The sequence below is a fragment of the Bradyrhizobium sp. 195 genome (assembly GCF_023101665.1).
Classification (GTDB): Bacteria; Pseudomonadota; Alphaproteobacteria; order Rhizobiales; family Xanthobacteraceae; genus Bradyrhizobium.
Window position 1 is genome coordinate 227,921 of sequence record NZ_CP082162.1, and the last position, 113,904, is coordinate 341,824.

A 113,904-nucleotide genomic window follows, 5' to 3' on the forward strand; every position below is an offset into this window, starting at 1 on the left:
TTAATTAATAATTGACTCGTGCTTTGCAGTTGAAGCGCGCACTGTCCGGTATCGCAGAGCGGATCTCGACTTTTATCTGCGTGAGAACGCCACTTGCGCTCCCGTCAAACAGGGAGCGCCGCCATGCGAGTCTTTCGTCCTACTCTTATTGATCACGAGCAAGCCGAGCAGATGCGCGAGGTCATGGAAAAGGCCCGCGAGTTGCTGAAAGAGCCCCCGCCAGATACGTTCCTCGGTCGCAAGACGCAAGAACCACCGCCCAAGCTGGACGACGAGTGGTAGGGTCGCTTTGATGATACGGGATGGCAGCCTCAGTCTGCTGCTATGGAACAAATGTGCACTTTGGTACTTAGTGGCTCGCCTGTGGCAGGTGCGTCCATGAACTATTTCAGTAGCGATAAATTCTCAGGGTCCAAAACGCGAGAGGAGCGGCGCTTAGGCTGAGCACCGCAGCATACCATGATGGACTCCCTGCGCGGGCTCACTGTCCGGGTGTTCGAATGCCAGTGCGGTGATCGCACTTCGACCGAGGACAAGAACTAACTCGCCCAATGAAGCTGCTAACGGAGTATTTGGATCGAGCCGTGGCTCTGGAAGGTTTGGCAGCCGGCGAGCCGGATTCGGCATTCAAGAGCCAGTTGCTTGACCAGGCTGCTGCTTACAGGAAGCTAGCGGCAAAGCGGGCTACGGATTTCGATATGCCGCCTCCAAGCCCACCAGAGCAGCCGAAGGGGTACCAGTAGAAAGGCCGGCGGTCATCTAGGAACGACCGGCAAGCACCTGGATTGGTGCTGTGCTCCGGCTCCATGTCCCCCCTGCGTGTCGGAGTAAATTCCAACGGCCCCAGCCGCCGCCAAACGCTGGGGCCGTTTTTTTGCGCCGAATTGCGGCCGACGGGGCAAAGTTGCTAGGTGAGCAGGCTCTTGCCTGAACTTAGGAGGCGCACATAGGTGCCGCTCTCATGCAGCTCGAGCCAACCTTGTTGCACAGCATACTTTATGCCTGCCCCGTACTCGGAGGCACTCCCCATCAGGCTGAAGAGGAATGGCGCGTTGATCTTCTCGATATGAATGCGACCGTCCACCGGCTCCATGCTGGCGGCGAGCTGGACGAGCTGCCGGGCGGCCGCTTCCGGGTCGGCGTAGGGGCGGGGGGCAGCGTGTTTCATGCTGCGGCCAGGTCTTCCTTCACACCGCGCGCCACCACCCGCAGCGTGCCGTCTGAGAGCGGGCGCTGGAGCGCTTGGGCTTCATCCCAAGGTGCACGCATCCATGTCTCGACCTCTTCCGGCGTCGTCAGGATCACCGGCATTGCCTTTGGGTGGATGGCGAACACTTCTGCGTTCGCCTCCGTAGTGAGGAAGGCGTAGAGGATATTTGTGGTCTCGCCCTCTTTGACCTTCCGGACCGATGTCCAGTTGGTCCAAAGGCCGGCGAAGCACATGAGCGGCCGGCTCTCATCGACCGCAAACCAGATATCGCCACCTTCCGCCTTGTTGAACTCGCTAAACGAATTGAACGGCACTAGGCATCGGTTCTCGACGCCGAGCCAGCGCGTCCAATGTGTGCTCTCCACGTTGCGGATGTTGGTCGTGCCGCTGTCCGGCTCCATTCGAAGCAGTACCTTGAAGTCAACTGTCTTTTTTGGGCGCGTTTCTTGGTGGCATCCATGATCGCCTTGGAGGACGACGGCATACCCCATCGCGCCATGACTAGCTCGCGACCTTCGGCGCCTGTCCGGACGATGGGTGCCTTGTAGTCCGGGAATACACCTGGCATCGACGCCAGATTGCCGACGTATTGATCGACCACTCGGAACAGCGCGCTGATCGCGGCCTCGTTGGTCGTGATGCTGTAAAGGTTGCACATACTCAGGAAGCTTTCTTCGTGTGGCGAGATGGTGCTGCGGGCTGCGGATCGCCGATCGGACGCAGACCGATCAGATCGGGCCGACGCTTCTTGCCAAGGGTTCGTTGGCAGGGGCTGCAGTACAGGTAACCGCGCATGAGCGCGACCTGCCGATCGCGCGGCTGTACAACTAAAGCGAGGTCGATCATCTCTGTGTGCTTGCAGTGGTCGCAGCGCACCTCGAGGAGCGGAAGGCCACCCGCGATCGCCGCTGCGATGGTTGGTGAGGCGTGGTCCAACTCGCCGATGAAGGGAGCGGTATTCCACGCCGCGCAATCCAGGGCGTAAGCCTGGGCGCGTGCGGCGTCGGCGGCCGCGCGAGCGGTGATCGCCTGCTCAACCAGGTTTGCGAAGGAAACCTCCGCCTTGTGAATTTCACGGGCATAGTATTTCCGGTCACCGCCGGACATCGGCGGCGGTTTGATGATGCGGGCTGCGGACATTGTCCTTGATCAAAGGCAGATGGCGCACCCAGAGTCGAATCCTCAAGATTTGGTGGGCCAAATAGTCTCTAACCAACTAAAACAACGGGGTCCGAAGAAACACCCGCCGAATCAGTGAGCCTTCGCTCGGCGCGGATCATTTCAGCCTGGTCTCAGCCAAGTTCCTGGACAATACTCAAAGGCCCGTCGGTAGCCCACGCGCTTGTCCTACCCGAAACTCGACAGGCTGGCGGCTCATTTCGTTTGATGCCCACCACGAAGACGGGGCGGCCGGTCGCTTGGAGCTGACGGGGGCCGGTCGAACGAGAACGACGGAGCCTTTCTGTCGAGATACGCGGGCAGGTTGCCCCGTTGTTGCTGTGGGTTGGACGCCTTGAACGAAACCGTCTCGCCAGCTTCATGCAGCCAATGCTGAAATCCCCATCGAAAGGAGCTATGCAAGCGCAACTTGCGCGCGAGGGCCATGGGCACTTCGCCGAATAGTGAAAGGTCGGATACGCCGCTTCGGTTCAATGCGGTCTTTGGTTGTTCTCAGCCATCCGGACCTTCTCTCTCAGCTTCTCTATCTCCTCCATTGCTTTAAGCATCTCACCGGATCGGAGACCCATGTGTGCCAGAGGGGCTTGCGCGGCTTTAGGACTCGAGATTTCTGTTTCATTGCGAAACGGCTCCCTGCCAGGACCGACTGAGATTTGGCGGGATCCGCAAAGAGCATGCCAGCGGAGTGCAACCGGGATTTCCGCAGAGAGCGCGGGAGGGCCGGCGGGGTCAACGCGTCGGCAGCCGGTCAACCATATTTGCCAAGACCTTCGGCGGCAGCCCAATCCCCGAGAGCTTCCAGGTCGTCCCGTGGAGATGCATGCTGACCCTACCTGCGTCCTGACTGTCGCCAAGCCGCAACGCAAACTCGACAGGCTTCACCAGGGTGATCCGTCCGGCGAAAACGAAGATGTTTGAGATGTCGAGCTCGGCCAACGGCGACATCGTTCCGAAAGTGATGTTCTCCGCGCCGTTACGAACAGCACCGCTTTTTAGGAGGACGGACAGGTTCTCCGGCGTCATGAACTTGATGGCGAGGTCATCGGCGATCGTTGCGCCGAACGCGTTTATCGCCATTCGCTCTAACGGGCGCACCGGCCGCTTCTGGCCGAGACGATCAAGGTAGGCGGGCACAACCTGGTCGACCAGGGAATGGCGGACACGCGGCAAATCCGTTCGGGCCATGACTTGGGCGGCGTCTCCGCTCCGAACGGCCGAAACCAGATCCAACGCGGAAACGAAAGCCGACCCGGCATACACCACGAGGCAGAGCAGGAGGACCGCAACGATGCCGACGAGCCACTTCATGGAGCGGAAATCGGGGCAGCGAGGCTTTGTTCCAGTGTCGAGCCGGGTGGCGTCTTCCATCCATAAGAATGACTTAGGCCTGTGATGTGGACGTCCTTCCGTAAGAGACACGCCAAGGAGGCACTCCCAAGCAGACCGTCAGAACGAGGGCGGCGGGGTGGTCGACGGCGCATGCCCCCGCTTGGTACCATTTCGCCGGGGGCAGTTTCCTTGCGGCAGGGATGGCCTATTGGTTCGGCATCGGCCTCGGTACCAACGGCGGAACGGTGAGCCTCACGAATGTGAGCTGCACCGTGCCGGGTCTTAGGCTCCGCTTCGTGGCTTCAGTGATCGGACCGACTGTTAAGGATGGAAGGCGCGCATCCAGCGCGCTCCATTGCGCGCAAAGCTAAACTGCCCAGGAATATCCCTATCAAGCCGCCAATGATCTTTTCGGAGGCGTCCAGCAATTTGCCGTGACGATCTGGCGTCAGCGCTTGCAAAAACTCGAGCACGACTGCGCTACCAAGCACGATGCTGCATACGAATGTCATTCTACGACGGTACGCGAGGCAGAATGCGAAGCCTAAAAGTGCAAAAGCGGCTAGATGCTCCAAATCAGCAACGTTGCTCAGTTGCGGCCTATCGCGGATTGGAGAAAGACTAGCGTAGGTGATGAATGCAAGAGCGGCCCAGGCCACTGCGGCAGATAGTCTTTGCAACATGATGGCTCCCAAATGCGGCGTACAGCTGATTGAGCTTATCTCACTCAGCGATTGATGATTTGGGGCCGATTGATCTAGTAGCCCGTCGCAGAGCCAACTTCTGGCGATCGTGGCGAGCGACTGAGAAGCCTTGATGGCGCGCCCGAAGGTATATGCAGCAGGTCGCCGGCTGGGGCGCAGCTTGAGTGCGGAATGATCCATTCCCCTCTTTGCGTTTTTTTGCGCGCTTTATGTTTTCCTCTTCCACGTTCGTTTTGTTCAGGAACTGCCTTCTAGCGCTTAGTCCGGTCGGTGCCACCGCGGAAGACGTTCGTTCTCCCGGATGACCGGCATCCCAGCCGTCGTGCTTCATCTCTGGATCCATTCCGGCCGATGGGACTTGCTTACCCGGCGTCGCTAGGCATAGCTCGAAAACGATCTGCATGGGACAACTAGCTCGCCAAAAAGCCAATCCCTGGGTCGCTATATTGGAATCCGCGGCTCGCACTTGCAAATGTCGCCTATTAAATATTAAACATAAAATTAAATAAATTAAATGTTGGACGAGGTTTAAATCTGGACTAGGCTGCGAATGCTTGGCGCTGGACGCACGCGTCAAGGACGCTCCAGGAAGCGGCCCCATCATCCCGCCTCCTGCTTACGCCGTCCAAAGGATGTAGGGGCCGCTTCTTTGGCAAATTGGGAGGCAAATCATGCAGTTCCTGTCATTAGGTGATTTGTTTTTCATCTCCGCAGCAACGGGTACGCTCCTACTCGTCGAGGTCGGAGTTTTGATCATTGTGGGCGTGTTCTGAGCCGGACGTTGTCCGGTCAATTTCAATTTCAGCGCTTCCAGCGCGCGGACTGCACTTTATGCCCTCTATAGTGTCAACGCACTTCAGCACAGAGCCTTCCGAGCAAAGCTCCCATGGTCGCGGGCGTGCGCCTATTGCGTGCCTCTCTTCTACTCCTACTGAGAGGGACTGGAGTGGGCGGAGAACCATCAACGTCGTGCCCGAGGTCGCGAATGACAATGCGCGCACCTGGCCTTTGCTACCGTTTCCGGATGGCTGGTACGCCGCCGGTTGATCTGTGATGCGGCTCGGTCCTGCGGTGCTCAGCAGCTAGCAGGGCGCATTTTGAAACCTTTTGATTGCCCACCATCCGCCGGTTGACGCTGGCGGGCCAACCTGGCTCCGCCTTGCGCCGGAGTGGTTGAAGATCGCGAAAGAAGCCGAGAAGCGCTTGCTCCGAGGTTACCCCCACCTCTGTTGACGCTCATGGACAACTGTCAGGGAACGACTCTCCAGCCGAGAGATTTAAGATTTCGGTCTGTGGCGCGACCTGGACCACTTCAGGTTCGCGACATCCACCCGGGACGGCCCATCGTTCGAACGCGCGTTTGGCGATGGGTCGGTTCTCGCAAGCGGCGGCGTTCTCTTCACTAGGAACAACCGGCAATCCGGGAAATTGCTTTCATGCTCCGGCGTCCCAACAGCCCCCGAAGCCGGAGCAGACCCCCAAGTGGCCCCAGCAGCCGCCCTGCTGGGGCCGTACCTTTATGATAGCAGCAAGGGGCAGGCCCGCCGACTTGCGGGAACGCAAAAAGACCCCGGCCTGACAGAGGGCTGTGCGCTAGGGCTTTAGGCGCTTTCTTTCTAAGCGCCCGGAGGATCTAACCGGGACAAACGGGCAAGTTCATCTGCCGCTACCGCCTTCCCTCGGCTAAGTTTCCGCACCCAACCTTCCGCTGTGTATCTTTCGAGACGGTGCGCCGCCGGTCCTGCTGATAGCTTGTTGAGAGACAAGGGGGCGGGCATGGACCGGCTGAAGGAAGAACTGGGGCGCCTCGAAGCCCCCGCCTGCCCGAATTGCCACGTTAATATGAGGTGGTTTCAGTCGGAGCTTCTGCAAGACGACCAACAATCTATTATCGCACACCTCTTCATTTGTCCTAACTGCAAGCGCGCTCAGCGGAGCGATTCGAAGTTCACGCCGGTGCGCATTCCACTCGATAAACTGGCGGCTCCGCGTTTTCGTGTGATTGCAGGTGGAAAGTGAATGGCGCCGAAAAGGCTTTGGCTGTTGCCCTGCGCAGCCTTCTCGCCTCCGGCGTTCGTTGGGCACTTTCGTGCCGTCTGGGCATTTTGTGCTCATGAATGACGACGCCGCCAGATACCGCCGGTACGCGAAGGCTTGTCTTGATGAAGCCGAGGGGGCGACGCGCGCCGAGGACTACTACACAAGCGCAGATACCGCGATGCGTATTTTGCGCAACGGCGAGATATGGATGCGCAAGTCGCACCTAATGAACGACTTTCGTGAAATTGAGCATGGCTTCGAATGTCTCAGAGGTGAGTACAGCAAGAGCAAGCCAAGCATGGACGCCTTGTTCGACGGAATGTTTCCAGGTTTCTGCGAGAGACTTGAAAAGCTGCTTGAAAGGCCCTTTCGGGTTTATAGACCGTTCGGCGTACACCCGCCCAACGAGATGGCACGCCCTTCCCTTCCTTCTGCAGTAGGAGCGATGCAAAGGTGCGGCGTGATGCGCTGCAACGAGACCGCTGCTTGCTGCATTGCGTCTCGCGAATCCCGCGCCCCACTCGGTAACATCGGTATGCATTCACCTTTTGCCGACGCATGAAAGCGAGTTCAGGAACGCGCCTCAAAGGATCGCATTGTCCTTCTGTTTTACAATTGTAGTGAGGCCGACCATGCGTCTTCTTTGTAGAATAGTCGCCATTGCATCAGTCCCAGCGTGGATGTGGTTACATGTAAACTCTGCTGCAGCGCAGGACTTCAATGATAGGTGGTCCATCATTCCAAAGGCACACGCCGAGCCCGCCCCCCAGGCACCGGAGCAAACCAATCAGAGCCCGCAGACGCAGTCTCCTATCGAGCAAGAACCGCCGCAAAATTCGGAAGACCGCTCAGCTACTCGATCTTTCAACCGAGTGTTTTCCGGGAAGGCTTCCTTCTACTCGTATTCGAAACGGAAGACAGCGAGCGGCGCAACGTTCGATCGGGATTCGCTAACTGCAGCTCATCGCAATCTGCCGTTCGGCACGCATGTTCGTGTTACTGACCTCAAGAGCAGCAAATCGGTAGTCGTTCGTATCACCGATCGCGGACCTTGGGTTCGCGGTCGCGTCATCGACCTCTCGCTTGCAGCCGCTCGCAGCTTAGGAATTACCGATCGTGGCGTCGCCCAGGTTCGCGTAGTGGTGCTTTAGCCGCAATCAGGTGCCCCGCGAGGACGGCATCCGTTGACGCCCCGTGACAGAGATATCAAGCACAATTTTCCTGGTGATAGCTCACCGCTGGCGGTTTGACGGGAGCTCGCGCAGCCGTAACGTCCAAGCATATTCATTTGGGGGAGATTTCAGTGCGCTTTTTGCTTTGCCTGCCTTTTGTCGCGGCTGCTTTCGTAACATCCGCCTCTGCCGCTCCGCCCGCGAGTTGCGCTTCTAAATTTATAGGTGAATGGCGGCATTCCGGAGGAAATAAGGGAACGCTCACCGCAGACGGACGAGCGATCTGTAGTGAGCACGCGGCGTGCCAGGCCGAGGGCACCTGGACCTGCTCCGGAAATAACTTGACCTACACGACCAGCCTAGGCTCGTGGGTATAGCGCATGACTGTCCGGCTATAGATTTCCCTTCGCATGAACTGCTGACCGAGCAGGGCGATCATGTAGTCGGTGCGGACAGGTGGAGGGATGGTGGGCGTGATCAGGGCGTCAACGGCGAGCGCGAAGGCGAGCAGGTTGACCACGCCTCGCCGGGTCAGCACTCCCCTATCCCGTGTCCGCAGGGCTAGCAGGGCGTCATAGCGCTCCTTTGGGTATCGGCGTCGCTTCAGCGCCAGCGGTGCAGGCAGCAACGCCAGTGGACGGGAGAACGTCTTGCCGATCTGCGATGACCAATCGTCAAAGATTCCACTGCCGATCTTGTCCTCGAAATGCTCCCTGACCACGGCCTCAGCGGCGGCAAGCTGCTCCTTGGTCGGTTTGCCGAAGACGGGCTTCATGTCCTCAAGGAACTGGCGCTCGCACAGGCCGCAGATTGGACCATCGGGTGGCCCTGTTCTGGCAACCGACCGCCTGACACGGCAGGTCCGCAGCGACAACAATAGCGTTCCGCATCGCCGTAGGGAGGCGGGTATCCGTAGAAACTTGGCGCATCAGAGAAGGTATTAGGGTGTGCGATTGACCTTCTCTGGCCCACAGGCAGACGGAAGGTTACGAACAACAGCGTACGCCCCGTTCATGGCTGCAATATGTCTAAGTCATTGAAATACCTATCCATTAGTGGATAGGTCTCGTTAGTGGAAGGGTAGGAACTTGCCTACTTGGCTGCCTCAATCTCCAACAGGCATCCTGCGCCTGCTCAACCCGGCGACAGTGAGACCAGGGTGCGTCCCGCCAACCAATGGCACGCTTGGTGATCAACAGCACAGAGCCGATGCTTGCCTTCCGGCAAAGTCTGCATAGGCTGCGCACATATTCGTTGGGGACTTTAATGGGCGCTTTTCGTTGGATTACGTTGTTGCTTTCGATCTGGCTGATTTGCGGATCGGCCCATGCCGAGCGCCGTGTCGCGTTGGTGATGGGCAACTCGGCCTACAAGAGCGTACCCAAGCTCTCCAACCCGGCGAACGATGCCGCGCTAGTTGGTAGCATGTTCAAGAAGGCCGGGTACGAATGGATCGACATCAGGACCGATCTCAATGCCAGCGAGATGCGCAAGGCTCTGCGCGACTTCGGGGGGCGAGCGCGAGATGCCGAGGTCGCTGTCATCTGGTCACGGCATCGAGCTTGACGGCACCAACTACCTCATTCCGACCGATGCGGCTTTGGAGACCGACAGCGATGTTCTCGATGAGACTGTGGCGCTTGACCGTGCGCTGTTCGCCGTTGAGCCTGCCAAGCAGCTTCGTCTCGTCATCCTTGATGCCTGCCGCGACAATCCCTTCGCCAAGACCATGAAGCGAACGGTTGCCGCCCGTGCCATCGGGCGTGGCCTCGCCAAGGTCGAACCGACCAGCCCGAACACGATGATCGCGTTCGCGGCGAAAGCGGGGTCTACAGCGTCCGATGGGGACTCCAAGAACAGCCCGTTCGCCGCAGCGCTGGTCGAGCGGCTACCCACGCCCGGTCTCGATTTGCGCAAGGCGTTCGGCTTTGTCCGAGACGATGTCTTGAAGAACACCGGTTACAAGCAGGAACCGTATGTCTACGGCTCGCTAGGCGGTGATGACGTGTCGCTGGTCCCGGCCAAGCCGGCCGTTGCCGGCCCGCAGGCGAACCCGGACAGCGAAATTCGTCGCGACTACGAACTGGCGCTTCAGCTCGGGACGCGTGACGGATGGACCGCCTTCCTCAACCGCTTTCCGAGCGGCTTCTATACCGATCTCGCCAAAGGCCAGTTGAACAAGATCGCCGCCGAAGAAACCCGCGCGACCACGGCAGACAAGGCCCGGCAGGCGGAAGAGGAGAAGGCCCGCCTCGCTGCGGAGCGTGCCAACAAGGCCGAACAAGACAAGGCGGCGGCCGCGGCTAAGGCAGCCGAGGAGAAGCGTCTCGCCGCCGAGAAGGCCAAGCAGATCGAAGAGGCCAAGGCGGCCGCAGCCGAGCAGCGGCGAAAGGACGCCGAAGCGGCAGCAGCAAAAGCGCTTGCCGAGAAGCAGGCCGCCGAGAAGGCGCTGGCCGAGAGGCTTGCGAACGACAAGGCCGCTGCCGAGACGGCCGCCAAGCAGGCCGCGGAGAAGCAGGCCTCGGCCAACGCTGAGCAGAAGATCGCAGCTATAGTGCCCTCTTCGACCCCGCCGGCGCTGTCGCCGCCGGAGACGACGAAGCTGGTTCAGGCGGAGCTGCGCCGGGTCGGTTGTCTCAGCGCCTCCGCGGATGGCGACTGGAACGCCTCGTCACAACGCTCGCTGACGCTGTTCAACAAATATGCCGGCACCAAGCTCGCAAGCTTCGATGCTCTCGACGCAATCAAGGCGAAGCCGGGCCGTGTCTGCCCGCTGGTGTGCGACCGCGGCTTCAAGGCCGACGGCGACGCCTGCGTGAAGATTGCTTGCCGTGCCGGCTATCGCGTCAACGACGACAATGAATGCGAGAAGGTGCAGGACAAGAAGCCCGTCGCAACGCGCGATGATGGCTCCAAGCGAGATTCAGAACGGAAGAAGGTCGAATCCACGCCGTCCAAGCCACAGGCTTCCGGTCAGATGATCTGCAACGATGCTGGCTGCCGTCCCGTCAAAAGCGGGTGCAGGCTGGTTGAGAATTCGTCCGCAAACAACTCTCGCAGAATCAATGATCGGATGGTGGAGATCTGCAATTAGCCGGCCTGCCAAGCCGTAGCGATCAGTATTGGAGCGCCAAGAGTTCGTATCTGATGAGGCGCGGAAGCCGCTCTACTTCATCAGTCTTTCGTCCAAAAGAATGAAGTAGGTCCGCGCCCACCGCCTGCGCAGCCGACCCGCTGGCCCTACAAGGAACGAGGGCGAAATTGATACTTAATCCCGATAGCGACAGAACTCATCGCCGTTTTCGTATTCCACGCAGGTCTTCACGCGAGGACGGGGACGCATGTCATAGTGATAACGTCCTTCGTTCCGCTCCGCATAGCCATACCTACGACCGCGATCCATGTCATCGTCGTCCCGACGCCAGTTGCGTCCCGTGGTTTGATGATCGTCGTCCTGGTCCATCATGCGTCCCATCTGCCGTTGACGCATTCGCTCTCTGTCAAAGCGATCATCACTACGCTGACGCGTGGTCCAATCTCGGTTGATCTGCGTATCCTCTGCGCTGCGGCGTTCGCGGTCGCGGGCTTGGTCCGATTGTTGCGGTGTGCGCTCAGGCTGAACCGGAGTGGTTTGAGCCTGCGATTGCTGCGGTCGTTCGCCTTCAATGATTGTCGGATTGCTTTGGCTTGAGGGCTCGCCCGGTCGTTGAGCGTCCTGCTGCTCCCGGCTCTCAGTTTGATACCGATTGGTTGTATCCGTGCCTTGCTGCTGAGCGGATGCAGCGACGGAGAGAAGGGAGGGAACGATCAAGATCATCGTGGCTAGGAGGGATCGGCGCATGTTACACCTCGAACAGTTCGCAGTGTAACGTCACACCGAGATGTTCGTTTCTACAACGAAGAAAAGATAAGGCTGGCCTCACCAATTGTCAGTGATCCTGACCGGGTCCAACATGTCTGTCTCGCGCTTGGACCAATCCTACCGAACGATGGCTTTGTAGATCGCACCGCGTGAACACCCAAGCTGCTTCGCAATCGCAGTCGCACCAAGCCCTTGTGAGCGCAAAGTCCTGATCTGGTTATGATCGAGGCTGACCGGCCTGCCCTTATAGATTCCCTTGGCCTTGGCTTTCGCGATGCCAGCAGCCTGCCGCTCCTTGATGAAGCCCAACTCCATCTCAGCGACCATGCCAAGCACGGTGATCACCATGCGCCCAAGTGGCCCTGCTGTGCTGACTTCTGGCTCAAGAATGCGGAGCGATGCTCCCTTCTGATCCAATTCGTGGACAAGGTTCAGGGCATCGCGAGTTGATCGGCCAAGCCGGTCGAGCTTCACGACCACCACCGACCAGAACACCGACACCCAACTTGAACGGCTCAGGGCGGCTGGCTGCGACATCGTCAGGCAAGAGAAGGTCTCAGGCAGGAGCCGCGAGGGCCGCACCGAGTTGGAGACCATCCTCGACTTTGTCAGACCGGGCGACACGCTTGGTGCTGACGCGGGCGTAACCGATCTGGCTCATGGAAGATGGTCCTGTTGATTATGGGTACGCCCTTGCTGAACGTTCACGGGACCGCACGATTGCGTTCACCAAGGGTCGGTGGAACGGGGCGTTCGATAGCACCTGTGTATTCCGGCGTGTCAACGAGGTCATACAAGCCGGAACCATCATCGCCGGTGACCTGCCTTGGTCTCCTGAGACCGCACCAGAGATACGGAAGGCGTTCACTATCGCCAACAACTGGCGCGATGCTCATGCGTACCCGATGCGAAGTGTGCGGTATTCCATGATGTGGTTCATGCGCCACAACGGCATCGAGGGCATCACCGCCGCTCGGCTAAAACGAATGCAGGCGATCCGCCGTAAGCTGCGACGCCTTCCACACCAATTGTGCGACTTACAGGACTTGGCCGGTTGTCGCGTGATCCTCCCGTCCATAGCGGACGTGCGCACATTGGTATCGTTGGTACGCGACCGTGCGCGGCACATTATCCGGGACGAGAACGACTAATCAAGCGCCCCAAGAAGGATGGCTATCGAAGTCATCATCTCATGCTCAACTTTCAAGGCAGGGGGCGATCTGCGGTTCATGACCATCGTCGGATTGAGCTACAAGTGCGTACCCGCTTGCAGCATTCTTGGGCTACTGCCGTCGAGGCGGTGGGGCTGTTTCGGGGCGAGGACTTGAAGGGTAATAAGGGTAGCCAGAACTGGCTGCGCCTTTTCAAACTGATGTCTGCCGAGTTTGCGATGGCCGAGAGTTCCAAAGCGCCATCGAATGTACCGTCCCACGACGACCGGGTGAAGGAACTTAGGGAGCTTGATGCTGAGCTAGACGCATCCGCAATGCTTCAAAACATGAGCCATGCTGTCCGATGGACCGACATCGCCGTACCATCGAATACCCCCGCTCGTTATTACTTGATCCGGTTTGATAACGCTCTCAAGCGCGTGATGGTCGAGCCGCATTTCGTACCGCGTTGGGCAATGAAGTCTTATGACAATGCGGAAGAACTCGACAACCAGAGTGGCCGCGAGACATCCAACGTAGTCTTGGTTGAGGCAGACAAGATCGAAAACCTGAAAGTGGCATATCCGAACTACTTCGGAGACGTGCAACTATTCAAAACCCAACTCAATAGGCTGCTCAAGGGCAAGGACGTTGAAGAATACACGGTAGCACCGCAAGAGCAGGTCAATACAAATCGTCCTCGCGAGAACCCCGACCTCGTTTGGTTCAAGCGCCGTATCAGATGGAGCTAGGTTGAGGCCGATGCGGTCGGCATCGAGCAGCCAAGGCCGAAGTCAAAAGACGCCTGGAACCCGGAACGGTGGCAAAATACGCTATGAACTGATGGGAGAGATTTCAGTATTGGAGAAGAGATGTTCTGCGACTCGAATACCGCATCCTGCTCGTCATCATGCTGCTGGCAGCGGTGATCTGTCTCCTGATCGGCTTCGGTTTTGCTGCCGATGCTCGCGGGAAGTGGATTAACAGCGCAGGGCTTCTGTTCGACGTGAGCGGCGTCATCCAACTTCATATCAGCGGGCTGTTCGAAGACATCCTTCGTCATTTTGGGGATGAGGAGAAGTTCCCCTATGGTCCTCCCTCGAACATCACGCGGAAGATTATCGACAACCCCGATGTTCCGGTGCGCATGTGGCTGCGCAACAACCTCTTCTTCGAGGCGACAACGGCTTTCTATCTGCTGCTGGCAGGGTTCGTCTTCCAACTCATTGGGACATGGGTGTGACCCGGCCCCATGGGGGACCTCAGGGTCTCCAGACCACCGACGACCGTCTCACATTTTTTCGCAGTTTTCAGACCGGCCTACGCTGCCTCTGCTCGCTCTACGTCGGTGAGTTCGTAGCGAGGGAACGCGGCCGTGGCCTCCATCCGCTTCTTGACGGTGATGCCCCTGTACGCCTCGCCTTGCGTCCGGGCAGCGTGTCCGCAGATTGCGTCAACGGTCAGGTTGTTCAGCCCGGCATCGTGGCCGTAAGTCTTGAAGGTGTCTGGTCGTGATGCGCAGCATAGCAAGCTCGTTGATTCGAGATTGCTAACTTGCCTCTCGTTCTTGACCAAAAAGCTTAGGACACCGGGGGACAAATGCGGACAGTAGCAGTCGATCACTCGGGTTGCCGAGAACCGGGCCAAGCTCGAGCTGGGGCGGAAGCTGCTGGCCCTCAGGGAGCGAACCCCGAACAATCGGAAGTTTGGCGAACTGGTCCGGGCCCAATTCGACATGGACGCGCCTCAGGCGTCGGCGGCCATGCGAGTCTGCCGGCGCTACGGCGAAAGGGAGGAGATCACCTCCCGGCTGTCTTGGGCCGGGCTATTGGCCCTTTCCGCATCGACTCTGTCCGAAGCCATCCGTAACAGCCTGGAGCGGCGCATCGCGGGATGGCGAGCAAGTTTCCGTGTCTCAGATCCTGGATGCCGGCCGAAAATAGGCATGCGCAGAGGCGAACGAGATTGCCTCCAGGATATGCGCCCGCTGCTAGCACCCACAGGGGGCCTCGGCGCGCTGGAACGTTTGGTGTCGCAGCGCGTCCTGAAGGCATCGATCCTGTTGCCTGTGGATCGACCGATGGACACAGTAGTTGCCTATGCGATCTCGGCCTTTATCGTCGGCTTTGGCATCGGGATCTTCATTGCCGGTCTAAACTCGGGCGCGCCAGCTTTCTGGGCCTGCATCGCCCTGATACCCGTTGCGATCGGGCTCCTGAGCGCTTTCGGTCCCAAATAAGAACTCCAGCCCTTCAGGGGCACTTCGATGCGCCCGGGACGGTCGGGACCGTTGACCCCACCTGCCCAATCCGAATTGCCTACTGCCTTAATGCGCGCCCCCCGGCTGATCGACACCGGCAGAGAAACGGCCCCAGCAAAATCATGATGGTGCTGGGGCCGCTGAGTGCCTGGCGGTAATGGGAAACGCCAAGGTAGTTTGAGCCTAGGAAAAACCGGCAATCAGTTCTGTCCGATTTTGCACACACTGAGTATGGTTCCCGTTCGGGAACGGACCGACCGCAATGAAAGGCATGCAGGCTCAGTTGGAAAAGCTCCGCACGCATGCGGCGGAGTGCGCCCTCATCCGCGATTTGGCCAGCGATGCTAAGAAGCGAGAACTCTTCAGCCGGCTGGCGGATCACCTGAGCGTGCTCGCCGCCGAAGTCGAGCGTGCGATTGCGGAGGGTGTGAAGAGCAAAGGATGACTGGCGGCTGGGAGCGGCCTTTCGAAGATCCGATAGACGACAAAAAACGGCCCCAGCGTTTGGCGGCGGCTGGGGCCGTTGGAACGCTCTGGCACCAAGGGGGGCTTTGGACCGGAGCACAGCCACCAATCCAGTCGCTTGCCGGTAGTTCCTGGGGAAGACGCTGCGGCGAATGCGAGAGCCGACCCATCGCCAAACGCGCGTTCGAACGATGGGCCGTCCCGGGTGGATGTCGCGAAGCTGGATTGGTCCAGGTATCGCGCCACAAGGCTATCGCTGGCAGAGCGGCGCGTGGGTTTTCGGCCTTTAAGGGCAAGGCGATTGGGCCACCCTGAGCGGCTCCAATGTTCCCAGTCTGCTCGCAGGTGGCGGAGGCTCCGACCGCACCAAGATCGATGCTTTCGGTCTGGTGACTGGCCAGGTCGGCTACGCCTGGAGCAATGTCCTATTCTACGTGAAGGGCGGCGGCATCGTCGCGAGCGACAAGTATGAGGGCTTCATCACCGCGACCGGCTTCGTCTTCGACAAAGCGAGCGAGACCGCTGGGGTGGCGCGGTCGGCGCCGGTCTCGATTTCGGCGTTGCACTAAACATCGTCGTCGGCGTGGACTATGTCCATGGCTTCATGGGCTCGCGCAACAACAGTTTCTGCTTCACCGGCCCTCTCGCCGCGTTCTCTCGCACCGATCGCATCAGTCAGGACGTCGACATCGTCACCGCGCGCGTCAGCTACCGTTTTGGCGGGCCGCTTGTCGCGAAGTATTGATCTCTAAAGGCGGAGCGCGAGTAGAACCGCAGCGAGAGTAAACGGTCCGTCCTTTGGCCCGTTTGAGACATCGCAGCCAGCCTCGACGGGGTTCCCGGCGACCACCCGCAAGATCATCCCCGGACTGCTTATGCGTCTTAAAGGGATAATTCGACGCCCATCCGATACGACGGCGCTGAGCGTGCGCGAATGGAGATAGTTGATGCCGAAACTGCCGAGCGCCGATTTCCTTCATCGATTGGCAGATATCGCCGATCGCGAAACCTTGCCGCGCTTTCGAACCGAACTTGCGGTCCATTCCAAAACTGGGGAGGGTTACTTCGACCCGGTGACGGAGGCTGACCGGGAAGCCGAGATTGCGATTCGAGCAGCGATCGAAGTCGAATATCCCGACCATGCCATTCTGGGCGAAGAACTCGGTCTGGCCGGAAGCGGTTCTTGCCGCTGGGCCTTGGACCCTGTGGATGGGACTCGTCCCTTCATCTGCGGCCTTCCTGTCTGGGGCACGTTGATCGGCTTCACGGTCGCTGGCCGAGCCGAACAGGGAATGATGAGCCAGCCCTTCACGGGTGAGCGTTTCTGGGCTACCGCCGATGGGGCTTGGTGCGAACGTGAAGGCAAGCGCCAACGACTGTCCACGCGAGACGTCGGCACGCTGTCGCGGGCCATTCTGTATACGACTTCGCCTGAGCACTATCATGGTGAGCTCAAGCTAGGCTTCGATCGCCTTGCCGCTTCGGTCCGGATGACCCGCTACGGCGGCGAATGCTATGCCACGGCAATGCTCGCTGCTGGCCGTATTGGCCTCGCCGTCGAACCTTCGCTCCAGCCCCACGACATCGTCGCGTTGATCCCGATCATCGAAAAGGCGGGCGGAGTGGTGACGCGGATTGATGGCGGGCGGGCCGAGGAGGGTGGCCCGGTCTTAGCTTCGGCAACTGCCGGTCTTCATGCAAAGGCCCTTCACCTCCTCAATAACGGAGGTTAGACCACCCTGCGCTTCTATGAAGGAGCGGGCTTTCATCGTGGAGGCAAACATATTTCGAAGTACGCCGCGCCTAACGGTTCAGGGGCAAGTGGACATGACGCGGCGGGCGGCCATAAACTGCCTATGGCGCGAGCCCTTCTTGTGCTAGCTTTGCCGCGGGGGTACGCGCTGGCCAGCAAGTACTTCCCTCTGACTTAGCCTTAAATCCCGTCTCTTTGGTTTTCCTTTGGAGACGGGATTTTTTCGCAAGCGGACCGCGGCGCAAGAGGGCCGCGCCCTCTAGACCGCCAGCTCGGCGATTGTGTTTGCGAGAGAGTGGCAGAGGAACAATCATGTCAGCGCTCTCGTTAACGCCTCTAACGAGAGGAGATCCATAATGAAGCTTGCCACAATTCTGGTCCTCGGTTCTCTCGCCATGAGTTCAGCAGCGAGAGCTGATCAACCCGGACCTGACTGGATGCCGATGGAGCAAGTGAAGGCTAAGGTGATCGAGTCCGGCTATTCCCAGGTCACTAAGCTCGAAGCCGACGACGGCCAGTGGGAGGGCGAAGGCATCAAGAACGGCCAGAAGATGGAATTTCATGCCGATCCCAAGACCGGCGTCATCGTGCGCGAAAAGCCAGACCACTAACCTTTGAGATCATGCAAGACCGTCTTCGCCAGTTGTACTTGCCGACTGCGGGGACATAATTCACTTCGGAAACAATTTGTCCCGAATGTAGCGCGACGTCGGTGTCAGCCTGATTCCACTTGGCTTGCACCATACTGCTCTGTCGATCTCCTTCTTGTCGCCGATCTTCAGAGGGCCGGACGCGTTCTTGGCTAAGAAGATCGCGTCACTCATCTTGCGACCGGACCGACGATTCTTAGCCTTCACTTCTTTCCAGAGCTTCACCGGCCCCAGCTTGAGCTTCGGCAGTTCTTCCCTGATCTCTCGGCGCAGGCACTTCCTTTCGCTCTCTCCTGCACGCCTGCGACCGCCCGGAAACATCCAGAGCCTATCGCGCCGTCGTCTGACCAGGAGCACGCGACCTTTCTTCGCGACAACAAGTTTTGAAGACTTCGCCATTTCTATTCGAATCGATTTTCAGATCAGCGCCACTCTAGACGGGCTGGTTCGACCTGCAACGGATGAGCGTCGGCTCGCTCTCCGTAGTATCACGGAGCAATCCTACAGGTCGTGACCAAGTGTTCAGGTGCTATCCTTACGCAACATGCTCGAAATCTTCGACATCCTCCAAGAGCCCAAGTTCTGGGTCGCGATGGCATTCGGACTGGCTCCGATTGTCATCGGCATCATCATCTTGTGGTCTCGCCGCTGAAGTCGCCAGTTAGCAGCCCTAAGTCGCAATAGGCCACTTCGGAGCTAGTCCCCCGTTGGCGTGATGCGAAACTCAACCACCTCGGGCAAGCCGCGCAAATGCTTAGCAAGTCTTTCCGCATTGGCCCTGTCGCGGCTCTTGATGGTCATCCGGTATTCGAACTGCTGCCCCCCTTCGCTTAAGCGGGATGACAGGTTCGCAATCGTAAAGCCGTGATCGCCAATCATCTTGTGGACCTCGCTTTCGCCCATGACCTTATCCCGGCCAAAGCGCAACATGTGATGGGCATAGAACTCACTCGGCAGCCGCGCCTCGATCAGCCGGAACAGCGCGAGCACTATCAAGGTCGCGAGGGCGCCGACAACCGCAGCAAACCAGAACCCAATTCCAACCAGAATACCGATAGCTGCCGTTACCCAAATGGATGCGGCCGTTGTTAGTCCCCGGACAGTCCGGCCCTCTTTGAAGATGACGCCAGCGCCCAAAAATCCAATGCCGGTCATGATGCCCTGCGCCATGCGGGTCGGATCAGTCCGGATGGCGTCATGTTCAAGCAACGTCATCCACTGGTGCTGATAAACCGTGACGATCATCAGAATGGCTGAGGCAATGCAGACCAGGGAATGGGTTCTAAAACCCGCCGGGCGACCGTGAAACGTGCGCTCAAATCCAATCATAGCTCCGATAACGAGGGCACCTCCTACTCTGACGATGATCACAAGTTCGTCGTGACCCATGGCTCACCTCTATACTTACGGCGTCGGCTTGGCTTTGGAAGGCGCGCGCTAGGGCCTGCAATTGTTCGGACACCTCGGCATCTGCGGCTGCCTTTGCGGCGCGCGCGGCTTTTTCAGCTTGCTTGCGCAACTGTTTGATTTCCTTCGCCATGGATCAGTCCCGTGCGCCCCCGGGTCGCTTGGACGTGTGTTAACCTCCACATGTTATATTATCTCGCCGCCGTTGAGGAGCCGCACGTAAGCGCCGCTCTCGTGCAGCTCAAGCCAGCCGCGCTCGACCGCCATCTTGATGCCTGCTCCGAACTCCGGGCCGCTGCCGCCGTGTTGGTACATGAACAGCCCGTTGATCTTTTCGATATGGATGCGGCCGTCTTGGACGGGGTCGATGGTGGCGGCGAGCTGAACCAACTGACGCTGCGGTCTCAGGATCTGCATAGGGTCGTTGGGCCGTGAATCTTGTCATGCTCTACCGCTCTTCGGTGGGGTGCACCCATTTATAGGGCGTGATCTGCCTTGTCTCGGTTAGCTTGATCATGCGAGCGGGCGGCGCGTACCGAGGCGTCCGGCAGGATCGACATTTCAGGGAAGCTTCCAACTTCCAGAGCGGCGTGTCTCGAGGTCGGCGGACAGCGTCAAGCGGAAGGCTGGCGCGGGTCTTACAGCGGGCGCACTCGACCTCCAGCCAGTTAAGGCCGCCGTTGAGGCACTGGCCGATGGTCGGGGATGGCTGAGCAAGGCCGCCGTAGCGAAGGCCCGATTGGCTGCGCGATCGTTAGAGTATCGGTCCGACTAGCTACTTAGGCGGCTTCATCACCTTGGGCCCGCTTTCTGGCTCGACGGCGAAGCTTGATACGCCTCGAGTAATCAGCTTCTTTCGTTGGACGGGAAACGGCGCCCGGAGGTGTCGGTGCCTGGTTTGAACCTTTGGATCAATGCGGCATGACTCCGCGTCGGCGGAGGCAGCGAAGTTCTCGCTTCTCATCGCACATTAACGGGAGATACTTCGATACTGGACGCACATCGGAACGTCGGTGAGCTCATTGGACTGGCGTTTTCGGCCGCACGTTGAGCCGTGCGAGCTCTCGGCGCTCGTCATCCGACAATTGCCAATCCTCGCATTGATTGTAGAGCTGCTTAAAAGCGTCGTGCAGCTTGCTTCGGGCGACCTTTACCATCTCAGTGTCGTCAAATTCGCGCGAGTTGAGGAAGATCGGTAAGGTAAAACTGGTTTGATCGCGGTCAAATCGAAACGTCAAACCCATATCCTCACCTCGCTCATTAGGCGAAATCATCTCAATGCGTGCGAGTGTGATTTTGAATTTGCCCATCCATTCAACTCCTGGAATCGCGGGCCAAAAGCGACTTGGGTTTATTGTTCATCAGACGCCTTTTGAGAATTGACTGGCGACAAGATCGTAAGAGCCCCTGCTGCCGCGCACATAAACCTTTGCGGCTGTAGCGCAGATCGCATCGCGATTGCGATCAAACGCATTCAGGAAGTCAGCTTCGTCGTGACAGGCGCCAGGCTGAAGTCGTTTCAAGGCGTCTTCCTCAATGAAGAATGATGCCTCAATCGCACTGTCTGAGCCCCCAGAAAATGCACTGCGCGTCTCGTCCGGTCATATGAGCGGCTTTGATTTGGAAACTTGATCATACGGCAGTCCAATCCAGATTAGCAGGCGTCTAGTCGTGCGATGTTCGAAGAGGCAGCTGCGCGTCTGCTGTCACTTTCCCCTCACGCTCTCAGGGGGGCGGCAGAGCGAACCTTGCTGCAGCGCAATGGCTTCCGCGGCGATCCACCCGACGACATGAGCGTACACTCAGCTACTCTGATTCAATTGGCTTTCGACAAAGAAGTTGCTCGGTCGTGAGCTATGAGGTGACCAGAACCTCAACTGACATACCAGCGAAGGCATTTGTACTGCCGATGTAGCTGCCCGACACCGGCGCTATCTGGCGGATATCGCGAGCTACCGCGATGGGAACCAAATTAAAGCCGCCTAAACTGCGGTTTGTTGGGTCAAACGTGATCCAGCCCGCTCCCGGTACGAAGATTTCGGCCCACGCATGCGTTGATCCTGTTCCGCCGGAGCCGGCACTTTGCTGGACCGGGTTGTAAAGATAGCCGGAAACGATCCTCGCTCCGAAACCCAACGCGCGGGCCGCTTCGGTGAACAACACCGCCAGATCTCGGCATGAACCCCAGCCACGACTCAAGGTCTCCAGGGGCATTTGGGTCCCTTCTTCGTCACGGCTCTGATATCGAGCCGCTTGCGAAACCCCGACGCTTAGGTCCTTGAGCAGCGCCAATGTGTCAGTCTCCCTTCCGCGAACAAACATTTGTGCCCAGTTTCGCAAGGTCCCTTCCGAGTCCGCGAATTGCGGAGTGGCCAAAGCGCCAAGATCGACCCAATCATGATTGGAATAGAGGAAGGGGTAAGATGTTGCCGAGACTGAGATGTCGAAAATAGGCCATTCAACCGAGGCGAGCTGAAGCTTTGCAGCGCTGCAGATCACCAAAGTGCTGGCCTTCATGGCAAACGTTGCTGTTGTAACTGCATTCCCGAACACGTCGCTGGCCCATGTCAAGACTGCATCAGGCGTCGCCGCAATTCGGCTGGATAGCAATCGAACATCACGGCTTTCGCGCGGACGCAGCATAAGGCGATGAGGAAGAAGGCTTACCGGCTCATGGAAGCGATAAGTCGTCGTATGCTGAATGTTCAAGGTGATCAACGGCAACTCCCGCCGGCGGCCGCGCCGGCTCATCGACGGCCCATTGCGGCGAAGGATGAAATGCCAGATCACAGGCTAGAGTGAGGAACGAAGTGGGGGCCTGTCGGTTCACTTCACCTGCAACATTTCTCAATGCCTGAGGCATCGTGCAGGACCCAGCGAGGTACTGCAATGACCTCCCCGCATGCTCGTTGCCAGGTTACTGTCCAACTGTCTCGTCGCCTTCCGGCGACACCCTGCACTTACCACAGTTGCTGGTGCCGCTACCGGCGCCGCGCTCGTCAATCGACAGCTTGCGAAGAAGGCGCAGCGCGATAATCCTCCACAAGGGCGGTCTATCGAGGTCAACGGCGTCCAACTGCACTATGTTGAACGCGGCAGTGGTCGGCCTCTCGTTCTCTTCCATGGCAACGGATCCAGGATTTCCGGTCGAGTGGCCTGATTGATCGCGCGGCTGAAAATTACCGGGTGATCGTGTTCGACCGGCCTGGCTTCGGACATAGCCACCCCCCCGGAACGTCGTTTGGAATCCGGAAGCACAAGCAGATTTGTTCAAGGTTGTGCTGTGCGAAGTGCTCGCGAGCCGGCTCGAGGCAGTGCATCGCAGAGGTCGATGTCACGCAAGGAATCTCGGCGTCGTCACGCATCGAGAACCGGACGATCATCTGGACATACTCTGACAAAGCGGCCACTGGTCAATGTCATCGCCACTCCTTATTCGCCTCAGCCCTCCTCGCCGAGCCGGAGGAAATCGTCGAATACCGCTGCCACCAGCGCGCGGTGCCGCGTGTCCTCGTGGGGGAGGCCCGCGATATAGAGATTGAGCAGATAGCGCGCCTTCACCGCGGCCTCCGGCCACGAGGTGGCGGGCACCGTCATCAGGCGATTTTCGAGATCGGACTCGCGCTCACGCAGCTCCCTGACATTGTTCTCGACCTCGGCCAGCGCGCGGCGCAGGTCGGTTGCCTTCTGCGCGGCCATGCCGCGGTGCTGATCGAGCTCGACCGGGATGTCGGTCATCAGCGGTTCACGTCGGCGCGTTGAGCGTCCGCAAGGTCCACCGAACCGATCGAGCGCACCTCCGTCGCGCCCTGCACGGCTTCGGACGGCACCGTGATCATGGTGGCGACACGGCGCCAGACCGCGAACGAGAGTCCATCGATCATCTCCTCGTCGGTGACGACCTCATAGCCGCCAGCCGGCAACTCGCGCGCGATGCCGCGGATGTGGAACGGATGCTTGAATGTGACGGTTTCCCGCCTCGAACGGATGGTCACGCGCGCCTACTTTCTTGTGAGAGCGGCCCCACCGACACCGGCGATCACGACCATGCGCTTTATGCGCGCTAATAGCCAGCACTATCGCGCCATCGGGGTGCGCGGCGTTTTAGTCCTCGCTAATGGCGTGATGCAGGCGTAGCGTCGCATCCATCACCGCATCTTCCACTACGGCTTCTACCGGTGACTGAGGGTCACGTGCGCTCACGCCGAGAAACCAGTCATTGAAGCACGACCATGTCGTTGTCGCGCAGGAGCATGCGATGTCGCGTTTTCGCGCCTCGGAATGGATCGTTCCGCCAATCGTCGCTCCGCTGTTGCTGTTCGCTTGTGCGGCGGCGCTCTTCCATGGCTAGGGCAACACGCATTCCCTATCTGGTCAGTGCAACCAACGAATATGGCTGCGCCAATCTCGGCCGCGGCACCGCCGGCCTTGCTCTGCGGCTGGCGCGAAAATTTCTGCGCGACGGCTTCATGGACGTGAAGGTCTGCACGCCGCGCGGCCGCGTGCTGCAATCGGATGAACTGGACGAACTCAAACCTTCAGATGAGACCGACGACATGGCCAAGGGACAGCAGCGCGGCAATAGCGAGACCAAGAAGCAAAGAAGGACAAGGCTAAGGTGATCGCCGCCGCGCCGAGCCGCAAGGAAGCCGGATTTCGGGCCGGCCGAGTTGAAATAGCGGAACGCCGCCTCGACCGGACCAATGCGAATCGGCTCTCTCAGCCGAGCGCCTCTGACGTCGTCTCCTGGCCCTTAGCCGCCTCGGACTCGTTTTCCGACAATGGACATAGGTTCGGATTTAACGTAGTGGACCGCTTCGATCCAGTTGGGTTTCGAGATGCAGCCGGTCGCCATCATTGATCTGACTTGAGCCGCTGTGTGTCGAGCGACCAAACTCGAGAGCTTCAAGGCAAGCGAGCACTGGCCGGCGTTTCTCGCCCAGCGCCAGCGAGTCTGCCAAGCACAGATGCCGGAATGAGCGCACGAGATGTTGAATACCGCTATATGGCGGACGAGCGCCAGCAACCAGGATAGCTATCTTTTTTTGTTACTTGAGGCATCCACCAAACCAAGCGGCGGCCCCATTGGCCCATCTGAAATCGGCTCTCGCCTCTCCAAAGTGCATGAACGTTGGGCATATGCGAGAGGGCCTGGGTGAGCCTCACGATAAGTTTCCCCAAACGGGAGCTATTCACTAGGTGCTCGAACGAAAAGGGCGTACCCTTTAGTTGGTCGGGCGGATTGCTCGAGAGCTGCCTCAAGAGCGACGACACATCGGCGTTTCCGCTTCCAACAATGGCGGCCCAGTGCCGCCGGTAGGCACACATCATTCTGAAATTAATATTCGAACAGCATCAAGATGCACTCCGGCAGCCTGCGAAAATGCGCATTGCGGTTGTCTTTAGCTCTTTGTCGTTTGGAGAGAAGCACTTGGCGAAGTACGCTTACGTCACCCGCACGACGTGGCTCGGCCGTTCCGGGGTCATCAAGGTGGCGCACATCTTTGAAAGATGTGGACTTGCCATGGTGGGCGGCGCGGGCGGCCTTTACGTGGCCATCGGACTGATGCGCATGCAAACCGCGTTGTTTCAGAACGAATGGATGGTCCTGTTGATGATGCTTTACGGGGCCTTTGGTTTCTATCTGGGCATCGATCTGCCTAACCGTGTTGCGCACAGAGCAAGATTCCAACGGCCGGAAGAATGGAGCTTCGGTGCCGACGCGGCGGCGCTCGCCAGCGCGGCCGGCACTTTCTTTGCTGCGCTCGCTCTTTTTCTGTCCGTCAGCATGATTGTCCTCGATGAGACCGTGCACGATGGATTCAGAGTTCTGGTGGGATGCTGTTGGGCGATTGGCACGTCGCTTCAAATTGCTGCCGGTGCGATAGGCCGCAGCACCCTCGGAGGACCTAGGCATGAGTCAAGATAAATCCATGTCGCTTTGGACGCCCGAGAAGTTAAGCAGAAAAGCCAAGGAAGACGCTGAGAACGACAACTACAATCCACCACATTCATGGTGGCCCGGCCGATACAGCGTAGGTACCGAAGCCCGCGACAGGTACGATCGAGCTTTTAATCTCCATCACAGCGATGAGGACGAGTACTAGCCACCTCAGGCGGGCTCTTCCATTTCAGCCGACGCTGGTTTTGCATCGGATTTGCTCGGACTCGGCCATTGCGAAGTGCTTGGTGCCTGTTGGGCGCCTCAACCGGCAACGAACGGCGATCGCCATATCGGCTTACTGAGGGCGAACGGACGTCTGATGATGGATGTGCTCACCGCAGCTTTTGACCCCTACCGCACATTCGGCGCGACGTTTTCCTGCGCCCGCAGCCCGCGCCCGGTGGCCGCTCCTTCAAGTAGGAACTGAAAGCACCGGCAGCCATTAGCCAGTGTCATCCTCTATTATCGGTGACCGAGAGCCGTATGCTCCCGCCTCAACCTGAGCGGGTGAGCCGATGTGCGAAACGTGCACAGAGCTAGACGAGATAATCTCGCATTACCGGCGACTCGCGGCCTTCCCCTTCGATCCGCTCACCGCAGAGCGTATTACCGGCGTGGTCGCCGACTTGCAGCAGAAACGGAACGCAATGCACCCCACCGTTCTGCCCTCGTCGGAGTTAGGGCGCTGACAGCCATTTCGTCGCATTGGTGTGCGCATTTTTCGATATCGCTGCGCGCTGTTGTAGCCTAGGGTATTACCCATCACCGCCCCGATCAGTGGCATCTATCGGTGACTGAGAGCGTTGCGCTCCCGCCTCTAACTGAAAGTGGGCGGTCAGATGTCCGATCCTGTCAAATTCGATATTCGTGATTGGCTCGTACCACCATTATTGGTGCCGATATTTCTTTTACTTCTGATCGCGGCCGCGGCCGTTCTATAGCGGTAGGTCCCCTCAACCGCGGCCGGGTGATCGAGCCAAGACTCCGGCCAGACAGGAGTCGGAAATGGCAAACACAGCGATCATCAGGGACGCCTATGGAGCCCCGGCAATTTTTGTTGGTTCGAAAACAGGACGGGACGATGCGCCCTTTGTTTTCGTCAGGGTCGGAGACGAGGAGCGCCGGATGCGTTGGTCCGAATGGGATGCTCTTCCGGCCTGGACCGGCGAGCGTCCCTCTTGGGCAGGTAAGTAGGAATGAGAGGTTCAGCATGACGCCGGCCTAACAGGTTCATGGACGGCGGCGCTTTTCCTGGCCTCGGCACTTGGCGTCCCTACGCCAGCCGCTTTCGCCGCGGAGCCGAACTGCCGTGCGGTCGAAAGCACCAGCGCGCGCCTCTCCTGTTACGACGCGGCGTTTCCTCCAAAAACGAGGAAGCCAGCCGAGACCGTTATCGACTCATCGTCAGGCGACAAGGACCCATTCCTTGACGAAGAAGCCAGAACCGCCGCAAAGCTAAAGAATATTTGCCGCGGTCGCTGAGTTCGCCGACGCGTGGGCGTGTCGTGCGCTCCAATTCAGAGGCCCAATTAAAATGACGAAAGAGGATGCTAGAGGTCGCCGGGTGGTCCGCCAACGAAGGCGAGCCCTTCATTTAGCGGGGAGGCATTAGACGACAGGGCGGACAGCTCCGCGAGTTCCAAGGAGCACCAGATGCGAAAGCAGCGCCTGCTCGAGGGCGGTCCGTGTCGATCGTTCAGTGAAGACTTCAAGCGATGCTGAGTGACGGGAATTTGAGGCTGCTTACGGGTCGATTCGATGCAGAGTAATGATGGCGCATGGAACATCAGGGAAATGAATACACGGTAGTCCAGACGATCAATCCGTCGGGCTGGAAATGGTCGTTTGAGCGAGATGGTCGGTCCCCCAGAACCGGAATCGCCTTCAATCGAGCGCAGGCTATCAGCGCAGCTCAACGTGCGATCAGCCAATTGCTCAGAGATCAGCAGCACCAATAGACACGCTCGGTTTGCAGCCCGCCTGGAGCTGAATTTAGTCCTCGGTACGTTGCCTCTCGGTGCCGATGTGGCACGGTGCAAGTGCGGATCACAAAAGATCGGCGGCAGGGCGGAGAACTGCAAGAGAGTTGCTCCCAGCCAGCACCGCATTACAGACCAGTCAGCTAGCGACTGACGCTCGGCAATTTCGCACCTGCCAGGAACCGAAACAAAGCGCTCGCTATTCGGCAGATAAAGGCGCACTGTCCCACTACCATCGAGCGGCCCTTAGCATTTATCGGTGGTGTGAACGCAAGTTGCGCTCCCGCTCAACCCCGCAGCGGAGCGTCAAACATGCCGGCTCAACGGCCCCCAGACAATCATTGACATTCGAATACCGCCTCGCGCAAGAGGCGATCAATCTCCGCCTTCAGGCCAAGGGGATGCCCGTTGGCGTCCGCCGTACGGAGCTTCTGCGAAAAGCCAGGCAGATCGATGTTGCCGGAGAACTGAACAAGTGGTTGACCTCGCCGGGACTACAGCCGCCATCTTGAATTTAGGCCTCGTTCTTGTCCGCGTGATGAACTTCAGCACGCCACGTGGAGACCAACCTTTATCGGGATTTTACTCTCACCTTCCCGGGGCTGGTAACCGCCGCCTGCGCTTTATTTAAGCGGGCGGCGTTTTTGCTTGAGATGGAAAGCCGTCGGACGCGACGTCTAGCAGCAGATCGTGATTTCCATGTGGCTTTCCAGGAACGCCGCTCGAAGAGCGGCTTTAAGCATAATCATCTTTCGAATCTTGGGCTACTATCGGTGACTGAGAGCTAGTTGCTCCCGCCTCCAAGCCGCGGGATGCACATGTGCAACAAGTGCGACCAGACAGACAACAAGATTGAACAGCTCCGCGGGTTGATATCACCGGGAATGGACGCGTTTAGCCTAGCGATGATCCGATGCGCCATCCAATTGCTAGATGCTGATAAGGCGGCCTTTAAGTGCCACGGGAGCGCGCACAATTAGGTGCGCCCTCAGTTCGCAATCTTGGCCGATGTCGCCTCTTGGCCCAATGCTGACCCGTCCGATCGCGCAGGAAGTGTCCGCTTTCAAGGCGACAACAGACAGCCGCTGACTTGGTAGCGCTCGTCCGCCTGTGACCCTGGCTGTGTGAAAACGCCGCTGCTTTGCTATGATTTCCTCGTGATTCAGCGGGGGACGCTGATGAGGCGCTTCGCTAAGCAGGCGGATCGTGGGCAACGAACGCTATTACCATGCCTCGATGATTTCATTGACGAGAGCAACCCTGTTCGCGTGGCCGCTTCGGCAAGCAGGACTTTGCCTATTTGCCGGGGGAAGACGCCTATCGCTGTCCGGCTGGGGAGCAACTGCCGTATCGCTTTACGAACGAGGAAGATGGCAAGCGGATAAAGCGCTACTGGACCATGGCCTGTCAAAAATGTTCACTCAAATCGCAATGCACGACAGGGCCGGAGCGACGGATTCCACGATGGGAGCATGAGCATCTGCTCGAAGCTGTGCAGCAACGCCTTGATGCAAGCGCACAAGCCATGCGCGTGCGTCGCGAGACGGTCGAGCATCCGTTCGGCACCATGAAGGCCCGCATGGGACCGACACATTTCCTCACCAAAACGCTTCCAAAAGTAGCCGCCGAGATGGCTCTTTCGGTCCTGGCCTATAACCTGACACGGGCCATAAACATCGTCGGGACCAAGCCGTTGATGGCCGCGATCGCGGCCTGAGACCAAACCGTCCTGGCTTCTCACCACCCTCCCGGGGAAGGCGTTTTTACACGACCAAGACCCTTAGCTGACTTTGAGGCTCCCACGTTGCACTTCCTTGAAGGGAGTCGACCAAGCGCCCTGAGACGCGGAGCGGACTTGTAACGTGACGGACACGCTACCGGCGGTTAGCTTTGCTGTATGAGCGAGACCGAAAGCGACCTTCTCAAACGAGCCGATGACGCCATTGCCGAGAGCCGCAGGCTTGGTCGGCAGAACCGCTCATGCATCGTAGAGACCCAATGGTGGCTCCAGCGCCTCCATTGGACGATGGAACAGTCCGCCCGACCTCAGAAGCCGAAACAACCTTGAAGGGGCGTGGAAGGACGCGGGTTAGGCGACTGCTCATTTTGAGTAAGTAAAGCTAAACGCTCGGCGCCGGCTCGCTCGGATAGGAACGCCCCAACCAAGACAGTATTGGCCCACATGCGCTTCTACTTCGACTATCAGGACTCGGCCGGCTCCATCCTTGACGACCAGGGCGAAGAGCTTCCGAACTTAGGCGCCGCGCGGGACGCGGCGATGAGATATTTGGCCGAGGGGATACGAGATTACAGTTCTTCAAGCCTAACCGAGAAGCTGTCCGTCCACGTAAGAACGAAAGAAGCCCCGATCATGACGGTGTCGGCGACGGTCGAAGTGGTCGCGCAGTACCGATCGGGAGAAGCAGAAGCCTTTCTTAAAGAAAGTGACGGCCTTTAGCGTAGGTTAGTGCGCTGCTCTGGCACGCCTGGTAAATTGAGCGGTCATGGCAGATGACCTTCGCCAGCTCGAGAGAATCGCGCGTGAGCAAGCCGCGCAAACAACCGAACCTCGGACAAAAGTTGCCCTTCAAGAAATCGCGGAGGAGTACCGGACCAGAGCAGAATGGCTCGAACTTAACGCGCCAGCCCCCAAGCATTGAAAGCGGGAGCATCTCGGCTCTCGATCACCAATTGAGGACACGAGCCCTATGGAACTGGAGACGGCGATGGGAAGCGGGACTGGACCTTTTCCGACGACTGAGCTGAAGATCGTGGAGCGCTATAAGCGAGCCGCGCGTGAGCAAATGGACGGCCCCAAGCTCCTCCAGTTGCTCAAAGAAATCGAGGACGAGATAAGAAGACGGACCGCTGTGGTCTTTAAGGTCCTGCAATCCTGAAGGGACTCGACGCCAAGTTTTGGAGCGTTCTAAAATGTCTGTCCGGACGGGGCACAGACCAGAGCGCAAGGTGCAAGAATACAAAGCATATATCGTCGACAAAGACGGTCACATTACTGGCCGGATTGACCTCGTTTGTGAAGATGAGGACAGCGCCCGCCAGCGGGCCCAGCAGCTTGTTGACGGTCACGCCGTCGAGTTATGGCGGGGCAAAGAGAAGATAGAGCGGTTCGAGCCACCACCGCGCGCCCAACCCTGAAGCCGCATTCGCTGTCTTTGTCGTCTACGGACTACTTTGGGCTTTCGCTGGCGGTGGGCTCGGGTGGCACGATCTGGCGACGCTTTCGACGTGGGGGATGACCTTGGATTCAGCGAGCTGAGCACCGCGACACGCAAGCTCTTCATGCAAAGTTAGACGAACTGTTGAGAGTCAACGGGGATGCGAAGAACTCACTCATGACCCTCGACGACAAGGACGCCGAGGAAGTCGAGCAAGATCGGGCGGCTCTGCTCCGTTCCTGATGGGACAAGCCCAACATATGCAGGCCAGAAAATTTTGCAGCATGAGGTAGAGTACCGCCGGGAGGCACTACAATCACCCTCCGTCGCCTGAAGAACTTTGCAGTCCTTCTTTGTCGAGTGGTGGCGACTTGCTTTTCAGGTTGGTCTCCAGCTCCAGCTCAACCTCATCCATGACGCGCCTATTCGTCTCGGACGGCTTCTCTGGCATTGGGCTCGGCGGCGACTTGGTCATGCCGCACAATCGAGCGATGGGGCAGGGGTTCCAAAAACATCCAGTTAGCTTTGGCGATTGGATCAAATAGGACAGTACCCGACCTGCGTCCCGGGCTCCGAGAACTAGGCGATGGCCGCTTTGGGTCAAAATGCGAAGAACTCAGGTTGAGCAAATCTAGGTCGCGTACTCATAAAATCATGAATGCAGCGGGCATGTTTGATGGCCGCTTGTCACCCAACAGCGGCACAAAAGCGGACATTGTGGGAGGATCGCGAAGGGCCAACGACGGAAGTAGCCCTCTCACTTGATCACCCCGTCGGCGAGCGCGAGATGCGTCGGTGGGATAGTGACGGTGAGCGTCGTTCGGGACTCCTCACGGGCTCGCTTCCGGGTTGATCCGCGGGTTCCAACGCTTCACGAGCCAAAAAAACGTGTCTCGTCCCATGGGGTGGAGTAAACTGGCTTTCTCATTCTGGTGCGACGGTCTGATCCGCGAGCGGCTCGACCGACGACGCACGGCTGACGGACCGGCGGACGTGACGACGGCTATGGCCAGTGGATGAGTGCGGCCAAATGTGCGGTGAATGGCATGGATATCTCTGCCTGGCTGCGCGGCCTCGGCCTGGAACGCTACGAGCAGGCATTCCGGGAAAACGCGATCGATGAGGCAATCCTGCCCAAGCTGACCGCGGAGGACCTCAAAGACCTCGGCGTGACGGCGGTCGGCCATCGCCGTATCCTCCTCGATGCGATTGCCGCCTTGCGAGCCGAAAACTTTTTGCAAGACGACCGAACGTTCGGTCGAGCCCGACCGTCCCGGCGGCAAGGCTCCCGAAGCCGAACGCCGCCAGCTCACGCTCATGTTCGTCGACCTCGTCGGTTCCACCGCGTTGTCGGCGCGGCTCGATCCAGAGGAGCTGCGCGACATCATTAGCACCTATCACCGCCGTTGCGCCGAGGTGATCACCGGGTCCGGCGGCTTTGTTGCCAAATATCTCGGTGACGGCGTGCTGGCCTATTTCGGTTACCCGCAGGCACATGAGGAGGACGCCGAACAAGCGGTGCGCGCGGGCCTCGCCTTGATCGAGGCCGTGGCGAAGCTCGATGCGGGCCAGGCGAGCTCACTGCAGGCGCGGGTCGGCATCGCCACCGGCCTCGTGGTCGTCGGTGATCTCCTCGGTGAGGGCGCCGCCCAGGAACAAGCGGTCATTGGTGAAACCCCTAATCTTGCGGCACGGCTACAGGGGCTTGCCGAACCGAACTCGGTTGTCATCGCAGACGACACGCGCCGCCTGCTTGGCGGTCTGTTTGATTATTGCGATCTGGGCACGTTGCCGATTGCGGGAATTGACTATCCGGTGCGTGTCTGGCGGGTGGTGGGCGCGAGCCTGGTCGGCAGTCGGTTCGAGGCCCTACGCGCCGCCAGCACGCCGTTGATCGGTCGCGAGGAAGAGATCGCATTGTTGACGCGGCGCTGGGATCGGGCCAAGGCCGGCGACGGTGCCGTCGTCCTGATCGTGGGCGAGCCGGGCATCGGCAAGTCGCGCATTGCCCAAACCCTGCTGGAGCAGTTGGGCGAGGCACACACGCGGTCGCGTTATTTCTGCTCGCCACATCATCAGCACAGTGCCCTTTATCCAAGCATCACCCAGCTCGAGCAGGCGGCCGGATTTCGGCGCGAGGATACGGCCGAGACCCGCTTGGATAAGCTTATTGCGGTGCTGGCTCTGGCCAACGAGGAGCTGAGCGAAGCTGTGCCGCTTTTGGCGGACTTGCTGTCGATACCGACCGGCGACCGCTACCCGCCGCTCAATCTCACGCCGCAGAAGCGCAAAGAGAAAACGCTTCATGTGCAACTTGCGCAGGTCGAAGGACTAGCGGCGCAGCAGCCGCTGCTGATGCTATGGGAGGACATTCACTGGAGCGACCCCACCACGCTGGAGTCGCTCGATCTGCTCATAGATCGAGCCGCGACAATGCGGGTTCTGATGATTCTCACCTTTCGACCCGAGTTCACGCCGCCCTGGGTCGGCCGTCCGCACGTAACGTTGCTCAGTCTCAACCGCTTGCCCCCTCGGCACCGCGCCGAGATGATCGCGCACGTAACCAGGGGCAAGACATTGCCCACGGAGATTGCAGATCAGATCATCGATCGGACCGATGGCGTGCCGTTGTTCATCGAGGAGCTGACCAAGTCAGTCGTCGAGAGCGGATCGATGACCGATGCCGGAGACCATTATTCCCTGGCCGGCCCGCTGGTTCCTTTGGCGATCCCGACGACGCTCCAGGCCTCGCTTCTGGCCCGGCTCGACCGATTGGCGCCCACTCGCGAAGTGGCGCAGATCGCAGCGGCGCTCGGGCGGCAGTTTTCTCACGAGCTGATCAGCGCCGTCGCCGAAATGTTGCCACCGCGGCTGGAGAGGGCTTTGGAGCAGCTCATGCGCGCCGAACTGGTGTTCCGGCGCGGGACGCCGCCTGATGCCACGTACACCTTCAAGCACGCGCTGGTGCAGGACGCCGCCTACAGCACCTTGCTGCGCACCCGACGGCAGCAACTGCATGGCCGGATTGCCAGCACGCTGGAACGCCAGTTTCCAGAGATTGCAGCGGCCCGGCCTGAGCTGATGGCGCAGCATTATGCCAGCGCTGGCATGGTTGAAAAGGCGATCGCGTATTGGGACCAAGCCGGGCGGTCGGCCGTCCAACGTTCGACGATGGCCGAGGCGGCTGCGCACTTTGGCAAGGCGCTCAACCTGCTCGTCAGCCTGCCGAAAAGTCCGGAGCGAGGGTCCGACGAACTTTCGCTTCGGCTCGCCCTCGCCGGGGCTCTGACGGCAGCCGAGGGATGGGCATCGCCTAAGGCCGCTGAAGCGTATGCCCGTGCCCGCGAGCTGTGCCGTGAGGCCCCGGCGGGAGCCCAGGCCGCGATAGCCCTGAACGGCGCCCACTCGGTCTTGCACAATCACGCCGAGATCCGCGCCGCTCATCAGCTCGCGGAAGAGTTTGCCGCGCTTTCCGAAGGCCGAAATGACCGCGACACCCAGCTGATAACGCACAAGTGCTTGGGCCTCAGCCTTCTGTTTCGCGGCGAATTCAACCGTGCGCTCCACCATCTGCAGCACGCGCTCAGCTTCTATGATCAGACTGAGCACCGACCTCCGAAGCTGACGCCCCACGATCAGCGCGTTGCCTGCGAGAGCTTTGTCGGATGGACACTTCTGCTGCTGGGACAAGCGGAACAGGCGCTGGCGCAAAGCAGACGCGCGCTGGCTTGGGCGCGCGAGCTGTCGCATCCTTATTCCTTGGCATTCGCTCTGCACGTCAACTGTGTCTTTCACCAAATTCGCGGCGACGGAGCGATCCTTGAGGAACGATCCGAGCAACTGGTGGCACTCGCCACCCAGCATGGTTTTCCGCACCTCGTGGGAACAGGGACCTGTTTCCGAGGATGGGCCACGCTCGCGATGGGAGGATCGATCGAGGAGGCCATCAGCAGGATGCGGTGGGGTCTGGCGACGAAGCGGGCGACGGGTGCCGAGATCAAGGTGCCTTACTATCTTGGTCTTCTGGCGGAAGCGCACCGGCGAGCGAACCGAACCGCGGAAGCGATCAGCCTGTTACATGAAGCCCTGGAGGTGGTCGAGCGAACCGACGAGCGGTGGTACGAGGCGGAGCTGTACCGGCTCATGGCGGGGGTGCTGATCACCACATCGGATCGACACGATGCCGAACGCTGGCTGTGCCGCGCGCTACGAACGGCGCAGCAACAGGACGCGAAGCTTTGGGAATTGCGCGCCGCCACCAGCATGGCCCGCCTTTGGCGCGATCAAGGCGAGCACACCGACGCCCGCGACCTGCTCGCGCCGATCTATGGCTGCTTCACTGAAGACTTCGATACGCGCGACCTGAAAGAAGCCGCCGCGCTACTCGCCGAGTTGGCCTAGAAGCCCCTATTAGCCTACGGCTCGGACGCTTACTGGTGAGGTGTCCGCAATGCCCAAACCTGTCACCGTCATCGCAGATACGTATGCTGCATCTACCAGCTGATGTGACCCGTCCCATGGCCCGAACGATGCAGCGGCGCGCCCAAGAGATTCGAACTCTGATCCCCGGATTTGTAGGCTGGTGTCCGGTCAGGGTTCGGACCGTCTTGGTCTGCGACTTCTGCTCCGGGTCAAAACCGGTAATACTCTGACCGAGCGGAATATTTCCGCTCAGCCGTCAAGACCGGACATCTGCGCGCTTATAAGTACACGCCCTAGGCCGTGTACCCATAAACCGGTGGCGTGATGCGACTAAAGCAATATCTGCTTTGCCCCTATAGCAACCGACTTCGTGCGGCAGCGCAATATGTCGCGATGGGCCAAGCTCGGAAGTCGCTAGACCATTGGACTGGCTCACGACGCCAAGTCGTCGAGCAACGCCTTGGCCTCTTTCAACTCGAGCGTGTCGAACCCTTCAGTGAACCAGCCGTAAACCGGAGCCAGCAGATCACGTGCCGCGGTGCGCTTGTCCTGATCGCGCCAAAAGCGGGCAAGGCTCATCGCTGCCCGGAGCTCAAGTGATTTCGCCCGTTGCTGCCGAGCGGTCTGTACGGACTTCAGCAGCCATGCGTTGCTCCCTCCGAGCTGGCCGCGAGATAATGCCATCAATCCTCGCAGCCGAGAGATTTCCGCATCCCACCAGTGCTCGCCGCTTTGTTCCGCAATGGCAGCAGCACCCGTCAGGGCTTCGGCTCCGCCGGGGTGGTTTCCCGTGCGACAAAGCACCTCGCAAAATAGCGCAAAGCTATAGGGAGCGTACTGGATCGTGCCTTGCTTCGCCGGATCAGCAAGCGCGGCGCGGTAGGAGGCAATCGCCGCCTCAATCGTATCTGGTGCCAACAATGCCCAGCCGCGGAGGACTCGTGGATCAAGCGGCAAGGCAACGCGCTTCTCAGCCGCTAGGGTCTCTGCGCTCTCAATGCACTGCAGCACCGAAGCTGAGTCACTTCGGAACTGGTGCAATATCGACGCATGCAGACGCGCCATAGCAAGGCTGAAGGGATGGTTCACCCGTTCCGCAAGCGCCAACGCGTCATTCACGCGAGCGAGCGCCGTGTCAGGGTAGCCGAGCAGCCAGGCGCTCCAGGCACCTAGCGTTCTTGCACAGACTCCGGGGTCGTGGCCGTAGATGTGTGCGTGCGTCCGGTGCTGCTCGAACTCATAAAGGGTTCGGCCCTTCTCGCAATGCTCCTGCGCCGGAGCAAGTTCGCCGCAGAAGAAATGTGTTGTCCAACACGTATGATGAGCTTCGAGCCGAAGGCCGACATTATTACTCTTTTCGACCAGGCTCAGGAGCCTATTTGAAAGCTGGCGCGCCGCATTCCAATCCGACGTGCGTCGGAAAGTCCACAACCCCCATATCGCGGTGAACTGAGAATCGATGTCCCCTATCTTATCGGAAAGCTCGTGCGCGCGAGCGTGCGCTTTTGCTGCTTCGGCCGAGGAGAAGCCGTTGGCGTTACTAAGAGACACGCCTTTAGCGAGTTGCAGCTTGATCTCCTGCCGATCGCGCTGCGCATCCAAGAGAGATGGCAGCAGGGACAAACCACGATCGAAATGACTGACCGCCTCGGCGTACGCGGAGCGGGAAGCCGCAAACTGGCCCGCTTTTAGCCATTGATCAGAGGCCCGTTCCGCCTGTCCGGCACCCGTCAGATGATGGGCCAGTATCTCGGGCTGCCGCTCGACCAGATCTGCGAAATGCTGCTCCAAGGTCGTGGCAACTCGTGCATGCAACTCCTGCCGTCTTCGGCGCAGCAGCGTGCCATAGGCCGCGTCCTGCACCAGAGCGTGCTTGAATAGATAGCTGGAATACGGAGGCACACCTTGCCGGAACAACAAGCCAGCGGAGATCAGACGGTCTAAGGCGGATGCCAACTCTGGCTCCGGCTTGCTCGCAACGGAAAAAAGCAGGGTGTAAGAGAACTCTCGCCCGATCGCGGAGCCGATCTGGGCCACCTCCTTGGCGGGCCCGAGCTGGTCGAGCCTCGCCATAAGCGAGGCGTGCAGGCTTGCGGGGACCGCCGCCGTAGGTGACGGAATATTGCCTGTAGTTCGCCGCGCTTCGCCCTCACTATTGGTCTCCAGGACCGCCTTCGTCATCTCCTCCACGAAAAGGGGAATCCCGTCGGTGCGCTCAATGATGTCCTGCCGCACGCTCGCCGAGATAAGCCGGTTGCCCACGATGTGATCAATCACCGTCTCGATTTCGCGCTGCGCCAGCCGATTGAGGGTGAGAGCAGTGACGTAGGGCCGCCCGATCCAGTGCGGGTCGAACTCTGGACGAAACGTCACAATCAACAGCACACGGTAGGTCCGAAGCCGGTCAACGACCCCGCTGAAAGCTTCCTGACTCGTGGGATCGGTCCAATGTGCATCCTCGACGATCATTAGCACAGGTGAGGAGCGCGACAATGCCTCCACCTGTGACCCGAGCGCTTCAAATGTCCGCTGGCGGTGCTGTTCGGAGGATACGTCGAGCGCCGCGTAGCGTCCGTCTTTTGGCAGTGACAGCATGTCGGCGAATAGCGCCGTATCCTCCAAAGAGGTTGAAGTCTGCGCCAATACTGTATCGAGCTTGTCCAGCTTTGTTTCCGGCGCGTCGTCATGCGCAAATCGTGCGGCCCGTTCCATCTGGCCGATGATCGGATAAAAAGCGCTGTCGGTATGCTGCGGCGAGCAGAAATAGCGCAATCGGGTATGCGGCTCGTTAGCGATGCTTTCCAGCAGCGCCGCCGTAAGCCGCGATTTGCCAATACCAGCCTCGCCGGAGAGCAGCACTACTTGGCCTTCACCACTCTTTGCCTTGGACCAGCGTCGCAACAGGAGTTCGAGTTCTTCGTCCCGCCCAACAAGCTCGGTCAATCCGTTCGCGTGCAAGGCCTCGAAGCGGCTTTCGACTGAAGCCGGCCGCAACGCAGCCCATGCCCCTACGGCGCCTGAGATACCTTTGAGTTCTTTCGGCCCAAATTCTTCAAGCTCGAACAGATTGCACAACAGCTTCCGAGTACTCTCCGCAATGACGACGCTGTTCGGCTCAGCAACGCCCTGCAAACGTGCCGCAAGGTTTGGCGTTTCACCGATTATGGCGTGCTCCTGAGAAGCGCCGGACCCGATGAGGTCGCCGACAACCACCAATCCCGTTGCGATGCCGATACGCGTCTGCAGGGGCGCACGGATATTCAGAGCACCTACGCCAGCCACCAACTCCAGCCCCGCCCGGACGGCCCGTTCCGCATCGTCTTCGTGCGCCTGCGGATACCCGAAATACACCAGTACCCCATCGCCCATATACTTCGCAACGAAGCCGCCGAACCGCTGCACTATGTCGGCGACGCATTTCTGATACGCGGAAATGATCTCGCGTAGGTCTTCAGGGTCCATGCGTGCTGAAAGTGCTGTTGAACCCACAAGGTCCGAGAACATCACGGTGACTTGGCGACGTTCGGCGGCATCTTGGGGCTTCAACTCGGCCGTAACGCGTTGAGCTACGGCAGGGCTCCCAAGCTCCTCGATAGCCGCAAGCATTATGCGCCGATGCCCGAGCAGCACTCCGATGTCCTTAAGGTCCTGATCAGTCAGATGGCGAAGTGCTGCGAAACCAATCCCGTTTTCAGCAAAACGCTGCGCGTACTCGGACATTCCGAGCTTTTCGAGCCAGTCGGCAATTTGCTGCATCGCGGCCCCTCCGGATTCGTGCAACCCACTCTGGACCGATAGGACCGAAAGTCTACCACGCGCGCCGACTTATTCCAGCGCCCGCCGCGAGGTTGCATGTCCGGTCATTTTCGACAGTTTGGCAGAGATTGAGGGCTGGTGATGTCCGCTCTTGTCCGTAAGCGCAGTACCAGGGTCGCGCCAAAAGCGTTGCGTTTGGCCGGACTGCCGTGATTCAAACTCTCGAACTGGGGGCTCGAATCATGCACTACGAACTCGCCGACTATGAATGGTCCGCCATCAAGCCGATGCTGCCGAACAAGCCGCGTGGCGTTCCTCGGGTGAACGACGGACGAGTCCTGAATGGCATCTTCTGGGTCCTCCGATCAGGAGCACCCTGGCGTGATCTGCCGACGGCGTTTGGCCCTTACGCCACTTGCTACAACCGCTTCGTCAGGTGGGGCGGGCCGGTGTTTGGAGCCGCATCATAGAAGCGCTTGCCACGGCCCAGGATGCTGCTGTCCAGATGATCGACACTTCCATTGTCCGCGTGCATCAGCATGGAGCCTGCATCACAACGCACCAGCGCCAATCGATGAGAAGGTCCCGCGGCGACTTGACGAGCAAAATCCATGAGGTGCGAGCATCGTTGGATGCAACGCAGACCGAGATGTCGCGCTAAAGCCGTCATTGCCAAAACACATCTCTGCCGCCAGCCAGTCGCGCACCGGTCGGTAGAGCGCTCAATGCGCGGGCACAAGACTGAGCGTACCGAGCGCAGGCTATGGGGCAGATAGCTTTATTGCTGCCATAGCTCTCTATCGAACCCGTTCACCCCAATCTGTTAGCCACCAGACCGCATCAAAAACGGATCCATGGACGTAGCTATTCGGTCCGCAACTTGCGTGGCGGCCGGCGTGGACCGTGGTTCGGTAGGCAGCGAGCCGAGAGAATTGACGGTCAGCCCGAGACCAGCGGCAAGAACAGCTATTACAATCGCGGAGAGATATTCGATCCTCATGGCGATGATCCTCCATCGCTGACGACAAGACAATTGTGTTCGTTGAAGATTAGTTCCGTTGCAGGCAGGTCCATGGCTGCGGGGAACGGCGAAAAACTTTGGCCGGACGTGAGGCGTTCTCCCGGCCAAACCGCTATACGCGGGTCTCTCAGAACATTTCGATCGAGGCGAAAAGCGCGATGTCGATTAGGACAGTGAGGCTCATGATGGCGACTGTGAGAATTGCTTCGCCCGGCGCCAGAGGGGTCATTAGCGTGCCTCGCATATTGCGAAGCCCCGACGCCCAATAGCCCGCCGAAGTCGGGAATGGTTCAGTTCCAAGCGGGTTAGGCACAAGATGCCTATCGCATTTCGAGTTCCTTGATCGCCAAAGCCGCAATTTGTGCCGGGGCGAGGACCTCCGTTTGCGCGATCTTGATGATCTTGCTTGCGACCATTTCCGTGAGCGGGTCGTCGCGATCCTTGACACAAAGCGTATGGAGCGCCTGCTCGTAAGCTGCCGTGATGCGGCTGACTATTTCCGCTTTAAGTCGGCGGTTTGTAATCGCAGGTAGGTAGACATTTCTTGCCTCCTCAGCCCACGCGGGAGAGCATGATAGCATGGGAACACGGTTGGCGATCGGAGGACGTGGGACGCTCGGAGCAGCGGTATCAGTGCAAAGCCAGGATCAAGGTGGCGTGTCGCACGTTACTACGGCGGCGGCAGGATTACTCGTGCACGGCAAGGAGGCGGTGCACGTCAAGGCCAACGGTGGCAGCCATGGCAGATACCCCTTCAACCGCGCCCGTGGTCCATCCCCCCGGTTTAGATCATCCGGAGCATCGCCGGGCGATCTGCAACGAGATTGGTGAGCAACTTCGCGACACCCTCACGGACGATCTCACCCCGCTACCATTGCGACTGGAAGGCATGGTGGAGCGACTGACCGAATTGGACAGTGACGCACCGTCGGCCGCGCCGGCTCGCCAGGACGATGCGCCCTCCCGGCCACTCTGGAAATTTGTGTCGGCGCTTTGGCGGGTCCTCCGAAACGGTCCTTGAGGCGCAGGTACGCGCGATCGCGCCGTTTTCAGGAGCGGATCACGAATCCTGAAAGCTTAAAGCTCGTTTCTTCGCAAGAGGTTGATTGTAGGAGCGGATGCGGATGACGCAGGCGACGACGCGCCGTCCGCGCGCAGGACCGCTTCGGGGCAGAAGCGGCGATCAACGAGTCCCCCGCTGTCCGGTTTACTGCCGGGACGCAACTATGGCCGGGACGTCGGTCAGTTACGGGCCAGAACCAGACCTTCGTTGCTGGCTTTCTCGCGGATCACAAGTAACGCACAGTATGCCGTATCGCTATCTCGACCTATCAAGCATCCTGCCGTCGTTCGATGCCCGGAAAGCAACATAGCACGGACGACATGGCAGGCGCCCTGCGCGGCTGCCATGGGGAGTGATCCATCTGGCCAAGCTGAAACGATCTCTCGTTCATCCACCATACATCCGACACGGCACAATACTTGCTACGGTGCGGGGAGGCGATGCGTGCGGAGTTGTTCCCAGATGGGACGAAAGGTCCGGGCTTCAAAGAAGCAGAAGCGTGTTACGCCGGACCTACTGATCCTGGCTGCTGAGCTTGAGAGGCTGAAGCGAAAGCGCGCATCAATCCCCGACCTCGAAAAACTCTGGAGCGAAGTGCAAGCACTCCGAGAGCAAGTTAGGAAAGCCGAAATCAGGCCGGCACTGAATCGGCTACATCGCGGCCCGGTCGATACGTAAGTCATCGATCCGTTTTCCGGACTTCAACAAGTTTGTTACCCAGCGAGGCTGCTTACCGCGCCCAGCCCAAGTCTCCGATCTATTTGACGGGTTTCGATACTTTGGAAGAATCTTGGGATAGCGCCGTCGGGCGCGAACGGTATGCGGCGCAACGGCGCCGCCGAGCTTAGCCAGCCGCTCCTCTAGCGTCTTTTGTTTCGCCGCAAGTTTTCCTGGGAGAATGGCCTCGGTCTGGCGGTAGAGATCCCAAAGCTGGTCGATCGACATCTGCGCCAGCATATCACTAGACAGTTTCATATCTTGCTTCCCTTCAGGAGAAGATCCCCGAAAATTAGGTTCCAACATTGGAACTTTTTTGAGGTTTTTTAGCGACTGATCTTCGTTAAATCGGTGGTCCTTCGGGGCACGACTAGTGTCTGAGACATATTGCTTCAGCAGCGGCCCAACGCACGCGGCCTACACAACATAATGGATCGTGATTGGGCCGCCTTTGATTTAACGCAAGACGATGCCCGCGTTCAGGGCGGCTCGATACGCTGGAGCCCGCAATGGTCAAAGGCTGCCTCAAGCCAGGCCGAATGCGCTGTTCGGCTCGCCACCCGAAAGCTGACACCTCAGTCGTCTGCGCGAAGGGCAGCCCGAGCCAATTCCGGACTCGTGCAACGCAGCAGAGGCGTCTCTATTCGATCACCTCGTCGGCGCGGGCGTGCAGCATCGGCGGGACAGTGATGCCCAATGCCTTCGCGGCCTTGAGGTTGATGACCAACTCGAATTTGGTCGGCTGCATAACTGGCAAGTCGGCGGGCTTGGCGCCCTGAAGAATTTTGCCGGTATAAAGTCCAATATGCCGGTACGCGTCGGCCAGGCTGATCCCGTAGCTCATCAGGCCGCCGGCCACGGCAAACTCTCGGAACTCGTAGATTGCGGGAACGGCGTAGCGCGCTGCCAGTGTGACGATCTGCTGGCGGTGAGCGTTGAAGAACGGATCGGCCGCGACAAGGAGAGCGTCGGCATGCTGGTCGGCCAGGATCGCGAAGGCCCTGTCGAGTTCCGGCTCGTTGTGTGCCCTTAGAACGTGAATCTTCCGCGCGAGGCTTTGCGCAGCCGTGTTCGCTTCCGTCAACTGGGTGTTGGCGCCGGGGGTACCCGGATTGACCAGCATGGCGATGGTCGCGGCGTTTGGCACCAGGTCGTGCAGCAGGTCCAGCCGCTTGGCTTCCAAAGAGTTGGTCATCACATGAACGCCGGTGGCGTTTCCGCCGGGTCGGTTTAGGCTAACAACAAGGCCCAGCTCGACAGGATCAGTGGCTGAGGAAAACACGATCGGAATTGTGGTGGTCGCAGCCCTTGCGGCTAGCGCCGAGGCGCCACCGCCGGTCGCAACAATCACAGCAACCTTGCGCCGGACCAGATCGGCAGCCAGCGCGGGCAAGCGATCATTGTGATTCTCGGCCCAGCGATATTCGATCACGAGGTTGTGGCTTTCGATAAACCCGGCTTCCTTCAGGCCATCGCGGAACGCGGCTACGGGGCGGGCGATCACATCAGGCGACAGGTTGTTGAGGAATCCAATGACCGGTGTGGCCGGCTGCTGTGCGCTTGTCGAGAGCGGCGCGACGACGATGGCCGCTCCCATCAAACTTATAAAACACCGGCGCCCAATCATGATCGCTCCGATCATGTCATTTCCGATTTCGGCAGTGCGCGACGTGCCATCATAGCCACTGAAATGATGGGATTAAAGGTTGGTGATGTCGGGTCCGGGTCAAAGGCTGCTCTCGGCAGCTCCATGAAGCTTATTTCGCTCAGCCCTCGATAGCGGACACTGCGAGCCCGACCGGAGACTATCAAGAATGGCTGCAACGCCAAGACCGAGGCCGACTTGCAGCATGGGTCTTACTTCTTCTTTAGAATGCCAATATCGGTGTTGCCCAAGTTCTCTATGGCGCGTTCGGCGGCGGGCGTATCCACAGCGTTGTCGTGGGAAGTTGGGGCCGGACTAACGGAGGAAGCATCCGCGTCGCCGGTCGCTGCGTGGCTGAGCGCGTTGCCGAGCTTGGGACCGGAGGAGCCTCTAGTGCCGCTGATGGCGTGCCCGGTCGATAACGTGCTGCCCGCATAGCCGGTAGACCCAACAGCCGCAGTTCCACTGGCCGCCGGGCCACCGCTGCTCGATCCACCCGTACTCTGGGCCAAGGCGAGCGAAGAGCCGCTGATGAATAGAATCAAAATAACGGCGATGTGGTTCATTTAGCGGTCCTTTAAACCGCTCAATGAGCTGCACGTCAGATAGTTCCGTGGCGCCGACCTCTCCCCCAGATCGCTTGCTGAACGTGGTGCGTCTGACAGACCCCAGCGCTGGCGACGGCTGGGCTCGCCCCTGAAAGGCGAGCATGCGCTTGTCATGCTTCGCAGGCGAGCCGGTCGGCCCGGACGTAGATCCTCTCTCGCGACTTGCTCCCCATGCGCACGTCAAAGCTCTACGGCGTGCCATAGGCAAATTATCAATCCGTCGGGAGCGGCCCCGGAGCGCCATGCTGCGCGTCGTCGGTGTGGATACATGTGCAGTCTGGTCAACAAAAAGGCCGCCAACTGAGGCGGCCTTACAATTGAGAAACTAGCAAGGTGACACACGCGATCAGTGTTGCTGTACTGAACGTCACGACCACGAGAGCCTATTCACTGCGGGCTTGCAGCTCTTTGTCATCCATATGGCTCAACGCCGGTTCGCGCCGTGGGTTTCAAGTCGGCGGTCTTTGACCCAGCGAATTCAGTCCACTTCGCCTTGAAGCTGCGTCCCGAGGAACCACTGCGCACTTGTTGGGCTGGTCAACCGGACAGCAAAGGAACACGATCATGGACCGCGAACACGTGAAGGGCGCTGCGGACAAAGCAAAAGGCGCCATCAAAGAAGGTGCTGGTAAACTTACTGGCGACAAAGACATGGAAACCGAAGGCAAAATCGATAAAGCCAAGGGGTCCGCCCACAACGCGGCAGGAGATGTGAAGGATGCGGCGCGGGACGCCGCTGACGCCCTCAAAAAATAACGACGATTTAGACAAAGCGACTAGCCGCCTGCGGGCGGCCATTTTCTTCGGCAGGACTACTCTAGGTTGGAGACAGGAGGCCGCCAAGTGAGGCGACCTACTCTTGGTCTCGCTTGTTCGGCTGATCCCAAAAAACGCTTCTTGCAGTCGAGACACCGAAAGATAGCAATCGGCCCGTCCGGAGAACCAACAACGTCAACGAAGTGCATGGGCTTATGACACGCCGAGCAGGTCGGCAGATGCTTGGTTGGTTGCTTGGTTTCCTGCTCTTGCTTCGCCATCCCGCTGGAACGCGGCGACAGAGGCAGTGGCTTCTACGCTGATCAGGAACCGAAACGAACTGAGCTTCTAGGCTAGTGATGAGCTAGAGAGGTCGCCAACTGAGGCGCCTCACTCCCGCGAGCCTATAGACCTCCGTGGTCCGAGGTTGAGTTCCTGAAACAGCTTTTGCTGCTTTGCAGCGAGACCCGCTGGGTTCGGCCGCCAGGAACAGCCACGAGAACTAGTGTCAACGCCTGACTGGGCTTAGCTAAGGCCAGCCACATCTGCTTCATTGGGCCGCGCGTCGTCTGAGGTCCCGGAACCCTCGAAAAACACAAAGGTTAATCAACTGAGGAGCCGGCTATGAAACACACTGTTTTGGTCGTCGATGACGATGCCGACGTGCTGGACGTGATCGCAAGCATGCTTGAAGAACTGGGTTGCGACGTGGTCCGCGCAAGCAGCGGCGTCGAAGCATTGGACACGTTGACGGGCAATAAGAAGATTTCCATTTTGATAACGGACATCAACATGCCAAGCATGGATGGACATGAACTCGCCGAGCGGGCCATACGCATCCGTCCGAAGCTGAAAATTCTGCAACTATCGGGTCGCGAAAGGAGGCGGGATGGTTTTCCTATGATCAGGAAGCCGTTTTCTGAAGATGACCTTGCCCGCGTCATACGAGAAACGACGGGGGTTTGTTAGCGCTTTAGGGAAAGCAGACAGCGCTCAAGTTCTTCGATCTGAAATGGCTTGCGAAGAGTTGGGTGATCTTTGTATTTGGCTGGAACCCCGTCCGCACCATACCCAGTCGCGAAAACGAATGGGATGTTCCGGCTTCGCAACGCTTCTGCGATAGCCTCGGCGCCAAGCCTCACGTCTAAGAAGCTATGTCAATCTCCGCTTCGGAGGCGAGCGCCACGCCAGTCTGCAGATCGCCAGCTTCCCCAGCAATCTTATGACCAAGCTCGACAATCATGTCGGCGATCATCATTCGAATAAGTGCTTCATCTTCAACCAAGAGCACTGAAGCCATAAGCACCTCGTCGGCTACCCTGCCCGACCCGTCCATTTGAATGCTTCGGCAAAGGTGGCGAAGCCCCACGGCGCGAAGCTCCGCGAGCGAATGTTGACCGGTTTGCGCAGCTTCCAAAAGCTGCTCCGCGATCCTCTTGCGAAGCTCGTGGTCTCCGCCGTTAGGAGTTGGCGGCACACCTCGTCGAGCACCACTTCCAAATTCGCCCTAACACCGTCCGCTAGACCATGGTCCCTCGTCTACGTTCCAACTTTGGAACCTATGTTGATCCGGCGCGCTCCGGTGTCAAGGTGAGCAAGCTCTAAGTTGCGGTGCAGTATAGGAGGGAGGTAGCCATGAGTGAACGTCGGCGTCGTATCAAGCATACGAAACGTTCAAGGAATCCTCATGGATGGGGCTGCCAAGTGTCGAGAAGCGGCAGAGCGACTGCCACCCGGTCGTGAGCGTGAGCTTCTGATGAAGCGAGTGCAACAAGCTGAAAAAACGTAAGCGCGATTTTCCCCGCACGATGACGCCGGCGGTTTTGATGGATTGCCCTAGTATCGGGCGATACCGGGCCGTTCAGGCAGTGGCGGCTTTGTGGAAGTTGAAGGGCAGCAGGTCGGTAATATCGGCGTCGCCGGCGCGCTGAGGCGATTCGGTGAGGACGTGGCGCAACCACGCTAACGGCTCGACACGTGAGGCGCGGCAGGTCAGCATCAGGCTGTAGACGACGGCACTGGCCTTGGCTCCGTCCACGGTATCGCTGAACAACCAACTCTTCCTGCCAGTTGCAAAAACCCTGATGTCGCGCTCCAGAAGATTGTTGTCGATCGGCATGCTGCCGTCCCCGGTGTAGCGCGTCAGATATTCCCATTGGTTTCGGGTGTAGGATACGGCGTCGCCGAGCTTGCTGTCAGGCAAGACCTTCGGGGCCATGTCATCGAGCCATACCTTGAGAGCATTGAGGATGGGGACACTATGTTGCTGGCGGAAGCGGCGAATGCAGTCGGCCTGTGTTTCACCCTTCTCCGGTATTCCGTCCCGCGCCTGCCTTTCAACCCGGTAGAGCTGGTCGAAGAACCGCAGCGCCTGCTCGGGCGGACCGCCGCCCTTCTTCCTCGCCCTGAGGGCATCGACAAAGCGCCGCCGGGAGTGGGCCATGCAGCCGATGTGGGTGGCCAGTTCCAGCGTGCGCCATGCGGTATAGCCGTCACTCATCACGATGCCGCGGTAATCGCCGAGGAAGGCCTGCGGGTGGATTTGGCCGCGGCCCGGCTGATAATCCAGAAGAACGATGGGCTCGTGACTGCCCTTGCCGCTGCGATAAGCCCACATATACGATGTGCTGGTGGCCTTTTTGTCCTTCTCCTTGAGGACCTGAACCGTCGTCTCGTCGCCATGGATGAGAGGCTGCGATCTGAGCCGCAGCTTCAGGGCGTCATAGATGCGGGAGAGATGTTTCTCGCTCGAGCCGATCACCCAGCGACCCAAAGCGCCGCGGCTGACCGGAACACCGGCGCGTTCGAAGGCCTGCGCCAGGCGGTAGAGCGGCGTGCCATCGACATATTTATGAACCAGCGCGAACGCCAGCGTTGAGGCCGTGGCAACGCTGCCCGGCAGCGGCTGCGTCGGCATCGGCGCGGTCACGACAGGGGCGTTGATCCCGGTGCGATCGCAATGGCGGCACGCATATTTGAAGCGTACGTTCTGTAAAACCTTCGCCTTCACCTCGATATGAAGTTGCTCGGTGACAGCCTCGCCCATGCGATGCATCTGGCCACGGCAGCAAGGACACGCCTTCTGATCGTCGGGCAGGTCATACTCGACGCGCTCACGCGGCAGGTTCGCCGGCAGCGGCCTGCGGCCGCGCTTCTTTCCCGTTGTGTTTTCGACGGGTGGCAAGCCCGTGTCCGGAAGTTCGGCGATATTGTTCGTTTCACTGCCGGCGTCATCCTCATCGGCGGCCTGCTCGGCTTCATTGAAGAGACGATCGACGTGCTTTTCGCTGCGTGGCGCAAAACGATGCAGGCGTGCCAGCGCCAGTTCTTCCTCGAGTTTGACGACGCGGTCGGCGAGTTGATGGTTATCCGCCTGCAGCGCAGCAATGCGCGCCAACAGCACTTCAACACTCGGATCGCCGGTTCGATTCATCGGATTCTTGAATCTGAACCGTACCGACGCGTCAACCGCTCAACTCGAGAGCTCAGCCGGCAACCTGATATTGCCGCACCGGATGGCGGACCATCGCATCGATATCGATGCCGTCAAGGATCCAGTGCAATTGCTCGGTCGTCAGCGTGACGACCGCCTCCTGGCGGCGCGGCCATCGGAACTTGTCCTCGGTCAGCCGCTTCAGGACCAGCACAAAGCCGGACCGGTCGAAGAACAGCAACTTCATCCGGTCGCAACGGCGATTGCAGAACGCAAAAACCGCCGGAGTGAATGGATCGAGCGCCATCGTCTCCTGGACCAGGACCGCAAGGCTGTTGATGCCAGCCCGGAAGTCGATCGGCTCACGGTGCAGATAGACCTGCAGGTCACCGCCCAGTCTGAACATGGCCCAGTGCTCCGATGATCGCCGTCAATGCATCCACATCGCCGCATTCCAGCGCGAGCTTCACGCCGTTCGGCAGCGACACGCTCACTTTGGCCGGAGAACAAAAAGCTGGAGTCCCTTTGGGTTCCGAACCACGCATTTCATCGCAAGTCGCCGGCAAATCCACCGTCGCCACGCTGTCTTGCCGCGACAGGGCTCGATCGGCGGACCCCTCAAGCTGAACCGGGATGAACGCCGGGCGTGAGGACGGCGGCAGCGACCTGGTGGCGGTGTGCTTCTTGATCCACTTCCGAAGGAGGTTCGCGTTGACCCCATGTTCGAGTGCAAGCCTCGATACCGAAACCCCAGGCTCAAGGCAGGCCGTGACAAGACGCTCTTTCGATGCCGCCTCGTAGCGCCGGCGACCGTTCCGGCCAACAAGCCTGACCCGCAGTTTCTGATCATCCGCTGCCATCACAAGGTGTCCACCTATTTTGGTGGACACCTCATGCATCAGAGCACTCAAAAGCAAAAGGTGCGGAGAAATTCGCGCTTACGAAAAAACCGCGCAGATCAGCGACTGGTTAAACCCAGGCCCGGCACCTTCGCTCGGCGGTCTTCTGAAGATCTCTTGATCCGCGCAATTTGTTGCATGCGATCTGCGTAAGCCGAGAAGCGGATGCCAGTTGTGGGTCACGAGCGGCCGTTCCACGGTCGCACGAGACAGACCTGTTCACGCCCGCGCTCAGTATTCCAGCGCGCCAGCGCGCACGGCCGCGCGTCTGGTCCTGCTTGAAAGGCGCTAAAACCTACAGCCCAAAGCCCGGGCCAATCTCCCGCATAAGCCTGAGCGCGGCGGCAGTATTGCGGCCATAGAAGAGTGCCTGATCAAACTGAGAAAAGATGCCCATTTCGAATAGAGCTATAGCAACGCCTCTAAGCATGGTTGTGGACCGGGTTGAACGATGCCGCGCAAGTTCAAAAACGGCCCCAGCCGCAGATGTTCGGTCCGATCAAGGAGCCGCGCCATCCTATCATTTTTCGAGAGGCTGGCCCCTTGATCTCACGCAGCGGATGCGAGTCGGCTTACTGCCCGCAAGACCTACGTTTCAGTTGCTGCCTCCGCCCGTTAGGCGCGAAAGCCGGTCACGACGAACGACTCTCGGGTAGGCGCTATTTTCCACTCGGCGCGTTCCCCGTTGTAGTCGCCGTGGTCCCCGCTTGTTGCGGCTGCGGCGGCGGTGCCTTAGGAGCCGACGTCAGCATACGAATCCTCCATTGCCCATTCTCACGAACATCAAGAGCAGTCCAAATAGCGCTTATTTCTAGGGGTGTCATTCGGCCTGCAATATTGACCCCCTAAGCCGGGGGATCGGCGTCCAAAATTGACCCCCTACAGGTTGGTCTTTGCGCTGCCTGCTTCGTAACAAAGCAGGTGGTGGAGGATGCTGGTCGTGGAGACGATTGCGCGGATTCGGCGCGAGCACTTCATCAAGGGCAAGACGATCAAGGAGATCGCCCGTGATCTGAAGGTATCACGGAACACGGTCCGGAAGGTTCTGAGGTCGGGAGAGACCTCCTTCGAGTATGAGCGGCAAGTGCAGCCGCGACCAAAGCTCTGACGATGGTCAGTCGAACTTGACGGGCTGCTTGCGGCGAACGTGACTAAATCAGCTCGTGAACAGCTGACGCTGATCCGGATCTTCGAGGAGCTGCGCGGGCGGGGCTATGACCGCGGCTACGATGCCGTGCGGCGTTACGCCAGGCGGTGGAGCAAGGAACGCGGGCAATCGACCGCAGCGGCCTATGTCCCGCTGAGTTTTGCGCCAGGCGAAGCCTACCAGTTCGACTGGAGCCATGAGGTGGTGCTGTTGAGCGGAACCACCGTGGTCGTGAAGGTCGCTCACGTTCGGCTCTGCCACAGCCGTATGCTGTTTGCCCGGGCGTATCCGCGAGAGACGCAGGAGATGGTGTTCGATACTCATGACCGGGCGTTCGCGCTGTTCAAGGGCACCTGCACCCGCGGCATCTACGACAACATGAAGACCGCCGTGGAGACGATCTTCGTCGGTAAAGGGCGTCTTTACAATCGCCGGTTCCTGCAGATGTGCAGCCACTATCTAGTCGATCCAGTCGCCTGCACGCCAGCGTCTGGCTGGGAGAAGGGGCAGGTCGAGAACCAGGTCGGGCTGGTCAGGGAACGCTTCTTCACGCCGCGGCTGCGGTTCAAAAACCTCGACGAGTTAAACGCCTGGCTACTCGACAAATGCATCGCCTACGCCAAGGCTCATCGCCATCCGGAGCTGGCCGATCAGACGATCTGGGACGTGTTCGAAGCCGAACGCCCCAAACTCGTTCCCTATGCCGGCCGGTTCGACGGCTTCCATGCGGTGACGGCATCGGTCTCGAAGACCTGCCTGGTGCGCTTCGACAACAACAAATACTCGGTAGCAGCCAGCGCAGTCGGACGACCGGTCGAGGTTCAAGCCTATGCCGATCGCATCGTGATCCGTCAGGATGGACGCATCGTTGCCGAGCACCCGCGATCCTTTGGCCGCGGCGATACCGTCTAAGACCCTTGGCATTTTGTGCCGGTGCTCGCCCGCAAACCCGGCGCCTTGCGCAACGGTGCTCCCTTCAAGGACTGGGTGCTGCCGGCCGCGATCGAGCGGATCCGGCGCAAGCTTGCCAGCACCGACGATGGCAATCGGCAGATGGTCGACATCCTCAACGCGGTGCTGACTGACGGTCTGCCCGCGGTGGAAGCGGCCTGTGCCGAAGCGCTCGGTCATGGCGTCCATTCCGCCGATGTCGTGCTCAACATCCTGGCTCGTCAACGCGAACCCACCCCACCGGCCAACATCATGACGCCGGCCGCACTGACGCTCCGCCATGCGCCGATCGCCGATTGTGCCCGCTACGACAACCTCCGGAGGACCATCTGATGGAACGAACCCAAATCTTCGACCTCATGGGCGAGCTCAAGCTCTACGGCATGAAGGCTGCCTTCGACGAGATCATGGCAACTGCCGTCAAGCGCCAGCACGAACCCCAGCGCATTGTCGGCGACTTGCTCAACGCCGAGATCAACGAGAAGCAAGCCAGGTCGATCAAATACCAGCTCACCATTGCCAAGCTGCCGTTGGCCAAGGACATCGCCGACTTCCAGTTCGACGGCACGCCGATCAATCAGACTCTCGTCAATGATCTCGCTGGCGGCGGCTTCATCGCCCAACAGCGCAACGTCGTGCTGGTTGGCGGCACCGGCACAGGCAAACCCACCTGGCCATTGCCATCGCCAGAAGCTGCATCCGATCCGGAGCTCGCGGCCGCTTCTTCAACGTCGTCGACCTCGTCAATCGCCTCGAGACCGAGACCCGCAATGGACGGCAAGGTCGGCTCGCCGAGCATCTGACCCGCATGGACTTCATCGTGCTGGATGAACTCGGCTATTTGCCCTTCGCCCAATCCGGTGGCCAGCTTCTCTTCCACCTCGTCAGCCGGCTCTATGAGCGCGCCTCCGTCATCGTGACCACCAATCTCGCATTCGGCGAATGGCCGACCGTGTTCGGCGACGCCAAGATGGGCCACCGCGCTGCTCGACCGGTTGACCCATCACTGCGACATCGTCGAGACCGGCAACGATAGCTGGCGGTTCAAAAGCCGAGACGACGATCACGCCACCCGCGCTCGTCTCGCCTCCTATCCCGGCCAGCTCCGACGAGACGAGCGCTACCAGCAAACCCCGCCGCGCAAAGGGGTCAAAATTGGACGCCGATGAGGGGTCAAATTTGCAGGCCGATTGACACGCGAGCTTTCGTAACCGCCAGCATTGGACTGAGTGGCTCGCACCGATGGTGTCCCGTCCTCCTTCTTCGCATGAATGCTGAACGTCATCCCATCCTCAAAAGGGAAAGGTCGGCTGGCGTTGCGCCGCTCTGAGGACTATTCACCACTGGATATGACAGTCACACACTGACTTACGACAGCTTGGTCACTGCAAGGGTCGATTCGGTGTCACGACTGAATGACCATTGTCTCAAATGGGTCAGAAGCGGCCCTCTGCGGGCATCGCCGGGAAGGTCAACTACGGGCCATGTGTGGACGGCTCCGGGTTGGCAAGAAGAATCTTCACGTCGCAGTATTGGTCGGAGCAGCCATGTGTTCGGCCTTTTCGCGCGGTACACGTGACCGCTGGCCATAATGCCCTCCGCGGATCAGGTCCCGGTCAACAGCACGCATTCGATGATGCCCTGGCCCGTGTGGGTTGTCCTGATCGCCGGATCGACCGGCACTGCATTACGTGCTGTTCGCCTCCCAACCGTTACGTCACGCCGGCGATGTCGGCGCGATCTCGTTTAGGCCGCCAGCGCGGCCGGCTCCTGATAGCGTTCGTTCCTGGCCATCATTGCCCAAGCCATCCTGGCGAGCTTATTGGCGAGCGCAATGGCGGCAACCTTGGTCGGCCGCCGCGCCAGCAGTCCAGTGAGCCAAGGCCGGTGGCCAGTACCATGGATCTTGGCATAGCGGATCACGGCGAGTGCGCCAGCCGTGAACAGGCTGCGCAAATAACGGTCGCCTTGCTTACTGATGCTGCCGAGCTTGTCCTTGCCCCCGCTCGAGTTCTGCTTTGGTACGAGCCCGACCCACGCTGAGAAGTCCCGCCCCGATCGAAAGGCCTTGGGATCAGCAATACTGGCAACCAGCGCTGTTGCCAGCGCCGGCCCGACGCCCGGGATCGCATCCAGCCGTTTGCTCGTCGCATTTGAACGATGCCAGGCGATGATGCGGCGGTCAAACTCAAGGATCTGAACTTTCAGGGCGCGCAATTGACCACCGAGAGCAGTAAGACATGCTCGGGCCACCTCGGGCAGACGATCGTCGGCTGGATCAGCGACAACTTCCAGCAATTGCTCGACACCTCGGCGCCCGACAGGGGCAACGATCCCGAACTCGGCAAGATAGGCACGGATCGAGTTGATCACTGCTGTCCTTTGACGGATGAAAAGATGGCGCCCTCGATGCAGCATCAGGCAGCTCTGCTGCTCGACTGTCTTGGTCGGCACAAATCGCATGTTGGGTCGCGTGACCGCTTCACAGATCGCCTCCGCGTCCATCGCGTCGTTCTTCTGCCGCTTGACGTAGGGCTTCACATAGGCCGGAGGCATCAATCGAACCGTGTGCCCCAACGCCTGCAGCTCGCGCGACCAATAGTGCGATGATGCGCAAGCCTCGATCCCCACCAGGCATGGCGGCAACTTCTGGAAAAACGCCAAGACGTGGCGGCGCCTCAACTGACGGCGTACGACCACTTGGCCGGCTGCATCAACGCCGTGCACTTGGAAGACCGACTTCGCATATCAAGACCAATCGTCGAAATTGACTGCATAGGCTGCTCCTCCGAATCGTGGGAACCTCAAAACAGCACCCACTCCTTGGCACTCTCGTGCCGGTGGAGGAGCCGTCCACAGCATCAACAGCGGACTCACGGTGCAGGCGTTCGGGCGATGGAAACCTTAATAGTCACGGTGCCAATTGCCTCGTCCGATGAGGCCGTCAGAGTGAGGGGTTCTCTCACATCCTGCTGGTCGCGGGCGAGCAACAGCGCAGTCTGCGCGGCCTCTTCGACGGCCGCCTCAGCGTCAAACTCGACCCCCTCTTGATCGGGAGGGTCCCCGAGTTGAGAGAAATAAAAGCGCATGGCTGACTAAAGCTCTTATGGAAGAGGGAACGTTCCTAGTCAGGTACAGATAGCTCTCGTCGAAACCCGACGCTTGGACGACTTCTCATCATAAATCCTCGATAGTCACAAAGTTCTTCTGGAGGTCGAGAACCCGCTCTGCACGGCTTGCCTGCAAGACTCTGTTGACATGAACCGTGCTTAATCCAAGCGCTTCCCCCAGCTCAGATTGCGTCACTGGAAACTCGAACTCTTCTCCGTTCGACAGCCCAACTGCGGCCATCTGCTGCCGCAACTCCGCGAGAAGGTGCGCCATACGTGCGGCGGCTGGTCGCACCCACATGTTGACGATCCACTCGCGGAAGATAGCAACGTCTACCAGCGTTTCCCGCCACAGCGCCCGGCACTCGAACGCCGATGATTGTTCCAGGGTTCGTCGGCCGGCAAGCGCCAAGATGGCAGCGAGCCCGCCGAGATAGGGCGCAACTTGGATCATCACGGAGCTAACGAGTGGGGTGGTCGACAAAACTAGCCAGTTTGCATGCCATTAGAACTTCACCCCTCTGCCGACAGGGGCATGGTGAACATGAACCGAGTTTCCTCACTCGTCGAACTGACCGTCAATTCGCCACCGTGCGCTTTGGCGATCTGGGAGGCGATGTAGAGGCCTAGTCCAAGTCCTTGCCGGCTGCCGTGAGCGTTCCCGCGGAAGAAGGGCTCGAACAGCTTGTCCATCGCGGCTTGTGGGATCGGCTGGCCAGCGTTGGAGACCCAGAGCTCGAATGAACTCTCGCCTGTTTCCGCGTGAACGATTACGGGCTTGCTCGACGCTCCATGCGTGAGGGCGTTTCCGACGAGGTTAGACAGCATCTGCCCAAGCCGCTGGCCATCACAGTTCACGGGTCGCCCGATCTTGAACTGGGCGTCGATGACTCGGCCGGGCGAGGCCAGTCTCAGTTCGTCTACGACGCCCATGAGCACCGGCTCCAGCGGTTTTCCGACATCGCGGTTCAGTCCGATCCCGCCGCCCAGCCGGCCACGGGCAAGATCAAGTACGTTGTCGATCAGTCCTGCCATTCGCATGACGGTGGTCTGCATCATGGCGATAACCTGCCGCTCTTTCTCGGTCTGCACACTCCTGTCGAGGATACGGACACCGGCACTGATCGAAGCGAGCGGATTGCGCAGGTCATGCCCGAGAACCGCGATGAACTGCTCTCGGAGCTCCGAGGTTTCGTGCTCTCGTTGCAAATTGACCTCGGCAGATCTTTCGCCTGTTTTAGCTGCCTCACGGGCTCGAAGAAGCTCCTGTTCGTAGCGGCGCCGATCAGCCGCTCTGATGAGCACCAGGCGGATGGAAACGGGTTTGCCGTCGGCGTCCCGACGCTCGGTTGCGTTAGCGATCATCTGGAGCGGCTGCCCGTCCGCCTTGATGACGTCGATGGCGAATTCCTCGAACGAACCTTGCATTCGCAATAGCGGCGCGATGTGAGTTTCGTAATAGATGCGCCCCGCCATGGTCAGAAAGTCGCTGAAGCGCTTTCCGATCATCTGGTACGCGGCATAACCGCTCCAGCCGGACAAAGTTTGATTCACATACTCCAGCCGGCCGCCGGGCGACAGCGAAACGTAACCGCAAGGGGCGTTCTCGACCATGTCGGTGAAGCCGAGCGAGACCATGCGGTCACACGAAGGTTCGCATCGCGGACACCACTTCTTCCGGTGCGCTGAGGTTCGGACAATGACCGGTCGCCTTGAGAACGATCATCCGGCTGTTCGGGATGGTGCGGTTGACGAAGTCGCCGACCACCTGGCTGGCGATAATGTCCTCGCTGCACTGAAGGACGAGTGTTGGCACGGCCACGCGGGCAAGGTCCTCGCGATTGTCCGAGGTGAAGGTCACGCGAGCGAATGCCTTGGCGATTTCGGGATCAGTTCGGCAGAAGCTGTTGGTCAGCTCCTCGCCGAGCTCGGGGCGGCCCGGGTTGCCGATGATCATCGGCGCCATCTGCGCGGACCAGCCCATGTGGTTGGATTCCAGAAATTCCAGCAATTCGTCGATCTGCTTTGCGCTGAAGCCGCCGGTGTATCCCTCGTCGTCAATATAGCGGGCCGAAGGGCCGATCAGCACCAGCTTGCCGAACATGCCCGGCGCCTTTTCGGCCGCCATCACGCCGATCATGCTGCTCACGGAATGGCCGACGAAGACGGCGCCCGAAAAGTCCAGCTCGCGGCCGATCTCCACGACGTCGGTCGCGTAGCCTTCAAGGCTCGAATATTTGGCTCTGTCGTACGCGCTTAGATCCGAACTCCCGGCACCGACGTGGTCGAACTGTCCGGAAGTCCGCTTCGAAAGACGGAGCCACGAAGCGCCACATGTTCTGGTCGCAGCCGAAGCCATGGGCAAACATCATCGCTTTTGAGCCGAGACCCCGAATATGCACGTTGTTTCGTTCGAGTACTTTCGACATGGACGATCTTGTGTTCCCTTGCGCAGTTTAGCTGGCTTGCTCAGCGGGGCACGCGATCCCTACGCAAGCCGGATACCCGATGGAGTGGTCAGTTACGTAGTTCCGGTCAGCTCCCGCAGAACCCCGACGACTTGGGCACTGCGATACGGTTTAGGCAAGAACACGCTGCCGGCCGGCAAATCGTCATCTTCGATGGGGACGTGACCGGAGGTCGCGACGATCTTGATCGGTGGCCAGCGGTCGCGGACGAACCGGGCAAGCTTCAACCCGTCCATCGAACCCGGCATCTGAATATCGGTGAAGACAACGTGTATGTCGGAGCGGGCTGAGAGAATGGCGATGGCTTCGTCGGCATTGACCGCCGGGATGACTTCAAAGCCGGCGTCTTCGAGCACCTCGACGGAATCCATCCGCAGTAGGAATTCGTCCTCGACGATCAATATGACAGGGCTTGAACGCGCCATTCCAGTGCAATCCTCCACGCTGGCAAGCGAGTTACCAAGATATTGTTCCTAAAGATCAAGCAGTTGCGTTTGGCCGGAAAACCCGCGAGCAGTTAGGTGCGAGGAAGTTGAATTGTGAACGTTGTGCCGGTCTTTTCGTCGGAAGTGACGGCGATCTCGCCGCCATGGGCTTCAACGATCAGCCTCGCGATGTAGAGGCCGAGCCCGAGATGGGCGCGGTCCCCCAAGTCCTGCACTTGGCCACGCATCCACGACTGGAAAATCGCCCTTTGGCTTTCAGCAGGTATGGCAGGACCGAAATTGTGAACGCTCACGACCAAAGTGAGGGGATCGTTGCCGGATATCGTCACCGAGACGGGTCTCATTCCGTCGCTGTATTGGACCGCGTTGCCCATCAGGTTGGACAGCACCTGTCCCATTCTTGCCGGGTCCCAAAGCCCATTTGGATCGCCTTCCTGAGTGACTGTGAGAGTTTGCTTTTCGTTGACGCTTCGCAGTTCGTCGGCGATTGCGTGACATAGCGACGCCATGTCGGTTTGGGACTTTGCGACCGGGATGTCGGTTCCGAAAGATGAGCGGGCGAGATCGAGGAGATCATCCAGAATTCGCGTCGCACGGTCCGTAGTCCGGACGAGATCGGAGACCACTTTGGCCTGCTTGGGATCCGATGTCCCAGACCGCTTCATCCATTGCGCTGCCATGGAAGCGGCGCCTATCGGGTTCCGCAGATCGTGGCCGAGGATGCCCAGAAACAGGTTTCGGGAGTTATTGATCGTTTTGGTGTAGTGGGCGACCGACTCCGTCACAGCCTGATCGATCGCTTCGTTGAACCGGGTCAGATCCGCCAGATCGGTGCTTTCAAGTCTCCTGTGGTGCGCCACCCATTGCTTGATCACGCTCGCCCGCAAGGCTCGATATTCCGAGACCATTTGATCGATGTCGAAGCCGTCCGCAAGGCGGAGGGCCGCGTGTATCTCTGCCGCGCTCTTGCGAAACAATCCGTCTCCGACGTCCATGCCGCGCGACTTGTCGACCTGTTCGGCCGGCGTTTGAGGAGACTCCAGGTCCGTGGCGATGAACCTGAGAATATCGACGATGTGGTCTTTGAGCGCGAGCTTCGACATCCCCTCGCTCGCCGGTGAACGCGTCCGCGCAAAATCGATCCATTCCTCGATGATGGCGGATTGGTTGTTGCGGATGAAATCCGCTAGGCGCTTATGGCGTTGGCCAGGGTCCTTAGCGTCCGGATTGCTCAAATCTGCACCATCGCTTGCTCCGCTTGGACCAAGCCTAACTCAGTTCTTTCGGGATTACTGCGCCGAATGCTTCGGCGAACCAGTCTTTTTGGTTCATGGAACCTCAGGAGGTAGGCGGGGCGTCAAATGTCCCACTTTGTGGAACGAAGCTACGACGCTGTTGTTCTAAACCCCTGCAACATTTCTCACTGTCCTGGGGCATCGTGCAGACCATTCAGAGGTGTTGCACATGGCTCCGAACCGAGACCGCCTACCGTCACGACCGTTCCAATTTGAGCGCAAGGCTTCGTTGCGTAGGCAACCCGTCATTACGATTGCCGCAGTAGCAGCTGTCGTTCTGGCCGCGACGGCCCTCATAAACCGGCAGCTTGCCAAGAAGGCGCAGCGCGATAATCCGCCCAAGGGGCAGTTCATTGAGATCGACGGGGTTCGGCTTCACTATGTGGAGCGCGGCAGCGGTCGGCCGCTCGTTCTCTTTCATGGCAACGGCAGCATGATTCAGGACTTCGAATCGAGCGGCCTAATCGATCTGGCAGCCAAAACGTATAGGACGATCGTGGTCGATCGCCCCGGCTTCGGACATAGCTCGCGCCCCCGGGACGTCGTCTGGACACCGGCGGTGCAGGCGGATCTGTTCAGGAAGGCGCTTGAGCGCCTCGGGGTCGAGCGCGCCATCGTTCTCGGACATTCTTGGGGAGCGGCGGTCGCGTTGGCACTAGCCACGAGGCATCCCTCGTTGGTAGAAGCACTGGTGCTCGCATCCGGGTACTACTATCCCTCCGCCCGCACCGACGCAGCGACCTCTTTGCCGTCGGCTTTGCCGGGGCTCGGCGATATCCTCAGCTACACTTTATCGCCGATTGCGGGGCGCCTGATGTGGCCGACGATGTTGCGCAAGATGTTCGGACCGAGCCAAGTCCCCCAGAAATTCGCCGGCTTTCCCATGGAAATGAGCGTGAGGCCGTCACAGATGCGCGCTGCCGCCGCGGAGGCTTCAATGATGGTGCCGTCCGCCTTCGTAGCATCGAAGGGTTATGGTGGACTGAAGATGCCGACGGTCATCATCGCAGGGGAAGGCGATCGGCTGATCGATATCGACAAGCAATCGGCCAGGCTGCACGATGAACTCAAGCAGAGCTCCCTGCGGCGTGTTGCCGGGGCAGGACACATGATCCACCAGTCGGCAACTTCGGACGTGATGGCGGCTATCGATGAGGCCGCGGTCCGGACGCTGCACTGAACCGTCGAACTTGGCGCCCGACCAAACCTCGACTTTTCGATCTAGAAGGTGAATTTCACCTGCATCATGCCACTTGCTCTAAGCACCGATTGGCGGTTGAGACAATCCTAGGGAGACCACGGCTTTTTTCCGATCTTCTCATCGACTCCAGGGCTCGCGGATCGAGGGCCATCCGGCCCTGAGACCAACCGCCAACACCCAGGGCAACCGAGGTCGGCTTCGGGTCACAAGCGGACCAATTCAGGCGTTCGCCGAAGGGGAGCAGAACGACATGTCCACTTCGGCCCATCTGGTGTTTTATTCCCGCAGCCTTACATAGAAGCCTGTCTGCATTGGATGGCCAACTAGGACATCAGCGTTGCTGCCAGCGGAGTTGTCCTTGATCACGTTGGAAATTCAGCATAGGACGACTTACCGCTTCAACGAGCCAGTAAGCCTTCTTCCACATCGCCTGATGCGGTCTTGACCTGGGCCAGTGATGTGTTCGGGAACGCAGTTTTCGGTGAAAGCCAGCAACTTGGTGATCTCCAGCGTTGCAAAGCTTGAGCTCGCGTCAGTTGAATGGCCCATTTTTGACATCGCGGTCTCGGCAGCATCCTACCCCTTCCTTTATTCCGATCATGATTGGACTGATCTAGGTGCTTTGGCCATTCCGCAGTTCCCAGACACCGTAGGGACTTTGCGAAACTGGGAACAAATGTTTGTTTGCGGAAGCCAGACTGACACATTAGCGCTGCTCAAGGACCTAAGCGTTGGCGTTTCTGAAGCAGCTCGATATCAGAGCCGTGACGAGGAGGGTACACAGACGCCGCTGGAGACTTTGAGCCGCGGCTGGGGCTCATGCCGGGATCTGGCGGTGCTGTTCACTGAGGCCGCCCGCGTATTGGGTTTCGGGGCCAGGATCGTTTCTGGCTATCTCTACAATCCGAACCAACAAAGAGTGGGCTCCGGTGGAACAGGATCAACGCATGCGTGGGCGGAGATCTTCGTACCGGGAGCAGGCTGGATTACGTTTGACCCAACAAACCGCAGCTTAGGCGGCTTCAACTTAATTCCCATCGCGGTAGCACGCGATATCCGCCAAATAGCGCCTGTATCTGGCAGCTACATCGGCGGCACCAATGCCTTCGCTGGGATGTCAGTTGAGGTTCTGGTCACCTCATTGCTCGCGACCGAGCAACTCCTTTGTTGCAAGCCAATTGTATCAGAGCAGCCCAGGGCTGCTCAACGGCGGGGATCAATCAAGTCCCCAATTGCAATTGCGCTGCAACAAGCGTTTGCTTTGCCCGCCTCTCGACATATAGGGACATCGCAGCAGCCGAGCAGCGATTTTTGAACAGCGCACGACGACACGCCTGCTAACCTGGATTGGACCGCCGTATGATCGAGTTTCCAAATCAAAGTCGCTCCTATGACCGGACGAGACGCGCAGTGCATTTCTGGGGATCAGACAGTGCGATTGAGGCATCGTTCTTCATTGAGGAAGACGCCTTGAGACGACTTCAATCGGGTGCCTGTCACGATGAAGCTGACTTCCTGAATGCGTTTGATCGCAATCGCGATGCGATCTGCGCTACAGCCGCAAAGGTTTATGTGCGCGGCAGCAGGGGCTCTTACGATCTTGTCGCCAGTCAATTCTCAAAAGGCGTCTGATGAACAATAAACCCAAGTCGCTTTTGGCCCGCGATTCCAGGAGTTGAATGGATGGGCAAATTCAAAATCACACTCGCACGCATTGAGATGATTTCGCCGAATGAGCGAGGTGAGGATATGGGTTTGACGTTTCGATTTGAGCGCGATCAAACCATTTTTACCTTACCGATCTTCCTCGACTCTCGTGAATTTGACGACACGGAAATGGTCAAGGTCGCCCGGAGCAAGCTACACGACGCTTTTCAACAGCTCTTCAGTCAATGCGAGGATTGGCAATTGTCGGATGACGAGCGCCGCGAGCTCGCAAGGCTCAACGTCCGGCCGGAAATACCGGTCTAATGAGCCGATTCGAAGTGCTTCCTACATCAAGATCTTCGTTGATGTGTGATGAGAAGCTAGGGCTTCGTCAGGCTGCTGGTCGGACCATGACGGCGGCCTCACTATCGAATGCACGGGCGAGCCCTCACGACCGCTCGCCTCGTGAACGGTCGAAGGTCCGCAAGGTTCAAGAGCAGACCTCGCCAGTTCTATCCCTTCAGCGCGTTTAACGACAAAGGGCCGCCAAAGGCGGCCCTCCCGGGTTTCAAACAATCCGAACTAAAAGTTACAGGCATCCCCGGATTGCCAAGTTTTCCCGACTATGCTGGCTCCGGCAAGAACATATGTGAATCGATACGGACGCCAGGCGGCTGTCTTGAAGCCCAGGCCCGTCCGCTCCCTCAGCGGCACCGGTACACTTCTCTCGGAACTGAAAAGCCCCGTCGTCTGATCTCATCCTCGATTTCTTCGATGAGCTTGAGCATTTCGAGACCATCCATGTCCTCACGCGCGGCTTGCCTAAGGCGCTCCCCGAGTGTCAGCTCAGTCTTCGAAAAAGGTCTGTAGCCGTTTTCCATCAACCGTCTCCATTCCTTAGGAGGCGGGAGCATTTCGGCTCTCAGTCACCGATAAAGGCCACGGACCATGCGGTGATACTGAAAATAGCACTGCGCCGATGACGTTGTCTGGACCAAAATTTAGGCACCCATTCACAGACGCTTATGTGCCGGCCTACTGCCTAGAGTCTGCGCACGATCAGAGAATTGACTCGCTCCCCGCCTTGGTCGTCAAGGCGGGCCCGCACGTGATGATTGTCGGGGATGCAGCACGTGAGATGCTCAGTCCCTATCCGCGCGATCTGGGCGTCAAGAACGCGACCCCGCCTTACGTCATGTTCCCCGGCAACCCCAATGAGCACCTGATGACCTCGGTGCACTCACAAGAGCTAACCACGGGCAGCGCGCGGCGAACGTCAGCTTGAAGCTCCAATGGCGTAAAGTCGAGTTGATCGGCTGCACGACGACACACGTTGCCATGTCGGAGTCGGGTCACAAGCGGCCCTCAGCGGGCATCACCGTGAAGGTCGGCTAGGGGCCAGAAGGCGACGTGAATTCAAAACAGCGATTACACCTTTCGAGCGATCAATTCGACGGGCGCGATCTTTCCGCCTGAGATGTTCGCAATCATGTTCTGAACCTTATCCGGCGTGTTCCTGCCCATCAAAATGTGAAGTCCCAAAGGTGGCGGGCCACCCGCTGCCGCGGTCCTGGCACGCAATTGGTCAAAGAACGCCAGCGCAAAGTCGCGTCGGTTCCGTTCGGCAACCACTGTGAAGCCCGCCTGTTGTAGCGCGTCACGGTATTCGGCGGGCTTGGCCACCGCGCTGGACGAAGCCGTCGTTGCCCACGGAACGGGATATGTAAGCTCGCCGTCGCCGGTCCTCATGACATCGTAGATCCCGAAAAGAGAGTTACCTTTTAGGACTCGATTGACCTCCGAGCAGAGCTTCATTTTATCATCAATATTCATTCCGACATGCAGCATATACGCGCGATCAAAGCTGCCGTTGGCAAAAGGCAATGCAAGCGCGCTTCCTTGATGCAGGAAGACGCGATCGTCAAGGCCAACCCATCCGCAAACTACCTTTGCGGTCTCAATGTACTCTGGCGTCAAATCGATACCTGTCACCTGGCAGCCGTAGCGGCTGGCTGCAAAACGTGCCGCTCCTCCGAGCCCGCATCCAACGTCGAGCGCGTGCCTTTCTGGGTTAAGCTCGAGTTGGTCGAGAAAATCTTCAGAAGCCTGACGGCCGCCAATGTGGAATTCATCTACCGGCGCGAGATCATCGACAGTTACCGAGTCTATCTTTTTTCCTAGCGACTCAATTCCCTTGCGGATCGCAGTGACCAGATCGCCATGCGTATAGTGTTGGGAAACATCCTGCTGCGTTGGCATTGTCCGTCCTCCGAAAAGGAGCGTCTGACATTAGCAGCGGGCACTTAATTGCGTAATGCGGCGAGAAGTCCGGTTTGGGTCAATCGCGTCAGTTAGGCCCTTCCCCATAAACTTCTGGTCTTCCCCTACTAGCGGACCCGTGACTCTAGCGCCTCTACAGCACCGATGAGCCACAAGCAGACCCCGGCCGGCTCTCCATCAGGGAGTGACCGCGTTGGCTCAGCTGCCAGGTACAGGATGTACCCAGTCGCTCAGGCATCCAAAGATAGACTCCAGCGAGCAGACACTCCGACGATCGAGGGTATTGCGGTCCCGAATCAGGCCTGACGGCGCCGCGGGCAACACGTCGAGTGTAGGTCTAGCAATCGCCGCCGCAGCCGCAGGTGCTTCCAGCGAAGGCCCCGCAGCCAACAAAGGGTGGCAAACACCAATACCGCGCTCAAAGCGCGCGACAGCCGGGTAGTCAGCGCAGAAGCATGATCAGGATAATCAGCGGGATCGGAATTCCGACGAGCCAAAGCAGAATGGGCATGGTTCTACCTCCTCAGTTTCTTGCCAGTGATGATTGAGCGGTCGCGGAGCGTTTCTTCCCCCATGTCCCGTCGCGAAGTCCGCCGCCTTCCATGGCGGCGAGGGTCGCGGAAAATGCACCGATAAACAGTGACAGCGTCAGCCAAATGGCCGTTTGCATCGCGGCCTTGCGAGCGGCATCGAGGTCGGCCTGGGCTTGAGTCATGACGTCGTTCACGCGCTTCTCGGCATCGGCCTGGCTGAGGCCAGTGCGCGCGGCCACCACTTTAGCAATGTAGGCCTTGTCGTTCGCGTTCACATTGCTTCCACTGCGGAAGCTGGCCGTCAACAAACGCACCATCTCCGGCCGCAGATCGGACTGTCCTTGTGCCTGTGCGGACGGATCGTTGGGACGCAGTAGCGTGTCGACGTAACCCGCCATTGGTTCGGAAATTGCCGCGCTTGCCGCGCCCTGGGCGGCGCCGCCGAGGGCATTGCCGAGAAGCGTGCTGGCAGGCGAGGCAAGCAGCACCGCTCCGAGCACGGACGCGACGGCCCAGACCAGAAAGCCATGGGCAGTATCCCTGAACTGGACCTCGGTCGTGTGGACGCCGATCCACTTCGTCCGGAGACGTCCGGCAAGATAGCCGCCGATCGCGGACGACAACATTGCCATTACGATGAAATAAAGACCGGTACCGATCTTGAACGTCGTGGCCGACACTCCGGAATTGCCCCACGGCGACACGACCGCGAAGCCCATGCCCATGCCGAAGGATAGCAGGACGAGGGTAATAGCGAGCGAAGCCGCCGCGCCCGCCAATACGGCCGCCCAGGACACGCCGGCAACCGATGGTTCGACGATCTCCCCTGCCGCCGTCCGCGCGAATCCTTCTGCCATCTCGCTTCCTTCCGTGGGTCGTTGATGCCCAAGAAATGCGCTGCTTGGCGGTAAGTTCCTCGGATGAAACCAGGAAGCCTGGGGTTAGCGAGAGCAGCCAGAAGCCCAGGATAACAGAGAGGGTGGGAACGCTTCTCAAAAGAAGTCATGCGGGCTGGCGGAGAATAGCCATGCCGGTGGGAATCTCGCGAGCCATTCGCCGTCGGGAAGGACTGCTCTCCTCGCCAACTCCGTCCGCTCGCGTTCGCGCCGAGGTGGCCGACCAGTGGAACTCGCGAGCGCGACCGTCGTTTGCTTGGCCGCGGCAGGAGCAACGAGTAGGAGAGCACGTGAACCGACGCCAGCTTGTTCAAGGGTCGGCGGTGCTGCCGGCATTGCTGATCGCCTCGCGAAGCGGCTCCGCCGCTGCGGGCCCGTCGGATGACGCTTTCGGGCCGTCCATCGTGAGGGACTTGGCCCGCAAGCTGGCCGGCAAACCGTACGAGGCGCCGGACGAGAAGCTGCCGAGCGGCTTGAAGGACCTCGACTACGATCAGTACCGTTCGATCCGATACCTGCCCGAGCGAGCACTCTGGCGCGGCAAGAATGTTCCGTTCGAAGCCCAGTTCTTCCATCGCGGCTTCTTCTACAAGAACAGGGTGACCGTCTTCGAGGTCGCGGACGGAAAGGCAACCGAACTCAAGTACCGCAAAGCGGATTTCTCCTTCGGCGAGAAGGTCCCGACGTTCGAAGAGGCCGACCTCGGCTTTGCCGGCTTCCGCGTACACGCGCCGATGAACCGCGCCGACTATTACGACGAAGTCTGCGTCTTCCTGGGCGCAAGCTATTTTCGCGCCGTCGCCAAAGGACAGACGTACGGGCTTTCCGCCCGGGGGCTTTCCATCGATACCGGCGAGGCCAAGGGCGAGGAGTTTCCGCTCTTCAAGGCTTTCTGGCTCGAGCGGCCTGCGCCTGGCGCGACCTCGCTGGTGATCCACGCTCTGCTCGACAGCAAGAGCTGCGCAGCGAGCTACCGGTTCACGGTGCGGCCGGGGGACACGACGGTCTTCGACGTCGAGATGTCGGTCTACCCGCGCGTCGAGATGCAGCGGGCCGGGCTCGCGCCGATGACCAGCATGTTCTTCTACGGTCCCAACGACCGCAACGACATCGACGATTTCCGCCCATCGGTCCACGATTCCGACGGGCTTACGGTCTTCAACGGCAAGGGCGAAAGCCTGTGGAGGCCGCTCAGCAATCCCCGTGATCTCCAGATCAGCACCTTTCAGGATCTCAATCCGCGCGGCTTCGGCTTGATGCAGCGGGAGAGAAACTTCTTCGCCTATCAGGACATCGAATCCAGCTTCGAAAAACGCCCAAGTCTCTGGATGGAGCCGATTGGAGATTGGGGCGAGGGCGGGGTCATGCTGTTCGAGATCCCGACAAAGGAGGAGGTCCACGACAACATCGCCGCATTCTGGCGGCCGAAAAATCCGCTGCAATCCAAGGGCGAGCACAACTACACCTATCGGCTGCATTGGGGGCCGGACAGTCCCAAGGCGCACTCGCTTGCCAGGTTCACGCGAAGCGGGATCGGGGCGAGGGGCGAGGACGCGCGCCTCTTCGTCCTTGACCTGGTCGGCGACAGCCTGAAGGGCGTCGATCCTGCGGGGGTCAAGGGCGTGGTGACGGCGGAGAAGTCCGAAGTGAAGAACATCGTCACGCAGCCCAATCCTTACACCGGTGGTTGGCGGCTGAGCTTCCAGTGCCAAGTGAAGGGGGAGCCAATCGAGCTGCGCGCGTTTCTGGCCGAAGGCGACAAGCCGCTGTCGGAAGTCTGGGTCTACCGATGGGCACCCTGAGCACGGCACCGCGGCCGATCGCCGGCGATATCGCGACCCAGCGGCTGCTACCGCGCGAATCTCCGCTTCCGATGGCTCCTGGCGATCTGGGAAAGAGCCGCGCGTTGGACCGAGTTCCTGAGCCGGTCGCCACCACCATGGCTTGGCGGCGCGGCCTCATCCTCCTCTCGACGGCGGCGCTGACGGCGGCCGGCGGGTACGAGATGTATCGCGTGCTGGAGGTCGGCGGCGTTACCGTTCTCGAAGCCATGGTGCTTGTCCTTTTCTTGGTCCTGCTCGCTTGGGTCGCCTTTTCCTTCTCGTCCGCGCTGGCAGGCTTCTTTGTGCTGCTGAGCCGTTCGCACCCGGCACCTAGTGTGGAACTGCCCGTGGTCGCAAGCCGCACCGCCATGCTGCTTCCAACCTATAACGAAGACCCGCACCGCTTGACGGCCCGGCTTCGCGCGATCATCGAATCCTTGGAGGCAACCTCGCACGGAGAGCTGTTCGACTGGTTCGTTCTGAGCGACAGCACCGATCCGGACATCTGGGTCGCCGAGGAAAAAGCGCTGCTCGCGCTGCGCCATGCCGTCGGAACGCCTCGGCTGTACTACCGTCACCGCGCCGACAACACCGCGCGCAAAGCCGGCAATATTTCCGAGTGGATCACGCGGTTCGGCGGCGTGTACGACTTCATGATCGTGCTCGACGCCGACAGTCTCATGAGCGGGCAGACCATCGTGCGGTTGGTCCATGCCCTGGAGACCAATCCGACGGCGGGGCTCGTCCAGACGCTTCCCATGATCGTGAATGCGCGAAGTCTATTCAGCCGCGTCCAGCAATTCGCGGGCCGCCTGTACGGTCCGCTGATCGCGGCCGGCGTCGCCTGGTGGCACGGCTCAGAAGGCAACTACTGGGGACACAACGCGATCATCCGGGTGAGGGCGTTCGCCGAAGCGGCCGCGCTGCCGCAGCTTCGGGGTCGGAAGCCGTTCGGCGGGCACATCCTTAGCCACGATTTCGTCGAGGCCGCGCTGATGCGGCGGGCCGGATGGGGCATCTACATGCTGCCGACGCTGGACGGAAGCTACGAAGAGGTGCCGCCCTCTCTGCTCGATTTCGCGGCGCGCGACCGCCGCTGGTGTCAGGGCAATCTTCAGCATCTGGCCGTGGTGCCTGCCCGAGGCCTCCATTGGGTGTCGCGCCTGCATTTCATGGTGGGCATCGGTGCGTATCTCACTGCGCCTTTGTGGTTGCTTTTCCTGCTGCTGGGAATGTTGATCTCGCTGCAGGCGCGTTTCGTGCGTCCAGAGTATTTCCCGAAAGGCTTCTCGTTGTTTCCGACTTGGCCGGCCCAGGATCCCGTGCTCGCCATCTGGGTGTTCGTCGCCACCATGGGGCTGCTGTTGTTGCCAAAGCTGCTCAGCCTGGTCTTGCTTTGGACGCGGCGGTCGGTGTCACGTCAATTCGGCGGCGCATTCCGGGCCTTGGCCGGAGTTCTTGCGGAGATCGTCGTCTCGGCCTTGATGGCACCGGTGATGATGATCTTCCAGTCGATCGCGGTCGTCGAGATTCTGGCCGGGCGCGACGCGGGTTGGCAGACTCAAAGGCGGGACGACAGCACGGTAGAGCGCGGGGAGCTCTACCGAAAGTACGGCATCCCGACCTTGTGCGGTATTGCGATGGCGGTAAGCGCATACGCATTTTCACTGCCCCTTCTGCTCTGGATGTCGCCGGTCATCATAGGGCTGCTGTTCGCCGTACCCATCGGGGCCCTTACGGCCAGGCCCGCGCCTGGCACACTCTTTGCCACCCCTGAAGACCGCGAGCCGCCTGCGGTGCTGCGCCGGGCCAACGAGTTGAGCGCTGGGGCGGAGGTTGGTATCAAACCCGCTCTGGTGCAGCTTCGCGAAGCCCCCGAGCTGCTGGCGTTTCACGTCGCTCAGTTGCCGCCTCCTCGCGCCGCCCGGCCCGACACGGTCGACGTCAACCTTGCGGTCGGCCGTGCACGGGTGGATGTGAGCGAGACGTTCGAGGAGGCCGCCGCGCATCTGTCTTCGCGGGAGGTGCTTTCGTTCTTGAATGACGGTTCGGCGCTGTCGGCGTTGTTGCAGAAGCGATGAACATCCTCTGGATTGGCGACCCGGCCTGGGCTCGAACCAGGATAGGAAGTAGTGCGCTACTTCTGCGTTGAGTTCCGCTTCCGCCAGCGCCGAGCTGATCTCACCCCATGCTGGAAACCCTTGGTGCAGATTGGCGTCTTGGGTCGTTAGCAGGCACCTAGGCTGGGGACGCACAATAGGTGTCGAACGGGACTCTAAAACTTAAGCCGCGTACCGGTGGACGAATGTTAGACGGCCGTAACGCCTAAGGGACACGTTGGCGATAAAAATCTGTTGCCTATGCTATGGCAAGCAATATTCAAGTTGACGCATGAGTAGGCGTCCGGCCGCCCGCCTTCTAAGCTGCCGTCGAAGTTGAAACGTTACCTTCAAGGGTCGTTGGCGATTCTTGCCAGCCTGTTGACTCGATGCATAGTTTAAGTGCTCCCCCCAGGCTGGCGGCTGCCAAATCGGCTTTCGCTCCTCCCCGAAGATTTTCTAGCACCGCCGGATCGATGTCCCTCATCCAGCAGCCCAAAATGATCGTAGCTTCCGGCAATTTGCGACGAAGACGTCGGACCGAGTAGCGCATGCGAGCCGGGCCATTGGCGTCCATGTAGACGATACAGACGATCGCTACGCCGGCGGTATCCAGCCGAAAGAGGTTCGCCGTTGACAAAGCTTCGCTACCCTCTACGCGCGACGGCAAGCCATGCGCCGTCGTAAGTTGGCCTAGCATAATCGCAGCAGCTTCATCGATCGGACTGCGTCCAGCCAAGCATAAGACGGGATGTTCGCCTTGCCATTGCGAAGGGAGATCTTGCTTGCGGAGGACCGGCAAATTTTCAAAAGGTGCATCTTCAGCCACGGTCTCCAGCGCAGATGCCGCTTCTACATCGTTGGTAGGCTTGCTCTTTGGCGGCGGGCGATCATCCCTTTCCGAAAGGTTATTCGTGAATTCGATGACAGAATCCTTGATCTTAATAAGACGCTCCGGATCTAGAGCACCGCGCTCGGCATCCGCCTGAGCCAGCTGCAATCCTTTCAAAGCGACCTCGTCATAATAGGAGCTTAGGGATCGCTCCTTCAAAAACTCCTCCGCCTTCTCGGACGCTTCAGTAGGATCTCCAGCAAGCATCCGCTGGTAAAAAATCTCGGGTGGAGAGAGCGCGGGTCGATCACCAAACATGACGTCGAGAAATTCCAGGCGTTCGACGTGGCGTCCTAGTACGACCAAACAAACGGTGAGGGGCGTGGCCAGGACGAGGCCAATCGGTCCCCAGAGCGCCGTCCAGAACGTTGCAGATGCCACCACTGCGACCGGTGAGAGACCGGTGCTGTGTCCATAGACCATGGGTTCGACAACATGTCCTACAATCGGTTCGACTACGATAAACAGCGCAACCGTCCACAGCAGCATCGACCAGGTCGGATCAACGGCAACTGCCAAAACGAGAGGGAACGCGGCGGCAATAACTGCTCCTATATACGGTACAAAGCGCAAGACAGCTGCCAGGATCCCCCACAGAATCGCGCTTGGAATGCCGATCAGCCAAAGACCCGTTCCAATAACGATGCCGAAGCTTCCGTTCAGCAACAGCTGCGTCAGGAACAGTCGGCTGAGGCGGCGCGCCGCGTCATCAAGGGCAGCTGTAGTCCGATGTAGATCCTGCGAACCCGCCAGACGGATTAAACGATTACGCAGGTCCTCGCGCTGAAGCAAAATAAAGATAACGAAAATGACAATGATGCCCGTAGTCGCAAGCGGATGAAGTAGTGGTGAAATCAGGCTTTGCAAACTTTCTAACGCACCGGGATCTGGCTGGAGAACCTCCACTGGTAGAGGCTTAGGCATTGCTCCTTTGGCGCCTGTGCCTGGCGCCAACGCGCTTGCGCCTTCCTTGGGCTTGTCCAGTTCCTTGCTCAGGTCTTTCAACATGCCAGATGCACGTTCAAGCGTACCCCGTCCCGCGGTTGTGTCGCGAAATGATTGGATCTTCTCGCTGATTGTAGACTGGTATCGCGGCAAATCGCCGGCCAGCTGCGCCAACTGGGTGGCAAGCAGACTACCCATCGCGAATATGAATGCGAAGGCGATTATGACCACGCTAACAACGGCCAGCCCACGCGGAATGCTCAGTCGCTGAAGCAGAACAACCAGAGGCGCCAGCACGAAGCTTAACAAGATAGCCAGCGCGACCGGAATGATGATCTCTCGACCGAAATACAGCACCATCACGATCATTGCAGCGAGGACAGCTGTTGCCACCGCGCTCAGTAAAGCAATCAGCTCTTCCTGTGTTCGTGCTTTGAAGGACGGATTAATCACAGCTCCTCGCTAACTCGGCAAGTGACCCGCTAAATGCAGTTTACGTTTCGGAGCGGGGCGTGCGATATTGCGGCATCTATTCGCCAAGACGTATTGGAGAGCGCATCCCGGTGGCGCTGCAGCCATCTATGCAGTGCACCCTGAACGCGCAGAAAATTTCCAACCCGAGTATTGTTGCAGCGCAATCAACCGTCGCTTGTCAGGTTAGTTCCAGCACGCATAGAAGATTGACAAACGACGCAGGCGTCGCCAAAGGCGGAATTGAGAGCGGGCATCACCTGGACGAAGCATCCGCCTAGAGGGGCCCGAGCGTCGCTGCCATGCCGTGCGCGTCGTTCCCCCCGAAGCCGAGCTTAGGCTTAGCGCAAGGGATGGTGGAATAGAGGACGCGCCTGCTAAGGAGCCCTAATCGTCCCAGATGCGCTGGCCACTGGCATCGATACAGTCGGACCGTCCGGCCGGTGCGAGTGTCCAGCATGGATTGAGCTACGCGCGGCGGGGCGGCGCAAATGGGCAGCGAGGACCAGGGTCTTGGGGCTGCTATTATTGTTGCCTTGGCAGCTCGACTTCGTTGTCGTTTGTCACACCGAACCCCGTGACGAGGTTCCTAAGTACCAAAGTGTACATACGGCGCAATAGCATAGGCTAATCGGGTCTAGGCTCCCAAACGGCCCAGCGCTGGCAAACATTGTCACAGGCGCAGCCGGCGGTCCGGAGACCCCCAACGTCCGCTTTGGGTCAAAACCGGCAATGCTCTGACTGAGCAGAGGATTTCTGCTTAGCCACCAGCAGCCGACTTCTGCGCCTCAGCCTCGGCCAGCGCGCGATCGACCAGCGACTCGACGAACGAGGCGACCAACAGCCCCGCATCGCGGCGGCCCGCTCCAGGGCCGCCCTGCGCGAATATGGAATCCGAATCCCGATCGGGAAATTATTCTCCGAATTGCCGCTCATTCGCTGCCGCTTTCGCACGCCGAAGGGCGCGCAAACGTCGACGATCGCGGTCGTAATCGGTCTGCGGGACTGTCTTGATCCACTCTTCCGCGCGCGCTGCTCCCGTTCTTTCAATGCAGCCCCATCGGCAGTCAACCGGGCTGCACGAAGCCGGGCACCGTAACGACCATGTTTTAGGACGCCCAGCTCACATGGAATTTGCAATGGCATCCGGGCAACGGGAGCAACGCCCAGGCGTGCATCCCCAACGGGCCTCCAGTATCAGCTAGCCACGCGCCAGCTCCGCGATGGCTCGGTGGAGCTTGTATTTCAATGTGCCGAGCGCAGATCAACTCGCCGTCCCCGGCCGGTGGCGCAAGAACGGTCAGTTCTTCAGGCGTTCTTCGCAGTGATCGCAAGGGATTTCGAGCATCTGCCGTGGCGGAATTCAGTAGGCTCTTCACACTCGACTGCCGCGCAAGAATTTGATCAAACTCCAAATTCACGGCCGAGCTTGCGCCGCTCGTTCCTAATCCGGAACAGGATGAAGAACTCCCGGACGTTGCACATTTACAACCCGCACAGCCAAGCGAGATACTAAGCTCGTCCCTACTGAGACAACCGAAACATATTTCTTGTTTAGTTCATACGAACTGCGGGGCAAAAATGTTTGATGTCTATCGCAATGACGAGCGGGACTTGCTCGTTCTAAGTACAGGCTCTGCCGTACCCGTGCTTTACCCTGCACATAAGTGGCGCAAGAGCAGAAAACGCGTTCTCAAGGTCAGCGATGAAATCAAGTCAGCTGTTCAGGCACGAGGCTATTACCTTCGTCGCCCCGTCCAACCGCGCCAGCCCAGCCTGTCACGACGATGTCCTCCTCGATCTGCCGGATAGTACCCGTGCAGTCGATCCCGGTGCACCGTTGAGGTTTGTGATAAGTTTCCGGCGCTGGATCCGAAGCTCATCGAGAGACTTCTGGTCCTTGAGCGAAACGTATCCCTCCACGATCAGCCCACTCGCTCCTGACATCTCCCGTACCCCAAGCCTCATTCATACCTTCAAGCTGCAATCACGCGCCCGGAGTTCGTTTAAAACAACTCCCCTCCGCAACTCGTGCGCAGCAGCCGTCAAATGCGAGCCCACGACTAGACCGAGCCGCCTTAACGTTAGGAGAGCAACGGGGTCACAGAGTTCGATAGAAAGTCCCGCTCCCAATACCGCAATAGCGCGTTGCTCATTCGCGTCGAGATCAGCCCATGAGATGCTTTCCATCGTGCGCCATTTGCCCCGGGGGACAATCTCAAAACCCGAACGCGTGCCTGATTTGCCGCAGCATAGGCATGGCCGCGTCGGTGTATCGAGCGTTGGTTAGGTATTGATCCAGTTGCGCTGTACTAATTAGCGCCACAACTGCCACCGTGAAGCCCTTAAACATTGGGGCTTCTCCTGAAAGAGACCGCCAACCGGGCGTGTCGAAGTATCAAACCGTTCTAGAATGCGCTGCCCCATATGGCGACACCCATATGTAAATGGTGACAGGGACTAGTAACCAAGACCTTAATGGTGCGCGACATCTGGATGCGCGCGCCGCGCGGGATGCGGGCGGAGGCGTTGCAGCGGCCAATGGCGGCTTTCGAGACAGCCGACTTGGCGAACTCGCCATCGCACGCGCCGAAATCCTCCTCAAGGCCAACAACTTCAAGCTCGAGACGGTCCCGATCCATTCTCACCCGGATGACGCGTGTCTTATCGGCGCACTTTATCTCGCTCGCTTCCTGGATCTTCGAAGCTCACGATTCCATCCTTGCCGTTGACATCGGAGGTACGAACATCCGCTGCGGCGTTGTGGAAACACGACGTAAAAAGGCGCCGGACCTCTCCAAGGCATGCGTGTGGAAGTTCGAACTGTGGCGTCATGCCGACGACGAGCCGTCCCGTGAGAACGCCGTGAAAACGCGCTATCAAGATGCTCAAAGAACTGATCGCGAAGGCGGAAGACGAGGGTTTCAAGCTCGCGCCGTTCATCGGCATCGCGTGCCCAGGCGTCATCCAGAGCGACGGCTCGAACAAGAAGGGCGCGCAAAACTTGCCGGGGAACTGGGAGAGCAGCAGGTTCAATTTGCCAGTTTGTCTCGCTGAAGCGATCCCTCAGATCAGGGAGAACGACACGGCCGTCATCATGCACAACGATGGCGTCGTGCAGGGGCTGTCTGAGGTCCCATTCATGCAGGACGTGAGGCGTTGGGGCGTACTGACGATCGGCACCGGCCTCGGCAACGCCCGCTTTACCAACCGCAATGGAAAAGGCGAACGCTGAGATTATCGAGAGAACGTGGCCTCTATCTCGGCTGAAATGAGGGGCCGATCCTTGGCCGGGTTGTGGATCGGGGTCTTGGAGGAGACCAAGATCAGCATGTCAGGAAGCAGGTCGGCGTAGGCCGCGGTCAGCACCGCGATTTTCTCGGCCCCCAAGGCGACTTTTTGCCGCTTATAAGGCGAGGTTTCAACGGAGGAACCTCGCTGACTTCGCGGGTTTATCACCGGAGATAAGGAATACGCGCTGGCGAGCGGAAATACGGCTGTGGTAGCAGGCCGCCCAGCGCGTCGCTGATGGCTAACCCCACGATCCCTATAGAGTTGAAGGAGGCACGTGGTGACCCAACCGACTGAAAAGGAACTCGAGAAGCGCGCCTATGAGATATGGGAGCGGAGCGGCAAACCCGAAGGCAGGGAGGAAGACTTCTGGCAGTTGGCGGAGCAGGAGCTGCGAAACGAGGATAAGTCATCTCCCCTCCGCACTCCAGACAGCCTGTAACAGAAGACGTGATTACCAGATGTCTCATTCCGCAGCAGCAGAAGCCGTATTGCTGTACTTTGTGATGCCCCTTTGGCTATTGGCGGGCTTTGCTGATTACCTCTGCCATCGCGCTTCTCGGATTGAGATCACGAGCGGTTATAAGGAAACTCTGCTTCATCTGTTGATGTTGATCGAGCTGGCGATACCGCTGCTGGCGGCGATTTTTTTTGAAATCAACGCTCTTATTATTGCGGCTATGATCGCGGGCTTTATTGCGCATCAGCTGACAGCCCTCTGGGACACAACGTTCGCCAGCCATAAGCGCCTCATCACGCCCGTCGAACAGCAGGTCCATAGCTTTCTTGAACTGATGCCGCTCATGGCGATGCTTATCGTCATTATCTTGAACTGGCCGCAATTTCTTAGCCTTTGGGGGTTGGGTTCTGAGCCCGGACATTACGAACTCGTCCTGAAGCGAGAGCCATTGCCTTGGATGTACGTGGCGACGTTCTTATTCGCAGTCTTGCTGTTTGAAGTCCTTCCCTACATGGAGGAATTCATTCGAGGCTTGCGGTCGCGGAAGAGGGCTTAACTCCGAACGCGGAGGACCATCAATGAAGGTTGCCGTCATCGGAGGGACAGGACTGTTGGGATCCGCTATTGTGGCTGACCTATCCTCGCGCGGCCATTCAGTTGTTTCCATGAGTAGAAGCGCCGACATTGGGTGTCCAGGCGCGATCTCGGTCGATCTCAACGAGGCGACGTCGCCCTCTTACTGGCTGACCCATCTTGACGGCGTAGAGGCCGTAGTGAATTGCGCCGGGGTGCTCCAGGATAGCCCAAGAGAGTCCACGTCAATGGTCCATCACCAAGGCATTGCGACTCTTTTTGCCGCCTGCGAGCAACTTAAACTCCGCCGCGTCATCCATTTCTCAGCAATCGGCGTAGACCGGCACACCCCCAGCGCGTTTTCAGAATCGAAATTATCTGGCGACAAGGCTCTGATGGGGCGTGACCTCGACTGGATCATCTTGCGTCCGTCCGTCGTGATCGGTCGAGCGGCCTATGGGGCCAGCGCGCTCATGCGAGGTCTAGCTGCCCTCCCGGCTCTGCCAGTGATGCCGAACACGGGACAGCTCCAAATCGTCCTGCTTGAGGACGTCGTGCATACTGTGAATCGTCTTCTAGAACCCGGTGCACCCGCACGGGCAATTATCGAATTGGTCGGCCCGCATCGCCTTTCTTTTCTCGAAGTCATTGCACTGATCCGCTGTTGGTACCGTTGGCCTCCTGCGCATGAGATTCGCTTGCCGAACTTTGCTTCGAGCGTGATGTACAAATTCGGTGACCTGATTTCGCTTTTGGGATGGCGGCCTCCCGTACGCAGCACTGCCGAGCGGGAGATCAGGCGAGGCGCGGTTGGCGATATTGAAGATATGCAGCGGCTTGGGCCGCATCCAAAAAGCCTGCCGGAGTTCTTCGCCTCCGAACCTGCGTCTGTGCAAGAACGCTGGTTTCCGCGTATGTATTTGCTTAAGCCAGCGATATTTATCGTGTTGTCTCTGTTCTGGATCTCGACTGCCTTTGTCTCATTGGGGCCTGGCTGGGGCTACGGTATGGGTCTCATGGGCGAGGGCGGCGTCGAAGGAGCGAGTGCGGCGCTCACGGTAATCGCCGGCGCATTATCCGACCTGGTGATTGGACTCGCGATTGCCTATCGACCTGCCAGCCGGTACGGACTCTATGCGGCCATCGCTATCTCCTTCACTTACGCGGTCATCGGGACCATACTTGTGCCTCGCCTATGGGCCGATCCTCTAGGGCCGATGCTGAAGATCTGGCCGATTATCGTCCTGCATTTCGCAGCGCTTGCTGTTCTTGATGATCGATAATGCTGTACTTCGTTCTCAAATACTTACATGTCGTCGGCGCCGCGGTCTTGCTTGGCACAGGATCCGGCATTGCGTTTTTCATGCTTGCTGCTCACCTCGGCGGAAAACCCTCCGTCATCGCGGGCGTCGCCCGAATTGTTGTGATTGCGGACTTTATCTTCACAGCCACTGCCGTCGTTGCACAGCCCATCACAGGTTCGCTGCTTGTGCTGCACGTCGGCTACTCCTTCTGGGAAGGATGGATCGTTTGGTCGATGGTGCTGTATGTCATCACGGGGGCACTGTGGATGCCCGTCGTTTGGATGCAAATGCGCCTTAGGGATCTTGCCTCAATTGCAGCGGCAAAAGGCTCGCCTTTGCCTCTTGAATATTACCGAATTTTCTGGCTGTGGATTGCCTTCGGCATTCCAGCGTTCATCGCTGTGTCCGCTATACTCTGGCTGATGATAGCCAAGCCTCAACTTGCGCTTTTTTGAAGTGTGGTAGCAATTGGGGATCAGACCAGGATGTTTCCGCTCGGTTGCCTAGGCGAGGGCATGCCAGCTTGCAGTAGTTGCCAGGACAGGGCGCAGCCCTCCGGGCACGGTCGAGCGGCTAGGAGAGGATGCCTGTTAGGTCGCCAATCATCTCAAGAGCGCCTGATGCTCAGGTGCGCCCGTGTTATTGACCAAACACTCTGCAAGTCCGGTTTTTGTAGCGTTCGGGTACGTTCGCTTCTTGCAAAATGAATGCTCCCTTGCCGTCCTGACAAAGGCACCAGTGATGCTCAGTAGACAGCCGAAATCCAAGGCGGTCCGGTGCCAGCGCCAGTCCAGGTCCAGTCCTCCGCCGACTTCTTGAGTGCGAAAGCGAGGACCGCCAGGAGATCGGTGCCGCGATCGCGGCAGTGCTGACGGACATCGCAGAAAACATGTCACGCGTGGACATACAAATGAGTCCGCGCGTGGTGAAGTTGTCAAATGACCCCGCGCCCCAATCCCATTTCCCTCCGTCCCGCTCTCGGACAGCCGAAGCACAAACCACTTTTCCACGCCTGCTTCGCCAGCGTGATGGCGGTAGCAACAGGCCGCGATCCGGAAGAACTGCTTGCGAGAATGTATCCCGACGACCGCATTGCGCCGCTGATGCTGGCACGGGCGTCGCTCAGTCCTGGCGGTAGCGCAACGTCCGGCAATGCGACCGAATTGACGCAGAACGCTGTAGCCGACTTCGTCGGAAGCCTGATCCCGTTAAGCGCCGCAGCGGCGCTGGTCCCAAAAGGGTACAGCTTACGGTCGACGACGCTGGCGTGAATTCCGCCAGCGTGCCGATGCGACCTGGAGCACCTAGCGCCCCCGTTTTCGTGTCCGAACTGTCTCCGATTCGTGTCCGCTCGGGCACAACGACCGGCGTCATGGTTCGGCGAACCCGGAAGTGCGGCAGCATGGTCGTGGTGTCGAAGTCGCTTCTGAAACGAAGCGAAGGCGAGCGAGTTTTTACCACGCTGCTGACGGAAGACGCATCCGCTGGTTTCGACGCAGCGGTATTTTCCTCGGAGGATGGTCTTAGAGATGCGCCGGAAGGGCTTCTCCACAGCGCAACGTCTGTTTCAGGCGCCAGCAGCTTGCTTGGCGACATGCAGGCACTTGCCGCCGCGGTCTCGGCGAATGGCTCAGGCCAGGTCGTGTTCGCCGGTTCGCCATCGTTTGCCGCTGCGGTCGGGGTTGATGCGGCGATCAGGGCGACTGTCTTGTCGTCGTTGGCAGTGCCAGACAGTCGCCTGATCGCGGTCGATCCGGCCTCGCTGATTTGGGGCTATGGTCTCGCTCCTGAAATCGACGCCGCCACTGATGCCGTGGTTCACATGGATTCTGATCCCGATCAGGCCGTCGAATCTGGCGTCACGGCCGTGCCGACGCGCTCCGTTTTCCAAACGGACGCAGTGGCTTTTAGGATGCTGTTGCCCGTCGCATTCGCGAAGGCGCACGGGTGCGGTTGCGGTCATCGACGGCGGGTCGTGGGTGTGATTCAATAGACTTCTCGGATGACATGTCCGAAACGGATGATGACGTTCGCCGTTAGCGGATTCTCTGCCAAGCCCGCGAGACGCTCGATCGCCTGGAACTCCGGGCCATCGCGCATGAACGATGGCGCGTCGATCCCCAGCGCCTCGCTTCAGCCGAAGCGGCACAGTGGTGGATTGACGATCGTAACGAACGCGAACGCGATGGCACGGCGTGATGACATTGATGCAAGCTGATCTTGAGGACCTCGCGGGCCTGCTCGGCGAGGAAGTTGGCCGCGCGCAGAAAACCGAACGCGAGGAAGTCGGGCGACAATTCGAGCTGATGCGCTACGCGCTCGAAAAGCAGGCCAACAGGATCGCCGATCTCGAAGCGATGATTGCGACGCCTCGACGTTCTGTTATGGCGCTCGCTGAGAATGTGACCGACAGCTTGATCGCAGGCCGCGCGTCATGACCGAGAAGGAAATTGCAAGCAAAGCCGCCGATAAAGATCTTTCGGTTTCTCTCGGCGCAGATAACGCCGCAGGTCGTTGCCGACGCGAAGATCGTCGCTGCCGTCGCCGAGATGGTCGCCGCCTTCGGCCGCCCAGGAGCAGCCGATATGCTGCGGCGACTTGCTGACCGCGTCGAAGCTGAAAAGCCGCCCGCTGTTCAGACCGATGACCGGGGGCGCGGTTCAATCTGGCGCGCGGGACCGCTCGGACCGCTCGGGGGGTCAAATTTGGACGCCGCAGGTTCTGGAAAAAGGGTCGGGAACGAATGCCCAGGAGACGAGGCCCCAGCCCGGCAACCAAAACGCCCTAAAACTTGGTCGTTATAGCGTCCCGCTCTGTGCAGCGCGGTCGGCGGCCAATAGGACTGCATTGAAAGAACGAGAGCAGCGCGCGGACGAGTGGATCAAGACAGTCCCGCAGACCGATTACGACGCGATCGTCGACGGGTTGCGTGCCTTCGGCAATCGAAAGAGGCGATCGTTGTGTAGCCGCTCGCAGAATGATTTCCCGATCGGGAATTCATTCTTCGCTCAGCTAGGACATTGCCCGTTTTAAACCCAAAGGGGACTACGACGCTTCCGCTATTAACCCTTGTGATTGTCGCGATTTCCACGGCGTGCTCGACTTAGCTAAGCTAAGCTGATGGATCGTGATGACCGAACGTTCGTTTAGAGCCTATGAGCTTGATCTGGACGGTCATATCGTTGGCCGCTGGGCCCTTGTGGGTTGCGCATGTGACAATGAAGCGCGCCAACTTGCCAGTCATCGGGCCAACGGACAACCCATAGAGCTATGGAAAGGGGCTCGTTTGGTCGAAAGGTTTCCGCCTGCTGCCGGTGACCGGGAGGGTTGGCTTCATCCGCCTGAAGCCGGAGCCAGACAGCGCAAAGCGCGATGAGAGCTGCCCCGAGCGTAGCGTCTTCCCCAAGACTTTGCGCCTTCTGATGTTACCGCCGGCGGCTTTTAACTCACCGTTTGAAACCTACAGTTCCCTGCGTCGTTAGCTGGCTATGGACCGGGCAATGCAACTCCGCCATTTAGAAGAAGCTCGAAGGCATGTCGCCCAAGGCGAGAGGCATATTGCCGAACAAGAAGAGCGCATTGAGCGCCTAGCCATGCACGGGGCGGACCTGACAGGGGCCAAGAAGCTCTTGGAGAACTTCTACACTACACAGATGCTGCACGTCCGGCATCGCGAGCGCATCTTGCGCGAACTCGAGAAATAGCAGCGCGCCGCCCAAGGTCGGCTGCCTTTTGCCCTTTTGCATAGCAACCTTTCGTCAAAAGGTATATTGTTCTGTCATCACCGGCCGAGGCTCTGCCCGTAGGCGTCGGTGGCTGAGAGTCATCGTGTGCTCCCGCCTATCATCAGGGAGTGCCGTTATGGCTCGATTTCCTTTTTTTCGCCCGCAAGGCCACACCGATATGATGCACCTCAAGCAAATGCGTGAGTGTATTCAGACATGTCGCGAAGTGCTCGACGCCAACCCGCTCCCAAGCACGTTTGTGGGACGGAAGACACAAGGGCCAGTCCGGACAGAAGAAGCGGCCGGGGAGCGGGGAAGCTTCCAAATTATTGTGAAGGCCGAACAGGACCCGCCCACGAAGCGAAGCGCCTCCGTAAAGAAGCCAAATCGCTTCCCCCCGGAATTCGCAAAGAGGCGCTCTTACGGAAAGCTCGGCAAGCTGAAACTGGCTCGCACATAAGCGAGTGGTTGCGCTCTCCGGGAATGCAGCCTCCTAAGTAGCCGCACGCGACTAGGATTACGCCCTTTCCGCCCGCCGTTTCCATAGAAAGCGGGAACGCCCAGTGTCATGCTACTATTTTGACTTGCGAGATGACGATGGCTTCGCTCCCGATGACGACGGGCTAGAGTTACCGAATGTCCAAGCGGTCCAGGAAGAGGCGGCAAGGACATTGACGGACGTGACCCGAGATGCCCTTCTCCGGCCGATCAATCCAGTTCGGATCGCGGTAGAGGTTCGCGACGACAGCGGCCCAGTGATGCAAATTCGGTTCACAATCGAAGTCGAGATCGCTAGAAAGAATTAACGCGTCTCACCTGGGGCGCCGCGCGTGGAAGTGCTCAGACAAGCGGTTGCGAAGCTACCCCGCGGTGATAACTGATTATCCCGACGCATCATCAAATTCTGCGAATCAGGGTTTTGATCCAGACCATGGAGTTCTCGATAGCCCAGTCGGTCTGTTGATCAGAGAGGCTCGGCATGGGCGCGGCACCGGGGCCGTGTCCAAAAGGATTGCGCACCTTCGTAAAGAAGTGCTTCAGCGACTCCATCTCCCAAACCTCAATGAGTTTCGCGCCCATCAGGTTATCGATGTAGTTGTAAGCTCCTTTTTCCTTCCCGTGGTCAATAGCTTGCCGCCCGAGATGATCTTGATGGTGCTCTCTAGTGAGCGGGCAGCATAGAAGGCTGGGTCGCGCCCGCCGTTATCCCGCAGATCAATAGCCTCCTTCATGTCGTGATCTACGTTGTGCCACTTCGGCTCCGCCACCAGCTTCCAAAAAGGCGTCTCAATCTCCTGCGCGACCGTTTGGTCCTCAGAGAGTTGAATAAAGCCGTTGTGGTAGTGCGGTTGGCAGTCCGCTTGACGGAAGCGGGCATTTAGCTCGTTCACCGCCATGTGAAAGTTAGCGTTCAAACTGGCGTTCGCCGCTCGACACCATCGGCGCTGTTGCCGGATATCCGCAAGCCGGTGCATGGATTGACCCTCTGGGCAAACTTCTCAGCTACTGCGATATTCTCCGCAAGCTTAGCGTTTAGGCCAGCCAAAAACTTCTCGTGTTGGCGGAAGCCAATTTCGACGAGGCTGAGACGCTCCTTGATAATGCGGTCAGCCGATATTTTGCCATCGAAAGACGTCAGCATCCACGCCTCGCACATCTTTACCGTGGTGTTCTGACCGCTCAGCCATTGATTTTGGGGTTGTAGAAGCCCCAGTACTGCGGAGACAGTTCCTTCAGGCCAAGCTCTCTGGCCGGCAAGTCGTGTATCCGCGCCCAAAAAAAACTTGCCACGCTCGTTCTCTTTGCCGTCCACATAGTACGGGCAAACATGGTTCAGGAGTTGGAAGCCTTGCAGGAGAAGGCGGCGCTACTCCTCGTAAAACGTCTCCCAAATCCAAGGCTGTGCGTAACGGAAAGCAAAAATATCAGTCAACATCCGTGAGTTTCCGCTATCTCCTTGCGAATCGGGAGGCTAAACGGGTGGCACAGTGCAGGGTAGTAATACGAGGGTTGGGATGTTTGTCCCGGTTATTCACAGGGCAGGGCAACCAATGCCCATGCTGGAGCTGGAGCTGCTGCTGCTGCTGCTGCTGCTGCTGCTGCTGAAGACGCTGACGAAACAGCCAGGATGTGAAGCTTCCGGTGTGCTTCCGGCAAGGTTTTTTTCGGGAAGCGAAAAGATAAGGATACCCTTATTTTACTGGCGCACCCGACACGATTCGAACGTGTGACCTTTGCCTTCGGAGGGCAACGGCCGCCGGAATGGAAGCTGCTTGGCGCAATGCAGACGATTTTTCTGCTCCTGCTTTGCCCTAGATAGCTCAAATTGGCTCATGATGGATTGGAGCGAGAGTTCAAGTTTCTCAAGTGGTTGGTAGGCTGTGTGTGCACGACGTGTGCACCGGGAGATCAAGGAAACTCTGGGGACGGCCATTGTTGAGCAGGCGTTTTTGAAGCGAGCCGATTGGTTGCGGAATGCGCCACCCTTTGTACTCCCGAGGCAGGGTTTCAGAAACTGCTTTCAGCGGACGACGCCGAATGCCGCGCGCAAACCAACAACGCGCCGAAACGAAGCGTCCAAGCCCTCCAGTTCGTCAGAGGCTGAGCTCGAGAAAACAGAAATGTTGTCACGTGCATTATGGAGCAGTCCTCTGAAGAGAAGACGGCCACATTCACCGAACCAGTAGCCGACCAATCCAAAAAGACGTGTACACACACGATGGTCGTCCGCTTTTGCCTAAACCGACTTGGCCGCCACGGAATTGAAAGTGACGGCCATTGCCCAACAATGCGTCCATTCGACCGACGAGATCAGGATCCTTCGGCGTGGCCGCTGGGCCGAGCAGGCAGTGCAGAACACCAGATAGGCTAGGACAATGGCTGCCTGCCGCACGGAATAGCTAATCCGGCGCGGCGAGACGGAGCCACGGTGAACTGTCGGTGCCAGTGAGACGACTGCATCCTCGACGATCACGTGGTAACATACCCCCTTCTTCGATGCGCGGTTTAGGTTCTGGGAGATTTGGCGAACGCTTGAACGTCATGGCGATCCTCCTGCAACCATACGCCGAGCGGCGCAAGCGTCGCCGCGCGGCGCCAGAGACCAGAAGTCCAGTCCGACCTCCCAGACGGCCCAAGCGATCGTGCTGAGCAGCAGGGCGGCGTAGACCCAGAGCGCCTCGGCGCAGCGGACAGCGAGCAGCCAACTCGTCAGGCAGAAGCATGGCCCCGGCGACAGCTAATAGAGGAGCCGCCAAGGACCGCGAGCCACACCCCGCCGCCGGCAAGCACCAATCATGAAGGCGACCACCACAATGGTGATGGTCAGCAAAGGTGCGTCACGAACCAGGCCGTTGAGCGATGTGTCGGAAACATGATGCTACTTCAGCGTATAGAGAAAAGCCGCAATGTCGCGCGCGTCCTTTTGCGGGATTCCCATTTTGGGCATGGCGTTACCAGGCAACGCCTTCTGCGGGTCTTCGATCCAGTCAGCCATGTTGTCCGGCGAGTTCCAGATGTAGCCGGCAATGTAGGTGCGCGTGCCGATCCGATGCAGCGGCGGGCCGACATTGCCGTTGGCGCCCGCAATACCGGGAATATCGTGACAAGCACCGCATTTATATTGTTTGACCAGGTCCGCGCCGCGCCGAGCATCGCCCTCGAAATTGTCCGGACCGGCGGCCTCGCAGGCGGCGGGCGCAACGGCCAGCAGCGCGGCGGTGAGCAATCGTGTTACGTGCCTCGCCATCGGCTGCTCCGCTCGGCGATCAAGGCTTTTGGCCGAAGTTGAACTTCTTGGTCGCCGACCAGGGATCAGTCGTCGAGGCCTGCTCGGCCGGGACTTGCTCGACCTCGGGTGAGAGCGGGTTCATCGAAAAGCTGCGGCCCCATTGGCGGTTAGGCTCGTTGCTGATCTTGCCGATATAGGTGACGAGGTCCCAGATCACGCTGTCGGGCAGCACGCCGCCCCAGGCCGGCATTCCGTTCGGCCGTCCCTGGTAGATCGAGAGGAAGATGTTCTCGGGCTGCGAGCCGTAAGTGAAGGTGTTGTTGCTCAGCGCCGGTCCCATACCGCCGCCGCCATTGGCGGCGTGACAGCCGACGCAGTTGAAGTTGACGTAGTAGGTCATCCCGCGTTGCTCCGCGTTGGGATCGCCTTGCACGGGATTCTTGATCTGAGGCGGGTCGGGCTGTGCACCCGGGAACAGGCGGCTGACCGGGACCTGCATGAAGACGCCGGGCCGGCCGTTGCCGACGCTGCCGCCGAAGTTCGGCCGTGCTGCAAGCGTGGGCATCTGTGCCTCCTGCGACTGCGGCAGGGTCTGCTGGGCAAGGACGGCACCGTGCGGGGCGGCGGCCAGCAACAGTGATATCGCGCATGCGCGCCATGCTGGAGCAGGCATCACTCATGTCCTCCCGATGCTGTCACCGGCGCCTCGACCAACGGCACCCCGTAGCTTCGCAGCAGCGACTTGATCTCGAGCCGGTGCTCGTCGATGAACGCATTCAGCCGGTCCCGCAAAGCGTGGTCGCCCTTGCGCACGCCCATGGCGATCGCGAACTGAAATTGCTGAGGTGCAAAGCGCTCGTAATCTCGGATCGGCGCGACCGTCAGCGGCACGGGCGAGTGCTGCGCGAAATAGCCGCCCAGCGGACCCCAGGCCGCGGCAACGTCGATCTCGCCGTCCGCGATCGCCTCAATCAAGCGGGCCGGCGGGTCCGCCCGACGATAATCGCCATAGATCGAGTAGCCGCGGACGTTGTCGACGATGCCCTGTTCGCCGAGTGCCTGCGCAGGCGGCGGATTGTTGCCGCCATCTCCGATCAGATGCACGCCGATCACGAGGCGATGCAGGCGTGGGTCGAGCAAGGACGACAGATCGAGATGCTGCTCTCGCCGTGTGACGAAGACGTAGGTCGAGCGATAGTAGGGCTTTGTTGTCTCCACGAGATCATAGCCGGCCGGCACGCCTATCACGAGGTCGCATTTACCGGCTTTCAGCGTGTTGCGAACGAAGCCGCGACGCTGTGCCCACCAGGTGTAGGACACCTGCTGGCCGAAATGCTCGCCCACCATGGCCGCGAGCCTGTTCTCGAAACCCGCGCCGGCGCTGTTCGAGAATGGCAGATTGTTGGGATCAGCGCAGACGCGGAGTTCGCCATCCGGTGCTGCTGCGGCGACGGCGGGCGCGCATCCAATCAAGACGGCGAGAGTGACGCCCGTGCGGCTATTTCGGAGGCGCATGGCTGGTGTCCTCACCCTTTGCGCCGCCAAGCTTGAAGACCAGCAGCTCGCTCCCGCCCGCGGTATAGAACGGCAGGTCCTGTGTTGCGCCGGTGAAGCCCAGAGCGGCGTTGCGCACGCGGGGATCGACCTCGGCATTGGCGACCACGCCGGGCCAGCCGCCGACGCCGGATAGGATTGCGATGTATTGCTGTCCGTCGGAGCCGCGATAGGAAATCGGCTGGCCGATGAACCCGGAGCCGGCACGGAACTGCCAGAGCACATGCCCATCCTTGGCGTCCACTGCCTTGAACAGGCGATCCATGGTGCCGTAAAACGCGACGTCGCCGGCCGTCACCAGCGCACCACTCCAGACCGGAAACTTCTCATGGATCTCCCAGACTTTCTTGCGCGCAACCGGGTCCCACGCCATGAACTCGCCGCGATAGCCGCCGGGACCGGCATACATGTCGACGTCGGCACCGACATAGGGCGTGCCCGCGATGTAGCCGACCTGCGAGGCCTTGAAATCCATGCAGAGATGCTGATGGGGCACATAAAGGAGTTTTGTGCGCGGTGACCACGCGGTCGGTTGCCAGTCCTTGGCCCCCGGCGCGGCTGGGCAGATATTCTGGACCGTCTTACCTACGAGCGGCGTCTTCTCCTCGTTCGGAATGATCTTGCCCGTCTTCAGATCAACGCCCTTATAGCTGTTGACGAACTCATAGGCGTCGGCCGAGATCACTTCGCCAGTGGCGCGATCCATGACGTACATGTAGCCGTTGCGGCCGGGATGAATCAGGACCTTGCGCAGCTGGCCATTGAGCTCGAGATCGAGCAGTACGTTCTCGTTGATCTCGTCATGGTCAAATAGATCATGGGGGTTGAGCTGGTAGGCCCATTTCGCCTGACCGGTGTCTGGATCTCGCGCAAAGATCGATGCGCTCCAGAGATTGTCGCCGCTGCGCTGGTTCGCATTCCAGGGACTTGGATTGGCCGTGCCATAGTAGATCAGGTTCAGATCAGGATCGTAGGAGATCCAGCCCCAGACCGTACCGCCACCGACCTGCCAGCGATCGGCCGGCCATGTCTTCACACCGAGATCCTCGCCTTTCAGATTGTCATAGAATGGCTTGAAATCCTGGCCGATCAGCACGTCTTTGTCGGGGCCCGTCGAATAAGCGCGCCAGGCGATCGCGCCGGTATTTTCATCCAGTGCGGTCACCCAGCCGCGCACGCCGAGTTCGCCACCGCTGTTGCCGACCATGACCTTGCCCTTCACCACGACGGGCGCCATCGTGATGGTCTCGCCCTTGTTGATCTCGCCGAGCTTGGTGTGCCAGAGCTCCTTGCCGGTCTTGGCGTCGATCGCAACGGTGTGGTTATCGAGCGTGTTGAGAAACACCTTGCCGTTATCGAAAGCGAGCCCGCGATTGACAACGTCGCAGCAGGCAACGCCCGCGGCTGCAGGCTCAGGCTTCGGCGCGTAGGACCATTTCAGCTCTCCCGTCGTGGCGTCGAGCGCGAAGACGCGGTTCGGATAGGGGCCCGCATAGGGGCCGACCACATACATGGTGCCGTCCAGCACGAGCGGCGCCGCCTCCTGGCCGCGATCCGCGCCAACCGAGAACGTCCACGCAAGCTGAAGGCGCGAGGCATTGGCCGCGTTGATCTGATCGAGCTCGCTATAACGGGTGTTGGCATAGTCGCGCGCGGCCATGGGCCATTGGGCCGGGTCCTTCATGCGGCTGGCCAGATCGGTCTGCGCCGATGCGGATGACGGCAGCGCCCCGAATGCGCAAAGGACGCTCAGTAACCGCGCGAAACCACGCACTGACATATGTAGGGATCTCCACGGCAGTGATGGGGCCATGCCGCATTGCAGGCCGGTGCGAACGTACAAACGTTGCGCTTCCGCTTGGTTCCAAAAGGTGATGGACCGCTATCTCACGACGTTTCCCGATACGCCTGCGCCGAGGTCGACGGCGATCTGGTCCTCTTTGCCGTTGCACTTGGGATGGCCAAATCCCGACGGACTTTTGCCGTCAGGTCCGATGTCGTAGATGATGGCGTCCTTCATGTTCGGACTGACACCGGCCGGGACGCGATCGAGACTGAGCAGGTGGCGGACGCGCCAGGCGACATTGTGATCGGCGCAGGAGCTGTCGCCGCTGACTCCCAGGGCACCGACGATGCCATTGCCGTCATAGAGCGCGAGCCCGCCGCCGAACACGATCACGCCGCCGACGGGCTTGCCCACCATGGGGTCGTGCGGCGTGCCGAAATCGTCCGGTGTGCCTGAATATAGGACCTCTGGCGATGGCGGGTTGCTGAGCCCCGCACCGAACAGGAACCCGCCAGGCTGCGCACCTGCATAGAGATTACCGGTTGCCATGGCCTTGTTCTTCAGACTGAACGCATTCGCCGTGTTAGCTTTCTCGGCCGCAATCGCCCGGCTGCCAGGCCACTGGTCGTCGGCCTTATCACCGCTGTAGGCGACCGCGCAGACAATCCCCTGTCGATTGACGACAGCAGCCCATTCGTTGTTGTCGAGACCTCCGTTGCTCGGCCCGCCGCCGGGCTTCACGCTCTTCTTGAGGATATCGGCGAGCTGATCGTGGTCTACCGGACACGACATTGCTGGTCGGGGTTGGTCCTGCGCGTGCAAGCCTATGGGCACCAAGAATGCCGCAGACAAGATGGCCGTTGCCGCCATGACGGAGCGTTTGCCCATGTGGCCTCCTTGGTGTGTCTCAGGAGGCGAAACGTTCGAAGAGAAGTCGCGGTTCCTATGCAGGATCGTTCAGCCCAGGAGGTTGAAGGAGCGGCAAGGGATGGCTGTCGTTCACTGTCAGCCACCGGTGAGCAAAGAATAATGCAGCGCCCGTATAGAGGATGCCCATCGGCACCCACATCAGGATGCCGGCGAGCTGCTGATCTTCGAGTGGCGAGAGGCCGAATTCGCCGGCAAGCGCGCCTTGGCCCGGGATCCAGAGCCGCGTCGACACCGTCAGCAGCGCGCCAAGCACGCCGGAATGCAGGATGGTGATGAAGAGGCACGCGACCGCGATACCGTCCCGAATGCGGGTGCTGCGGCCCGGTCCGCGGCCGTGCAGCAACACCCACCAGAATAGCAGTGCGGTCACGAAGAAGCTGATGTGCTGGAGCCGATGGACCGCGGTGTTCTCGAGCGCCCAAGCGTAGAGGGGTGGTGCATGCCAGACCCAGAGCGCTGCCCCGTGGAGGGCGGCCGCGCTCATGGGATGGCTGACGAAGCCCCACGGTAAAGCCAGGAGCGACGACTTGAGAATGCGCCCTGCAGTAGGACGAAACGAGGTTGGCAGGCTCCACAGCAGAGGACCATTGATCCTGGCGAACGCCATCAGAGGTGCCGCGACGATCATGAGCAGCCCGTGCTCGACCATGTGCGCAGTGAACAGCCGCTCGCCTAGCCAATGCAGCGGCGATGTCACGGCAAGTGCGACAACCAGCCAGCCTGTCCAGAACGCGGCGACCTGTCGGAAACTGACGCCACGCCCGCCTCCTGCATGCGCCCAGAGCCGCTGTGTCCCAACATAAAAGGCGATGCCGATGGCATAGAGCGGAGCCATGAGCCAGGGATCGTAGCTCCAGAGTGATCCCGCATCGACGTCGGATAGTCCGTGCGCGGCGGCTGGCCTCGCGAGCAGCGCAAGCAGCAACGTTGCGAGGCTCAGCGCAGGCATGGGCTGATCATCAGCGATGCTGCGAGTTGGTTCGCGATCACCAGTGCGAACAGCACTCCGCTGCCGACGCCGACCCAAGCCATGAACGTTCTGGACCCACCACCTTGCACCTCCGCCCATTCGGCTCCGGCGCTGCGCCGAACCGCTCGGGCCGATATCGCGGTGCCCGCCAGCGCGACGATAGCCAGAAGCACGCTCATGATCGTGCCGCTGATCCTGGTGGTCTCGCAGGAGAAGTGTGCGAAGACGTAGACGCCCTGCAGATTGATGCCCCCGGCGAGGGGACCAAGAGCAACACCGGCCCAGTACAGCAGTCTGGAATGCTCGGCTTCAGTCATAGGCGTGGCACCCAATCGAGCAGGACATAGAGTGGCAGCCAGGCAAGCACGACGAAGTTCCAGTAGAACACGTTGTCACTGACGTCGCTGAACCTGCGCGGTTTTGCATGGCGGGTGAACATCAGCACTGCCAGCACGACTGTGTCGCCAACATCGGTGGCAAGGTGGGTCGTATGAAGTCCCAGAATGAGCCACACGATCGACCCGTATGCGGAATTATCCCACCTCGTGTTGAGATGCGCGAACTCGAAACCGCGCAGAACAAGCAGGGCGGTGCCTATCATAACCATCACGATGAGTCCGGTCCGCACCTTCGCAAGGTCCTGCCGGTGCGCGGCGCGATTGGTCATCTCGTTCGGGATGATGCTGAGCAGATAGATTGCGACCTCGGCCGTGCCGGGCCAGAGATCGGGTGGCGAGGCGCCGATCGGCCAATTTGGATTGACCGCGTAGAGGTAGAGATAGGCGCCGATAGCGATCGCAAACCCCATGCCTTCGAGCGCCATGAAGCCAATGGCGCCCCACCACGGTCCGCTGCGCGGACCGTAGCCGTAAGTCGGCAACTCGGAGACGTTGCGGACGATGTTCTGTCTCACTCTTCGTCCTCCTTGCTGCCGGTCGGCCAGAACCAGCCGATCAGGGCAACGGCCATCGGCGGTGTGCCCCAGAGCACCGCCCAAGGGGTGAAGATCGAGCCGATGAAGAACACGGTGGTTGCGATGGCCGTGAGCAACGGCCAGATGCTCGGCTCGGGCGATGCCTCGCGGATTTGCGGCTCGGCTTCCGCAAGCGAAGTCAGCAGCACTTCGCGCCGCTCGGCGCTGAGGCCGGCGACCACGGGCAGGCTTTCGTTGTCAGCCCACAGCGGGTCGCGGTGTTTGACGACCGGGATGCGGTCGAAATTTTGCGGCGGCGGCGGCGAGGAGGTCGCCCATTCCAGCGTCGAGGCATTCCACGGATTATCGCCGGCAAGCTCGGCCTTACGCAGGCTGTAGATCACATTGACCAGCAACAGAGCAAAGCTGAGGGCGAAGATGAGCGCGCCGCCGCTGGACAACAGGTTCAAGTGTGCCCAGTCCATGTCCGCAGTATAAGTGTAGACGCGGCGCGGCATCCCGATCAGCCCGAGGATGTGCATCGGAAAGAACGCGACGTTGAAGCCGATGAAGGCGAGCCAGAAGTTCCAGCGGCCGAGGCGCTCGCTCAGCATGCGGCCGGCAATCTTGGGAAACCAGTAATAGACGGCGCCAATCAGTGGGAAGACCGCGCCACCGATCAGGACATAGTGGAAGTGGGCAACGACGAAATAGGTATCGTGCACTTGGGTGTCGATCGGCACCGAGGCGACCATCACGCCTGACAGCCCGCCCAGCACGAAGATAACGACGAAGCCGATCACGAACAACAACGGCGTTCGGTAGACCGGCCGGCCGTCCCAAAGTGTCGCCAGCCAGCAGAAAATCTGCAGCCCGCTCGGGACCGCGATCAGCATGCTGGAGGCCGTGAACAGGCCGGCGCCGAGCTGGGGCAGGCCCGTGACGAACATGTGGTGGACCCACAGGCCAAACGACAGGAATCCGGTCGCGATCAGCGAGAGTATGACAACGGGATAGCCTACCACCGGCCGCCGCGCGAAGGTCGCAAGGATGGCCGAGACCATGCCGGTGCCCGGGATGAAGATGATGTATACCTCGGGATGACCGAAGAACCAGAACAGGTGCTGCCAGAGCAGGGGATGTCCGCCCGAGGAGGAGTCATAGAAGCGGGTGTTGACGAGGCGGTCCAGGATCAGCGACGTGGATGCGACCATGATCGAGGGCATCGCAAACATCACCAGGAAGCTCGTCACCAGCATCGCCCATACAAACAGGGGAATGCGGTCAAGCGTCATGCCGGGTGCGCGCTGCTTGAACACGGTGACGACGATTTCCACCGAGACTGCGAGCGCAGCGACCTCAGTAAAGGTGATCATTTGCGCCCAGACGTCCGGGCGCTTCGTCGGCGTGTATTGCAGCGAGGAGAGCGGGACATAGGCAAACCAGCCGACATCCGGACCGACATTGAGCGCAAAGGAAATCCACAGGAAGCAGCCGCCGAACAGAAACATCCAGTAGCTGAAGGCATTCAGCCGGGGGAAGGCGATGTTCCGTGTGCCGACCATCAGCGGCACCAGATAGACCGCGAACGCCTCCATGACCGGCACGGCGAACAGGAACATCATGGTCGAGCCGTGCATCGTGAAGACTTGATTGTACTTGTCTGCCGAGAGAAATGTCTTCTCGGGTCCGGCAAGCTGGATGCGCATCAGGATCGCGAGAATGCCGCCGAGAAGCAGGAAGACGAACGCGGTGACGATATAGCGCCGTCCTACGACCTTGTGATCGACCGACATGAGTGCGCCGAGAAACCCCGACGGCGTGCGCCACACGCGCTCCAGCTGCGTGGACAATTGAAGGCCATTGAGGACGTCGTCGCGCAACTCGCGTGGTTCGGCGGCCATGCTCACTTGAGCTGCTCCAGATAGTGAATGATCGCGATGAGTTCACCCGACTGCAGCGGCATCTTCGGCATGAGATTGCCGGGCTTGATGTGCTGGGAATCGGCGATCCACGCGCCGAGCGTGGCCGGCCTATTCGGCAGCGTTCCCGCCGCAATCGTCACTCGGTTGCCTATATGCGTGAGATCCGGGCCCAACTGTCCGCCCGCCAGCGTGCCGCTGATGTTGTGGCACAAGGCGCAGCCGCGTGCTCGGAACAGAGCCTCGCCCTGCTTGCCGAGCTGATCCGTAGGGCTGCTCGCACCATGGTTTTCGTGTTCGCGCCAGCGAGCGAACTCGTCAGGTGGCAGCGCGATGACCGCAAACGCCATATGTGCGTGCTGAAGCCCACAAAATTCGGCGCATTGTCCGCGATAGACGCCGGCGTTCTTCGCGGTGAATTGCAGCTCGTTCTTTTGCCCGGTGATGAGGTCAATCTTCCCGGTCAGGCTCGGCACCCAAAAACTATGGATCACGTCGGCAGTTTCGAGCTCGACCTTTACCGGTCGGCCGGTTGGAATGCGGATCTCGTTCGCCGTCACGAAGCTCCGATGCGGACTATCATCCTCGTAGCGGACCTCCCACCACCATTGATGCCCGATGATCTTGAGCGTGAGGGGGTGTTCGTCCTTGGCAAAGATAGTTCCCTGCCCGGCATAACTGACGATGGACAGGCCGAGCACGATGACGGTGGTGACAATTCCTAGCCCGAGAATGATCTGACCGGTGCGCTCTTCAAAGCCTTGATGGAGGTCCAGCGGCTGATCGGCCAGGCGCTTTCGACGCAACATGCTTAAGGCGAGCACAATCATGACCGCGATCCATACGACCGCCGCGACCGCGAGAAAGATGAAGAGCGTCTGCTGGATCTGCTCGGATTGGAGCCCTTGCGGGTCGAGCGCTGACTGCCGGCCGGCGCACGCAGCCAGCAGGTAGGGCATGCATAACACCAGACCCCTTTGCAACCAGACCTGCATAGACGCTTCGCGTGCTCCGCTTCAGAGCGGAACCGGTCCATCCTACAAAGGTTCCTATTCAGGCGATCGAGGTCGTGAACCCGACCCAGTCCTCACCGCACCCTCAAGTCAGAACGGCCAGCCTTTGGCGGCGATCACGATGGCCGCGTCTCCCGCTGCCATCAACAACAGGACCAGGGCAACGGCGACAATTGCGCCCGGTTGGGCAAGCACGCGCAACTCTTCCAGCATGTTCAGCTCCCGAGTGCCGGTGGTCGACGCTGCAATGCCTCGCTGACGGGCAGGTTCCTCTCGGATGCGGCAACAGCCGTGCCCTTCGCGTCGGAACGAAGGCCTGCGACCGCACGTTCCTGCGGGCGAACTTGAGGGATTGACTTGCCGCGTTATCATTTCGACCTTGTGGATTCTAAGATCGTAGCCGACGAAGGAGGGGCCGAGTGCCCGATGACATCAACGCTCTGGATGTCGCGGAGGAGATTGAAGGGCGTCTCCTGAAAGACCGGCCCGAACTCGCGGGCCGTCACTTCTCTATCCTCGTCACGAATCAGGATGGCGATGAGGCCGGGCGGGTGTTCACTGGATGTCCTGCATTGATGAGTGACCTCGCATGAAGATCGGGGTGATCTCCGACACGCACGAACTGCTGAGGCCGGAGGTCGCACGCTGCTTCGCCGGGGTGTCGCACATCATCCATGCCGGGGATATCGGCGCTCTGGACGTTGTGGACGGTCTGCGCTGGATTGCGCCCGTCACCGCAATCCGGGGGAATGTCGATCGGGACGAGTGGGCCAAAGAGTTTCCGGAAACCGAGACGCTGCATCTCGGCGGCCGACGCGTCTACGTCCTTCACGACCTGAACGAGCTGAAGGCTGGGACGGTCGAACCCGGCATAGACGTCGTGATTTCCGGCCATTCGCACCGCGTACGTATCGAGGTGGCCGACGGGGTGCTCTACCTCAATCCAGGAAGCGCCGGGAAGAGGCGCTTCCAGCTGCCGATCACGGTTGCTACGCTCGAACTGGATCGCAGTGGCCCGCTCCAGCCCATCATCCATGACCTTGATGCTTGCTGAGAACACGCAGGCGGCTGCGAGCGCGTCGTGTTACCTAATGCGTGTTCGACTTCTGCCACCGCTCCAGGTCGATCGGAGGTCGTTCCGGGTCGATCTGCTCCTTTTCGGGATTGCCCTGCCAGGGCTCGTTAGTCTGCCTGTGCGTCGGCATGTCGGTTTGCTGCCGCGGGGGATCGTTCTCAGCTGCCTTTGGCATGTGGTCCTCATTCAGATGACAGGGTGATAGCGCCCTCTGGCTCTGTCCAACCAAAGCCCAGATCGGTCGTTCCTTGCGGCTGTCTGCGTCGGTTTGAGCTGCGGCGATCAGCCCTCCGGGACATGAGCAAGAGGAGAATTCGATGCCCGTAACCAGGTCAGCTCTCATTTTAGTTGCATGCTGGCAGCAGCTTCGACGGGACCTGCTGCTGCGCAGGGAGGGGCGGAAGTGGTGGAGGTTCGGGGGGCGGTGCGGGCGCGGGCGCTGCGAGCGGCTCTGCCGGCAGCGTGTCCGGAGGCACAACAGCCCCCGGAACCAACGCCGCCGGCACAGCGCAATCGAGCGGCGGGTCCGGCCCGCGCGGATCGACCACCGTCGAGCGACCCGGCAATCTCGCCGGCGGCACCAACAGCGGACGGATCGACGGAACGGTCACCGCGGGCGCGTCGCTGCAGGGCGACGATCAGATCCGATCGGAAAGCTCCGGGAACTCCGATGTCGATCGAAAGATCAAAGGCATTTGCAGAGGATGTTAATAGCAGATCAGGACGCCGGCTTGTCCGGCGTCCAGTCGAGATCTGAGTCGTCGCGATGTTCAGGGTCTGGCGAACACGGCTTGATCTTGAGCTCATCCTCGAGCGTCGGCTGATCGTCACGGTGTTCAACCAGTCCAGCCTCATCGGCCTTCTCGAACGCTTCCTCCTTTGTCGGAAACGTTCGGCTCAGCTTTTCCCCGTCCTTGAACAGGGCGTATGCCATGGCAGTTACTCCGGGTTCTGACTTCAGTTGCATTGGGCCGGCCGGCCAGCGAACGTCGACCGGCTTTGAGCGAGTGCTTGCCGCTAGCCCAATTCTTTGAAACTCGTGAGGATCGCAAGATGCCGCTCAATCTGAGTTGTCCGCATCGCGAACGAACCGCCCATCAAATCGGCAGTCCGGGTCCGCTCGCGGAATGGCTCTGGCGTGAGCCGTGTAAGCCGATAACCCGAGCCCGCCCAAAGCCAGCAAAAATGATCTTCTTAGCATCTTGAATCTCCAATTGGTGGATGACAGACGCGTCAACGGTTCGGGCGTTCCTAGAAGATCGACACGCAACGGGGCGTGCCGCTAAACGGCGGGGGCCGTTTAACGCATGTTAGTCTCATTGAAATTGGCGCTTCGATGCGCACGCTTTGCGCGGCGGCAGCCGACTATCGTAGGAACGCTTCCGTGTGCGATGGCTTATTGTCGCGTCAAAAGTGCCGGGTCCGTGCACGAGTTCATTCATGCAAGACAACAAATCAGGTAGCTACCCGACGTCCGCGGGCATCCTTCTGGGACTTGGGCTCGGTGCGTTCTTCGACGGTATCGCATTTCATCAGCTGCTGCAGTGGCATCATATGTTAAGCGGCTGGTATCCTCTCGACTCCATCGATAACATCAGGCTCAACACCACCTGGGACGGGCATATTCCACAGCGGCGCCTACGTTCTCCTGCTCGCAGGGCTTTATGGACTGTGGCAGCGGGCGCGCAGCCGCGAGTTGCGCTGGTCGAGCTGGCATTGTCTCGGCACGATGCTGCTGGGGTGGGGAATCTTCAATTTGGTCGAAGGCGTGATCAATCATGAGATCCTCCGGCTGCATCAGGTGAATGAGACGGTGCCTGAGGGACATCGCGTCTTCTGGGATATCGGCTTCTTGTTATGGGGAGCTACTATGGCTGTCATCGGTGCCACAATGGCGCGCGCAGGTGCACAGGAGGGAGAGCATGCGGAAGGCAGCCAACAGGCTCGTTAGAAACACGCCGCCGATGCTTGTCTACGCCATCTTCCTCTTGCTGCTTCTGTTTGCGATCGCGCCTGCGTTCCGCGTCGCTGTGTTCGGCCTGTCGTTGGACGATCTCCTGCAATGGCGCTGCTTTGCGCCCGGCTGACGGGTGGAGGTAAACCATGGTCGAGTTCAGGCTTTCTAGGCGGCGCGCTGGATGAGGTGACAGGCGAGCGCCTCGATATGCTCGAGGACCCCTTCAGGATCTATCGTTGTCGCACCATCCTCAATTGTGCGAAGGTCTGTCCGAAAGGTTTGAACCCCGGAGAAGCAATCTCGGCCTTGCACCTCAAGATGGTCGAGCGGAAGTTTTGACTGCTGCGCAAACGCCATTGGCGGACAGGAACCATGCTTGTGGGGTTGGCTTATCAATCCCCGACCAGGAGTAACTTGATGGGAAAGAAGCAGTTCGCCGCTCTGCCGTTTCGTCTGGACAATTCCGAGCTGCGCGTGCTGCTGATCACGACCAGGCGCAAGCGCAGATGGAGTGTCCCGAAGGGATCCCCCATGCGTAACAAGGAGCCGTACCTCACGGCTGCACTGGAGGCTTATGAGGAGGCGGGTCTGATCGGCGTCATCGCGACACGCGCGATGGGCAGCTTCAAGCATCGCAAGCGGAAGGGCGACCGCAAGCGGACCATGGACGTTGCGGTCTTCCCAATGAAGGTTCATGGTCAGGAGCGCTGGTGGCCCGAAAAAGGGGAGCGCGAAGCCATCTGGGTCTCCGCGGAAAGGGCGGCGCATCTGGTGCATAAAGCGGAGCTCCGGCGATTGATCGCCCGCTTCGCGGCGCGAACGGAAAAGAGCACGTCCGCGCTGCTGCGCGGCAGGCGGGCTTCTGATCCAGGAACCCGCGTCCCGCGAAATCATTCCAGCTAGATGAACCAAAGACCGACAGGGCTCGCATCTGAGGAGCGGCAGCCTCACGACGTTCTGGCGACGGCGATAGAACGGCGCCGCGCGGTCCTGTTCGTCGGCGCCGGCGTTTCGATGGCCGTCGGATTGCCCTCTTGGCAGTCGTTGATCGAACATCTGCTGGACGATCTCGGTCTCGAACGCGACGTCGTCGACGGAATGCATGGCGGCTATCAGATGCTTGCGGAGTACTACCGGTTGCAGCGTGGGGGCATCGGACCGCTCCGCAGTTGGCTCGATCGCAATTGGCGCGTCGATCCAGAGAGGATCGCCACCTCGAAGCTCCACCGGATCATCGTCGAGCTCGATTTCCCGATCATCTACACGACGAATTATGATCGCAATCTCGAGACGGCGTTCGATGTCCTGAAAAGGCCCTACGCGAAGATCAGCAATGCAAAGGAGATCGCGAGCGCCGGCGCCGGCGTCACGCACATCATCAAGTTCCACGGCGATTTCGACGACGATGCCTCGCTCGTTCTGACCGAGACCGACTTTCTCAACCGGTTGGCCTTCAATTCGCCGCTCGATATCCGTTTTCGCGCCGACGCTTTGGGAAGCACGCTGCTCTTTGTCGGCTACAGCATGTCCGATCCTAATATTCGGCTGCTGCTGCACCGGATTTGGCAGATCTGGGATGAATCCGGCCACCGTCAGGACCGGCCGAAATCCTTCGTGTTCGTCGCCCAGCGCAATCCGGTGCAGGAAGCCGTATTGGCGAACTGGGGCATCACCACCATTGCCCCGCTCGAGGGAATGGCCGCCGACGATGGCCTAACCCAATTTCTCCTCGACGTCCGCCAGCGTATCGATCGAAGCTCGTAGAGCAGCAACGCTATCGCCGACGCACGGTGCAGATCCCGTTCCGGATCTGAGCGAGGCTCGCTGCATATTGCATGTCCAGGAGGCCCGCCCGCCACCGCTGCGCCATGGCCGCATGCGAAAGATCAAAAGATTTTTCGGGACCGGCTTCCTCGCGGCCGGGGCGGTAACTCAAGAGATAGACGAGGTCGTCGCGGCTAAGGTCCTGCAGCTCGGCCCGAAGCTGGCGGGCTTCCAGAGCGTGGCCTAGGCGCTGGAAGGTCTGGTTGCCGAAGGTCAGGTCACTCTTGCGCTCGGCTGCGGCTTCGATCCCATCGGGCACGTTGCCGTCGCGTGCGAAGAGCTCGATCACATAGAGGCGAAGCGGGCGCGAGGACTCCAGGATGGGCTCGAATGGCGCGTTCAGGGAGAACCCGCCATCGCCGAGCCACCGGCCAGCGATCTGCACTGGCCCGAACTCAGGGAGGAACCCGCAACTGGCGAGGATGTGATCCATCTCGATCCGTTCCGACGAGGAGTCGAATAGTACGGCATTGCCGCTTTCGAGGTCGGTGGCGCAGATCGTGATGCGGGGATCACCGTCGTTCAGGCGGCCGAAATCGATCAACTGACGAAGACGTTCGCGCGTCGGGCCGAGATCGTACAGGCCACCGAAATAAGGTGCCGGAAGCGGGAGACGGGGATGGAAGAAGCCGGCCTGGCCGAGCAAACGCGTATTGATCGAACTCAGCCAGGCGAACAGATAGCGGCCGGCACTCGGCGGAACGGCTGCGCCACCCGCGCCCCGCCAGTAAGTATTTAGAGCTCGGATACGGTCGGCGCTCGGGCTTCCCGCGATCAGTGCGGCCGTGATCGCACCAGCCGATGTACCGGTCACCCAATCGATCTGCGGTGAATGAGAAGCGAGCGCTTCGAACGCGCCGCCATGATAGGCTCCGAGTCCGAGGCCGCCGGAGGATACGACGGCAGTGAGCTGGGGCTCAGCCGTCTCGATGCCGCTCGGCTCAGTCCGCTCAGTCAAGGTGGGTCCGGTTGCAGTCTGAAGGTCGGGCTGATCACCGATATCCCCTGTGACGGCGCGCATAGGCATATCGAGGATTGATGCCGCAAGAGGCGTGCGTGCCAGATGCGCTCTCCATGCATTGACCGTAACTGGCGAACTGGCAATTGCTAGGATAGCCCCAAGTCCGGCCCTGGAGGCAGTAGCGATCCTGGGCAAGTGCGGAGCTCGAAGAGCCAAGGCTCGCCACGAACGACAGGTCGGCGGCAACTATCAGCAAACGATGCTTCCTTTGAAATCTCCAATTTGACATTGAACGCCGCCGGTGAGCCTTACGTTCCAACCCGGCGCGCACTCGAATCTCGCGAATTCAGCGTCCGACTAACCTGTGTGAAGCCGCTCTCGCTGATCGCGGCTAGGGTGATCGCTTCGGCGGTTCGATCGGAAGCAGAATGCCCAAACAGTCTCCAGCCTGAGAAATTTCACCATCAATTTCGGTCCTCAGCATCCGGCGGCCCATGGCGTGCTGCGGCTCGTGCTCGAGCACGACGGCGAAGTCGTCGCGCGCGTCGACCCCCTATCGGATTGCTGCATCGAGGCACCGAGAAGCTAATCGAGGCCAAGACCTATCTGCAGGCCATTCCATATTTCGATCGGCTCGACTACGTCGCACCCCTGACGCAGGAGCATGCCTTCTGTCTTGCGATCGAAAGACCGATCGGCATTGAAGTGCCGCGGCGCGGGCAGCTCATCAGGGTACTCTATCACGAAATCAGCCGGATCCTGTCTCACCTTCTGAACGTCACGACGCAAGCCATGGACGTCGGTGCGCTCACCCCGCCGCTGTGGGGCTTCGAAGAGCGCGAGAAGCTCATGGTGTTCTACGAGCGTGCGTCCGGCAGCCGCATGCACGCGAACTACTTCCGGCCGGGCGCGTGCATCAGGACCTTCCGTCCAAGCTGATCGACGACATCGAGGCCTGGTGCGATCCGTTCCTGCGCGTCGTCGATGATCTCGACCGGTTGCTCTCGCTCAATCGGATCTTCAAGGCGCGCAATGTGGATATCGGCAGGGTGACACTCGAGCAGGCCTGGGCCTGGGGCTTTTCCGGCGTTATGGTGCGCGGCTCGGGAGCGGCCTGGGACTTGTGGAAGGCGCAGCCTTACGGCTGCTATGCCGAAATGGATTTTGATATTCCGATCGGCAGGAACGGGGATTGCTACGACCGCTATCTCATTCGCATGGAAGAGATGAGGCAGTCCGTCCGCATCATGAAGCAGTGCATCGAGAAGCTGAAGTCTCCGGACGGAAGAGGTCCGGTGCTCGTGCAGGACAGCACGGTCGCGCCACCCAGGCGCGGCGAGATGAAGCGCTCGATGGAGGCGCTCATCCATCATTTCAAGCTGTACACGGAAGGCTTTCACGTTCCGGCCGGAGAAATCTACGTGGCGGTTGAAGCACCCAAGGGCGAGTTCGGCGTGTTCCTGGTCTCGGACGGGAGCAACAAGGCTTACAAGTGCAAGATCAGGTCCCGGAGTTGCCCATCTGCAGGCGATGGATTTCCTCTGCAAGGGGCATTTGCTCGCGGACGTCTCGGCGATATTGGGATCGCTGGACATCGTATTTGGAGAGGTGGACCGCTGAGCTTCCGCCTCGAGGCCCGTCGGTCTAGCCGGACAGAGGTGTGTCAGCGATATCCAGCAGCGCGCCAAGACCCTGGCGCAAGCGGCGCGTGGCGGTATTGTCGTTGGCAAGCCCGAATACCAGCAGCGATCGCCCCGTCACGGCATAAGCGTGCCCGAACTCGAACTCGGCCATCCGCGCGTCCGGCTGGTTGGTGTCGATCAGGCCCAGCCAACTCAGCCCGTCGGCGACGGCGGGCAATGTGAAGTTCACGACGTCGTGGTGCGCGTTGTAGACCAGAAGCATGGTGGCATCCGAGCCGCGGCGCCGGATTCCGGTCTCTTGCGCTCGCCCGTCGAGCAGCATCCCGAAGCATTTAGCGTTGCCGCCCTGCCATTGCTCCGTCGTCATCTCCTCGCCGGATGGAGACAGCCAAGCCACGTCCTTGACGTCGAGATCTTCGTTGTGCGAGCCGACCAGGAAACGGCTGCGGTAGAGAATGGGGAACGCTTTGCGTGTGGCGATCAGCTTGCGCGCGAACTCACGAAGGCTGCGGCCATTGGCCGTGATGCCCATCCACTCCAGCCAAGTGGTCTCGTTGTCCTGCGCATAGGCATTGTTGTTGCCCTTTTGCGTATGCCCGAATTCGTCCCCGGCGAGCAGCATCGGCGTGCCATGCGAGAGCAGCATCGTCGCGAGCAGATTTCGTTTTTGGCGCTCACGCAGCACCGCGACCTCGGGGTCGTCGGTCGGCCCCTCTGCGCCGCAGTTCCAGGAATGGTTGTTGCTGTGACCGTCGCGATTGTCCTCGCCATTCGCCTCGTTGTGCTTGTCATTGTACGAAACGAGATCGTTGAGATTGAAGCCGTCGTGTGCTGTGACGAAGTTGACGCTGGCCCAGGGCCGGCGGCCACGCTTGTTGAAGAGATCACCCGACCCGGAAATACGCTTGGCAAAGTCGGAGATCGTGCCCGGATCGCCCTTCCAGAAGGCACGCGCGGTGTCCCTGAATTTGTCGTTCCACTCTGCCCATCCCGGCGGAAACTGACCGACTTGATAGCCGCCCGGCCCGATGTCCCAGGGCTCGGCGATCAGCTTCACACCGGAGAGGACGGGATCCTGGCGGCACGCATCGAGGAAGCCGCCGCCTTCGTCGAAGCCGTAGGGCTCCCGTGCCAGGATGGTTGCAAGGTCGAAACGGAAGCCATCGACCCGCATCTCGGTAGCCCAATAGCGCAGGGAATCGGCAACCAGCTGGAGCACGCGCTGATGTGAGAGGTTCACCGTGTTGCCGGTGCCGGTATCGTTGATGTAGTAGCGGTTTTTGTCCGGCAGCAGGCGGTAGTAGCTGGCGTTGTCGATGCCCTTGAACGACAGAGTCGGGCCGAGTTCATTTCCTTCCGCGGTGTGATTATAGACGACGTCGAGGATGACTTCGATGCCGTGGGCATGAAACTGGTTGACCATGGCCTTGAATTCGGTCGCAAAGGGCGTCTTGAGGTAGCGCGGCTCCGGTGCGAAAAACGCAATGGAGTTGTAGCCCCAATAGTTGCGCAGGCCTTTCTCGACCAGGTAGCTGTCGTCGACGAAGGCGTGGATCGGCAACAGCTCGGCGCTGGTGATGCCCAGCGAGCGCAGATAGGTCGGGATTTCGAAATGCGCTAGCCCGGAGAACGTGCCGCGCTCTGCTTCGGGGACGAGCGGATGGAGCTGGGTAAAACCCCTGACGTGCATTTCGTAGACGATGGTCCGTTCCCCGGCACTTCCGGCTTGCGCGCTGCGCCCCAGGTGAAGGCGGGATCGATGACCGCGCACTTCTGCATCAAAGGCGCGCTGTCGCGTTCGTCGTAGGACAAATCCTTGTCAGCATGGTCAAGGACGTAGCCGAACAGCTCGGGGCCCCAACGCAGCTGGCCGATCAGCTGCCGGGCGTAGGGATCGAGCACGAGCTTGTGGGGATTGAAGCGGTGCCCGGCGTCGGGTTCATAGGGGCCATGGACGCGGTAGCCGTAGACGGTGCCGGGACGGGCAGAGGGCAAATAGCCGTGCCAGACTTCGTCTGTGTATTCCGGGAGCTCGATCCGTTCCAGTTCGGTCTCGCCGCTATCGTCAAACAGGCAGAGCTCGACTTTCGTTGCGTGGGCCGAAAACAGCGCGAAATTCACGCCGAGGCCGTCCCAGGTGGCACCGAGCGGAAAGGATCTGCCCTCGGTGATCCGGGAACGGCGTAGGCTCGATACCGCCCTCGTCAGGGCGTCATCTGAATGTACTGGTCGATCCATGTCTTCCCCCAGGAAGTGAGTCCGTCAGGACGCCGGCGCGATTGTAGCGGCCTCGCCAACCGTTTGCTCCGTGGCCGCTGCGGGGGCGATCGCCGCGGCAGCAGACGCATCGGCCGACTGCGTCACCACCCGAGCCCTTTGCTGCTCGGCTTCCTTGTTGATTGCCGAAATGGAGTTGCCGATCCGACCAACGATCGCCGTGAGGTCGGCGTCGGAAAGACGCAGTCGCTTCTTGACAAGGCGCACCTGAGCCCGATCGGTCAGGTCCAGCTTGTTGCGGATCGGCGGCCGCTTCGCGCGCTGCATGGGGATGACTCCTGTCTGTCGGAGCAACCGCCGGGCCGGTCGTTCTGTTCCAGAACCAGCCTGCTGAATGCACGAAGGTACGCCCATGTATCCTAGACTGATGCCTTGTACAGGGCTGCGTATGATCTCGCCGAATGGACCCAACTGAAGGCCTGGCCCAGGGCGGCGCCCCGCATGCGATCGAGCGGTCCTTCATTCCGAAGGTCGAGAATGCCCGGCAAAGACTTCCCGGAGTTCTGCCACCGAAGAGACATTTTTCAGCTTCGGTCCAAAACTGCACACAGGTCCTTGAGCGCGCAGTCCGATGCCGTCTGCGAGGAACCAATGCGTGCAGCGCAGCTTTCCCGTGCTGAGCATGCTTAAGCGATCGTGAAATCGAGCCTAGCGGAGGATGTCAAAGCTCCGGGCATGCAGGCGAAAGGCGAGCAGGTTGGAACAAAGACTGGGAATAGCCGAACAGGCGCGCCGCCATGGCCCTCAAATCATCGACCATGGCATCTCGTTCAATCTCTGGGCCCCGACCGCTCGGTCTGTCGAATTGCTCGAAGTCGGCCAGCCGCCACGCTCCATGCCACACGACGATGACGGTTGGTATCAGTTGCTCAGTCCGACCGCCCGTGCCGGGACGCGCTACCAGTTCAGGATCGACGGCGATCTGACCGTTCCCGATCCAGCCTCCCGTTTCCAGCCGGACGATGTCGGTCAGCCCAGTGAAGTGATCGACACGGCGCTGTTGCGGGATTGGATTTTATACCCGGGCCGCCCCTGGCCGGAAGCCGTCATCTACGAGCTGCATGTTGGTGCCTTCAGCGAGGAGGGTACCTATGTTGGCGTCGAGAAAAGGTTGCCCTATCTGCGCGACCTTGGCATCACCGCGATCGAGCTGATGCCGCTCAACGACGTCCCGGGCCGCCACAATTGGGGTTACGATGGCGTGCTGCTGAACGCACCGAACGCACGCTACGGCCGGCCGCAGGATCTCAAACGGATGCTGCGCACCGCGCATGCCCTCGACATCATGGTCTATCTCGACGTCGTCTATAACCATTTCGGGCCGCAGCTGAACTACCTGCACAGCTACGCCGAGAACTTCTTCACCAAGCGCCATGCCACGGGTTGGGGCCCTGCCGTTAACCTCGAAGGTCGTGATGGCGCGCTCGTGCGCGAGTTCCTGATCGAAAACGCGCTCATGTGGCTGCGCGATTACGGCTTCGATGGACTTCGTCTCGACGCAGTGCATGCCTTGAAGGACGATTCCGACCGTCATTTTCTCATCGAGCTGGCAGAGACCGTGCGCAGCCAACTGGCAGGCAGGCGCGTGCATCTGATGCTGGAGAACGAGGCCAACCAGGCGCACCTTCTTGATCGCCGGCAGGGCCGGGTCAAGCACTACGATGCGCAATGGGGTGACGATTTCCACAATGCGCTCCACGTCCTTCTGACGGGCGAGAACGAGGGATATTACCGCGCCTTCGCAGACAAGCCGCTCGACCATCTCGCGCGCTCCCTCACCGAGGGCTTTGCCTATCAGGGCGAGGTCTTTCCGCTGCACGATGCTCCACGCGGAGAGCCGAGTGCGTACCTGCCGCCAGAGGCCACCATCTTCTTCGCCCAGAACCACGATCAGATCGGCAATCGCGCGCTAGGGGAGCGACTATCGGTGCTGATCAGTCCCGAAAAGCTTAAGCAGGCCCTTGCGCTCGTTCTGCTCAATCCTCACGTCCCGATGCTGTTCATGGGAGAGGAGGGAGCCGCCGACACTCCATTTCTGTTCTTTGCGGACTGGTCCGGCGAGGCGGCGGAGCTGACGCGCGAGGGCCGGCGCAGGGAGTTCGCGCATTTCAAGGCGTTCTCGACGCCGGAGATGCGCGCCCGAATTCCGGATCCTTGCGACGAACGAACATTCCTGGCGTCCAAGCTGGACTGGGTGAGGATCGACAGCGCAACCGAAAGCCTCGAGTTTCGGGCGCTGACGGCCGAGCTGCTGAGGATTCGGCGGGAGCAGATCATTCCGCTAATCAAGCACGGATTCGTCACAGCCGAGCGCGGGACGATTCAGAGTGGCGGTCTGGACGTCCGCTGGCGGACGGCTAACGGCGAGACGCTGCAGATTGTGGCGAACTTTGCCGAGTGCGAGCTGCCGATGCCACCACCTGTCGACGGAATCGATCTGTGGCGATCACGGGCAAGCTCAGCGAACGTGCTGGTTCCAGGCGACATCGTCGTCCGACTTTATCGGGAGGCCTGACGGGTGGAAAGTGCCATTCAGGCCATGGGAGTTCTCGCCGCCGGTTTGACATCTCTGTCCTACCTGCCGCAAGTGCGCAAAGCGCGCTCGCCCGGCTCGACCGACGACCTCTCCTTGAAGATGCTAGTCGGCTCGCGAGCGGGCTCATTCTTTGGATAGCCTATGGATCGTTGAAGCGGGATTGGGTCATCGTCCTTGCAAACGTCGTCGGCGCCACGCTTGCGCTCACGTTGATTGCTTTCAAGGTCCGCGACATGAGAGAAGCCAGGGAAGGCCGCGACGGATCAGCCTCGCGTTGATGTTCTCGTGAGAAAATCTGGCACTTTTGTCGGCGAGGCGGTCTGGGCGTTCGGTTCTGCCTGCATCATGTTTGATCGGCGATCGTCAACCGGCTGGGCGCACGACGTCCGGTCCTGCGCGGCGCGGCGGCCGGAACCAACGCCGGCGTCTCGCCCGCAATGCGGAGGGCAAAATAGGCAATCGTTGCTTGAAGGCCGTCCTTCAGCGCCACGCGGGGTCGCCAGCCCAGCGCCCGTGCCGCTGTGTCGATGACGGGCTTGCGGCGTTTCGGGTCGTCCTTCGGCAAGGTCTCGAAGCGGAGCGGGGAGGTCGATGCCGTGTAGGTCAGCACCTCGCGCGCAATCGCCTCGATCGTGACCTCGTGCGGATTGCCGAGATTGCAAGGCCCGGTAATCGAGGGCGTGCTCTCCATCAAGAGCTGGAGCCCGCGAACGAGATCATCGACGAAGCAGAAACTCCTAGTCTGTGTTCCGGGACCGTAGATCGTGATGGGCTCGCCGCGCAGGGCTTGAACAATGAAATTGGACACAACCCGCCCGTCATTCTCGAGCATTCGCGGGCCGTAAGTGTTGAAGATGCGCGCGACCTTGATCTCGACGCCGTGCGTGCGGTGATAGTCGAACATCAGCGTCTCCGCAGCACGTTTGCCCTCGTCGTAGCAGGCCCGCGGTCCGATCGGATTGACGTTACCGAGGTAGGATTCGGGCTGCGGGTGGATCTCGGGATCGCCATACACTTCGCTTGTGGACGCCTGAAGGACCCGGGCGCCTTTACAGCGCGCGAGATCGAGCATGTTCATGGTTCCGATCACGCAGGTCTTCATCGTGCCAATCGGATCCTTTTGGTAGTGCCGGGGTGAGGCCGGGCAAGCGAGGCTGTAGATGCGGTCAATGCCCTCCTCGATCTCGATGGGATCGCGCACGTCGTGCTCGATGAAGCGGAAATTGGGGTGATTGAGCAGTGGCCGGATGTTGTCGATCGATCCCGTGAACAGATTGTCCAAGCAGATCACAGTGCTGCCGCGTTGCAGAAGCGTGTCGCAAAGATGCGACCCGATAAAGCCGGCGCCTCCGGCGACGAGGACGGTGGGTGAGCGGCGGGAGGCTTGAATGCAGGACTGGAGCGTCATCATGATAGCCTTTCAGAGTTCGGCAACCTGCATGGGCCGTGCGGCGGGAAACCTTGCTGTTTTGCGCCGGCGCCGTGCGGATGCCTCGACGTAATAGCTCTCCAGTTGACTAGCGCGGTGGTCCGAGGTGTGCTCGGCAAGAACCCGCCTCCGCGCGTTGTGTGCGATCGTGCGCCGCTGTTCCTCGGGCATGTCGCGCAGGATCTCAACAACTTCGTGCGGACCCGACGCCAGTAGGATTTCCCGCGACGGCTTGAGGATTGTCTCGATGCCGGGCCAACGGTCCGAGACAATCGGCGTGCCACAAGCGGCCGCTTCGAACAGTCGAACGCTCGGTGAGTACCCCAGGGCCTTCATGTCGGCGCGGGTCGCGTTCAGGGTGAAGCGCTGCTCCGCATAGAAGGTCGGATGCTGATTTGGCGCGAGATGTTCGATGCGCGCAACGTTAGCGGGCCAGGCTATATGATCAGGGTATTGCGCGCCTGCGATGACGAATTGCTCGGACAGCAGCTCGCGGGCGGGAGCAAGCAACAAGTCGCCAAGAACAGGCTGTCTGTCCTCGCTATAGGTCCCGAGATATCCCAGCGTCCACTTGGGGGCAGCTTGCAGGGGCGTGTAGATGCTGGTGTCCGCGCTGCAATAAAGGGCGCATGCCAGAGGACTTCCGTAATTTTCCTCGATCATGCCAGGCACGGGGCCGCCGGCAAACGACAGATAGAGGTCGAAGCGAGGGATCATCGCGGCCGAGATATAGTCAGTCCCGTGGTCGAGTTTCGCCAGCGTGACCGGCGTGTCGATGTCGTAGAACGCGGTGATCCCACGGGCATGGGCCGTCGCCCATTCAGCGATCGCGATGCCCTCGGGCACGTAGGAGCCGATGATCACCAAATCGGCATCCCGGATCAGCTTGCCGAACCGAAGCGGAATGTCTCGCAAGGATTGATAGAGCTCCACTGTCCAAGCCGCGGGCCTAACCAGATCGCGGTGGTCCCGATACCAGGAAACATCACGCTCGAGGAACGTGACATCGTGCCCACGTCGAGCCAGCGCTCCGATCAGGGCGCGGTAGGTCGTAGCGTGACCGTTGCCCCAGGACGAAGTGACCGCAAGACCGATGACGACGATGGAAAGCTTCATTCTGCTGCCTCGATCCGCGAGCTGCTGGCGACAAAGAGATCATCGAACTGGCGTGCGCGTTGTCGATAGGTGTGCTGGCTGAGGATACGGGCGCGCGCGCGGTGGGCGATCGCCTGCGCTCGATCGGGATTCAGCGCGGCGAGATGCTCTGCGACCTCATCGCCGTTTGCGGCGACAAGGACTTCGCGACCAGGTTCGAGAAAGTGGTCGATGCCCTCCCATTGGTCGGTGATCAAGCATGCGCCGGCGCCGACCGCCTCGAACACGCGTGTCGGCGGCGAGAACCCGTAGCGCGCCATGCTGTCACGGTTGACATTCAACGTGGCGAGCGCGGAGCAGAAGAAGGCGTTGTGGTCGCCGGTCCCGACATGGCTGACCTTGCGAAGATTGGCTGACGTGTCCTTGCTTTCCCAGCCGGAGCCGCCCAGCACGAACGTCTTGTCGGGCACTTGACGTGCAACGTCGAGAAAGAAGCGTTCGACGCGCTGCTCGCGATCGGGCAGCCGGTTCGCCAGCAAGCTCAGATCGCAGGCGAAGCGTCGGTCTGGCGGCGCGGGAAAATGAGTCGCGGGGTCGAGTGCGTTGTAGATGGGAACACAGTCCTTGGCGCCCATGCGGCGGTAGGTGGACACAACTCCATCGCCCCCGCCATAGGTCAGGACCATGTCATAGGAGGGGATCGCGCGACGCAGATGATGCTGCGCATGGCTTTCCATCGCCTCGAGTGTGGCCGGAGCATCGACGTCCCAATAAATCCGCATGGCTCGCGACGGCAGTTCGGCGATTGCGTTCTCCAATTCCTGATCGAAGACGCCGACGCCGCTGGCCTTGATCAGCATGTCAGCCGATTGTGCCGCGACATCGAGCGAGCCGCGCCAGCCGTCCACAGTTGCGGGATAGACGACCACCCGGGCCCAGTCCGGATCGCCGATGTCGCGGTGAGCTTGGCGTTCGAAGGCGTCAGGCTCGAAGAAGGTAATGTCATGACCGAGTGCCGCAATCTCCTTCAGCATGCCACGGTAGTAGGTAGCGGCGCCATTCCAGTACGACGACACGAGGCTGGATCCGAAGAAGCAGATCTTCATGCGACGGCTCCGATGCGCGGCTGTGGCTCTGACGAGCGATTGGAATTGCGGATGCCCGCCACGATTTCGACGAGCTGCTCGGCGCGATGGCGGCAGGTATGGCGTTCTCTGATCGTCTTCAGGCCTCTCTCGACCATCGCGGACGCCAACTCCCAATCATCGAGAACGGTACGAAGCGAGCGCTTCATCTGTGCGCCATCGCCGACGCTCAGATAGGCGCCCTCTGGGAATAGAGATTCGGCATCTGACCAGGGCGCCGAGACCAGAGGGATACCGCAGGCCAATGCTTCGAACACGCGGATGGTTGGAATGCCCGGAAGGAGGCGCACATAAGGCCCGCGCGGCACATGGACCGTTGCGCGTGCGCCCGCGAAAGCGACAGGAGCCCAATGGGCCGGTAGCCAGCCGCCATTGCGGATACCTGCGCCCCTGATCGTCTGGAGCGCGGCGCCCGAATATCTCACGCCGAAGACGCTCGCGCGAAGCTTCAGCTCCGCGGCCGGCCCGATCAGGAATTCGTTGAGCTCAGCGCTGCGTTCGCCATCGCCCCAGTTGCCGATCCAGACCATGTCGTCGGTCCGTTCGATCTGCCGCAGCGGGTGATACAGGGCGATATCAGCGCCCTCATGCCAGGTGAAAGCACGGTTAGCCCAGCCGAGCTTCAGATAGATCTGCTGAAGTACCTCGCCGAAGGCGAGGACGCCGTCAAATCCGTCGAGATCGAATTGCGCCAGTTCCTCGGGGGCGCTGACTGCACGATGGTGAGTGTCGTGGAACAGGAGCGTGAATGCGGCGCCGTGCGCTCGCTTGCCTCCGATTCGAGCGATCAGATCAGGCGAATTCCATTCGTGAACGATGACGAGATCCGCGCCATCGAGCGCGCGGTCAAGATCGAGGCTGGCGTCGTAGCCGCGGATGTCGATGCCGGGGAAGAGCGCGGGGATGTCCTCCATCGCATGACTGCCCCCCTCGCGGATCGCATTAAGCCGGCTCCAGCCGTCGATCGGTTCGTACACGACAACGTCGTGGCCCAGAGCATGCAGTTCGCGCGCATAGCCGCGCAGGAAATGCGCGTTGCCGTTGTTCCAGCACGAGGTGAAGGCGTGATAGAACAGAATGCATTTCATGCGCGCACCTCCAGCGGGCCGGCCGGCGCGACCAAGTGGTGTGATGCGACCAGACTTTCATAGAGCCGAAGATAAGCGTTCGTCATTCGCGTGAGTGAACAAGTCAGGGAGTGCTCATAGGCGGAGCGTTGCAGTCGCGCTCGCTGGATTTCGTCGGCGCAAAGGGTTGCGATTGCGCGATGAAGCGCCTCGCTGTCGGTCGGATCGAAGAACAGGGCCGCTCCGCTCCACAACTCGCGGAAACTGGGGATGTCCGACAGGACGAGCGCGCAGCCTGCCGAAGCCGCTTCCAGAACCGAAAGACCGAATGGTTCGTAGAGCGCCGGACTGACGAAGATCGCCGCGTGCCGAAGGCGCGCGCCCATGGCATCGTGCGACAACTCCCCAAGCCAGGAGACACCCGTGGAGAGGCGTGGATCCGTCGGGCCGGCGGCCTCAATCGGCCAGCTCAGTCCGGGCGCGGCCGCAACGAGGGCCTCGATGTTCTTGGCGCGGTCCCACAATCGTCCGGCCGCCAAAATCAGTTCCTGCTTTCGACCCGTGGGGTCGCGAGGCGCAATCCCATTCCAGATCACGGCGCCGCGCGATTGAGGACGGTAGATGGCGGCGATATCGTCGTGAAAAGCTCGACTTGGACACACCCATGCCGTCGCAGTGTCGAGCGCCGTCTTGACGTGCTCAGTGTAGCGGCGCCATCGGAGCTCGGTAAGCCACGTCGTATCTCGGCAGGCCAGCGCCCAGGAATTGACGCAGGAATGAGCGACCAGGACGGTGGGAGCACGCCAGGCGAAGCTCGCCTCGCGAAAGCTGTTGAGATGGACGACATCGGGTTCGAACCTGCGTTCGAGTTCAGCGAGGACGCGCCTGGCTTCGGCGATGTTCCGTCCTTCCGGGTCCTGCCATTCCAGCGCGAGGTCCGTCTCGACCAGACGCACTCCGGGATCGCGGAGCATCGCATGCTGATCGGTGCGAGCGCGGGGACCAAGCGTCACGAGACAAACGGCAGCGCCCGATTCCGCGAACCTGGATGCAAGGGCGCAGGAATAGGTCCACACGCCTCCGACCGTGTCGGTGGTCATCAGAATTCTGATCGGCGCACTTCGACTCATGAAGCCCCCTGGAGTTCGAGGGCATCGAGCGGAACCGGGCGGTCGTTCTGCACGTCGCTGAACTGGTTGAACATGGTGAGATAGTGTCGGTGCGCGCGCTCCCAAGCGAAGTCGTCAGGCTCGCCCCAGAGCTTCCGGTAGTCCGGCGAGCCTGGATAGGGATACAGGGGTACCGGATCGTTCGCCCAGATCCCGGCATTCTGCATTGTGCGGCGCCAGCGTTGTACGACCGGGGCGTCGTCTTCGGGCACCTCGATCAAATTGGCCTGCACGAACGGGACGTGGCGCCGGGCTTCGACGAGGCGACCGGCGAGCTGATCCGTGCTCATCTTGCATTGTTTTGCGAGCGCCGAGCGGCCTTCGACAGTCAGGCTCTCGATACCCGCTTCGATCGAAACGCAGCCGGCGCGGCCAAGCAGGGCGAGCATGTCCGGTTTCCAGAGGTCGATGCGGGTCTGGACGCCGAACTTGATGCCGCGGCTGGTCAGTCCTTGCAGCAACTCGGCGTTGGGGAGGAAGATCTCGTCGATGAAGTAGAGATACTCGATGCCTTGATTCCGCAGGCCGTCGATCTCGTCGAGAATGACGGCCGCCGGCCGCTTGCGATAGGCATTGCGGAAGTTTTCCTTGGCGCAGAACGTGCAGTTGTAGGGACAGCCACGCGAGGCCTCGACCTCGGCCCCGGGAGCGGCCGGCTCGGCCTCGAAGCGATGATGGTGGTGGTGATGGCGCCGGATCATCTCGGCGGGCCAGTCGAGCGCGGGCTGATCCGTGAAACTGGCCGCTTGCGGACCGCCATTAACCCGCAGCCCAGCACCATCGGCGAAGCACAGACCCGGAAAATCGCGCTCACCATTGGCAAGACGCAGAACGGACGCTTCACACTCGCCCATTACGATGATGTCGACGCCAAGCTTCTTCAAGGCCGCACGGGGTGTGGTCGAGCCGTGCGGCCCTACCGCGATCAGCATCGGCGCAAGGTTGCGCATGGCCCGCGCGAGTTGTTGCGGTACGCGCAGCTCCGGCGGTGCGCAGCGCCAGAATAGGTAGGTCGGCGCAGTCGTGATGACGATCTGATCCGGCCCGAACGCCTGTAGCTCGGCCTCGATATCCCGATGTGAGAGGTCGAACATGTGGGCATCGAGCAGCAGCGTCTTGTGCTCGGCGGCCTTCAGATAGTGCTCGCTGATCCCGAGCTCGAGCGGAAGGTGAGGGGACCGGCATCCGAAATAGATGCTGCCAGCAAAATCCCAATTCGGATTGATGAGAGCGACTCGCGTCATGCCAGCGCCTCGCAATTGCCTGGTGTACCGAAGCGGCTGTCGAGCCAGCCGTGAAGCGAGCGCAAACCGTCGCCGATGGACAGCTGAGGCGTCCAGCCGATCGCGGCGGACAGCGCCCGCGTGTCGGTAACGTACCAAGGCTGATCGCCCGGCCGCCAATCTGCAAAGCGATATGCGAGCTTGCGACCGGTGAGGTCGGTGATGCGGTCGATCAACTCCATAAGGCTGATCGCGTTGGCCGGGCCGCCGCCGAGATTGAACACGCGGCCGCGAACCATCGCGATGTGGTCGAGAGCCGCGAGCCAGGCGTTCGCGGCGTCTGCCACGTGGAGCGCGTCCCGAACCTGGTGGCCGTCGCCGTAGATTGTCAGGGGATTGCCGCGGATGGCGCTGAGCAGGAAATGAGCGATCCAGCCCTGGTCCTCGGTCCCGAACTGACGCGGCCCGTAGATGCAGCTCATCCGCAGAACGACAGTCTGCAGCCCGAAGACCCTGGCGTAGTCATGGACGTATTGATCTGCCGTGCCCTTGGAGCACCCGTACGGGCTGTAAAAATCAAGCGCCGCATTCTCGGAGATGCCGTCGGTCAGCAGGCTGCTATTCGGCGTGTAGCGCCGGCCGGTCCGAGTGATCTCGTTGTCGTCGATCAGCCGACCATAGACCTTGTTTGTGGAGGCGAAGATGACGGGCGCCGTGCTGTTGTGCAGACGGACCGCTTCGAGCACGTTCAGCGTGCCGCGCGCATTGATCTCGAAATCGCCTGCGGGGTCGGCCATGCTATCCGTGACGGCCACTTGGGCTGCAAGATGCAGCACCGCGCGGACCTCCCGCACGGCATCGATCACCGGAATCGGCTCGCGGATATCGGCGACGGTGATTGTGACGCGCTCGCCATGCCGGGACTTGAGCCATTGGGCGTTCTCGCGTACCCCGGCGCGAGCGAGATTGTCCAGTACAAGGACGCGGTCGCCGCGCGCCGCAAGACGGTCGGCGAGATTGCAGCCGATGAAACCGCAGCCACCTGTAATCAGCACGGGCCTGTTGTCTCGCTCACTCATCACGCAACCAATCCTCGTTGCAGCAGCTCTCCGGTGGCCCGTTCCGCCTGATCGTCGGCGATCTGGTCCGCCAGGTACTCCGCGAGTTCTCCAAGACCGTCCTTGAAAGCGACGTGCGGCTCGAAACCGAGCAGATCGCGCGATTTGCCGATGTCGGCGAAGCAGTGGCGGATATCGCCGGCGCGGTATTTCCGCGTGATCTCGGGCGCGATGTCGCGACGGCTCATCACATCGGCGAGATCCTCGGCGACGGACAGGATCGTGCGGCTCTGGCCGGAGCCGACATTGAAGACATCCTGGGTGTGGTCGGCTTCGAGTGCCATGCGGCAGGCACGGGCGACGTCGTGGACATGGACGAAATCGCGACGCTGCAGGCCGTCTTCGAAGACGAGCGGCGGCCGGCGGTTGAGCAGCCGTGCCGCAAAGATAGCGAGCACTCCGGTGTAGG

105 protein-coding genes and 18 pseudogenes (1 of these 123 running past the window's edge) are annotated in these 113,904 nt (G+C 60.0%); 58 read left to right on the forward strand and 65 right to left on the reverse strand.

What is annotated here, in order from left to right; translation table 11 throughout:
* The first annotated feature begins 123 nt into the window (after positions 1-123).
* Complete coding sequence (locus tag IVB26_RS39810; RefSeq protein WP_247973847.1) at positions 124-282, forward strand: hypothetical protein; 159 nt, start codon at positions 124-126, stop codon at positions 280-282.
* A 625-nt stretch (positions 283-907) separates the two neighbouring features.
* Here the strand turns inward: IVB26_RS39810 and IVB26_RS39815 are convergent.
* The 5 genes and pseudogenes from IVB26_RS39815 to IVB26_RS39835 all read right to left on the reverse strand — a co-directional run bounded on the left by IVB26_RS39815 (position 908) and on the right by IVB26_RS39835 (position 4,602).
* Entirely contained in the window at positions 908-1,168 is a 261-nt protein-coding gene (locus tag IVB26_RS39815; RefSeq protein ID WP_247973848.1) for a hypothetical protein, read from the reverse strand.
* Positions 1,165-1,868 (reverse strand): annotated as a pseudogene (locus IVB26_RS39820) (SOS response-associated peptidase). Before IVB26_RS39820 ends, IVB26_RS39815 begins: the two are co-directional and overlap by 4 nt.
* Before the next feature lie 2 nt (positions 1,869-1,870).
* The gene (locus tag IVB26_RS39825) at positions 1,871-2,350 is read right to left on the reverse strand and encodes a hypothetical protein (RefSeq protein WP_247973849.1); all 480 of its coding nucleotides are present in this window, start codon (positions 2,348-2,350) and stop codon (positions 1,871-1,873) included.
* A 768-nt stretch (positions 2,351-3,118) separates the two neighbouring features.
* Positions 3,119-3,697, reverse strand: coding sequence for a DUF2939 domain-containing protein (locus tag IVB26_RS39830; RefSeq protein ID WP_247973850.1), 579 nt, complete (start codon positions 3,695-3,697; stop codon positions 3,119-3,121).
* Between the two features lie 323 nt (positions 3,698-4,020).
* Positions 4,021-4,602, reverse strand: a complete 582-nt coding sequence (locus tag IVB26_RS39835; protein ID WP_247973851.1) for a VanZ family protein — start codon at positions 4,600-4,602, stop codon at positions 4,021-4,023.
* A 1,596-nt stretch (positions 4,603-6,198) separates the two neighbouring features.
* Here IVB26_RS39835 and IVB26_RS39840 point away from each other — a divergent pair.
* The 3 genes from IVB26_RS39840 (at position 6,199) to IVB26_RS39850 (ending at position 7,613) form a co-directional block, all read left to right on the forward strand.
* Entirely contained in the window at positions 6,199-6,441 is a 243-nt protein-coding gene (locus tag IVB26_RS39840) for a hypothetical protein (RefSeq protein ID WP_247973852.1), read from the forward strand.
* 94 nt (positions 6,442-6,535) lie between these two features.
* Positions 6,536-7,024: a hypothetical protein gene (locus IVB26_RS39845; RefSeq protein WP_247973853.1), complete on the forward strand. Its 489-nt coding sequence runs from the start codon at positions 6,536-6,538 to the stop codon at positions 7,022-7,024.
* Between the two features lie 118 nt (positions 7,025-7,142).
* Positions 7,143-7,613 (forward strand): septal ring lytic transglycosylase RlpA family protein, encoded by a 471-nt coding sequence (locus IVB26_RS39850; protein WP_247973854.1) that lies wholly within the window; start codon positions 7,143-7,145, stop codon positions 7,611-7,613.
* 367 nt (positions 7,614-7,980) lie between these two features.
* Here the strand turns inward: IVB26_RS39850 and IVB26_RS39855 are convergent, their stop codons facing one another.
* On the reverse strand, positions 7,981-8,409 hold the full coding sequence (locus IVB26_RS39855) for a hypothetical protein (RefSeq protein WP_247973855.1): 429 nt from the start codon (positions 8,407-8,409) through the stop codon (positions 7,981-7,983).
* 491 nt (positions 8,410-8,900) lie between these two features.
* Between IVB26_RS39855 and IVB26_RS39860 the strand changes: the two are divergent.
* Positions 8,901-10,728: pseudogene (locus IVB26_RS39860) on the forward strand (caspase family protein).
* A 174-nt stretch (positions 10,729-10,902) separates the two neighbouring features.
* Here IVB26_RS39860 and IVB26_RS39865 read toward each other — a convergent pair.
* Both IVB26_RS39865 and IVB26_RS39870 read right to left on the reverse strand, forming a co-directional pair.
* Complete coding sequence (locus IVB26_RS39865) at positions 10,903-11,475, reverse strand: hypothetical protein (RefSeq protein WP_247973856.1); 573 nt, start codon at positions 11,473-11,475, stop codon at positions 10,903-10,905.
* A 138-nt stretch (positions 11,476-11,613) separates the two neighbouring features.
* A complete protein-coding gene (locus IVB26_RS39870; RefSeq protein WP_247973913.1) occupies positions 11,614-12,033 on the reverse strand; it encodes a recombinase family protein in 420 nt (139 codons plus the stop codon).
* On the opposite strand from IVB26_RS39870, the gene IVB26_RS43255 reads away from it, so the two are divergent.
* From IVB26_RS43255 to IVB26_RS39920, 11 genes and pseudogenes are all read left to right on the forward strand, one after another.
* Positions 12,032-12,175 (forward strand): recombinase family protein, encoded by a 144-nt coding sequence (locus tag IVB26_RS43255; RefSeq protein ID WP_346732909.1) that lies wholly within the window; start codon positions 12,032-12,034, stop codon positions 12,173-12,175. The two genes, IVB26_RS39870 and IVB26_RS43255, sit on opposite strands and share 2 nt — an antisense overlap.
* The gene (locus IVB26_RS39880) at positions 12,156-12,647 is read left to right on the forward strand and encodes a nucleotidyltransferase family protein (protein WP_247973857.1); all 492 of its coding nucleotides are present in this window, start codon (positions 12,156-12,158) and stop codon (positions 12,645-12,647) included. Before IVB26_RS43255 ends, IVB26_RS39880 begins: the two co-directional genes overlap by 20 nt.
* Before the next feature lie 41 nt (positions 12,648-12,688).
* Positions 12,689-12,733: pseudogene (locus IVB26_RS43610) on the forward strand (hypothetical protein); the annotation flags it as partial.
* 18 nt (positions 12,734-12,751) lie between these two features.
* The gene (locus IVB26_RS39885; RefSeq protein ID WP_247973858.1) at positions 12,752-13,399 is read left to right on the forward strand and encodes a hypothetical protein; all 648 of its coding nucleotides are present in this window, start codon (positions 12,752-12,754) and stop codon (positions 13,397-13,399) included.
* 158 nt (positions 13,400-13,557) lie between these two features.
* Positions 13,558-13,890, forward strand: a complete 333-nt coding sequence (locus tag IVB26_RS39890) for a hypothetical protein (RefSeq protein ID WP_247973859.1) — start codon at positions 13,558-13,560, stop codon at positions 13,888-13,890.
* Between the two features lie 492 nt (positions 13,891-14,382).
* Positions 14,383-14,886 carry a hypothetical protein gene (locus tag IVB26_RS39895; RefSeq protein WP_247973860.1) on the forward strand — a complete coding sequence of 168 codons (504 nt, stop codon included), beginning with the start codon at positions 14,383-14,385 and terminating at the stop codon, positions 14,884-14,886.
* Positions 14,887-15,169: 283 nt separating this feature from the next.
* Positions 15,170-15,352: a hypothetical protein gene (locus IVB26_RS39900; protein WP_247973861.1), complete on the forward strand. Its 183-nt coding sequence runs from the start codon at positions 15,170-15,172 to the stop codon at positions 15,350-15,352.
* A gap of 409 nt (positions 15,353-15,761) precedes the next feature.
* The gene (locus tag IVB26_RS39905; protein ID WP_247973862.1) at positions 15,762-15,941 is read left to right on the forward strand and encodes a hypothetical protein; all 180 of its coding nucleotides are present in this window, start codon (positions 15,762-15,764) and stop codon (positions 15,939-15,941) included.
* 14 nt (positions 15,942-15,955) lie between these two features.
* Positions 15,956-16,117 carry a hypothetical protein gene (locus IVB26_RS39910; protein WP_247973863.1) on the forward strand — a complete coding sequence of 54 codons (162 nt, stop codon included), beginning with the start codon at positions 15,956-15,958 and terminating at the stop codon, positions 16,115-16,117.
* Positions 16,118-16,319: 202 nt separating this feature from the next.
* Positions 16,320-17,105, forward strand: a complete 786-nt coding sequence (locus IVB26_RS39915) for an inositol monophosphatase family protein (protein WP_247973864.1) — start codon at positions 16,320-16,322, stop codon at positions 17,103-17,105.
* Between the two features lie 376 nt (positions 17,106-17,481).
* On the forward strand, positions 17,482-17,736 hold the full coding sequence (locus IVB26_RS39920; RefSeq protein WP_247973865.1) for a PepSY domain-containing protein: 255 nt from the start codon (positions 17,482-17,484) through the stop codon (positions 17,734-17,736).
* Between the two features lie 60 nt (positions 17,737-17,796).
* Here IVB26_RS39920 and IVB26_RS39925 read toward each other — a convergent pair whose 3' ends face one another.
* The 7 genes and pseudogenes from IVB26_RS39925 to IVB26_RS39955 form a co-directional block, all read right to left on the reverse strand.
* Positions 17,797-18,174, reverse strand: coding sequence for an NUDIX hydrolase (locus IVB26_RS39925; RefSeq protein ID WP_247973866.1), 378 nt, complete (start codon positions 18,172-18,174; stop codon positions 17,797-17,799).
* A 297-nt stretch (positions 18,175-18,471) separates the two neighbouring features.
* Positions 18,472-19,164 (reverse strand): MgtC/SapB family protein, encoded by a 693-nt coding sequence (locus IVB26_RS39930; protein WP_247973867.1) that lies wholly within the window; start codon positions 19,162-19,164, stop codon positions 18,472-18,474.
* 204 nt (positions 19,165-19,368) lie between these two features.
* Complete coding sequence (locus IVB26_RS39935) at positions 19,369-19,572, reverse strand: hypothetical protein (protein ID WP_346732907.1); 204 nt, start codon at positions 19,570-19,572, stop codon at positions 19,369-19,371.
* A gap of 58 nt (positions 19,573-19,630) precedes the next feature.
* Positions 19,631-19,909, reverse strand: a pseudogene (locus IVB26_RS39940) (hypothetical protein); the annotation flags it as partial.
* 292 nt (positions 19,910-20,201) lie between these two features.
* Complete coding sequence (locus IVB26_RS39945; RefSeq protein ID WP_247973868.1) at positions 20,202-20,492, reverse strand: hypothetical protein; 291 nt, start codon at positions 20,490-20,492, stop codon at positions 20,202-20,204.
* 51 nt (positions 20,493-20,543) lie between these two features.
* A complete protein-coding gene (locus tag IVB26_RS39950) occupies positions 20,544-20,705 on the reverse strand; it encodes a DUF1488 family protein (protein WP_247973869.1) in 162 nt (53 codons plus the stop codon).
* A 331-nt stretch (positions 20,706-21,036) separates the two neighbouring features.
* Complete coding sequence (locus tag IVB26_RS39955; protein WP_247973870.1) at positions 21,037-21,900, reverse strand: transglutaminase family protein; 864 nt, start codon at positions 21,898-21,900, stop codon at positions 21,037-21,039.
* Positions 21,901-22,084: 184 nt separating this feature from the next.
* Here IVB26_RS39955 and IVB26_RS39960 point away from each other — a divergent pair.
* Positions 22,085-22,475: pseudogene (locus IVB26_RS39960) on the forward strand (alpha/beta fold hydrolase); the annotation flags it as partial.
* Positions 22,476-22,623: 148 nt separating this feature from the next.
* Here the strand turns inward: IVB26_RS39960 and IVB26_RS39965 are convergent.
* Together IVB26_RS39965 and IVB26_RS39970 are read right to left on the reverse strand one after the other, a co-directional pair.
* Positions 22,624-22,920, reverse strand: a complete 297-nt coding sequence (locus tag IVB26_RS39965; protein WP_247973871.1) for a hypothetical protein — start codon at positions 22,918-22,920, stop codon at positions 22,624-22,626.
* Positions 22,920-23,177, reverse strand: a complete 258-nt coding sequence (locus tag IVB26_RS39970) for a hypothetical protein (protein WP_247973872.1) — start codon at positions 23,175-23,177, stop codon at positions 22,920-22,922. Before IVB26_RS39970 ends, IVB26_RS39965 begins: the two co-directional genes overlap by 1 nt.
* A gap of 348 nt (positions 23,178-23,525) precedes the next feature.
* Here IVB26_RS39970 and IVB26_RS39975 point away from each other — a divergent pair, with 348 nt between their 5' ends.
* The 8 genes and pseudogenes from IVB26_RS39975 (at position 23,526) to IVB26_RS40010 (ending at position 34,682) form a co-directional block, all read left to right on the forward strand.
* Positions 23,526-23,804 carry a hypothetical protein gene (locus IVB26_RS39975; RefSeq protein ID WP_247973873.1) on the forward strand — a complete coding sequence of 93 codons (279 nt, stop codon included), beginning with the start codon at positions 23,526-23,528 and terminating at the stop codon, positions 23,802-23,804.
* An 809-nt stretch (positions 23,805-24,613) separates the two neighbouring features.
* Positions 24,614-25,111, forward strand: coding sequence for a hypothetical protein (locus tag IVB26_RS39980; RefSeq protein ID WP_247973874.1), 498 nt, complete (start codon positions 24,614-24,616; stop codon positions 25,109-25,111).
* Positions 25,112-28,369: 3,258 nt separating this feature from the next.
* Positions 28,370-28,822: pseudogene (locus IVB26_RS39985) on the forward strand (transposase); the annotation flags it as partial.
* A 465-nt stretch (positions 28,823-29,287) separates the two neighbouring features.
* The gene (locus IVB26_RS39990; protein ID WP_247973875.1) at positions 29,288-29,563 is read left to right on the forward strand and encodes a DUF6894 family protein; all 276 of its coding nucleotides are present in this window, start codon (positions 29,288-29,290) and stop codon (positions 29,561-29,563) included.
* A 250-nt stretch (positions 29,564-29,813) separates the two neighbouring features.
* Positions 29,814-30,002 carry a hypothetical protein gene (locus IVB26_RS39995; protein ID WP_247973876.1) on the forward strand — a complete coding sequence of 63 codons (189 nt, stop codon included), beginning with the start codon at positions 29,814-29,816 and terminating at the stop codon, positions 30,000-30,002.
* A gap of 423 nt (positions 30,003-30,425) precedes the next feature.
* The gene (locus tag IVB26_RS40000; protein WP_247973877.1) at positions 30,426-30,524 is read left to right on the forward strand and encodes a hypothetical protein; all 99 of its coding nucleotides are present in this window, start codon (positions 30,426-30,428) and stop codon (positions 30,522-30,524) included.
* A gap of 803 nt (positions 30,525-31,327) precedes the next feature.
* Positions 31,328-31,672 (forward strand): SAM domain-containing protein, encoded by a 345-nt coding sequence (locus IVB26_RS40005; protein WP_247973878.1) that lies wholly within the window; start codon positions 31,328-31,330, stop codon positions 31,670-31,672.
* A complete protein-coding gene (locus IVB26_RS40010) occupies positions 31,599-34,682 on the forward strand; it encodes an AAA family ATPase (protein WP_247973879.1) in 3,084 nt (1,027 codons plus the stop codon). Before IVB26_RS40005 ends, IVB26_RS40010 begins: the two co-directional genes overlap by 74 nt.
* 453 nt (positions 34,683-35,135) lie before the next feature.
* On the opposite strand, the gene IVB26_RS40015 is transcribed toward IVB26_RS40010, so the two are convergent.
* Positions 35,136-38,459: an adenylate/guanylate cyclase domain-containing protein gene (locus tag IVB26_RS40015; protein ID WP_247973880.1), complete on the reverse strand. Its 3,324-nt coding sequence runs from the start codon at positions 38,457-38,459 to the stop codon at positions 35,136-35,138.
* 287 nt (positions 38,460-38,746) lie between these two features.
* Between IVB26_RS40015 and IVB26_RS43615 the strand changes: the two are divergent.
* Positions 38,747-38,900: pseudogene (locus IVB26_RS43615) on the forward strand (transposase); the annotation flags it as partial.
* A gap of 2,294 nt (positions 38,901-41,194) precedes the next feature.
* Here IVB26_RS43615 and IVB26_RS40025 read toward each other — a convergent pair.
* The 3 genes from IVB26_RS40025 to IVB26_RS40035 form a co-directional block, all read right to left on the reverse strand.
* Complete coding sequence (locus IVB26_RS40025) at positions 41,195-41,518, reverse strand: H-NS histone family protein (protein ID WP_247973881.1); 324 nt, start codon at positions 41,516-41,518, stop codon at positions 41,195-41,197.
* A gap of 382 nt (positions 41,519-41,900) precedes the next feature.
* Positions 41,901-42,902: an ABC transporter substrate-binding protein gene (locus tag IVB26_RS40030; RefSeq protein ID WP_247973882.1), complete on the reverse strand. Its 1,002-nt coding sequence runs from the start codon at positions 42,900-42,902 to the stop codon at positions 41,901-41,903.
* A 215-nt stretch (positions 42,903-43,117) separates the two neighbouring features.
* Positions 43,118-43,471: a hypothetical protein gene (locus IVB26_RS40035; RefSeq protein ID WP_247973883.1), complete on the reverse strand. Its 354-nt coding sequence runs from the start codon at positions 43,469-43,471 to the stop codon at positions 43,118-43,120.
* A 606-nt stretch (positions 43,472-44,077) separates the two neighbouring features.
* On the opposite strand from IVB26_RS40035, the gene IVB26_RS40040 reads away from it, so the two are divergent.
* On the forward strand, positions 44,078-44,269 hold the full coding sequence (locus tag IVB26_RS40040; protein ID WP_060912872.1) for a CsbD family protein: 192 nt from the start codon (positions 44,078-44,080) through the stop codon (positions 44,267-44,269).
* A gap of 624 nt (positions 44,270-44,893) precedes the next feature.
* Positions 44,894-45,238, forward strand: coding sequence for a response regulator (locus IVB26_RS40045; RefSeq protein WP_247973884.1), 345 nt, complete (start codon positions 44,894-44,896; stop codon positions 45,236-45,238).
* On the opposite strand, the pseudogene IVB26_RS40050 reads toward IVB26_RS40045, so the two are convergent.
* The 4 genes and pseudogenes from IVB26_RS40050 to tnpA all read right to left on the reverse strand — a co-directional run bounded on the left by IVB26_RS40050 (position 45,235) and on the right by tnpA (position 48,562).
* Positions 45,235-45,569, reverse strand: a pseudogene (locus IVB26_RS40050) (response regulator). The gene IVB26_RS40045 and the pseudogene IVB26_RS40050 sit on opposite strands and share 4 nt — an antisense overlap.
* A gap of 561 nt (positions 45,570-46,130) precedes the next feature.
* Positions 46,131-47,702: an IS66 family transposase gene (gene tnpC, locus IVB26_RS40055; protein WP_247971077.1), complete on the reverse strand. Its 1,572-nt coding sequence runs from the start codon at positions 47,700-47,702 to the stop codon at positions 46,131-46,133.
* A 52-nt stretch (positions 47,703-47,754) separates the two neighbouring features.
* A complete protein-coding gene (tnpB, locus tag IVB26_RS40060) occupies positions 47,755-48,108 on the reverse strand; it encodes an IS66 family insertion sequence element accessory protein TnpB (RefSeq protein ID WP_137483046.1) in 354 nt (117 codons plus the stop codon).
* Positions 48,089-48,562, reverse strand: coding sequence for an IS66-like element accessory protein TnpA (gene tnpA, locus IVB26_RS40065; RefSeq protein WP_247973088.1), 474 nt, complete (start codon positions 48,560-48,562; stop codon positions 48,089-48,091). The genes tnpB and tnpA overlap by 20 nt, the downstream gene beginning before the upstream one ends.
* Positions 48,563-49,532: 970 nt before the next feature.
* Here tnpA and istA point away from each other — a divergent pair.
* A pseudogene (gene istA / locus IVB26_RS40070) lies at positions 49,533-51,023 on the forward strand (IS21 family transposase); the annotation flags it as partial.
* 8 nt (positions 51,024-51,031) lie between these two features.
* Positions 51,032-51,868 (forward strand): annotated as a pseudogene (gene istB, locus IVB26_RS40075) (IS21-like element helper ATPase IstB).
* Positions 51,869-52,445: 577 nt separating this feature from the next.
* Here istB and IVB26_RS40080 read toward each other — a convergent pair.
* The 7 genes and pseudogenes from IVB26_RS40080 to IVB26_RS40110 form a co-directional block, all read right to left on the reverse strand.
* Positions 52,446-53,476, reverse strand: a pseudogene (locus IVB26_RS40080) (IS110 family RNA-guided transposase).
* A 96-nt stretch (positions 53,477-53,572) separates the two neighbouring features.
* On the reverse strand, positions 53,573-53,788 hold the full coding sequence (locus IVB26_RS40085) for a hypothetical protein (RefSeq protein WP_247973885.1): 216 nt from the start codon (positions 53,786-53,788) through the stop codon (positions 53,573-53,575).
* A gap of 88 nt (positions 53,789-53,876) precedes the next feature.
* Positions 53,877-54,263 carry a Crp/Fnr family transcriptional regulator gene (locus tag IVB26_RS40090; protein WP_247973914.1) on the reverse strand — a complete coding sequence of 129 codons (387 nt, stop codon included), beginning with the start codon at positions 54,261-54,263 and terminating at the stop codon, positions 53,877-53,879.
* A 59-nt stretch (positions 54,264-54,322) separates the two neighbouring features.
* Positions 54,323-55,447, reverse strand: a complete 1,125-nt coding sequence (locus IVB26_RS40095) for a PAS domain-containing sensor histidine kinase (protein WP_247973886.1) — start codon at positions 55,445-55,447, stop codon at positions 54,323-54,325.
* Between the two features lie 4 nt (positions 55,448-55,451).
* A pseudogene (locus tag IVB26_RS40100) lies at positions 55,452-56,238 on the reverse strand (alpha/beta fold hydrolase).
* Positions 56,239-56,330: 92 nt separating this feature from the next.
* Positions 56,331-56,702 (reverse strand): response regulator, encoded by a 372-nt coding sequence (locus tag IVB26_RS40105; protein WP_247973887.1) that lies wholly within the window; start codon positions 56,700-56,702, stop codon positions 56,331-56,333.
* Positions 56,703-56,794: 92 nt separating this feature from the next.
* Entirely contained in the window at positions 56,795-57,958 is a 1,164-nt protein-coding gene (locus IVB26_RS40110; RefSeq protein WP_247973888.1) for a sensor histidine kinase, read from the reverse strand.
* Positions 57,959-58,295: 337 nt separating this feature from the next.
* Between IVB26_RS40110 and IVB26_RS40115 the strand changes: the two genes are divergently transcribed.
* From IVB26_RS40115 to IVB26_RS40130, 4 genes and pseudogenes are all read left to right on the forward strand, one after another.
* Complete coding sequence (locus IVB26_RS40115; protein ID WP_458309398.1) at positions 58,296-59,198, forward strand: alpha/beta fold hydrolase; 903 nt, start codon at positions 58,296-58,298, stop codon at positions 59,196-59,198.
* Positions 59,199-59,577: 379 nt separating this feature from the next.
* Positions 59,578-60,360: pseudogene (locus tag IVB26_RS40120) on the forward strand (transglutaminase family protein); the annotation flags it as partial.
* Between the two features lie 218 nt (positions 60,361-60,578).
* Complete coding sequence (locus tag IVB26_RS40125; protein WP_247973890.1) at positions 60,579-60,851, forward strand: DUF1488 family protein; 273 nt, start codon at positions 60,579-60,581, stop codon at positions 60,849-60,851.
* Positions 60,852-60,902: 51 nt separating this feature from the next.
* Positions 60,903-61,190, forward strand: a complete 288-nt coding sequence (locus tag IVB26_RS40130) for a hypothetical protein (protein ID WP_247973891.1) — start codon at positions 60,903-60,905, stop codon at positions 61,188-61,190.
* Positions 61,191-61,570: 380 nt separating this feature from the next.
* Here IVB26_RS40130 and IVB26_RS40135 read toward each other — a convergent pair whose 3' ends face one another.
* From IVB26_RS40135 to IVB26_RS40145, 3 genes are all read right to left on the reverse strand, one after another.
* Positions 61,571-61,747, reverse strand: coding sequence for a hypothetical protein (locus IVB26_RS40135; protein WP_247973892.1), 177 nt, complete (start codon positions 61,745-61,747; stop codon positions 61,571-61,573).
* 547 nt (positions 61,748-62,294) lie between these two features.
* The gene (locus IVB26_RS40140; RefSeq protein ID WP_247973893.1) at positions 62,295-63,125 is read right to left on the reverse strand and encodes a class I SAM-dependent methyltransferase; all 831 of its coding nucleotides are present in this window, start codon (positions 63,123-63,125) and stop codon (positions 62,295-62,297) included.
* Positions 63,126-63,669: 544 nt separating this feature from the next.
* The gene (locus tag IVB26_RS40145) at positions 63,670-64,536 is read right to left on the reverse strand and encodes a hypothetical protein (protein ID WP_247973894.1); all 867 of its coding nucleotides are present in this window, start codon (positions 64,534-64,536) and stop codon (positions 63,670-63,672) included.
* A 329-nt stretch (positions 64,537-64,865) separates the two neighbouring features.
* Here IVB26_RS40145 and IVB26_RS40150 point away from each other — a divergent pair, with 329 nt between their 5' ends.
* Complete coding sequence (locus tag IVB26_RS40150) at positions 64,866-66,377, forward strand: glucan biosynthesis protein G (RefSeq protein ID WP_247973895.1); 1,512 nt, start codon at positions 64,866-64,868, stop codon at positions 66,375-66,377.
* Positions 66,365-68,479: a glucans biosynthesis glucosyltransferase MdoH gene (gene mdoH, locus IVB26_RS40155; RefSeq protein ID WP_247973896.1), complete on the forward strand. Its 2,115-nt coding sequence runs from the start codon at positions 66,365-66,367 to the stop codon at positions 68,477-68,479. The genes IVB26_RS40150 and mdoH overlap by 13 nt, the downstream gene beginning before the upstream one ends.
* A 337-nt stretch (positions 68,480-68,816) precedes the next feature.
* On the opposite strand, the gene IVB26_RS40160 is transcribed toward mdoH, so the two are convergent.
* Entirely contained in the window at positions 68,817-70,787 is a 1,971-nt protein-coding gene (locus IVB26_RS40160; RefSeq protein WP_247973897.1) for an AI-2E family transporter, read from the reverse strand.
* A 1,599-nt stretch (positions 70,788-72,386) separates the two neighbouring features.
* On the opposite strand from IVB26_RS40160, the gene IVB26_RS40165 reads away from it, so the two are divergent.
* Positions 72,387-72,617 carry a hypothetical protein gene (locus IVB26_RS40165; protein WP_247973898.1) on the forward strand — a complete coding sequence of 77 codons (231 nt, stop codon included), beginning with the start codon at positions 72,387-72,389 and terminating at the stop codon, positions 72,615-72,617.
* A 596-nt stretch (positions 72,618-73,213) separates the two neighbouring features.
* Here the strand turns inward: IVB26_RS40165 and IVB26_RS40170 are convergent.
* On the reverse strand, positions 73,214-73,447 hold the full coding sequence (locus tag IVB26_RS40170; protein WP_247973931.1) for a hypothetical protein: 234 nt from the start codon (positions 73,445-73,447) through the stop codon (positions 73,214-73,216).
* Between IVB26_RS40170 and IVB26_RS40175 the strand changes: the two are divergent.
* From IVB26_RS40175 to IVB26_RS43620, 10 genes and pseudogenes are all read left to right on the forward strand, one after another.
* Positions 73,349-74,040: pseudogene (locus IVB26_RS40175) on the forward strand (ROK family protein); the annotation flags it as partial. The gene IVB26_RS40170 and the pseudogene IVB26_RS40175 sit on opposite strands and share 99 nt — an antisense overlap.
* Before the next feature lie 336 nt (positions 74,041-74,376).
* Positions 74,377-74,538, forward strand: a complete 162-nt coding sequence (locus IVB26_RS40180; protein ID WP_247973417.1) for a DUF2934 domain-containing protein — start codon at positions 74,377-74,379, stop codon at positions 74,536-74,538.
* Positions 74,539-74,557: 19 nt separating this feature from the next.
* Complete coding sequence (locus IVB26_RS40185) at positions 74,558-75,112, forward strand: hypothetical protein (protein ID WP_247973418.1); 555 nt, start codon at positions 74,558-74,560, stop codon at positions 75,110-75,112.
* Positions 75,113-75,134: 22 nt separating this feature from the next.
* Complete coding sequence (locus IVB26_RS40190; RefSeq protein ID WP_247973419.1) at positions 75,135-76,412, forward strand: SDR family oxidoreductase; 1,278 nt, start codon at positions 75,135-75,137, stop codon at positions 76,410-76,412.
* A complete protein-coding gene (locus IVB26_RS40195) occupies positions 76,412-76,888 on the forward strand; it encodes a DUF2269 family protein (protein ID WP_247973420.1) in 477 nt (158 codons plus the stop codon). Before IVB26_RS40190 ends, IVB26_RS40195 begins: the two co-directional genes overlap by 1 nt.
* A gap of 483 nt (positions 76,889-77,371) precedes the next feature.
* Positions 77,372-77,704, forward strand: coding sequence for a hypothetical protein (locus tag IVB26_RS40200; protein WP_247973421.1), 333 nt, complete (start codon positions 77,372-77,374; stop codon positions 77,702-77,704).
* A 131-nt stretch (positions 77,705-77,835) separates the two neighbouring features.
* Positions 77,836-78,426, forward strand: a complete 591-nt coding sequence (locus IVB26_RS40205; RefSeq protein ID WP_247973422.1) for a hypothetical protein — start codon at positions 77,836-77,838, stop codon at positions 78,424-78,426.
* A 214-nt stretch (positions 78,427-78,640) separates the two neighbouring features.
* The gene (locus IVB26_RS40210; RefSeq protein WP_247973423.1) at positions 78,641-78,871 is read left to right on the forward strand and encodes a hypothetical protein; all 231 of its coding nucleotides are present in this window, start codon (positions 78,641-78,643) and stop codon (positions 78,869-78,871) included.
* Positions 78,872-79,933: 1,062 nt separating this feature from the next.
* Positions 79,934-80,137, forward strand: coding sequence for a hypothetical protein (locus tag IVB26_RS40215; RefSeq protein ID WP_247973424.1), 204 nt, complete (start codon positions 79,934-79,936; stop codon positions 80,135-80,137).
* A 584-nt stretch (positions 80,138-80,721) separates the two neighbouring features.
* Positions 80,722-80,964, forward strand: a complete 243-nt coding sequence (locus tag IVB26_RS43620) for a DUF6894 family protein (RefSeq protein WP_247973425.1) — start codon at positions 80,722-80,724, stop codon at positions 80,962-80,964.
* A 91-nt stretch (positions 80,965-81,055) separates the two neighbouring features.
* On the opposite strand, the gene IVB26_RS40225 is transcribed toward IVB26_RS43620, so the two are convergent.
* Genes IVB26_RS40225 through IVB26_RS40235 form a run of 3 tightly spaced genes read right to left on the reverse strand, consistent with a single transcriptional unit; the run spans position 81,056 to position 81,800 of the window.
* Complete coding sequence (locus tag IVB26_RS40225; RefSeq protein ID WP_247973426.1) at positions 81,056-81,238, reverse strand: hypothetical protein; 183 nt, start codon at positions 81,236-81,238, stop codon at positions 81,056-81,058.
* Positions 81,238-81,555, reverse strand: a complete 318-nt coding sequence (locus tag IVB26_RS40230) for a hypothetical protein (RefSeq protein ID WP_247973427.1) — start codon at positions 81,553-81,555, stop codon at positions 81,238-81,240. Before IVB26_RS40230 ends, IVB26_RS40225 begins: the two co-directional genes overlap by 1 nt.
* 14 nt (positions 81,556-81,569) lie before the next feature.
* A complete protein-coding gene (locus tag IVB26_RS40235; RefSeq protein ID WP_247973428.1) occupies positions 81,570-81,800 on the reverse strand; it encodes a hypothetical protein in 231 nt (76 codons plus the stop codon).
* A gap of 409 nt (positions 81,801-82,209) precedes the next feature.
* On the opposite strand from IVB26_RS40235, the gene IVB26_RS40240 reads away from it, so the two are divergent.
* A complete protein-coding gene (locus IVB26_RS40240) occupies positions 82,210-82,389 on the forward strand; it encodes a hypothetical protein (protein WP_247973429.1) in 180 nt (59 codons plus the stop codon).
* 1,148 nt (positions 82,390-83,537) lie between these two features.
* Here the strand turns inward: IVB26_RS40240 and IVB26_RS40250 are convergent.
* From IVB26_RS40250 to IVB26_RS43075, 11 genes are all read right to left on the reverse strand, one after another.
* Positions 83,538-83,885: a c-type cytochrome gene (locus IVB26_RS40250; protein WP_247973430.1), complete on the reverse strand. Its 348-nt coding sequence runs from the start codon at positions 83,883-83,885 to the stop codon at positions 83,538-83,540.
* Positions 83,886-83,925: 40 nt separating this feature from the next.
* On the reverse strand, positions 83,926-84,561 hold the full coding sequence (locus IVB26_RS40255; RefSeq protein ID WP_247973431.1) for a c-type cytochrome: 636 nt from the start codon (positions 84,559-84,561) through the stop codon (positions 83,926-83,928).
* On the reverse strand, positions 84,561-85,403 hold the full coding sequence (locus IVB26_RS40260; protein WP_247973432.1) for a substrate-binding domain-containing protein: 843 nt from the start codon (positions 85,401-85,403) through the stop codon (positions 84,561-84,563). The genes IVB26_RS40255 and IVB26_RS40260 overlap by 1 nt, the downstream gene beginning before the upstream one ends.
* The gene (locus IVB26_RS40265; RefSeq protein ID WP_247973433.1) at positions 85,387-87,222 is read right to left on the reverse strand and encodes a PQQ-dependent dehydrogenase, methanol/ethanol family; all 1,836 of its coding nucleotides are present in this window, start codon (positions 87,220-87,222) and stop codon (positions 85,387-85,389) included. Before IVB26_RS40265 ends, IVB26_RS40260 begins: the two co-directional genes overlap by 17 nt.
* Before the next feature lie 102 nt (positions 87,223-87,324).
* Positions 87,325-88,116, reverse strand: a complete 792-nt coding sequence (locus IVB26_RS40270) for a GlcG/HbpS family heme-binding protein (RefSeq protein ID WP_247973434.1) — start codon at positions 88,114-88,116, stop codon at positions 87,325-87,327.
* A gap of 55 nt (positions 88,117-88,171) precedes the next feature.
* Positions 88,172-89,107, reverse strand: a complete 936-nt coding sequence (locus IVB26_RS40275) for a cytochrome c oxidase assembly protein (RefSeq protein ID WP_247973435.1) — start codon at positions 89,105-89,107, stop codon at positions 88,172-88,174.
* A complete protein-coding gene (locus IVB26_RS40280) occupies positions 89,095-89,445 on the reverse strand; it encodes a hypothetical protein (RefSeq protein ID WP_247973436.1) in 351 nt (116 codons plus the stop codon). Before IVB26_RS40280 ends, IVB26_RS40275 begins: the two co-directional genes overlap by 13 nt.
* On the reverse strand, positions 89,442-90,041 hold the full coding sequence (locus IVB26_RS40285; protein ID WP_247973437.1) for a cytochrome c oxidase subunit 3: 600 nt from the start codon (positions 90,039-90,041) through the stop codon (positions 89,442-89,444). The genes IVB26_RS40280 and IVB26_RS40285 overlap by 4 nt, the downstream gene beginning before the upstream one ends.
* Entirely contained in the window at positions 90,038-91,945 is a 1,908-nt protein-coding gene (ctaD, locus tag IVB26_RS40290; RefSeq protein WP_247973915.1) for a cytochrome c oxidase subunit I, read from the reverse strand. The genes IVB26_RS40285 and ctaD overlap by 4 nt, the downstream gene beginning before the upstream one ends.
* A 2-nt stretch (positions 91,946-91,947) precedes the next feature.
* Positions 91,948-92,922: a cytochrome c oxidase subunit II gene (gene coxB / locus IVB26_RS40295; RefSeq protein WP_247973438.1), complete on the reverse strand. Its 975-nt coding sequence runs from the start codon at positions 92,920-92,922 to the stop codon at positions 91,948-91,950.
* 144 nt (positions 92,923-93,066) lie between these two features.
* Entirely contained in the window at positions 93,067-93,189 is a 123-nt protein-coding gene (locus IVB26_RS43075) for a hypothetical protein (protein ID WP_256468929.1), read from the reverse strand.
* 206 nt (positions 93,190-93,395) lie between these two features.
* Between IVB26_RS43075 and IVB26_RS40300 the strand changes: the two genes are divergently transcribed.
* Together IVB26_RS40300 and IVB26_RS40305 are read left to right on the forward strand one after the other, a co-directional pair.
* Entirely contained in the window at positions 93,396-93,569 is a 174-nt protein-coding gene (locus tag IVB26_RS40300) for a hypothetical protein (RefSeq protein ID WP_247973439.1), read from the forward strand.
* Positions 93,566-94,030 (forward strand): metallophosphoesterase family protein, encoded by a 465-nt coding sequence (locus IVB26_RS40305; protein ID WP_247973440.1) that lies wholly within the window; start codon positions 93,566-93,568, stop codon positions 94,028-94,030. Before IVB26_RS40300 ends, IVB26_RS40305 begins: the two co-directional genes overlap by 4 nt.
* Before the next feature lie 34 nt (positions 94,031-94,064).
* On the opposite strand, the gene IVB26_RS40310 is transcribed toward IVB26_RS40305, so the two are convergent.
* Together IVB26_RS40310 and IVB26_RS40315 are read right to left on the reverse strand one after the other, a co-directional pair.
* On the reverse strand, positions 94,065-94,226 hold the full coding sequence (locus tag IVB26_RS40310) for a hypothetical protein (protein ID WP_247973441.1): 162 nt from the start codon (positions 94,224-94,226) through the stop codon (positions 94,065-94,067).
* Between the two features lie 543 nt (positions 94,227-94,769).
* Complete coding sequence (locus tag IVB26_RS40315; protein WP_247973442.1) at positions 94,770-94,985, reverse strand: hypothetical protein; 216 nt, start codon at positions 94,983-94,985, stop codon at positions 94,770-94,772.
* A gap of 506 nt (positions 94,986-95,491) precedes the next feature.
* Here IVB26_RS40315 and IVB26_RS40320 point away from each other — a divergent pair.
* From IVB26_RS40320 to IVB26_RS40340, 5 genes and pseudogenes are all read left to right on the forward strand, one after another.
* Positions 95,492-96,002, forward strand: a pseudogene (locus IVB26_RS40320) (DUF2243 domain-containing protein).
* On the forward strand, positions 95,974-96,138 hold the full coding sequence (locus tag IVB26_RS40325) for a hypothetical protein (RefSeq protein ID WP_247973443.1): 165 nt from the start codon (positions 95,974-95,976) through the stop codon (positions 96,136-96,138). The pseudogene IVB26_RS40320 and the gene IVB26_RS40325 overlap by 29 nt, the downstream one beginning before the upstream one ends.
* Before the next feature lie 17 nt (positions 96,139-96,155).
* Positions 96,156-96,347 (forward strand): annotated as a pseudogene (locus IVB26_RS40330) (succinate dehydrogenase iron-sulfur subunit); the annotation flags it as partial.
* A gap of 78 nt (positions 96,348-96,425) precedes the next feature.
* Positions 96,426-96,911, forward strand: coding sequence for an NUDIX hydrolase (locus IVB26_RS40335; RefSeq protein ID WP_247973444.1), 486 nt, complete (start codon positions 96,426-96,428; stop codon positions 96,909-96,911).
* Positions 96,912-97,772, forward strand: a complete 861-nt coding sequence (locus tag IVB26_RS40340; RefSeq protein WP_247973445.1) for an SIR2 family NAD-dependent protein deacylase — start codon at positions 96,912-96,914, stop codon at positions 97,770-97,772.
* 10 nt (positions 97,773-97,782) lie between these two features.
* Here the strand turns inward: IVB26_RS40340 and IVB26_RS40345 are convergent, their stop codons facing one another.
* Complete coding sequence (locus IVB26_RS40345; RefSeq protein ID WP_247973446.1) at positions 97,783-98,790, reverse strand: patatin-like phospholipase family protein; 1,008 nt, start codon at positions 98,788-98,790, stop codon at positions 97,783-97,785.
* Positions 98,791-98,824: 34 nt separating this feature from the next.
* On the reverse strand, positions 98,825-99,082 hold the full coding sequence (locus IVB26_RS40350; RefSeq protein WP_247973447.1) for a DUF3551 domain-containing protein: 258 nt from the start codon (positions 99,080-99,082) through the stop codon (positions 98,825-98,827).
* A 159-nt stretch (positions 99,083-99,241) separates the two neighbouring features.
* Here IVB26_RS40350 and IVB26_RS40355 point away from each other — a divergent pair.
* Positions 99,242-100,413: pseudogene (locus IVB26_RS40355) on the forward strand (NADH-quinone oxidoreductase subunit D).
* A gap of 24 nt (positions 100,414-100,437) precedes the next feature.
* Here IVB26_RS40355 and glgX read toward each other — a convergent pair.
* Both glgX and IVB26_RS40365 read right to left on the reverse strand, forming a co-directional pair.
* Positions 100,438-102,674, reverse strand: a pseudogene (gene glgX, locus IVB26_RS40360) (glycogen debranching protein GlgX).
* A gap of 24 nt (positions 102,675-102,698) precedes the next feature.
* Positions 102,699-102,980: a DUF3606 domain-containing protein gene (locus IVB26_RS40365; RefSeq protein WP_247973448.1), complete on the reverse strand. Its 282-nt coding sequence runs from the start codon at positions 102,978-102,980 to the stop codon at positions 102,699-102,701.
* A gap of 430 nt (positions 102,981-103,410) precedes the next feature.
* On the opposite strand from IVB26_RS40365, the gene treZ reads away from it, so the two are divergent.
* Both treZ and IVB26_RS40375 read left to right on the forward strand, forming a co-directional pair.
* Positions 103,411-105,228, forward strand: a complete 1,818-nt coding sequence (treZ, locus tag IVB26_RS40370) for a malto-oligosyltrehalose trehalohydrolase (protein ID WP_247973449.1) — start codon at positions 103,411-103,413, stop codon at positions 105,226-105,228.
* Positions 105,229-105,252: 24 nt separating this feature from the next.
* Positions 105,253-105,387, forward strand: coding sequence for a PQ-loop domain-containing transporter (locus IVB26_RS40375; protein ID WP_247973916.1), 135 nt, complete (start codon positions 105,253-105,255; stop codon positions 105,385-105,387).
* 205 nt (positions 105,388-105,592) lie between these two features.
* On the opposite strand, the gene IVB26_RS40380 is transcribed toward IVB26_RS40375, so the two are convergent.
* The 8 genes in view from IVB26_RS40380 to IVB26_RS40415 are tightly spaced (at most 12 nt apart) and all read right to left on the reverse strand, a layout consistent with a single transcriptional unit that may run on beyond the window.
* Positions 105,593-106,657, reverse strand: coding sequence for a UDP-glucuronic acid decarboxylase family protein (locus tag IVB26_RS40380; protein ID WP_247973917.1), 1,065 nt, complete (start codon positions 106,655-106,657; stop codon positions 105,593-105,595).
* Positions 106,658-106,669: 12 nt separating this feature from the next.
* Positions 106,670-107,794 carry a CgeB family protein gene (locus tag IVB26_RS40385; protein ID WP_247973450.1) on the reverse strand — a complete coding sequence of 375 codons (1,125 nt, stop codon included), beginning with the start codon at positions 107,792-107,794 and terminating at the stop codon, positions 106,670-106,672.
* The gene (locus tag IVB26_RS40390) at positions 107,791-108,879 is read right to left on the reverse strand and encodes a CgeB family protein (RefSeq protein ID WP_247973451.1); all 1,089 of its coding nucleotides are present in this window, start codon (positions 108,877-108,879) and stop codon (positions 107,791-107,793) included. The genes IVB26_RS40385 and IVB26_RS40390 overlap by 4 nt, the downstream gene beginning before the upstream one ends.
* Positions 108,876-110,006 carry a CgeB family protein gene (locus IVB26_RS40395; protein WP_247973452.1) on the reverse strand — a complete coding sequence of 377 codons (1,131 nt, stop codon included), beginning with the start codon at positions 110,004-110,006 and terminating at the stop codon, positions 108,876-108,878. The genes IVB26_RS40390 and IVB26_RS40395 overlap by 4 nt, the downstream gene beginning before the upstream one ends.
* A complete protein-coding gene (locus tag IVB26_RS40400; RefSeq protein WP_247973453.1) occupies positions 110,003-111,115 on the reverse strand; it encodes a glycosyltransferase family 4 protein in 1,113 nt (370 codons plus the stop codon). The genes IVB26_RS40395 and IVB26_RS40400 overlap by 4 nt, the downstream gene beginning before the upstream one ends.
* Positions 111,112-112,398 (reverse strand): TIGR04295 family B12-binding domain-containing radical SAM protein, encoded by a 1,287-nt coding sequence (locus tag IVB26_RS40405; protein ID WP_247973454.1) that lies wholly within the window; start codon positions 112,396-112,398, stop codon positions 111,112-111,114. Before IVB26_RS40405 ends, IVB26_RS40400 begins: the two co-directional genes overlap by 4 nt.
* A complete protein-coding gene (locus IVB26_RS40410; protein ID WP_247973455.1) occupies positions 112,395-113,456 on the reverse strand; it encodes an NAD-dependent epimerase/dehydratase family protein in 1,062 nt (353 codons plus the stop codon). The genes IVB26_RS40405 and IVB26_RS40410 overlap by 4 nt, the downstream gene beginning before the upstream one ends.
* Positions 113,456-113,904 carry the 3' end of an NAD-dependent epimerase/dehydratase family protein gene (locus IVB26_RS40415; RefSeq protein WP_247973456.1) on the reverse strand. 664 nt of this gene lie beyond the right edge of the window, so 449 of the gene's 1,113 nt are visible here — the last part of the coding sequence; the start codon falls outside the window, past its right edge — the gene reads right to left on this strand; its stop codon occupies positions 113,456-113,458. The genes IVB26_RS40410 and IVB26_RS40415 overlap by 1 nt, the downstream gene beginning before the upstream one ends.

Coding starts and splice junctions, on each gene's coding strand:
- IVB26_RS40310 (WP_247973441.1), bottom strand. CDS start 94,226: ATGCCAAAGGCAGCTGAGAACGATCCCCCGCGGCAGCAAACCGACATG.
- IVB26_RS39855 (WP_247973855.1), bottom strand. CDS start 8,409: ATGAAGCCCGTCTTCGGCAAACCGACCAAGGAGCAGCTTGCCGCCGCT.
- IVB26_RS40335 (WP_247973444.1), top strand. CDS start 96,426: ATGGGAAAGAAGCAGTTCGCCGCTCTGCCGTTTCGTCTGGACAATTCC.
- IVB26_RS40030 (WP_247973882.1), bottom strand. CDS start 42,902: ATGATCGGAGCGATCATGATTGGGCGCCGGTGTTTTATAAGTTTGATG.
- IVB26_RS39845 (WP_247973853.1), top strand. CDS start 6,536: ATGAATGACGACGCCGCCAGATACCGCCGGTACGCGAAGGCTTGTCTT.
- IVB26_RS40170 (WP_247973931.1), bottom strand. CDS start 73,447: ATGGATCGGGACCGTCTCGAGCTTGAAGTTGTTGGCCTTGAGGAGGAT.
- IVB26_RS40380 (WP_247973917.1), bottom strand. CDS start 106,657: ATGACGCTCCAGTCCTGCATTCAAGCCTCCCGCCGCTCACCCACCGTC.
- IVB26_RS40105 (WP_247973887.1), bottom strand. CDS start 56,702: ATGGCGCGTTCAAGCCCTGTCATATTGATCGTCGAGGACGAATTCCTA.
- IVB26_RS40085 (WP_247973885.1), bottom strand. CDS start 53,788: ATGCGCTTTTATTTCTCTCAACTCGGGGACCCTCCCGATCAAGAGGGG.
- IVB26_RS40005 (WP_247973878.1), top strand. CDS start 31,328: ATGGATATCTCTGCCTGGCTGCGCGGCCTCGGCCTGGAACGCTACGAG.
- IVB26_RS39830 (WP_247973850.1), bottom strand. CDS start 3,697: ATGAAGTGGCTCGTCGGCATCGTTGCGGTCCTCCTGCTCTGCCTCGTG.
- IVB26_RS39920 (WP_247973865.1), top strand. CDS start 17,482: ATGAAGCTTGCCACAATTCTGGTCCTCGGTTCTCTCGCCATGAGTTCA.
- IVB26_RS39880 (WP_247973857.1), top strand. CDS start 12,156: ATGGAAGATGGTCCTGTTGATTATGGGTACGCCCTTGCTGAACGTTCA.
- IVB26_RS40410 (WP_247973455.1), bottom strand. CDS start 113,456: ATGAGTGAGCGAGACAACAGGCCCGTGCTGATTACAGGTGGCTGCGGT.
- IVB26_RS40090 (WP_247973914.1), bottom strand. CDS start 54,263: ATGATCCAAGTTGCGCCCTATCTCGGCGGGCTCGCTGCCATCTTGGCG.
- IVB26_RS43075 (WP_256468929.1), bottom strand. CDS start 93,189: ATGCTGGAAGAGTTGCGCGTGCTTGCCCAACCGGGCGCAATTGTCGCC.
- IVB26_RS40240 (WP_247973429.1), top strand. CDS start 82,210: ATGCCCATGCTGGAGCTGGAGCTGCTGCTGCTGCTGCTGCTGCTGCTG.
- IVB26_RS40230 (WP_247973427.1), bottom strand. CDS start 81,555: ATGGCGGTGAACGAGCTAAATGCCCGCTTCCGTCAAGCGGACTGCCAA.
- IVB26_RS39850 (WP_247973854.1), top strand. CDS start 7,143: ATGTGGTTACATGTAAACTCTGCTGCAGCGCAGGACTTCAATGATAGG.
- mdoH (WP_247973896.1), top strand. CDS start 66,365: ATGGGCACCCTGAGCACGGCACCGCGGCCGATCGCCGGCGATATCGCG.
- IVB26_RS39930 (WP_247973867.1), bottom strand. CDS start 19,164: ATGGGTCACGACGAACTTGTGATCATCGTCAGAGTAGGAGGTGCCCTC.
- IVB26_RS39825 (WP_247973849.1), bottom strand. CDS start 2,350: ATGTCCGCAGCCCGCATCATCAAACCGCCGCCGATGTCCGGCGGTGAC.
- IVB26_RS40215 (WP_247973424.1), top strand. CDS start 79,934: ATGCAACTCCGCCATTTAGAAGAAGCTCGAAGGCATGTCGCCCAAGGC.
- IVB26_RS40025 (WP_247973881.1), bottom strand. CDS start 41,518: ATGAAACTGTCTAGTGATATGCTGGCGCAGATGTCGATCGACCAGCTT.
- IVB26_RS39890 (WP_247973859.1), top strand. CDS start 13,558: ATGCTGCTGGCAGCGGTGATCTGTCTCCTGATCGGCTTCGGTTTTGCT.
- IVB26_RS40270 (WP_247973434.1), bottom strand. CDS start 88,116: ATGGGCAAACGCTCCGTCATGGCGGCAACGGCCATCTTGTCTGCGGCA.
- IVB26_RS40145 (WP_247973894.1), bottom strand. CDS start 64,536: ATGGCAGAAGGATTCGCGCGGACGGCGGCAGGGGAGATCGTCGAACCA.
- IVB26_RS39975 (WP_247973873.1), top strand. CDS start 23,526: ATGGCTAGGGCAACACGCATTCCCTATCTGGTCAGTGCAACCAACGAA.
- IVB26_RS39965 (WP_247973871.1), bottom strand. CDS start 22,920: ATGACCGACATCCCGGTCGAGCTCGATCAGCACCGCGGCATGGCCGCG.
- IVB26_RS39835 (WP_247973851.1), bottom strand. CDS start 4,602: ATGGATCATTCCGCACTCAAGCTGCGCCCCAGCCGGCGACCTGCTGCA.
- IVB26_RS40235 (WP_247973428.1), bottom strand. CDS start 81,800: ATGCTGACGTCTTTCGATGGCAAAATATCGGCTGACCGCATTATCAAG.
- IVB26_RS40205 (WP_247973422.1), top strand. CDS start 77,836: ATGGTCGTGGTGTCGAAGTCGCTTCTGAAACGAAGCGAAGGCGAGCGA.
- IVB26_RS40325 (WP_247973443.1), top strand. CDS start 95,974: ATGCGGAAGGCAGCCAACAGGCTCGTTAGAAACACGCCGCCGATGCTT.
- IVB26_RS40225 (WP_247973426.1), bottom strand. CDS start 81,238: ATGGGCGCGAAACTCATTGAGGTTTGGGAGATGGAGTCGCTGAAGCAC.
- IVB26_RS40275 (WP_247973435.1), bottom strand. CDS start 89,107: ATGCCTGCGCTGAGCCTCGCAACGTTGCTGCTTGCGCTGCTCGCGAGG.
- IVB26_RS40385 (WP_247973450.1), bottom strand. CDS start 107,794: ATGAAGCTTTCCATCGTCGTCATCGGTCTTGCGGTCACTTCGTCCTGG.
- IVB26_RS40255 (WP_247973431.1), bottom strand. CDS start 84,561: ATGCCTGCTCCAGCATGGCGCGCATGCGCGATATCACTGTTGCTGGCC.
- IVB26_RS39870 (WP_247973913.1), bottom strand. CDS start 12,033: ATGTCGCAGCCAGCCGCCCTGAGCCGTTCAAGTTGGGTGTCGGTGTTC.
- tnpB (WP_137483046.1), bottom strand. CDS start 48,108: ATGTTCAGACTGGGCGGTGACCTGCAGGTCTATCTGCACCGTGAGCCG.
- IVB26_RS39815 (WP_247973848.1), bottom strand. CDS start 1,168: ATGAAACACGCTGCCCCCCGCCCCTACGCCGACCCGGAAGCGGCCGCC.
- IVB26_RS40315 (WP_247973442.1), bottom strand. CDS start 94,985: ATGGCATACGCCCTGTTCAAGGACGGGGAAAAGCTGAGCCGAACGTTT.
- IVB26_RS40260 (WP_247973432.1), bottom strand. CDS start 85,403: ATGCGCCTCCGAAATAGCCGCACGGGCGTCACTCTCGCCGTCTTGATT.
- IVB26_RS40045 (WP_247973884.1), top strand. CDS start 44,894: ATGAAACACACTGTTTTGGTCGTCGATGACGATGCCGACGTGCTGGAC.
- IVB26_RS39945 (WP_247973868.1), bottom strand. CDS start 20,492: ATGGGCAAATTCAAAATCACACTCGCACGCATTGAGATGATTTCGCCT.
- IVB26_RS39990 (WP_247973875.1), top strand. CDS start 29,288: ATGCGCTTCTACTTCGACTATCAGGACTCGGCCGGCTCCATCCTTGAC.
- IVB26_RS39810 (WP_247973847.1), top strand. CDS start 124: ATGCGAGTCTTTCGTCCTACTCTTATTGATCACGAGCAAGCCGAGCAG.
- IVB26_RS40390 (WP_247973451.1), bottom strand. CDS start 108,879: ATGAAGATCTGCTTCTTCGGATCCAGCCTCGTGTCGTCGTACTGGAAT.
- IVB26_RS40190 (WP_247973419.1), top strand. CDS start 75,135: ATGAAGGTTGCCGTCATCGGAGGGACAGGACTGTTGGGATCCGCTATT.
- IVB26_RS40095 (WP_247973886.1), bottom strand. CDS start 55,447: ATGGTCTCGCTCGGCTTCACCGACATGGTCGAGAACGCCCCTTGCGGT.
- IVB26_RS39900 (WP_247973861.1), top strand. CDS start 15,170: ATGAAAGGCATGCAGGCTCAGTTGGAAAAGCTCCGCACGCATGCGGCG.
- ctaD (WP_247973915.1), bottom strand. CDS start 91,945: ATGGCCGCCGAACCACGCGAGTTGCGCGACGACGTCCTCAATGGCCTT.
- IVB26_RS40035 (WP_247973883.1), bottom strand. CDS start 43,471: ATGAACCACATCGCCGTTATTTTGATTCTATTCATCAGCGGCTCTTCG.
- IVB26_RS39995 (WP_247973876.1), top strand. CDS start 29,814: ATGGAACTGGAGACGGCGATGGGAAGCGGGACTGGACCTTTTCCGACG.
- IVB26_RS39865 (WP_247973856.1), bottom strand. CDS start 11,475: ATGCGCCGATCCCTCCTAGCCACGATGATCTTGATCGTTCCCTCCCTT.
- IVB26_RS40405 (WP_247973454.1), bottom strand. CDS start 112,398: ATGACGCGAGTCGCTCTCATCAATCCGAATTGGGATTTTGCTGGCAGC.
- IVB26_RS40350 (WP_247973447.1), bottom strand. CDS start 99,082: ATGTCAAATTGGAGATTTCAAAGGAAGCATCGTTTGCTGATAGTTGCC.
- tnpC (WP_247971077.1), bottom strand. CDS start 47,702: ATGAATCGAACCGGCGATCCGAGTGTTGAAGTGCTGTTGGCGCGCATT.
- IVB26_RS40010 (WP_247973879.1), top strand. CDS start 31,599: ATGTTCGTCGACCTCGTCGGTTCCACCGCGTTGTCGGCGCGGCTCGAT.
- IVB26_RS40185 (WP_247973418.1), top strand. CDS start 74,558: ATGTCTCATTCCGCAGCAGCAGAAGCCGTATTGCTGTACTTTGTGATG.
- IVB26_RS40395 (WP_247973452.1), bottom strand. CDS start 110,006: ATGAAATGCATTCTGTTCTATCACGCCTTCACCTCGTGCTGGAACAAC.
- IVB26_RS39895 (WP_247973860.1), top strand. CDS start 14,383: ATGGACGCGCCTCAGGCGTCGGCGGCCATGCGAGTCTGCCGGCGCTAC.
- IVB26_RS40165 (WP_247973898.1), top strand. CDS start 72,387: ATGTTTGATGTCTATCGCAATGACGAGCGGGACTTGCTCGTTCTAAGT.
- IVB26_RS40305 (WP_247973440.1), top strand. CDS start 93,566: ATGAAGATCGGGGTGATCTCCGACACGCACGAACTGCTGAGGCCGGAG.
- IVB26_RS40125 (WP_247973890.1), top strand. CDS start 60,579: ATGATCGAGTTTCCAAATCAAAGTCGCTCCTATGACCGGACGAGACGC.
- IVB26_RS40265 (WP_247973433.1), bottom strand. CDS start 87,222: ATGTCAGTGCGTGGTTTCGCGCGGTTACTGAGCGTCCTTTGCGCATTC.
- coxB (WP_247973438.1), bottom strand. CDS start 92,922: ATGCCCTACCTGCTGGCTGCGTGCGCCGGCCGGCAGTCAGCGCTCGAC.
- IVB26_RS39840 (WP_247973852.1), top strand. CDS start 6,199: ATGGACCGGCTGAAGGAAGAACTGGGGCGCCTCGAAGCCCCCGCCTGC.
- IVB26_RS40040 (WP_060912872.1), top strand. CDS start 44,078: ATGGACCGCGAACACGTGAAGGGCGCTGCGGACAAAGCAAAAGGCGCC.
- IVB26_RS39915 (WP_247973864.1), top strand. CDS start 16,320: ATGCCGAAACTGCCGAGCGCCGATTTCCTTCATCGATTGGCAGATATC.
- IVB26_RS40365 (WP_247973448.1), bottom strand. CDS start 102,980: ATGCAGCGCGCGAAGCGGCCGCCGATCCGCAACAAGCTGGACCTGACC.
- IVB26_RS40130 (WP_247973891.1), top strand. CDS start 60,903: ATGGGCAAATTCAAAATCACACTCGCACGCATTGAGATGATTTCGCCG.
- IVB26_RS40400 (WP_247973453.1), bottom strand. CDS start 111,115: ATGAGTCGAAGTGCGCCGATCAGAATTCTGATGACCACCGACACGGTC.
- IVB26_RS39925 (WP_247973866.1), bottom strand. CDS start 18,174: ATGGCGAAGTCTTCAAAACTTGTTGTCGCGAAGAAAGGTCGCGTGCTC.
- IVB26_RS40375 (WP_247973916.1), top strand. CDS start 105,253: ATGGGAGTTCTCGCCGCCGGTTTGACATCTCTGTCCTACCTGCCGCAA.
- IVB26_RS40195 (WP_247973420.1), top strand. CDS start 76,412: ATGCTGTACTTCGTTCTCAAATACTTACATGTCGTCGGCGCCGCGGTC.
- tnpA (WP_247973088.1), bottom strand. CDS start 48,562: ATGGCAGCGGATGATCAGAAACTGCGGGTCAGGCTTGTTGGCCGGAAC.
- IVB26_RS40200 (WP_247973421.1), top strand. CDS start 77,372: ATGACCCCGCGCCCCAATCCCATTTCCCTCCGTCCCGCTCTCGGACAG.
- IVB26_RS40015 (WP_247973880.1), bottom strand. CDS start 38,459: ATGCAGCAAATTGCCGACTGGCTCGAAAAGCTCGGAATGTCCGAGTAC.
- IVB26_RS40210 (WP_247973423.1), top strand. CDS start 78,641: ATGCAAGCTGATCTTGAGGACCTCGCGGGCCTGCTCGGCGAGGAAGTT.
- IVB26_RS40280 (WP_247973436.1), bottom strand. CDS start 89,445: ATGACTGAAGCCGAGCATTCCAGACTGCTGTACTGGGCCGGTGTTGCT.
- IVB26_RS40340 (WP_247973445.1), top strand. CDS start 96,912: ATGAACCAAAGACCGACAGGGCTCGCATCTGAGGAGCGGCAGCCTCAC.
- IVB26_RS40140 (WP_247973893.1), bottom strand. CDS start 63,125: ATGCCAACGCAGCAGGATGTTTCCCAACACTATACGCATGGCGATCTG.
- IVB26_RS40135 (WP_247973892.1), bottom strand. CDS start 61,747: ATGGAAAACGGCTACAGACCTTTTTCGAAGACTGAGCTGACACTCGGG.